The following is a 112683-nucleotide window of genomic DNA, read 5'->3' on the forward strand; positions in this document are numbered from 1 at the left end:
ATGGAGGTCATCCAAGCCCTGGCGGCTCTCGGACGTGCCGATTTGGCGAATACTCTTCAATCCCAATTGACCTTGCGTGCCATGGCGGATGTAGATGCCGTGCTCGCTGACATCGACAGCTTGCCACTGTTCACCGAACGCTACCCGGTGTCCGATTGGGACGGTAAGCCCAATCTGGGACTCAAGTTGTTCCGGGCCACCGACGTGCAGGATCTGAAGGCATCACTATCTCGACAGTTCGCGGAGATCAGTACCAGCATCGACAGGGTCAGGCCCGAACTTACGTGGCTGAGAACACAGACAGATTTGCCCCTGTCCCTGCAAGACAAGGTGTCGAGGCTTGGCTCGATAATGGATGAAATGCAGAAGTACAAAACGCAGAACCCCACTAGCGCTCCTGCTTTATTCGAGCAACTGGTGACCAGGGACCTGGTGGATGTGGACGTCGACAACTGCCTGCAGGTGCTATCAACAGCCAGTCTGCCACAGGGAGATGGCGATCTGGCCCGATATACCCGTGGTATTACTGATCAAGTGCACAAGCGCTGCAGTCAGTTGCAGATACAGGGCGCAGCACAGGCCTGGAGCGCACTGGCGGATTATTTCAACCAGTATTTGGCTGGACGTTTTCCGTTCTCATATAGCCTGGAAAATGGCGATGCTGACCCTGCTCGCGTCAAACACCTGCTGGAGTTGATCGATACTCATCTGGAGGTCGCTGAGAAGGGGCTTGTGTTAGCGCCTCCAGGTAACCGTCTGGCGGCTGAAGATTTCCTCTCTCGGATGAAACAGGCCAGAAGTTGGCTTGGCCCAATGTTCATACGCGACAAGTCCGGGACAATTGGCGTGGAGCTTGAAGTGCGTTGGCGAACGGACCGCGAAGACGAGCGGGGCGCCGATCAGGTAATCGCTTGGACCTTGAATGGAGCGGGGCACCAGATCAGTCATCCTGGCGAGTCTGGCCAGCGCCTGCACTGGAACGTTGGTGATCCGCTGCAGCTCGTGTTGCGCTGGGCGCGCGACAGCAGCCAACGGCCGGTGATAGATCCGTTGCAACCAAGCATGGCCGTAAATGGCCTTGAAGCGGGTTGGGAGTATCGTGGCCCCTGGGCTTTGCTGCGCATGATGCGCTCGCACGTGGTGCCCCAACGTCTGCCGAACATGGACTACACGGACTTTCCTCTCACCTTGCAGGTCCCGATTCGGGGAGCGCTGGATGCCAGCCCGCAGGCTCAAATGTTCATTCGCCTGTCACTGCTCGGTCAGGGCAGCAAGCTACCCCTGTCAATCCAGCCTCTACCTGTCGTCGCACCCAGTTCGCCATTCTCCAGCTTCCAGCTCCAGGCTTCGCGAAGTGAGGTGGTGGAACCATGACATCAGCGTCTATCGAAGAGTATCTGGAACCCATTCCCGGTGATGCCGTTTGCGGCCCCAGTCTGCGTTACGAGGGCGCTTGGGATCGCCTGCGAGAACTACGGCGTGAGGATGATGCGAGCCTGCCAACTGGTGTCTGGCAAAGCGACCTCAAGCGCGGAGACTGGGCCGCATTGGAGGAGTTGGCAGGTGATCTACTGCGAGGGCGCAGCAAGGATCTGATGATTGCCGTTTGGCTGGGCGAAGCCTGGATACATCGCCATGGACTCGCCGGTGTAAACGCGGCACTGGCTTTGCTGACTGGGTTATGCGAACGCTATCCGGATACTCTGCATCCGCAGCCAGAGGAGGGTGACCGCAGCTGGCGTGTCTTTCCCCTGGAGTGGATGGTTCGCCAATACAGCGCCACCTTGCTGATCCAGACGCCACTCTTTGGCATCGATGCGCAAGAGTTCGCGCACGTGAACCTTCACGACTGGCTGCAGTTGCAGCAGCGTCAGGTTCAAATGAGTGACAGCAAACAGGACAAGATCGCGGCAGAAACGGCCCGACTGGAATATCGCAAGCTACATGAAAGGCTCAGGCAGACGCCGAAGAGTCATTTCATCAATGCTGATCTTGACCTGCAGGCCGCTCTCGCAGCTCTTGAACGGCTGGAAAACTGGAGCGACGGCTGGCTGGCTGAGTTGGCCCCCAGCTTTGGTGCCCTGCGTCAGACACTGACCAGCCTACGTGCTCAGATCGAGGAGTTCGTTCCGATGTCAGAACACATCCCTTCAAGCGAGCCAGAAATCGTTGCCGTAACGGACGGACCGACTGCCGAGCCCTCTACACCTTCGCTGCCTATGGCTGGTATGCCCAGCAGTCGTGAGCAGGCTTATCGCCAGCTTGCGCAGATCGCCGACTACCTCGCCAGAACCGAGCCACATAGCCCGGTGCCCTATGTCATTCGTCGTGCCGTGGAGTGGGGTAACCAGCCGCTTGGCGAGTTGCTGGACGAGTTGATCAGCGCCGATGCCGAATCCAGGCGGCTATGGAGGCTGCTCGGGGTGCTTAAGTAAGGCAGTATCAGACCGGTATGTTCGCCGAAGCACTGGTGGAGGATTTTACCCGTCAGCACGGGCGTATCTAAGTAATGGCTAGCAGCCCAGATTCAGAGATCCCGGATCACATGCTTATCGGAAAAATATGATTTCCGTTCGCTTACTCCAATCCTCTATCGGTTCAACTCTGAGTAGAAACCGAAAGCACTCAATCCGGCGACCAAACGTTCCGCAATTCGATAGAGCCCCCTTAAAATCCGCAGGCTGCAGCGAATCTCAGCTGTGCCTTTTGCGGAACATAATTGACGCTAAGTAGCTGTTTCTATGAGCATTATTCTGAGACTTAAAATCTCTCGCCAGCAATGGCGTGCCGGTTCGAGTCCGGCTTCGGGCACCATTTAAAATCAAGCACTTACAGATGTAGGCGCTCTTTCCGCAATTCCCGTCTTTTCCGCAATTACCTTGCTGGCGAAACTTATTTCCTCGCCGCTCCCTGATGTAATGACTCCGTCATGACAACCATGCCGTGGCCAAGCTGCTCTCTAGCCTTCAGAATGTCTCCACTCGATTCAGTTGTGACGGTGCCTGCTATGGCCCGTAGGTCATGTAGTTTGAGTTCTTTACATCATGATCTTAATAGTGGGCCGAATCTCCTTGGGCAGGTGGTTTCTATGAAATTCGGTTCTTCGGCACAATGCCAACTTGCATTCCAAATGGATTGAACACGCTATTGAGGGTCTGCACGGTTGGATTTGACTCATCATGTTCCAGCTGGCGAAGGGCGCGCAGGGAGAGCTTGCACATCTGTGCGAAGCGAGCCTGCTGCAATCCGGTGATTTCCTTCCGTAACTTGCGCACAGCCTGGCCGATGCTCAACTCGCCCGACGCCAGCTGGGTCTGTATTTCGCTCAGAATACGGTTGCGTTCGATGATGTCCATTCAGACGAGCTCCCATCGGCCGAGTCGTTGCCGGAGGTTTCGCAGCGCAATACGCGGGTGATTCATCGTGGCGCTTGGCAACCCCTGATCGCTCAGTAGATCGGGAAGGGCCAGGAGGTTTTGTGCTGCGCCTCTGAGCCTTTCATAAAGAACTTCTGCGTTGGTCCATTGCGCCAGTGAGGCACAGGCTTGGCGCCAGTTGACCTCGCCGGCAACCTCTATAGGTTGAGGCCATTTTGTAGTGCGAGTGATACCTTCATCATCCATCACCATTGGGGCAAGGTCGTAGATAGGGGCTAGTTTCAGGCCTGTGCTGTTGCGCAAGACTGAAGTATTGCGGCCATGGTTGTCCGAATTGCCAAGGATCTGGTTGAGCAAGTCTCGCTGTAGATATTCAAGGATCATGTCGTCAACTTGTGCTCCTTGCCCCGTTTGCTGCCACAGCCTTACCAAGTGGCTCAGGGCGTCGGTATGCAGTAGGTAGCTGCCTGGCACGGTTACTCCGGCGAGTGAGTACAGCGACTCCATGGCGCTGCGCTCTAAGCCTGCGGCGCTAAGATGACGATCGAAACGATGCATCCACAGGCTAGGCTTGCGGCCTTCCTCTAACGCCAAACCTTCTGCTGGTACGGTATCCAGTCCAAGCCGCTGAACGGCTCTGTAGTAGCAGAATTCGCTCCGCAGTATGTCTTGGTCGGTCTGCCTGGCCTGGTTCCGCGCGAACTTTACGAACCAGTGGCGGGTTGCAGAGTCATCCGGCAGAACCGCATCTGGGTGCAGGACGCCTTCTCGATCTTCAGTCAGCAACAATTTGGGCGCCTCGCCACCTGCACCTGTGGCGCCGCCGATAGCCGCACCCTGCTCGTAGGCGTATTCCAGAAAGCGGGCATCGCGATTGATGACATCCTCGCGAGAGAAGCCTAGCAGCGGGTTTCCCTGAAGCGCTGTTGCCGCCTCCTTGATGCGCAGGTTTCCCACCGGCGCGGGCGCGCAGCGACTTAGCAAAAAAAGATCCAGTCCAAGATGCTCGGGTTTTTGCTCACCCAGGCGTTGGAGGAGGAAGCGTCTTGCTGCTCCAGCGGGCAGTATGTCGTGAAGGAAGGCGGGTGCCCCGCTTGCTCGATGAGATTCCCAGTCCAGCGGCACCGTGACGCTAACTGCATGCTCAAGGCGGCTGCCGATGTGATCCAGCGTCTCAAGCAGATATGTTTGCTCATAGCCAAAAGAACAGGCTCCAGCTAGACCAGCTTCGGGCTGCTCAAAGCTGAGGTGCATGGCGTCGTGCCAGGCATGACCGCTGTACAGTTGCAGGGTGAGCGAGTGCATATAGACTCCGGCACTATAATGCCGTTAAGACTAGTTTGTCTGACTGATAAAGGCAATAAAATGCCTTTAACTGCCTTGGGGCCAGACCTTAAAGGCACTTTAGTGCCTATTCCTTGGGTCGGCTTGCGACTGCCAAGCCTGTCCGGAATCTTTGTCTTGCGACAAGGCGCCCAATTTCAGGAGGTGGGCTCAAGGTTGTATCTCCTGAACGCCCGATCCCTCGCCATGAGGGCTTCCAGCATGTGCAGGATGAGTGTCAGGGCGTCGATCTCTTCGCTGTCGCATAGCGCTCGAGGTCGGCCTTCAGGCCGGCCGGGCAGGTGAAGGCCAGCTTCAGGCTCTCTGGTTGTTCTTGATCCAGACCGTGGGCAAATGGTGGCGGCGTGGCACATGCATGATCGAATTCGTGCGGCGACCATTGGCCGCTCAATGTATCTGCATGTACTTCCGGGCCCTCAAGGCTTTACGGCCTTGAGGGCTTCTTTTTGCCACCAGCCAAGCGCACGGGCGCAGTCTGCGCGGGTGCCTGTGCTGCTGTCATTGGCAATATCCATGGTCACTATCGAGAGCACTGATTTCTGTCTGGCGAAGCATCGGCCTAATGTTGAGCCCAACAGAGATTGAGTTGCCTTGGAGGTCATGATGTCCCGTATCGATGTGGTTTCCCTGGTGGGTAGTGCCGTACCGGCTGAGCTCAGGTCCGACGGTCATATGGCGTGCTGGCTGGTGATGGTAGACGGCCAGCCAAAAGCCGGTCCCTTCGCTTCCCGTGAGGCTGCGCTGGCTTGCCAGGCGGTCTGGCTGCTCAGCAGCGCCATTCGTCGTGAGGGCGACTCGCTGCTGGCCTGATTCACTGTTTTACCCCGCGCTCGCTCCAGCGCTCCCCTTGGCCCGCCTCTGGCGGGCTTTTTCTTGCTCGCTGGTTACAATGGCGATCATTTTCTTGAGGGGTGCAGTGTGGCCAGGTGGGACATCTTCTGCAGCGTGGTGGACAACTACGGTGATATCGGCGTGACCTGGCGACTGGCCCGGCAATTGGCGGCCGAGCAGGGGCGTGCGGTGCGTCTGTGGGTCGACGAACTGGGCGCCTTCGTACGCTTGTGCCCGGAAGCCAGTGTCGATGCCGAATGCCAACGCTGGAGCGGTGTCGAGGTACGCCGGTGGGCGGAGCCGTTCCCCCTGGTGGAACCCGCCGAGGTGGTGATCGAGGCCTTCGCCTGTCAGTTGCCGTCTGCCTATATCGAGGCGATGGCAGCCAGCGGTACGCGCCGTTTGTGGCTGAACCTGGAATACCTCAGTGCCGAGGATTGGGTCGCAGGTTGTCATGGCCTGCCATCGCCGCAGCCTGGAGGCTTGCAGAAATTCTTCTTCTTTCCTGGCTTCGTGGGGGGCACGGGCGGTTTGCTGCGCGAGGCCGATCTGCTGGCGCGGCGGCGCGCCTTTCAGGCTGACGCGCAGGCGCAGCAGGCTTTTCTGCAGTCACTCGGCGTGGCACGTGAAGCGGGGGCACGGTTGATATCGCTGTTCGCCTACGAGAACGCAGCTCTGGCGGGATGGCTGGATGCACTGGCTGCCGATCCGCAGCCGACGCAACTGCTGGTGCCGCAGGGCAAGATTGTCGCTGACCTGCAGGTCTGGCTTGGCGGGGCGCACCTGGCGCCGGGTGATCACCGCCGGCGCGGTAATCTGCTGATCCATGTGCTGCCCTTCGTTGCCCAGGATGACTACGACCGCCTGCTGTGGTGCTGCGACTTCAATGCGGTGCGCGGTGAGGATTCCTTCGTTCGCGCGCAATGGGCGGAGCGGCCGCTGCTCTGGCATATCTACCCGCAGGAGGAGCGGGCGCACTGGGACAAGCTCGAGGCGTTTCTGGCGATTTATAACGCCGATCTGATGCCTGAAGCCGCTGCCGTTCAGGCTGAATGCTGGCGGGCATGGAATAGCGGTGAAGAGATGGAAACGGCCTGGGCTGCGCTTCTCAAGGCTTGGCCATTACTGCAGCGACATGCCGAGCAATGGTGCGATCAGCAGGCTGCCAGGGCAGATCTTGCCACGACGCTGGAACAGTTTTACCTAAATTGGCTATCATACGCGGCCTAGATTTCTGTACCTCCCGCATATTTCGGATATCCGCATGAAAACTGCACAAGAAATGAGAGTCAACAGCGTGGCCCTGATCGATGGCCAGCCGTGGCTGATCCAGAAGGCCGAGTTCACCAAGTCCGGTCGTAACAGCGCCATCGTCAAGATGAAGCTGAAGAACCTGCTCAACGGTTCCAAGACCGAGACCGTCTACAAGGCCGACGACAAGATGGAGCCGGTGATTCTCGAGCGCAAGGAAGTGAACCTGTCCTACATCAGCGGTGAGGACTACGTGTTCATGGACCCGGAGTACAACTCCTATGAGCTGCGTTCCGAAGATCTGGAAAGCGTTCTGCCGTTCATCGAAGAAGGCATGAGCGATGTCTGCGAAGCCGTGTTCTTCGAAGGCAAGGTGATCTCCGTCGACCTGCCGACCACCATCGTGCGTCAGGTTGTCTACACCGAGAACGCTGCTCGTGGCGACACCTCCGGCAAGGTGATGAAGCCTGCCAAGCTGCGCAACGGTACCGAGATCAAGGTTGCCGAGTTCGTCGACATCGACGACTGGATCGAGATCGATACCCGTGACGGTTCCTACAAGGGCCGCACCCAGGCGCCAGCCTGAGCTTGAGCTGCATGAAAAACCCGGCCTAGGCGCCGGGTTTTTTTATGGCCGTCACGCGGCGGTTTTCGTGCTGCGCGTGGCGCACCCACGGGTCATGATCTTACTGCTGCGCGATGGCCAGGCTTGTCTGCAGTGCCTGGTCCCAGGGCGGCGGAAAGCCGAAGCGCTGCTTCAGGAAGCTCAGCAGCAACCGCGTGCGCGGGCTGGCTTCGCGCTCCAGGCGCAGGGCGTAGATGCTCACCGGCTCGATGGCCGGAAGGCCCTGTTCGCAGAACAGAGGGATCAGCTCGCCGCGCTGCAGGTGCTCGCTGCTCATCCAGGTGGGCAGGTGGGCGATGCCAAGACCAGCGAGGGCGCTGAACAGCAGGGTTTCGGCGTTGTTGCTGGTCTGCCGCAGGCGCTTGGGCTTGCACAGCTGCAGCTTGCCATCGACTTCGAAGCGCCAGGCGTAGGGTGGCGCCAGGCTGTCCCAGTCGAGGCCGTCGTGTTGTTCCAGCTCCAGCGGGCTGCGTGGGATACCGCGTCGGCGCAGGTAGTCCGGGCTGGCACAGACGATGCGGGTCATGGAGGCCAGGGGCGTGGCCACCAGGCGACTATCCGGCAGCGGGCCGATACGCACGACGATATCCACCTCGCCGAGGTGCTCGCCCTGCAGGTCGATGAAGCTGTCGATCAGGCGCAGTTGCACGTCCAGGCCAGGATTGGCGCGCAGGAACTCGGCAATCGCCGGGGCCAGGTGGCGCCTGCCGAAAGGCGAGGGGGCGTCGATACGGATCAGGCCTTCGGGTGCGCTGCTCAGTGACACCGCTTCGGCACGCGCCAGGTGCAGCTCGGCGAGGATGCGCCTGGCGCGCTCGGCGAATGCCAGGCCGGCCGGAGTAACGCGCACCGCGTGGGTCGTGCGGTTGAACAGGCTGCTGCCCATGGCGCGCTCCAGGGCGTCGATGCGCCGCGCCACTGCCGAAGGCGTGAGTGGATGGCGTCTGGCCGCTGCGGAGAAGCTGCCGGTGTCCAGTACGTCGAGAAAGAGTTCCAGTTGGTCGGTCAGTGCATCGGGATTCATGGCAGCCTGCTTGTGCGGGGTAAGCAAAGCCATTGTGCGTTGCTATGCGTTTCCGCGCTAGCCGCGACTGATTAACATGCGCCCACTGTCTGGAGGTGTCATGAATCTGTTCGACCTGTTGCTGAATCTGTTGCTGGGCCTGGGCCTGGGAACATTGGGCGGCTTGTTCGGCATCGGCGGTGGGCTGATTGCCATTCCGGTGCTGGGCATTGTCTTCGGGCTGGATCAGCAGCTCGCTCAGGGGACTGCACTGGTCATGGTGGTGCCGAATGTGATGCTGGCCATCTGGCGCTACCATCAACGCAATCGCATCGATCTGCGCTATGCCCTGCTACTTGGCGTTACCAGCTTCTTCTGCGCCTGGCTGGCCTCGCTGTATGCGGTGGAGGTGGATTCGCGCACCATGCGCTGGGCCTTCGTCGGTTTTCTGCTGGCCCTGGCGGCCTACAACCTGCTGCGCATGCTGATGGCTCAGACGCCAGCCAGCGGCGAGCTGCGTCATCACTGGGGCTGGTTTGGCGTGCTGGGCGGGGTGTCCGGTGCGATGGGCGGGCTGTTTGGCGTGGGCGGCGCGGTGGTGGCGACGCCGGTGCTGACCAGCGTGTTCGGCACCACCCAGGTGGTGGCGCAGGGATTGTCGTTGTCGCTGGCACTGCCCAGCACCGGGGTGACGCTGTTCACTTACGCGCTGCATGATCACGTCAACTGGTGGATGGGCGTGCCGTTGGCCGTGGGTGGCCTGCTCAGCATCAGCTGGGGCGTGCGCCTGGCGCATTCGCTGCCGGAGCCTCTGCTGCGCAGCCTGTTCTGCGGCTTTCTGCTGCTCTGTGCGCTGATGTTGGCGCTGGAGTCCGGCGGTCTATAGGCGAAAACCTTCGACGATATGCTCGGCCAGGCACTCGGTAACCGGTGACTGGCTGCTTTCGTTGCGCAGCAGCACGATGCTGGTCAGCGGCAGCAGGGGCAGGCCTTCTGCTTCACCGAGGATGCGCAGGTCGGGAGTGATCAGGCTTTGCAGCTGCGCGGTGACCGCGAGGCCCGCGCGCACCACCGCGAAGATCGCTGACAGGCTGGGGCTGGTGTAGGCGATGCGGTAGGGGCGACTCATCGCATCCAGCGCGTTGCAGGCCCATTCGCGGCAGAAGCAGTCGGCGTTGAACATGGCCAGCGGCATCGGATTCTGCTCGTGCGGGCAGAAGCCCTGAGCCACGGCCCAGGCGAAGCGCTCCTGGCGCAGCAGTTGGCCGATCTCCTTGCCGGGCTGGCGGGTGACGATGGTCAGGTCCAGATCCTGGCGCAGCAGCAACTGCCCGGAGGGTTCGCAATGCACCTCCACCTGCACCAGCGGGTAGGCCTGGGCGAAGCGCGAGAGAATCTCCGGCAGAAAGCGCATCACGTAGTCGTCTGGTGTGCCGATGCGCACGGCGCCGACCATGTGCGGTTCACGCAGGGTGTTGAGCACCTCGCCATGCAGCTTGAGAATGCGCCGCGCGTAGCCCAGCAGCACCTGGCCCTCGGGGGTCAGCCGCACGTGGCGGCCGTCGCGCTCGAACAGCGGGCGCTGTATCACGTCTTCCTCCAGCCGCTTCATCTGCATGCTCACGGCCGACTGTGTGCGGTTGACCGTTTCTGCGGCGCGGGTGAAACCACCGGTGTCGGCGATGGCAACGAAGCTGCGCAGCAATTCGGTATCAATACTGGGGTGGAAGGCCATTCATCAATCCTCGAGATGGATTCCATAAGAAACATTCGTTGGATTGATCTTAAGCGCGACCCGACACTGACGCCAACCCCACAAGGAGGGCGAAAAGATGAAAGGTCAGAAAGGTTACGCGTTGGCTCAGGCCATCCACTTCGAACGTCTGCCATCACTGGTCGGTATGTGGCGTATGCTGCGGCGCTGGCGTCAACTGGCTCGCGAGCGCGCACAGCTGGCGCGTCTGGATGGTGCCGCACTGAAGGATCTGGGACTGTCTCGGGCCGATGCGTTGCAGGAGGCCGAACGGCCGTTCTGGGATGACCCGTTGAAAAAGTGAGTGGTACATGACAGGAGTTGCCGAATGACCGTGGTACGCAAGGGCGCCGATTTTTTCCTGTTCCAACTGATGCTGCTGCTGTGTGCCATCTGGGGCAGCCAGCAGGTGGCGATCAAGCTGGCTGCGGACGATATCGCGCCCATGCTGCAAGTCGCGTTGCGCTCGGGCGTTGCCGCGCTGCTGGTCGGCCTGCTGTTGCTGTGGCAGCGCGGTTGGCGCGAGTGGGTCAGTTCCACCTGGCTGGCCGGGGCCCTGGCCGGCGTATTGTTCGCGCTGGAGTTCTTTTTCATCGCGCTGGGCCTGCGCTACACCACGGCCTCGCACATGGCGGTATTTCTGTATACGGCCCCGATTTTTTCGGCGCTTGGCCTGCATCTGCTGTTACCCAGCGAGCGCTTGCGTCGCCTGCAGTGGTTGGGCATCGCGCTGTGTTTCGGCGGTGTGGTGATGGCCTTCGGTGTGGGCGGTAGCTGGGCCGAGATCGATCGCGGCATGCTGCTCGGCGATGCGCTGGGGCTGTGCGCCGGCATGGCCTGGGGCGCGACCACGGTCGTCGTGCGAGGCTCGCGATTGTCCGAAGCGCCGGCCGGGCTGACCTTGTTCTATCAACTGGCGGTGGCGTTCGTGCTGCTGCTCGCCTATGCGTTGGCGGTAGTCGACCTGTCCCAACTGCGCTGGACCCCGATTGCCATCGCCAGCATCCTGCTGCAGGGCGCGGTGGTGTCGTTCTTCACCTACCTGACTTGGTTCTGGCTGCTGCGCCGCTACCTGGCCTCGAACATGGCGGTGTTTTCCTTCATGACGCCGCTGTTTGGCGTCACCTTCGGCGTGCTGGTGCTGGACGAGCCGTTGACCCTGAACTTCATCATTGGCGCAGCGCTGGTGCTGTCGGGCATTACCCTGGTCAGCAGCGAGGCCTGGTTGCGTCGCCGTCTGGCCGGCTGGCGAGGCTTGCCGCAGCAACCCTGACGCAAGGAGGCTGGAAATTGTCTGCTTATCACCTGGCTCAACTGAACATCGCCTGGATGAAGGCACCGCTGGAAGCGCCGGAGATGGCTGACTTCGTCGCCAATCTGGAGCGTATCAATGCGCTGGCGGAAGGTTCGCAGGGCTATGTCTGGCGTCTGCAGGACGAGGCGGGCGATGCCACGGCGATTCGTCCGTTCGGTGACGAGGTGCTGGTGAACATGTCGGTCTGGCAGGACGTGCAGTCGCTCAGCGACTACGTCTATAAATCGGCGCATACCGAGATGCTCAAGCGCCGCCGCGAATGGTTCGCGCGCGTCGAGCAGGCACACCAGGTGCTGTGGTGGGTACCGGCCGGGCATCGACCGAGCGTGGTCGAGGCCGCCGAACGCCTGGCTCACCTGCGCGAGCATGGCGCGACGGCGCAGGCCTTTACCTTCCGCCACGCGTTCGCGGCGCCAGCCTGATAGGCTAAGTCGCCATGACGCTCTCACTTTCTCTCGCCGAAGCTCGCCGCCTGGCCCTGGCTGCCCAGGGCTTCGGGCGTACGCCACGTGGCGCCATCGCCCACAGGCAGCTGCAGGCGCAGATCGAGCGCCTTGGCGTGGTGCAGATCGATTCGGTCAACGCCCTGGTGCGCTCGCACTACCTGCCGGCTTTTTCCCGCCTCGGCCATTACCAGGCCGAGCATCTCGACGAGCTGGCCTGGGGCCGGGCGCGGCACAGGCGCCTGTTCGAATACTGGGGGCACGAAGCCTCGCTGTTGCCGCTCGAGCTGTATCCGTTGCTGCGCTGGCGAATGCACCGAGCTGCGCATGGGCAGGGCATCTACAGCCAGCTGGCGAAGTTCGGTGTCGAGCGTCGCGACGTTTTGGATAGCGTACTGCAGGCCGTGCGCGAGCGCGGTGCGCTGGGCGCCGGCAGTCTTTCCAAGCGAACCGAGAAGGCTGGCCCCTGGTGGGACTGGAGCGCGGAAAAGACGGCGCTGGAGTGGCTGTTCGCCGCAGGCGAGGTCACTGTGGCCGGACGACGTGGCTTCGAACGTCTGTACGACCTGCCGGAGCGGGTCATTCCTGCTGATGTACTGAATCACCCGGATCTGCATGAGGCCGAAGCGCAGCGCCGCCTGTTGCTGCGTTCGGCCGATGCCCTGGGCGTGGCGACCGAGCGCGATTTGCGCGACTACTACAGGTTGGACGTCAGTGACAGCAAACGGCGTATCGCCGAATTGGTGGAGGCGGGCGAGCTGATGCCCGTCACGGTACAGGGCTGGCGGCAGGCGGCCTACTGCCGGGGCGAGCCGCGCATACCCCGACGTATTCGTCACAGCGCGCTGTTGTCGCCATTCGATTCACTGATCTGGGAGCGCGAGCGCACCGAGCGGCTGTTCGGCTTTCGCTATCGCCTGGAGATCTACACCCCGCAGGCCAAGCGCGTGTATGGCTACTACGTGCTGCCGTTTCTGCATCACGAGCGCTTGCTGGCACGGGTGGACCTGCGCAGCGAGCGCGCGACCGGGCGCCTGGCGGTGCATGCCATGCATCTGGAGGAAGCAGTGTTGAGCGAGGAGGCGCGCCTGGCGCTGGGCGATTCGCTGCGCGCGCTGGCGCACTGGCTGGGCCTGGATGAGCTGTGGCTGGCGCCGAGCGTCAGCCTGCGTGGGCTACTCGGTTAACCGCCGTTTTCCAGCAGCAACTTCAGTTCCTCGACGCGCTGGATATTCATCTGCATCGGGCAGGTGTAGTACATCGGCGAGCCGACATGCTTGCCCTGCAGGTCGCACTGGCCGTTGCGGTAGACCAGCCAGGCCTTTTGCGCGGTTTCCAGCTGTTCGGCGTCCTGCGGCGCGCCTTCCTGCAGCTTCAGGAACAACTGCTGGTAAACGCGGTTCATCTCCTTCTTCACCGTTTCCGATACGCCTTCGGCGCAGCCGGCGACGCTGGTGTTGTTGATCATCGCGCTGGCATCCAGACAGGCCTGGTACTGCTGGTCGTAATCGGCCCAGGCAGCGAGTGGCAGCAGCCCAATGAGCGGCAGCAGGGCGTTGCGCAGTATCGACATGACAATCCCCCAACGAAACAGGGGCTGCGCTGCAGCCCCTGAACCTGATGCTTACTTGGTAGCCAGGCGGGTGCGCATGTTGGCGGCGCGGTCGCTGGAGCCCGGGTGCGAGGAGAACATGCTGCTTTCGCCGCCGCCCAGTTTGGCCAGCTTCTCGAACGCGGTGACCAGGCCATCGCGCGGGATGTTGCGCTGGGTCAGCAGGTCGAAGGAGAAGTTGTCGGCGGCGTTTTCCTGGCTTTGCGAGAACTGGGCATTGACCAGTTGCTCACCCAGAGCGCCGAGCTGCGAGGTGGACAGTGCCGCGAGGGTGCCGTTGCCCGAAGCAGCTGCGGCATTGCGCGCGGCGGTGGTGGCGTAAGCGGTCTGCATGGCCTTCTTGCTGTGGCCGAGGGCTACGTGGCCGATCTCGTGGCCGAGTACGCCTTCCACTTCGTTGTCGCTCATCAGGTCCATCAGGCCGCTGTAGACGCGCACGCAGCCGTTGGCCATGGCCCAGGCGTTGACCTCATCGGCCTGATACACCTTGTAGGTGATCGGCGTGCCGTTGATCTGATGGCCGAGGTTGTTGGCGATCTTGTCCAGACGCTTGCTGTACGGACTGTTCGGGCCGGCGATATTGGCTTCGGCATCCATTTCGGCGCAGGCCTGGTCGGACATGCTGCGTACTTCGGCGTCGCTGAGGGTCGCGGCCTGCACGGCCATCAGGCCCGATTGCAGCATGGCGTCGGGAGACATGTTCTGGCAGCCGGTCAGCAATACAGCGCTGGACAGGGCGAAAGCGGAGAGGGTGGTGCGCAGTTGCATGGTTCATCGTCCTTGTTGGAGGTGTTGGCCGCGAGTCCTTTCCGGCTGGTGCAGCTTGGGCACCTGGCCGGTGCTCGCGTTGGGTGCGGCATTATGCCGGATAACGCACAAAAAGAGTGCGAGCCGGTTCGCGCCCTGGCCAATGGCCAGGGCTCACGTTCTCAGCGGCGTACCTGTTTCAGCGTTTCGGCGATCATGAAGGCCAGTTCCAGGGACTGGTCGGCATTCATGCGTGGGTCGCAGTGGGTGTGGTAGCGGTCGGACAGGCCGTCCTCGGTGATCGGGCGCGAGCCGCCGATGCACTCGGTGACGTTCTGCCCGGTCATTTCGATATGGATGCCGCCGGCATAGGTGCCCTCGGCCTGATGCACGGCGAAGAACTGTCGGACTTCGCTGAGAATCTGCGCGAAATCGCGGGTCTTGTAGCCGCTGCTGGCCTTGATGGTGTTGCCGTGCATGGGGTCGGAACTCCACAGCACCTGGCGACCTTCTGCCTTGACCTTGCGCAGCAGACGCGGAAAGTGCGCTTCGACCTTGTCCGCGCCCATGCGCACGATCAGGTTGAGGCGCCCCGGATCGTTGTCCGGGTTGAGCGTGTCGATCAGGCGGATCAGCTCGTCGGGGTCCATGCTCGGGCCGACCTTGACGCCGATGGGGTTCTCGATGCCGCGCATGAATTCGATGTGCGCGCCGTCCAGCTGGCGGGTGCGGTCGCCGATCCACAGCATGTGCGCGGAGCAGTCGTACCAGCGGCCGGTGAGGCTGTCGCGACGCACGAAGGCTTCTTCGTAGTTCAGCAGCAGCGCCTCGTGGGCGGTAAAGAAGCTGGTCTCGCGCAGTTGCGGTGCGCTGTCCATGCCCACGGCGCGCATGAAGGCCAGGGTTTCGTCGATGCGGCCGGCGAGCTGCTGGTACTTCTCGGCCAGCGCCGAGTTGGCGATGAAGTCGAGGTTCCACTGGTGCACCTGGTGCAGGTCGGCGAAGCCACCCTGGGCGAAGGCACGCAGCAGGTTGAGGCTGGCGGTGGCCTGGTGGTAGGCCTGCAGCAGACGCTCCGGGTCGGGTACGCGGCTGGTGGCGTCGAAACCGATGCCGTTGACAATGTCGCCCCGATAGGCGGGCAGGGTGACGCCATCGATGGTTTCACTGCCGGACGAGCGCGGCTTGGCGAACTGGCCGGCCATGCGCCCGACCTTGACCACCGGGCAGCCGGCAGCGAAGGTCATGACGATGGCCATCTGCAGCAGCACCTTGAAGGTGTCGCGAATCTTCGCGGCGGAAAACTCGGCGAAGCTCTCGGCGCAGTCGCCGCCCTGCAGCAGAAAGGCGCGGCCCTGGGTGACCTCGGCGAACTGGCGACGCAGCTCGCGCGCCTCGCCGGCGAACACCAGCGGCGGGTAGCCGGCCAGGGTTTGCTCGACGCGGCTCAGGTGCGCGGCGTCAGGGTATTCAGGCTGCTGCTGGATGGGTCTGGCCCTCCAGCTTTCGGGGCTCCAGGGGTTCGACATGCGGCGTCTCTAGCGGTTGATCAGGCGAAGGCGCATGGTAACCGATAAGCCACAGGGCCCGTACGTGTATCAGCGTTGCTGCGGCTCATGATGCAGTGGTTGGCTCGAGGTCGCGCACCGGCAGTTGTCGCGGCGATATATCACGCGCCGGCAGGAAGCGTCCGTAGCGCTGCGCCTTGCCGAGATCATCCGGGTATTCCAGGCCTCGGCGATAGGCGATGCGGCCGTTGATCACCGTCAGGGCGACTGCTGCATCGTTGCGTTTGACCACCCGCACCAGGCCGAGCACCTCCATCGGTGCTTCATGCAGTTCGTCCAACCTGTCGTCGAGGCCTTGCGGGTTGATGACGACCAGGTCGGCACGATCGCCGACGCGCAGGTAGCCGGCATCGACACCGATGAAGTCGGCCAGCTCGCCACTGCAGCGGCGCACCGCCTTGCCCAGTTCCATGAAGGATTCGCCGGCCAGCTCGGCATCGCGCACGTACTTGAGAAAACGCAGCGGGAAGTTGTACTGAGCGATGGAGCGCAGGTGCGCGCCGGAGTCGGCGAAGCCAGGGTGCGTCCAGGGGCTGGCCAGCAGCTTGCGCATGATCGCCTCACGCTGGTTGCCGTAGCAGGTCGTCCACTTCAGCGCCTCGCGGTACTGGCAGGCCAGCTCGAAGTAGGCGTCTACCGCATCGAGGCCGCGTGCCTGCCCCAATTGCTTGAAGTTCTTGCCGACCAGGCTGGCGTCCGGGCATTCGGTCACCCAGCAGTCGGAGAAGTCGCGGTGCCAAAGGCCCTTGGTCAGTACGGCCTTGACTTGCTTCTTGAACAGGGCGCGGAACGCCGGCTCCCTGACCTTGGCGTAGAGCTCATCCGGGTCCTTGATGTTGCGCAGGATCTCGCCGGCACCGAACTCCTCGAAGGCATTCACGTTGAGCCCTTCCAGGCGCAGGGTGAAGGGCGCCGGCAGGGTCTGCCAGCGGAAATGGCCGCGCAGCACCCGGTTCGCCAGCCAGCCGGAGAGCCGGGTGAAGCGGTGCAGCAGCGGCTGCGATTTGAGGTCCAGCGCCGTGAGCATGGTGCATTTCAGCGGTTTCCTGAACCAGCCGTGGGCCTGCCAGAGAAAGGCGAACACGTTGACCTTGGTTACTGCGTTCGGTGCGCCCTGCAGCACGGCGCCGCGCCGCCGCAGTACGGCGAACAGCCGTGAAAACTCCTTCCAGCTGGCGAAGGTCGACGGCAACGGGCTGGACCAGGCGCGGTCGCCGTCCATCTTGTCCAGGCGCGTGGTCATCACCGACAGGCCAATGCACCCGGCGTCCAGTGCCTCTTCGAGCAACTGCTCCATGCGCGCGAGTTCAGCTTCGCTGGGTGTCACCCGGCTGGTGGCGCGCTGCAGGCCCATCACCGCCACGCGCAGCTCGGAATGGCCGAGGAAGGAGTTGACGTTCGGCCCCAGCGGCAACTGGTCATAGAAGGCGCGATAACCGGCGGCGTCGCGCCAGGTTTTCTTTTCCTTGAGGATCGGCAGCACGTATTTGCGTGGCACCGCTTCGACACGGGTGAACAGGTCGGAGCAGTCCTCGGCGTCGGCCAGCACCATGCTGATGGAGCAGGAGCCGACGGTCACGCTGGTGACGCCATGGCGCACCGACTCCTTCAGCGCTGGTGCGGCGATCACTTCGGCGTCGTAATGCGAGTGGATCTCCAGGAAGCCGGGGGTGACCCATTGGCCTTGGGCGTCGATCACCTCGGGGCAGTCGGTGGCGTCCAGCGGGCTGAGGCTGAGCACCTCGACCTTGCCGTCACGGATGCCGATATGACGGACTGCACCCGGCGCGCCGGTGCCGTCGAAGTACAGGCCGTTGTTGATGATGATGTCGTAGCTCATGGCAGTCTCCAGGGCGCCAGCAGCAGGATGCCGGTGACCAACAGCAGGATGTAGATGGCGAGGCGGAAATGACGCTCGTCGAAGCGCCGGTGCAGGCGTTCGCCCAACCACACCCCGAGCAGTAGCAGCGGCATGTAGGTGAGCACCTGGGGCAGCGCCGGCAGCAGGCGGCCGTCGAGCAGAAAGGCGAGGGTGAGCAGGCTGTTGAGGGTGAACCAGACAGTGACCAGGGTGGCACGCAGTCGCGCCTTGTCCAGCTGGGTGCCGGCCAGGCCGTAGACCAGCAGCGGGCCACCCGAGGCGAACAGGCCGTGGCTGAGGCCGGCGCCCAGGGTAATGACGCGAGTCAGCCAAACCGGGCGTTGCGGCAGTGCGCTCGCCCGGCGCAGGCGCCACAGCTCGCGGCCGGCGAACCAGATTATCAGCACACCGAAGCCGACCTTCAGCGCCTGGGTGTCCAGATAGGGCAGCAGCCAATAGCCGAGTAACGTGCCGATGAGCATGCCGGGCAGCAGGGTGCCAAGCAGCAGGCGGCGGTCGATCTGCTGCCAGTGGCGATGCACCAGATAGCCGGTCATGCAGATGTTCAGCGGCACCAGGATCGGCAACAGCTGATCGATGGGCAGCAGCAATGCGCCGAGCGACAGGGCGATGACCACGCTGCCGAAGCCGGTGACGGCTTCCAGGGTATAGGCCAGCAGAATGAAGCCGCCGAGGGCGTAGGGCGCCAGGGCCATCAGCTGATCTCCCCGGCGAAGCGCTGGGTCATCTTGCGCTGGTACAGCGCCGGTGCCAGGCGCCAGAGCAGGCTCGCCAGCCAGCTGCCGCGGTCCGGGAACAGGCGCTCGCGGCGCTGCTGCAGCGCATCGAGAATCAGACTGGCCATCCAGTCGGCGCCGCGAATCTTGCCAATGGTCGAGCGGGCATGCCCGGCCGGTTTGCCGTCGCCGCCCAGAGCGTTGCGGTCGATGGGCGTATCGAGAAAGCTCGGATAGACCATCAGCAGGCCGATACCGTCACGGGCGATCTCGGCGCGCAGCACCTCGAAGGCCTGGCCCAGAGCGCTTTTCGCGGCGCAGTAACCGGCGCGGCCGAGCACCGGCATCCAGCCGGCCATGGAGCCAATGGCGACCACCTGGCCGCGGCCTTCACGCAGCAGCGGCAGGGCGGTCAGGGTCAGTTCCAGCGGCGCGTGATAATCCACCGCCATGACCTTGCGAAACACCGCTGGGTCGGTGCGCAGCGTAGGCGAGCGGTGAGTGATGCCGGCGTTGTTGATCAGCACGTCCAGCCGGCCGAAGCGCTGCCGGCAGCCATCGAGCAGACGCTCATGCAGCTCGGGTTCGGTGATATCGCCAGCAAGGGCCAATACGCGTTCGCTGCCCAGTTCATTGGCGCGAGCCGTGAGGGCACTGGCGTCGATGTCGGTGAGCAGCAGTGCATCGCCACGGGCGTGACAGGCGCGTGCCAGTTGCCAGCCGAGGCCGCTGGCGGCGCCGGTAATCAGCACCACGCGCATCATCGCTCTCCTGCGTTGGGCAAGGGCGTCAGCAACGCGTCGACTGCAGGCGGTCTGCGTGACCACAGCCAGGCCAGGCTCAGACCGGATACCAGGTGCCAGCAACCCCAGAACGCCGCGATCAGCAACATGCCGCTGGCCTGCGGGAAGAAGGTGAAGATGATCACCAGGCCCAGCGCCGAATTCTGGATGCCCACTTCCAGCGTCAGGGCGCGGCGGTCGGCCACCGGCAGCCCGCTCAGGCGGGCGCTGAGGTAACCAATGCTCAATGCCAGGGCGTTGTGTGCCACCACCAGCCAGAAGAACAGATGGAAATGTCGGGTGAACTGCTCGAGGTTGCGGCTGAACGCCAGCGCGACGAAACCGAGCATTACCAGCAGGGCGAACAGACGCAGGGGCTTTTCCACGTTCAGCGTCAGTTGCGGGAAGCGCCGGCCGATCCACATGCCAGCCAGCAGAGGCAGGCCGAGTACCAGCAGCACGAGCAGCAGCAGGCTCAGCGGGTCCAGCTCGATCTGCGTCAGCAAGGGCCGGGTGTGGGGATTGAGCCAGGCGTACAGGGCGAAGTTGAGCGGTGTCAGCACGCTGGCGACGACGCTGGAAACGGCGGTCATGCTCACCGACAGCGCGACGTTGCCGCGCGCCATCCAGGTCATGATGTTGGAGAAGCTCCCGCCCGGGCAGGCGGCGATCAGGGTCATGCCCAGCGCCAGTTGCGGCTCGATGGCCAGAGCCCAGCAGGCCAGGCAGGTCAGCGCCGGCAGCAGCACGAACTGCGCCAGCATGCCAATCACCGGGGCCTTGGGCGCGCGGACGATGCGCCGGAAGTCGTCGGCGCGCAGGTCCAGTGAAACGCCGAACATCATCAACGCGACGATCAGGTTGATCAGCACCAGGCTGCTGGGATCGAAGGCGATATTCACCTGTTCCATGCTCATGCCCCCTGTGCAGCGAGTGCGCCGTCGCTGGCCAGCTCACGGCGCAGCGCGGCGCTGTGTTCGGCCATGCGTCTACGATAGCTGTCCTTGTGCACGTAATAGGCCATGCGCTCCAGTTGCAGGTAGCGATAGCCGCCATCCAGGCGCTGACTGGCCTGAGCGCGAATGGTCTGGCGCAGGGCCTGAGCAGCGGGGCTGCCAGCCTGCGACTGGCGGATATACAGCGCCACCAGCTCCGCCTGCTCGTCACGACCCTGCCAGCCCAGGCCGGAGGCCTCGACCATGCCGAGCATGAACAGGTCATCGTGCTCGGGGTGGAAGACGTTGAGATACAGCTGTGGTGCACCGGCATCTTGCGGCCAGTTCAACTCGTCGCGGGCGATGAAGGGGTAGTCGAGCCTGTAGCCGGTGGCCATGAGGATCAGGTCGTACTCGGCCTGTTCGCCATTGGCAAAGGTCAGGCTTTGCCCGTTCACCGCTGTGATATCGCCCCGAGGACGGATGTCGCCATGGCCGATATGGTGCAGCACCAGCGAATTCATCACCGGATGCGACTCGTACAGGCGGTAGTCCGGGTCGGGCAGACCGTACTGCGAAGGTTTGCCGACCAGCGCGCGTACCAGCAGACCGTCGACCAGCTGTTTGAGACGGCGCGGCAGCCTGATCGCGCCGCCGAAGGTGTCGGTGGGTTTACCGAGGATGAACTTGGGCAGGAAGTGATAGCCACGGCGCACCGAGAGGTCGACCGAGGCGGCGCGATGCACGGCATCGACGGCGATATCGCAGGCCGAGTTGCCGCAGCCGACCACCAGCACCCGTTTGCCGGCGAAGATTTCCGCGTTCTTGTAGGCATTGGAATGCAGCAACTCGCCGGAGAAATCACCGGGCAGGCGCGGCAGATTGGGCGTATGCAGGGTGCCATTGGCGATCAGTACGCCCTTGAAATGCCACTCGCGCTGCTCGCCGTTGCGCTCGCTGATCAGCTTCCAGCCGTGTTGCCCGCGCTGCACATGCAGCACGCGGGTGTCGAACTGGTAATGCTCGTAGAGACGAAACTGCCTGGCGTAGTCGCGAAAGTAGCGGCGCATCTCGCTGTGGTGCGGGTAGGGCGCCACCTCGGCGCGCATGGGGAATTCGCGAAACTCGGTGGTGCCCTTGGAGGAAATCAGGTGCGCCGAGTGGTACATGCTGCTGTGCGGGTTATCGATATCCCACAGACCACCGACGTCGCTGTGCAGCTCGAAGCCAATGAAATCGATGCCGTGTTTTTTCAATTGCCGGGCCGTGCACAGGCCCATGGGGCCGGCACCTATGATGGCGTACATGGCGAACCTCGTTATTGTTATGAGTAGCAGCGCAAGTGATGGAATTATTGCGTGACCGGGGGCGGCCGCTTCAATGACAATCGGCGCCTTTGACCCGGCTCTTGTGGTACGGGATGTCACTGTGGGAGAGGTATCGATGCCAGGGTTGCCGCCAGACGACGAGTTGCAGCAGCAGGAAGAGGTTCTGCTGGCCGAGGTGCGCGACGCCTTCGGGGTGATCCGTGTGGTGCAGATCGGCGCCTACCGCTTTCTCGAGTTCGGTGATGCCATCGAGCAGAGTTGTGTGTTCCAGGGCGATCCCAGTTGGCTGGAATACGACTACACGCGCGCCATGCTGCTGGGCGCGCTGTGCCACGACGCGCCGGAAACGGCGCTGTTCCTGGGGCTTGGCGCCGGCAACCTGACCCAGGCCTGCCTGAAGTTCCTGCCGCTGGAGGACGTCGAGGCCATCGAACTGCGCCCGGACGTACCGCGCCTGGCCATGGAGTTTCTCGGCCTGGACGATGACCCAAGGCTGACCATTCGTATCGGTGATGCCACCGAACTGCTGGACAGCGCGGAAACCGCCGACCTGATCTTTCTCGATCTGTACACCGACCAGGGGCCGGGCGTCGGGCATCTGGCCTGGCGCTTTCTCGAGCGCTGCCGCGAGAAACTCAACCCGGGTGGTTGGCTGATCATCAACCAATGGGCAGGCAACGACGGCAAGCCGCTCGGCGCGGCACTGCTGCGCGGCCTCTATCACCGGCACTATTGGGAGTGCCCGGTGAAGGAGGGCAACGTGGTGCTGCTGATCCCGGCCGACCTCGAGCAGCGCCTGAACATGGGGCGCCTGCAGATGCGTGCTGGCGAGCTGGCGCCGCGCCTGGGGTACTCGCTACAACCGCTGATCGAAGCGCTGCGCCCGGCCACTTGATGCGCCGTTGAGCGGTTGGATGCGTGCCAATCGATAAAAACCAGCACCCGAGTCAGGATTTTCCGGTATAGTTCGCGCCGGCCAATTTTCTGGCCACGTTCAGGTAGTGCAACTCGCCCGGGAAATTAACACCCGGCAGCCAGTCCCCAGCGGACTATCCTTGACGATTCACTTTCATCACGTTTTCGCAAATCCCCGCCGACCAGGCTGCCAGGGTGACCCACAAGGTCTTACACGGCATGCGCAGCTTTGGAACATGGGTCTTTGCGGATGCACTTGAGGCAGACCCATGACCCAGGAAATCGGCGGCTTCGCCGCGCTCGGACTTCACTCCAATATTCTCGCCGCTCTGACCGCCGTTGGTTACGAAGAGCCGTCTCCGATCCAGTCGCAGGCCATTCCGGTGATCCTCGCCGGCCAGGACATGATCGGCCAGGCCCAGACCGGCACCGGCAAGACCGCAGCCTTCGCGTTGCCGATCCTGTCGAAAATCGACCCGGCCAAGCGTGAGCCACAGGCACTGATTCTGGCGCCGACCCGCGAGCTGGCCCTGCAGGTCGCCACCGCCTTCGAAACCTATTCCAAGCAGATGCCTGGCCTCAATGTGGTCGCCGTATACGGCGGCGCACCCATGGGCCCGCAGCTCAAGGCCATTCGCCAGGGCGCTCAGGTCATCGTCGCCACGCCTGGTCGCCTGGTCGACCACCTGCGTCGCGACGAGAAAGTACTGTCGAGCATCCAGTACCTGGTACTCGACGAAGCCGACGAAATGCTCAAGCTGGGCTTCATGGATGACCTCGAAGTGATCTTCGAAGCCATGCCGGAAAGCCGCCAGAGCGTGCTGTTCTCCGCCACGCTGCCGCACTCGATTCGCGCCATTGCCGAGAAGCACCTGCGTGAGCCGCAACACATCAAGATCGCTGCCAAGACTCAGACCGTCTCGCGCATCGAGCAGGCGCATCTGATGATCCACGCCGACCAGAAGACCAACGCCGTGTTGCGTCTGCTGGAAGTCGAGGATTTCGACGCGCTGATCGCCTTCGTGCGTACCAAACAAGCCACCCTGGATCTGGCCAGTGCCCTGGAAGCCAAAGGCTACAAGGCCGCTGCGCTGAACGGCGACATCGCCCAGAACCAGCGTGAGCGCGTCATCGAATCGCTCAAGGATGGCCGCCTGGACATCGTCGTGGCGACCGACGTGGCTGCTCGTGGTATCGACGTACCACGCATCACCCACGTATTCAACGTCGACATGCCGTACGACCCGGAATCCTACGTACACCGTATCGGCCGTACCGGCCGTGCCGGTCGCGATGGCCGCGCGCTGCTGCTGGTGACGCCGCGTGAGCGGCGCATGCTGCAGGTGATCGAGCGCGTCACCGGGCAGAAGGTCGGTGAGGTCAAACTGCCGAACGCCCAGCAGGTTCTCGATGCCCGCATCAAGAAGCTGACCAACAGTCTGGCGCCGCTGGTGGCCGATGCCGAAGCCAGTCATGGCGATCTGCTCGCCCGCCTGACCGCCGATATCGGCTGCAGCCCGCGTGCCCTGGCGGCTGCGCTGCTGAAAAAGGCCACCAACGGTCAGGCCCTGGATCTGGCCACTGTCGAGCGTGAGCAGCCGCTGGTGCCAGGCGCTGGCGGTGCTCCGCGTGAGCGTCGTGAGCGCGACGGCGACCGTGGTGCTGATCGTGGTGGTGAGCGCGGCGAATACCGCGAGCGCCGTGCGCCGGTACCGCTGACCGAAGGTCGCGTGCGCTGCCGCACTGCACTGGGGACGCGCGACGGTATCGCCGCGAAGAATCTGCTTGGCGCTATCCTCAACGAGGGTGGTCTGGCTCGCGAAGCGATCGGTCGTATCCAGATCCGCGAAACCTTCAGCCTGGTCGAGCTGCCGGAAGACGGCCTGGACCGTCTGCTGGGCAAGCTGAAAGACACCCGCGTGGCCGGCAAGGCACTGAAGCTGCGTCGCTACCGCGAGGATTGATCCGCCGGGCTGATGGCTAATGGCAGGATCAACGAAACGCCGCGCCCCTTGTAAGGGCGCGGCGTTTTTGTTTATGCGCTACCTACTCAGCGAGTTTCGCTGAGATTGGCCTTGGGCGCCAGGCGGTCGAACACTTCGGGGGTCAACGCTGCTTCACCCGCTTCGTCGAGCACATCGCGTGGTCGCTCACTGCCGGGGATGCTGCTGTCGAGCATGCTCAGCAGCTGCGCGCCGCGCGCGGTGAGCACGAAATTTTCGCCGTTGCCGCCTTCGTCTTCCGGGCGTGGTTCGATAAAGCCGTTTTGCAGCAGGCGCGCTTCGTAGCGAGTGGCCTCGGCGCGTAGATGATCGAGATCGTCCACGGGGGCTCCGGCGTTTTCCTGTTCCGCTGCCAGGTCTTCGGCATAGCGACGTGGGGCGAACGGCTTGCCGGCGGAGTTCTGCGCCTCGTGCAACAGACGCTCGATCAGGTCCCAGTCATGCTTCATGGCTGTCTCTCCCTATGCAATGGGCTTATGAAGTCCGACTTCAGCAACGCACTACGGTTCGACCTGAATTCCGCGAGCGGGGCACACAAAGCAAAACGCCCCGAACCAGTCGGGGCGTTTTTGGGGGGGGCAGCTGCCGTGATCAGGCGCGACGACGGAACAGCGGTTGTGGCTGATCGGCCGAAGCCTGGTAAACCTCGCTGTAGTCCTCGAAGGCTTTCAGCGCATCGTACGGGTCCTTGTCCGCGCGCACGGCGAAGGCATCGAAACCGACACGCTTGAGGGCGAACAGCTGGTCGCGCAGCACGTCGCCGATGGCGCGAACTTCGCCCTTGTAGCCGTAGCGGGTGCGCAGCAGGTACGCGGTGGAGGAGTGACGGCCGTCGGTGAAGGCCGGGAACTCCAGGGCGATGACCTGGAAATGCGCCAGGTCATCGGCGATCTCCTCGATCTCGTCACCGGCTTCCAGCCATACGCCGAGGCCACCGTCACGGGCCTTGAGGGCGTGCGCATGCTCGCGCCACAGGGCCAGCGGGACGATGATGTCGTCGCAGTTGGGAATGACGTCCAGGGTCACGTCCTTGGCCAGCAGGTGCCAGGTCTCGTCGACCACCTGACCGTTCTTAATGATTCGTTGCATAGACGCGCTCCTTGAACGGGTCGATACCGACGCGGCGGTAGGTATCGAGGAAGCTTTCTTCTTCTGTGCGTTGCTCGACGTAGACCTTGATGATCTTGTCGATCACGTCGGCCATGTCCGCTTCGGCGAAGGATGGGCCGAGGATCTGCGCCAGGCTGGCGTCACGGCCGGCGCTGCCGCCGAGCGATACCTGATAGAACTCCTGGCCTTTCTTGTCGACGCCGAGAATGCCGATATGGCCGACGTGGTGGTGACCACAGGCGTTCATGCAGCCGGAGATGTTCAGGTCGATATTGCCGATGTCGAACAGGTAGTCGAGATCGTCGAAGCGGCGCTGAATGGCTTCGGCAATGGGGATCGACTTGGCGTTGGCCAGCGAGCAGAAATCGCCGCCCGGGCAGCAGATGATGTCGGTCAGCAGGCCGACGTTCGGCGTGGCGAAGCCTTGCTCGCGCAGCTCGCCCCACAGGGCCAGCAACTGACGCTGCTCGACGTCGGCGAGGATGATGTTCTGGTTATGGCTATTGCGCACTTCGCCGAAGGAATAACGATCGGCCAGGTCGGCGATGGCGTCCAGCTGCTTGTCGGTGACGTCGCCCGGCGCTACGCCGGTGGGCTTGAGCGACAGGGTCACGGCGACGTAGCCAGGCTTCTTGTGGGCGAAGGTGTTGCGCTCGCGCCAGCGGGCGAAACCGGGATGTTCGGCGTTCTGCTGGGCGAGCAGGGCGTCTTCGTCCTGCAGGGGCAGATAGGCCGGATCGACGAAGTGCGCGGCAACGCGGGCGACTTCGGCTTCGGTCAGGGTGCTAGGGCCATCCTTGAGGTGCGCCCACTCGGCGTCCACACGCTGGGCGAACACCTCGGGAGTCAGTGCCTTGACCAGAATCTTGATGCGCGCCTTGTACTTGTTATCGCGACGGCCATAGCGGTTGTACACGCGCAGGATGGCGTCGAGATAGCTGATCAGGTGCTGCCAGGGCAGAAATTCGTTGATGAAGCTGCCGACGATCGGGGTACGGCCCAGGCCGCCGCCGACGGAAACGCGGAAGCCCAGCTCGCCGGCTTCGTTCTTCACCGCTTCCAGGCCGATGTCATGCACTTCGATAGCGGCGCGGTCGCTCACGGCACCGTTGACGGCGATCTTGAACTTGCGCGGCAGGTGCGAAAATTCGGGGTGGAAGGTCGACCACTGACGGATGATTTCGCACCAGGGGCGCGGATCGACGATCTCGTCCTTGGCCACGCCGGCGAACTGGTCGGTGGTGGTGTTGCGGATGCAGTTGCCGCTGGTCTGGATGGCGTGCATCTGCACGGTGGCCAGCTCGGCAAGAATCTCCGGCACGTCTTCGAGCTCCGGCCAGTTGTACTGGACGTTCTGCCGGGTGCTGATATGGGCATAACCCTTGTCGTAGTCGCGGGCGATGCGCGCGAGTACGCGAACCTGGGCGGACGACAGCAGGCCGTAAGGCACGGCGACGCGCAGCATGGGCGCGAAACGCTGGATATACAGACCGTTCTGCAGGCGCAGCGGACGGAATTCCTCGCCGCTCAGCTCTCCGGCGAGGTAGCGGCGGGTTTGATCGCGGAACTGCTTGACGCGATCCTCGACGATCTTTTGATCGTACTGGTCATATACGTACATGAAGGGTCCTGTTTTCAGGCTGCTTACTGCCAATCAGCGCGCACGGCCGCGCACTCCCCGAGGAGCCGGGGCACGATACCAGCTCAGGTTTATGCGTAAAAGTGATGTTTGAATATATAAACCTAGGTTTAAGGAATAAGACTGCTCTGGAACATAACCATAGGGTTTGAGCGATGGCCAAGGCTGGTCTTAAATGCAGTGTGCATCACCCAAAAGCACAAGAAGAGGGGGGAACCATGAGCGAACACACCGAAGTGGAAAATGCCGACAGCGTTATCGATGCCTGGGCGATCTTTTGCCTGATCCTGATTGCGGTAGGTACGGCGGTCTTCTGGGTCAGCGGTCAGTGAGAGCGAAGGCCGACACGCATTAGCGGTCGGCCTTTTGTCATTTGCGCCCTATACTGCGCCCCGTTGATTGGGGAGGGGTGCCGTGATCCGGTGGGTGTTGGGCTTGTGGTTATTACTGTGCTGCGCATTGGCGTCAGCACAATCCCGTGCGCCGTCTGTGGTCTTCCTCAATCCCGGCTATTCCGACGAGCCGTTCTGGACCGATTACACCCGCTACATGCAGGACGCCGCAGGCGATCTCGGCATCGAGCTGAAAGTACTCTACGGCGAGCGTGATCCAGCGCGCATGCTAAGCAACGCCCGGCAGGTGCTGGACGCTGAGCACCCTGATTACCTGATCTTCACCAACGAGCAGTTCCTGGGGCCTTCGCTTCTGCGCCTGTTCGAGGCCAGCCAGGTTGGTCTTTTCGCCTTGCACAGCACGCTCACCGACGAGCAGCAGGCGCTGATCGGTGGCAGTCGCGAACGTCACCGCAACTGGCTCGGTAGCCTGGTTCCCAATGATGAAGAGGCGGGTTACCTGATGGGACGCGAGCTGATCGCGCTCGCCAAGGGACAGCCGGCCGAGTTGCTGGCGTTTTCCGGGGTCAAGCAAACGCCGTCATCGATCTTGCGTCTGGCCGGTTTGCAACGTGCGCTGAACGAGGCGCCGCATGTGCGTCTGGTACAGGCGGTGCATGGTGAGTGGCAGGAGCAGCGCGCCTATGAGCAGGCGGTGAGCCTGTTGCCGCGCTATCCGGATGTGAACCTGGTCTGGTCCGCGAACGATGCAATGGCCTTTGGCGTGATGCGTGCAGCGGGCGAGCAGGGCAGAGAGCTGCGCTATGCCACTCTGAACAACTCGGCTCGAGTGCTGCAGGCGCATATCGATGGACGCATCGATGTTCTGGCGAGCGGCCACTTCATTCTGGGTGCCTGTGCCCTGGTGATGCTCAGTGACCATGCCCGTGATCTGGATTTCATCGCGCGCGGTGGCCAGGACCAGGTGGCATCCCTGTTGCGTCTGGTCGACAGGGCGCAATCGCGGAAACTGCTGGCACGCCTTGGCCAGCCGGACATCGACATGGACTTTCGCCGGTTCAGCGCACTGGCGCAGCCCCAACAGCCGCGCTACGACTGCTCGATAGCATCCCTGCTGGACTGATCAGCCAGTTGCAAGGTGCAGGATCAATTTCACCGTGACCAGCAGCACGATCACGAACAGCGCGGTGAACAACACACCGAGCAGAATGAAATGGCTGGGCTTGCCGCGACTGAAGTCGCGGCTGCGGTTCTTCCCGCTCTGCACACCGAGCGCTGCCGCCAGCACGCTCTGCAACATCTCGCGCAGGGTCAGCGGGCTCTGTTCGGGGTCTTTGTCCTGATTGCTCATGATTGGCCTCTACGTCAGTCCTGCAAGCATAGTCTGCAGCCGCGAAGTCGCCACGAAGGGGCTAGGCTGGTGGCGGCGAATCAGGCAATCTGCCTGGTCGCTGATCACCGGCCTTGACCATGTCTGACGATCCCTTCCCCGACGACGCCGCGCAGACCGAGCGCACTCGCGAGACCATCCTGCGCTACCACCTGAGCTGGAAGCATCGCGACCTCGACGCGGTGATGGCGCTGTACCACCCCGAGATCGAGTACAACGATTTCTACCAGCAGCGCTGCATGCGCCTGGGCGATCTGCGCGAGTACGTCGAGAACAACCTGCCGCGCCGCCCGGGCGAACTGCTGGAGCACGTCGACCGCATCCGCATCGACGGCCATACCGCCTTCATCCAGTACTGCACCAGCCTGCAGGGTGGGGAAGGGCTGGTGTCGTTTCGCACCGGCGAAGCCATTACCGTGCGCGACGGGCTGATCTGGCGGATCAACGAATATGCCACCCTGGTGCGTGAGGCCCGTGGCCCTGGCGAAGCGGCCAGTTCGCGCCCGGCCATCAGCCGCCTGGGGCTGTCGACCCGCCAGCTCGGTCAACTGGCGCAGGACCTGCAGGACTATTTCCAGCGCAGCCAGCCCTTTCTCGACCCCGAACTGGATCTGCAGCAGGTAGCGGCGGCGACGGGTTACAGCCGCAACCAGATTTCCCACCTGCTCAATCAGGTGCTGGGCGAGAGCTTCTACCGCTACGTCAATCGTGCGCGCCTGCAGTACCTGCTCGATGGCTTGCAGGCAGGGAGCGACCTCAAGCGCATCGATGAGCTGGCTTTTGCCGCCGGCTTCAATTCCCTGTCGGCCTTCTACAGCTGCTTCAAACGCCACACCGGGCTGTCGCCCAAGGCCTATCTCAAGCAGATTTCCTCGCGGGCACGCACGCAAGACAGCGACTGATCGTCACTACTAGCCTTGTGTCATCGATTGATGACGGAGGCGTGGATGAATCCCTGGCGCAACATCAGTCTGTGGATGGATCAGCTCGATGATCCGCTGCAGGCGCGGCCCAGCCTGCAAAGCGAACTGCACGCCGACGTGGCGATCATCGGAGCGGGTTACACTGGCCTGTGGACCGCCTATTACCTCAAGCGCCAGGCGCCGCAGCTGCGTGTGGTGATTCTGGAGGCCGAGACCGCCGGCTTTGGCGCCTCCGGGCGCAACGGCGGCTGGCTGATGGGCAATCTGCTCGGCGAAGATCGCCTGCTGGCCGGTCTGCCAGCGACCGAGCGCAAGGCGTCCTTCGATCTGCTGCACGGCATTCCCGATGAAGTGGCCTCGGTGGTTGCCCGGGAAGGTATCGACTGCGACCTGCGCAAGGGCGGCGTGCTGTATTGCGCCGCGCGCTATCCCGAGCAGGAAGTGCGCCTGCGTGAATATCTCGACGAACTGCGTGCGTTGGGCCTGAGCGAAGAGGATTACCGCTGGATGGCGCCCAGCGAACTGGCCGCACAGTTGCGCCTGGCCAATGCCTACGGCGCGCTGTACAGCCCGCATTGCGCGACGATCCAGCCGGCCAAGCTGGTGCGGGGGCTGGCGCGCTGCGTCGAGGGCCTGGGTGTCGAACTCTACGAGCGCAGCCCGGTGATCGACTGGCAGCCCGGCCTGGTGCGCACGGCTCATGGGCGCGTCACGGCTGATTGGGTGGTGCCGGCCATCGAAGGTTACGCTGCCAGCTTGCCGCCGCTGGGCAATCACCAGTTGCCGGTGCAGAGCCTGATCGTCGCCACCGAACCGCTGCCGGCGGACGTCTGGGCCGGTATCGGCCTGGAGCGAGGACAGGCGTTCAGCGAATTCAGCCGTCAGGTCACCTATGGCCAGCGCAGCCTCGATGATCGGCTGATCTTCGGTGCGCGCGGTGGTTATCGCTTTGGCGGACGCCTGCGCAGCGACTTCAACCTTACCGAGGGCGAGTTGGGCCTGCGCCGCTACCTGATGGGAGAAATCTTCCCGCAGTTGCGCAATGTGCGTTTGACCCATTCCTGGGGCGGCAACCTGGGCATGGCGCGGCGCTTCCAGCCGCACATGCTGCGCGACACCCGCAACCGCATCGCGCTGTCTGGCGGTTATGGCGGCGAGGGGGTCGGTGCCACCAACCTGGGCGGGCGCACCCTGGCCGATCTGATTCTTGGCCGCGACAGCGAGCTGCTGCGCCAGCCTTGGGTATTGAGTGACAGCCCGATTTCCAGCCTGCGGCGCTGGGAGCCCGAACCCTGCCGCTGGCTTGGCTACAACGCCATCATCCGCAGCTTCGTCCATGAGGACGAGGTGCTCGCCAACCCGCGCAGCCCGGCCTGGCGCCGGCGTCTGGCGCAAGCGGTGGCGGCGCGCATGGAAGGCCTGATGGGCTGAGCGAGTGCCAGCCGTCCTTTGATCCGGAGTCCACATGAACATCACCCATTTTCGTGACACCCCCAACGTCGCCCTGGACGCGTCCAACCCGGTCGCCGTGCCCCTGAGCAAGCCGGTGGCAGTTACCTCGACCACCAGCGTCGAGCGCAGTGACGGCGTAGAGACCGGTATCTGGGAATGCACGCCGGGGCGCTGGCGCCGGCAGATCGTCCAGCAGGAGTTCTGCCACTTCGTGGCGGGGCGTTGCACCTTCACCCCTGACGGCGGCGAGCCCATCGAGATTCGCGCCGGCGACGCGCTGATGATGCCGGCCAATACCCTCGGCATCTGGGACATACAAGAAACGGTGCGCAAGACCTATGTGCTGATCTTCTGAGTCAGCATTTTTCAGTACTGCCTAGAACAACAACTCACGAGGTATCCCATGCTGAAGAAACTCCTGCCGTGCCTGATCCTGGCCGGCACCGCTCATGCCGCCGATAGCGTGCGCATCTACAACTGGACCGACTACATCGCCCCGGGCACCCTCAAGCAGTTCGAAAAGAGCAGCGGCCTGGGTACCCATTACGACGTCTACGACAGCAACGAGACCCTGGACGCCAAGCTGATGGCCGGCCGTTCAGGTTACGACGTGGTCTTTCCTTCCAACCACTTCATGGCCCGGCAGATTCAGGGCGGTGCGTTGAAGAAGCTCGACCGCAGCAAGCTGCCGAACTGGAACAACCTCAACCCGGTGCTGATGAAGACGCTGGAGGTGAACGATCCGGGCAACGAGCACGGCTTCCCCTATCTGTGGGGCAGCACCGGTATCGGCTACAACGTCGACAAGGTGCGCGCAGTGCTGGGCGATGACGCGAAGATGGACAGCTGGGACGTACTGTTCGACCCGGCCAAGCTGGCCAAACTCAACGAGTGTGGCGTGGCGATCCTCGACAACGGCCCGGAAATGCTGCCAATCGCCCTGCATCACCTGGGCCTGCCACACCACAGCAAGAACCCCGAGGACTACCAGCGTGCCGAGGCGCTGCTGATGGAGATGCGCAAGAACGTGCGTTATTTCCATTCCTCCAAGTACGTCGGCGATCTGGCCAACGGCGAGATCTGCATGGCCGTGGGCTTCTCCGGCGACATCATGCAGGCCGGTGCGCGCGCTACGGAAGCGGGCAACGGCGTGAAGATCCAGTACGAGATTCCCAAGGAAGGCGCGCCGATCTGGTTCGACATGGTGGCCATGCCGGTCGATGCCGGCAACGAGGAGGGTGCTTACGCCTTCATGAACGACCTGCTGCAGCCCGAAGTGATGGCGGCCATCAGCAATCACGTGAAGTACGCCAACGGTAATGCCAAGGCCGACGCTCTGGTCGACCCGGCGCTGAAGGCGGACCCGACCGTGTATCCGCCGGAGTCGGTGATGGACAAGCTGTACACCCTGGAGGCCATGCCGCTGAAGATCGATCGGGTGCGCACGCGTATCTGGAGCAAGGTGAAGAGCGGCGTCTGAGCGTCTACTCGATGAAAAAAGCCCCGGCATGCCGGGGCTTTTCCTGTGCGTCATTCAATCGCTCATGGTTCAGACCTTGAAACGACCAAGCAGGCGATCCTGCTGCCCGACCTGCTCCACCATCGAGGCGCACTGGCGCACCTGCTGCTCGGCGCCGCCGGCCAGTTCGTGGCTGATGTCGCGAATGTTGGTGGTGTTGCGGTTGATCTCCTCGGTGGTCGCGCTCTGTTCTTCGGCCGCCGTGGCGATCTGCAGGTTCATGTCGTTGATGCGGGTGATCGCCTCACGGATACGGCCGAGCATGTCGTTGGCCGCGCCGGCGTCCTCGGCGGTCTTGCTGGCCGTGTCGCGGCTCTGCTGCATACGGCTTTCGGCCTGGCGTACACCGCCTTGCAGCTGATCGATCATCTGGCGGATTTCCTGAGTCGCCTGCTGCGTGCGTGAAGCCAGCGAGCGCACTTCATCGGCCACCACGGCAAAGCCACGGCCGGACTCGCCGGCGCGCGCTGCTTCGATGGCGGCGTTCAGTGCCAGCAGATTGGTCTGTTCGGCGATGCTGGTGATCACCTGCAGGATCGACTCGATGTTGTGGCTGAGCTTGGCCAGTTCGTTGATCGCGTGGCTGGTTTCGTCCATTTCGTTGGCCAGGTGGCGAATCGCCGAACTCGATTGCGACACCACGCGCACGCCATTCTCGGTTTCTTCGTTGGCGGCAACGGCAGCCTGGGCTGCGGCCTGGGCATTGCGTGCCACCTCTTCGGCGGTGGAGGCCATTTCCTGCATGGCGGTGGCCAGCTGATCCAGCTCCTGCAGCTGTTCCTGCAGGCGGCGGGCGGCCTGCTCCGACTCGTTCGAAGTCAGGGCCGTGCTTTCGCGGACCTGGTGCGAGCTGCCCATGACGTCGCCAATCAACGTCTGCAGGGTCTGCAGGAAGCGGTTGAACTCCTGCGACAGCTCGCCGATCTCGTCGTTGCTGGTGATCGCCAGGCGGCGCGTCAGGTCACCTTCGCCGCTGTTGATCTCACGCAACGAGGTGCTGAGCAGGCTCAGCGGCTTGAGCAGGCTGTTCATCAGCAGGCCCAGCACCACCAGGCTGATGGCCACGCCGACCAGGGTACCGACCACGGCCAGCCAGGTCAGGCGGTTGGCTTCGGCCATCACCACGCTCTCGTCCAGCACCACGCCGATGTACCAGTCCATGCCGCGCAGGTTGGGTAGCGGGGTGAAGGAGACCAGCAGGTTCTTGCCACCGGCTTCGACTTCGCGCAGTTCCTTGCCCAGCGCCGGAGTCTGGCCGTCGAACAGGTCGCTGTAGGACTTGCCGTTGTACTCGGCATTGGGGTGGGAAATGACATTGCCCGAACGACTGAGCAGGAAGGCGTAGCCGGCCCCATTGAAGTCCAGGGTGTTGACTGCATCGGCGACCGATTGCAGGCGGATATCGCCTCCGAACACGCCGAGGAACTGGCCGGCGTCGCTGATCCGGGCCACGGCGGAAATGAGGATTTCATTGGTGGTGGAGTCGACGTAGGGTTCGGTCAGCACTGCCTGGTTGCCAGCCTTGCCGGTCGCGTACCAGGGGCGCTTGCGTCCGTCCCAGTCGGCACTGGGTTTCCAGTCGTCGCTGTTCTTGATCGGTTTGCCGTCGGCTTCCAGTGCACCGAAAACCAGAATGAACTCGCTTTTGAGCAGCGGTGCGTTGAATACGCGCTGGTTTTCCTCCGGGCTGTAGTTGCTGTCGATGGTCTGCGACAGCAAATCGACAAGACGCAACTTGGCGTTGAGCCAGTTCTCGATCTGCCTGGCCAGGGCATTGCTCGATTCGGCAATGCTCGACTCGACCTGACTGCGCAGGGTGTCGCGAACCTGGCTGACCTGGGACAGCGACAGCAAGCTGGTGGTGAGGAACAGCACGGTAGCGGCGGCGATACCGACCTTGTGGGCGATTTTCATGAATGGGCTCCTGGGCGCCAAGACGACGGGGCTGCATCCATGCAATGCGGTTCTTTGCAAACCTAGTACAGTGCTGGCGTTTTGCCTGCTGGACGTGTGGTCTCTCTGTACGCTTCTGTATCGGTTCGCAGGCGCCGTTCTTGAGCCGTAGAATTTCGCGCGTTGTCAGTCGCGCTTTCTGTGCAGGCGACTGGTATTGACCACATCCACCGCGCGGGCGCGCAATTGGCCGCAACCGCCGTCGACATCCTGGCCGGCCGAGTTGCGCACCTTGGTCAGCACGCCACGGCTGTGCAGATAGCGCACCATCTCGACGATGCGCTCGCCGTCGGGACGCTGGTAGTCGTCGGCTTCCAGGCTGTTGTAGGGGATCAGGTTGAGCACGGCGAACTTGCCCTTGAACAGGCGCAGGATATTGTCCATCTCTTCCTGGCTGTCGTTGATGCCCTTGAGCAGGGTCCACTGGTACTGGATCGGGTAGTCGATGGTGCGCGCGTAGGCCTCGCCCAGTTCCACCAGCTCTTCGGGATCGATGCGCGGCGCCTTGGGCAGCAGGCGCTGGCGCAGTTCGGCGTTGGTGGTATGCAGTGACAGCGCCAGTGCAGGGCGCACGCGCTGCTTGGGCAGGCGCTCGAACACCCGTGGGTCGCCAACGGTGGAGAACACCAGGTTGCGCTGACCGATGCCGCCCTCGGTGCCGAGCAGGTCGATGGCATCAAGCACGTTGTCGAGGTTGTGCGCCGGCTCGCCCATGCCCATGAACACCACTTTCTTCACCGGACGAAAGCGCCTGCCCAGGGCGACCTGGGCGACCATTTCGGCGCTGCTGAGCTGGCGCAGCAGGCCGCTCTTGCCGGTCATGCAGAACACGCAGGCCACGGCGCAGCCCACCTGGCTGGAGATGCACAGGCCATCGCGCGGCAGCAGTACGCTTTCCACCATCTGTTTGTCGGCCAACTCCACCAGCAGGCGTGCCGAGCCATCGGCGCCAGGGTGTTCGGAACGCAGCCGGGCCAGTGCATCCAGTTCGCTGGCGATGGCCGGCAACCCTTCGCGTACCGTCAGTGGCAGGAAGTTCTCGGTCTTCTGGTGCTTGGTGCCGGTATCCAACGCCTTGCCCTGCAGCCAGGCACGGGTGATGCGCCCGATATGCTGGGGTTTGGCGCCAAGGTCGGCGAGGCGTTGGTTGAGTTCGGTGAGCTGCATGGGGCGCGCATGCTATCACTTGGCCTTGGGAGCGACCACGTCGAAGCGCAGCACGCCGATCATCTGCCCGGCTTCGGTAACGACCCGCACCTGCCAGCGGCCTTCGGGCGAGGCCGGGAAGTTGAGTTTGTGCGTCCAGGCGCGATAGCCCTCCTTGCGTCCCCCGCTGATGTCCAGCGCAATGCGCTCGACTTCCTGGCCGTTGTGCTGCCAGACGTGGTAGATGCGCTCGTTGAGGCCGCGTGGCGCGTTGATCGAGGTGTAGGCGTAGAGTCCGTCGGCGCGTAGTCGTTCCGGGCTGATCTGTTGCAGGCTCTCGCCAGGCGTACGTTGCGCGCCGTCGAAATGGTCGCTGATCGCCACCTCGGTCAGCCACAGCGTTGCCGGTGGCACCCAGCTCCGCGCCATCCAGCCGGCGCTGGCCATCGCCAGCGGCAGAGCGGCCAGCAGCACGATGCGTCGCCAGCCAGCGAAGCCGATCAGGCCGGGCAGGCTCGGCAGCGCCAGCACCGTGGCGACCAGCAGGGCGATGCGGTAGCTCTGCGGCGTGCTGAGGTGAAAGATGATCGGCAGCGCGGTGAGCATCACCGCGAACAGCGCCAGGCTGTGAAAGATCAGCAGCAGCCAGCGGCGCGGCGCCAGCCAGCGGTAGTAGATCGGGTCGGTGATCGAGGCCAGGGCGGCGATCGCCAGCAGGCCGCTGAACAGTAACTGCCCGCTGTTCCAGGTGGTGGTGATGAAGAAGAAGGGCAGGACGAAGAACAGGCTTTCCTGGTGGATCATCTGCGTGCCATAGCGCAGCAGCGGCAGCGGCAACTCGAAGCCGAAGCGCCGGGCAATGCGTTCGCGCAGCAGGTTCTCCAGGATCAACCAGACCCAGCTGACCAGCAACACCACGCCCAGCACCTTGGCCAGATGCGCCTGGCGGTCGACCAGGAGAAAACTGGCCACGCCCGAGCAGAAGCCGAACAGGGCGACCAGGCCCGGGTAACGGCGCAGCAGGGCGATCAGCGTGGGGATGCGGTCGAGCACGACTTTCATGGCAGCGGCAAATGGCAGTGTTGGGCGCGCATCCTAGGTAGCGCGAGCCTTGGCTGCAAGCGAGTCGTCAGCTGTGCTGGCGGTGCCGGGCCGCTTGCGGCAATATTGCGCCCCCGTTTCACCACCGAGTCCGAAAACGATGAAATTCATCCATCAACGCGAGCATCTGGAAGAGGGCGATCTGGTGGTCATCCAATGTTCGCAGCCCTGCAACATCCGCCTGATGAACGATGCCAACTTCCGCGCGTTCAGGAATCGTGGTCGTCACAGCTATCACGGCGGCGCCTTCATCAAGTTCCCGGCGAAGATCCGCGTGCCCTCCAGCGGTTTCTGGAACATCACGCTGGATACCGTGAGCCGTAAAGCGGTGAGCGTGACGCGCAAGCCGCAGATGGAATACAGCATCAAGATCGTCCGTCGCCCGGGCGCTTGATGGCGAGACCCATGCCGTACGTCGCACGGCGCTGAAGAAAAAGACTAAACGAGGTCATGCCGGACGAAGTCAGAACCGATGAACCCAGAAAAAGGAGAGTCAGTATGCTGAAGTTTCTCGGAGGAACCGTCGGTGTCATTTTCATCATCGGCCTGATCGTGGTGATTGGCTTGCTGTCACTGATCTTCTAGGCAATCAACAGCCCCGCTGCCTGCAGCGGGGCCGATCGCATTCAGAGCCTCTCGCGCTGGTTGCCCTGGTGTTGTTCGCACGTCATGAAGCCCTTGCTGTCGACCCGACCATCGACGTCGAAATCCACGTAATAGGGCTGTTCCAGGCCGTCGACATTGAGCACATAGTTGTTGCAGGTGCCGCCTGTGACGCTGTTACGCACGTCCGAAGAGGGGGGGCCACCGAGGGTGCGCACCTGCTCCTGAGTCATGCCATCGTCGACCTGCTTGACCAGTGGCTCGTTGCGAAAGGTCAGGTAATCGGCCGGGTTCTCGAAGGTCGAGCAACCGCTCACCGCGGTCGCTACGGCCAGTACTGCAAGGCTGTGCTTGTACATGTCATCGCTCCGTCGATTGAGCCGAAATGGCTCGACATGTTTTGGAGCTGCGCTCATGCAGGAGAGTTCGAGTATTTCGATGATCGGCGCGACTCGCCTCGCGGTCGTCGCTTCGCGCATGAAAAGAGCCCGCGAATGCGGGCTCTTTTCAATCAGTCGTCGTAGCCGAGGTTCGGCATCAGCCAGCGTTCACTGACGGCGACGTCCTGACCTTTGCGCTTGCTGTACTGCTCGATCTGATCCTTGTCGACCTTGCCCACGGCAAAATACTGCGCTTCGGGGTGGGCGAAGTACCAACCTGACACCGCCGCCGCCGGGAACATGGCGTAGTGCTCGGTGAGGAACACGCCGCTCTTGCCGGCCTTGTGGTAGTCGGCCTCGGGGTCGAGCAGCTTGAACAGCGTGGCCTTCTCGGTGTGATCCGGGCAGGCCGGGTAGCCGGGGGCGGGGCGGATGCCCTTGTACTGCTCGCGGATCAGCGCTTCGTTGTCCAGCTGCTCGTCCCTGGCATACCCCCAGTATTCCTTGCGCACGCGCTCGTGCAGCCATTCGGCGCAAGCTTCGGCAAGGCGGTCGGCCAGGGCCTTGACCATGATCGCGTTGTAATCGTCGCCCTTGGCCTCGTAAGCCTTGGCCACTTCCTCGGCGCCGATGCCGGCAGTGGTGATGAAACCGCCGACGTAGTCGGTCACGCCGCTGTCCTTGGGCGCGACGAAGTCGGCCAGCGACAGGTTCGGCTTGCCATCGGGCTTGATGGTTTGCTGACGCAGGTGGTGCAGGGTGGCCAACTGCTCGCCATCGTTCCCATACACCTCGATATCGTCGTCGCGCACCTGATTGGCCGGCCAGAAACCCAGCACCGCGCGCGCCTTGATCAGCTTCTCGTCGATGAGTTTTTTCAGCAGTTGCCGGGCATCGGCAAACAAGGCGGTGGCCGCTTCGCCGACGACTTCATCGGTGAGGATACGCGGGTATTTGCCGGCCAGGTCCCAGGAGATGAAGAAGGGCGTCCAGTCGATGTACTCGGCCAGCACGTTGAGGTCGATATCATCCAGCACCTTGACGCCGGTGAAGCTCGGCTTCGGTGCGCTATAGCTCGGCCAGTCGAACTTCGGCTTGTTGGCGATGGCGTTGTCGTAACTCAGGCGCTCGGTGCGCGAGGCGCGCGCGGAGGTACGCTCACGCACGACCACGTATTCGTCGCGGGTACGCTGCACGAAGTCGGGTTTGAGTTCCTTGGACAGCAGCTGGGTGGCCACGCCGACGGCGCGCGAAGCGTCGGTGACGTAAACCACCGCGTCGTTGCTGTACTGCGGGTCGATCTTCACCGCCGTGTGCGCCTTGGAGGTGGTGGCGCCGCCGATCATCAGCGGCAGGGTGAAGCCCTGGCGCTGCATTTCCTTGGCAACGTGGACCATCTCGTCCAGCGACGGGGTGATCAGGCCGGACAGGCCGATGATGTCGCATTTTTCGGCGATGGCGGTCTGCAGGATCTTCTCCGCCGGCACCATCACGCCCAGGTCGACGATGTCGTAGCCGTTGCAGCCCAGTACCACGCCGACGATGTTCTTGCCGATGTCGTGCACGTCACCCTTGACCGTGGCCATGAGGATCTTGCCCTTGGCTTCCGGCTTGTCACCTTTCTCTGCTTCGATGAAGGGAATCAGGTGCGCCACGGCCTGCTTCATCACGCGGGCGGATTTGACCACCTGGGGCAGGAACATCTTGCCCGAGCCGAACAGGTCGCCAACGATGTTCATGCCGCTCATCAGCGGGCCTTCGATGACTTCGATGGGACGCGCGCACTGCTGGCGGCACTCTTCGGTGTCTTCGACGATGAAGGCAGTGATGCCCTTGACCAGCGCGTGTTCCAGGCGCTTGACGACCGACAGCGAACGCCACTCTTCGTTTTCGACTTCCTTGGCGGCGCCGTCACCCTTGTATTGGTCGGCGATGGCCAGCAGGGCGTCGGTGCCGCCGGGTGTGCGGTTGAGCACCACGTCCTCGACCCTGTCGCGCAGCTCCTTGGGAATCTCGTCGTAGATTTCCAGCTGGCCGGCGTTGACGATGCCCATGGTCAGGCCATTCTGGATCGCGTAGTAGAGGAACACCGAGTGGATCGCCTCGCGCACCGGGTTGTTGCCGCGGAACGAGAACGACACGTTGGACACGCCGCCCGAGCTCAGTGCATAGGGCAGGTTGTCGCGAATGAAGGCGCAGGCCTCGATGAAATCGACCGCGTAGTTGTTGTGTTCCTCGATGCCGGTGGCGACGGCGAAGATGTTCGGGTCGAAGATGATGTCTTCCGGCGGGAAGCCCACTTCATTGACCAGAATGTCATAGCTGCGCTGGCAGATTTCCTTCTTGCGTGCAGCGGTGTCGGCCTGTCCGGCTTCATCGAAGGCCATCACCACCACGGCGGCGCCGTAGCGCTTGCACAGCTTGGCGTGGTGCTTGAACTGCTCCACGCCTTCCTTCATCGAGATGGAGTTGACGATGCCCTTGCCCTGGATGCACTTGAGGCCGGCTTCGATCACCTCCCACTTCGAGGAGTCGATCATGATCGGCACGCGGGAGATGTCCGGCTCGCCGGCAATCAGGTTGAGGAACCTGACCATGGCGGCTTTCGAGTCGAGCATGCCCTCGTCCATGTTGATGTCGATCACCTGGGCACCGGCTTCCACCTGCTGCAGGGCGACTTCCAGCGCCTCGGTGTAGTTTTCCTCGCGGATCAGGCGGGCGAACTTGGCCGAACCGGTGATGTTGGTGCGCTCGCCGACGTTGACGAACAGCGAGTTGCGGTCGATGGTGAAGGGCTCGAGGCCGGACAGGCGGCAGGCCTTGGGTATGTCCGGGATCACGCGTGGCGGGTACTTGGCCACGGCCTCGGCGATGGCCTGGATATGCCCCGGCGTAGTGCCGCAGCAACCGCCGATGATATTCAGAAAACCGCTGGCGGCGAACTCTTCGACCACCGCAGCCATCTCGGCGGGCGATTCGTCGTACTCACCGAAGGCATTGGGCAGGCCGGCGTTGGGGTGGGCGGACACATGGGTGTCGGCCTTGGTCGACAATTCTTCCAGGTAGGGGCGCAGGTCCTTGGCGCCAAGGGCGCAGTTCAGACCGACGGAGATTGGCTTGGCGTGTCGCACCGAGTTCCAGAATGCCTCGGTGGTCTGGCCGGACAGCGTACGGCCGGAGGCATCGGTGATGGTGCCGGAAATCATGATCGGCAGCTCGACGCTGTCTTCGTCGAAGACCTGCTGCACGGCGAAGATCGCTGCCTTGGCGTTCAAGGTGTCGAAGATGGTCTCGATCAGGATCAGGTCGGCGCCGCCGGCGATCAGGCCACGGGTAGCCTCGGTGTAGTTGTCGACCAGTTCGTCGAAGGTGACGTTGCGGTAGCCGGGATCGTTGACGTCCGGGGAGATCGAACAGGTCCGACTGGTCGGGCCCAGCACACCGGCGACGAAGCGCGGGCGATCCGGGGTTTCCAACGTCTTGGCATCGGCCACTTCACGGGCTACGCGGGCACCGGCCAGGTTCAGCTCATAGGCCAGGCTTTCCATGCCGTAGTCGGCCTGGGACACCTGGGTGGCATTGAAAGTGTTGGTTTCCAGGATGTCGGCGCCGGCATCCAGATAGGCCTTCTCGATGGCAGCGATGATCTGTGGCTGGCTGAGCAGCAGCAGGTCGTTGTTGCCCTTCACGTCGCTCGGCCAGTCGGCAAAGCGCTCACCACGGTAGTCGGCCTCTTCCAGCTTGTAGCTCTGGATCATGGTGCCCATGCCGCCATCGAGGATCAGGATGCGCTCCTTCAGGGCTTGCTGGAGGGCGTGGAGGCGGGCGCTGCGATCGGACATGAGAACTACCTGAGCAAAGCGAAAACAGAGGGGCGCGATGATAGCAAAGCTGCAGGGTTCTGGAGCGTCAGAGGACTTTCCATGAATTTCATTCATGTTGCCGAGGGCGGCGTCTCGTTAGAATTGCCAGCATCGCAATCAAGGACGTGGTCATGCTCAAGCCCGCTGCTCTGTTTCTTCTTTCTTTCGCAGCCGGTCTGGCCCGAGCGGAAGCGATTTCCTATATCGACGACGTCCAACCGATCCTTACCCACAAATGTGTGGCCTGCCATACCTGCTATGACGCGCCGTGTCAGCTCAATCTGGGCAGTGGCGAAGGCATCGCGCGCGGCGCCAGCAAGCAGCCGGTGTACGACGGCACACGCAGCCAGGCGCAAGCGACCACTCGGCTGTATCTGGATGCACAGGGCGAGGCCGCCTGGCGCCAGCGCGACTTTCATTCGGTGCTCGATGGCGAGAACGGCCAGGCTGCGCTGATCAAGCGCATGTTGGAGCTGGGTCGCAGTCAGCCATTGGAGCCCAATGCCAAGCTCCCGGACACTCTCGATATTGCCATCACCCGCAGCAACAGCTGTTCATTGCCGGCTGAGTTCGCCGCCTACGCACAGAAGAATCCCCATGGCGGTATGCCGTTCGCCGTGACGGGTCTGAACGATGACGAGTACGCCACCCTGGAACAGTGGCTGGCGCAGGGCGCGCCGGTCGCCGAGCTGGCGCTCACGCCCAGCGCGGTCGAGTTGCGCCAGGTGGCGGAGTGGGAAAACTTCATGAATGCGCCCGGTGCGCGGCAGAATCTGGTGTCGCGCTGGTTGTACGAGCATTTGTTCCTCGCGCATCTGCACTTCGAGGGCGGTGAGTTTGGGCACTTCTTCCAGATGGTCCGTTCGCGCACCCCCAGCGGCGAACCCATCGATCCTATCGCCACGCGCCGCCCCAACGAGGATCCAGGCACCGAGTTCTACTACCGGCTGTGGCCGATCCAGGGCGTGATCGTGCACAAGACGCACATCACCTATCCGTTGGGTGACGCCAAGCTGGCGCGGGTCAAGGAGCTGTTCTTCGGCGAAGATTGGGCGCTGGACGCTGTGCCCGGTTACGGAGCACAACGTCGCGCCAACCCCTTCGAAACCTTCGCCGCGATTCCGGCGCGTGCGCGTTATCAGTTCATGCTGGATAACGCCGAATACTTCGTGCGCACCTTTATCCGTGGCCCGGTGTGTCGCGGGCAGATCGCCACTGACGTGATTCGCGACAACTTCTGGGCCGTGTTCCAGGCGCCGGAGCACGATCTCTACATCACCGATGTCAATTACCAGCGCGAGGCCACGCCGCTGCTGGCCATGCCCGGCCAGTTCGACGATATCGGCGATCTGCTGGGTCTGTGGCGCAACTATCGCGACAAGCGCAACGATTACGAGAACCTGCGCAAGGACGCTTACGCCGACGCCCCTCCTGCAGACTGGGCGCATATCTGGAGCGGCAACGACAACGCGCTGCTGTCGATCTTCCGCCAGCACGACAGTGCCTCGGTGCGCAAAGGCCTGCTCGGCGAGATTCCGCAGACCCTCTGGTGGCTGGATTACCCGCTGCTGGAGCGCACCTACTACCAACTGGTGGTCAACTTCGACGTGTTCGGCAACGTCTCGCACCAGGCGCAGACGCGGTTGTATTTCGATCTGATCCGCAATGGTGCCGAGGTGAACTTCCTGCGCCTGCTGCCAGCACGTTCTCGTGAGGCTTACCTGGATGACTGGTATCAGAACAGCGGCAAGTTGAAGATGCTGCTGGACTACAGCTCGGTCGATCATCGCTCGCCAAGCGCCATTGGCCTGACCGGTGACGATCCGAAGAAGCAGTTCGCCGAGCAACTGCTGCAACGCTACGGCAAACTCAACGCGCGTCCTGATCCGATCAACCGCTGCACGGGCGCACAGTGTTATCGCGACGGTTTGCCCAGGGAGCTGCAACATGTCGAGCAGACGTTGGCGCGCCTGGCCAGTCGTCCGGCGGGCGGCTTGCGGGTGATCGATCAACTGCCAGAAGCGACGATGCTGCGGGTGGAGCTGAGCGATGGTTCGCGTGAGATCTACAGCCTGCTGCGCAACCGCGCACACAGCAATGTGGCGTTCATGCTGGGCGAGGAGCTGCGCTATCAGCCGCGCCTGGACACCCTGACCATCTACCCGGAAGTGCTGAGCAGTTATCCGAATTTCCTGTTCACGGTCAAAGCGGGCGAGGTGGATGCCTTCGTCAAGCAGATGGAGGGCGTCAGCGACGCAAGATCCTTCGAGCGTCTCGTCGAGCGCTGGGGCGTACGGCGTAGTCATCCCGAGTTTTGGCGCTATTTCCATGATATCGCCGAGCATATTCGCGAAACCCAACCGTTGGAGGCGGGCGTGCTGGACATGAACCGCTACCAGAACCTCTGAGCGCATCACCGGAGCGCATGTGAAGTGCGCTCCGGATTACTTGTCACATGGCGGCCATGGCTGCGATCAATTCCTACTAATTTAGTTGGGCTTTAACCGGGCGGCGCTCTGGCGTACACTGCGCCCATGTTCGCGAGGAGTTGCCATGAGCGCCATCATCATTACCCAAGCTGCCGAAGATTACCTGGCCGAGCTGCTGAGCAAGCAGGACACCCCGGGTATCGGCATCCGAGTTTTCATCACCCAGCCAGGTACGCCTTACGCGGAAACCTGCATTGCCTACTGCAAGCCGGGTGAGCAGAAGCCTGAAGACAACGCCGTCGGCCTGGCCAGTTTCACCGCCTGGATCGATGGTGTCAGCGAGCCTTTCCTGGAAGACGCAGTCGTCGACTACGCCACTGATCGTATGGGCGGCCAGCTGACCATCAAGGCGCCGAACGCCAAGGTGCCGATGGTCAACGAAGACAGCCCGCTCAACGAACGAATCAACTACTACCTGCAGACCGAGATCAACCCTGGCCTGGCCAGCCACGGCGGCCAGGTGACGCTGATTGACGTGGTCGAGGAGGGCATCGCCGTCCTGCAGTTCGGAGGCGGTTGCCAAGGTTGTGGTCAGGCCGACTACACCCTCAAGGAAGGCATCGAGAAAACCCTGCTCGAACGCATTCCGGAGCTCAAGGGTGTGCGTGACGTGACCGACCACAGCAATCGCGAGAACGCTTATTACTGATAAGCGCATGCACATGAAAAAGGGGCGACCAAGGTCGCCCCTTTTTCATTTCAGGCTTTGAGCACACGTTTGCTGGAGGCGGGGAAACGCTCGAGCTTTTCGGCAGGGCGAATCGGGCGCTTTACCAGTTCGCCGCCGCAGTTCGGGCAGCGTAGCGCCAGCACGGATTCTGCACAGGAGCGGCAGAAGGTGCACTCGAAGGAGCAGATCAAGGCGTCAACACTGGCTGCCGGCAGATCGCAGTCGCAGTTCTCGCAATTGGGGCGCAGTTCAAGCATGGCGCAAGGCTCGGCACGGTGGGTGATTGCAGCAGTCTGCAGTCGCCGAGAGCTAAGCGCAACGAGCAAATCTGGGGGCGCGCAAGGCGCCCCGACAGGCTTTACTCCGGCATGCTCCAAGGTGCCAGGTCGAAACCCTGGCGGCTCAACTCATCGCGCGAGCGCTGCAGTGCGTCTTCCAGCTGTTGCGGGTCGCTGTAAGTAGCGCTGGAGAGCTGGGTGCGGCCGAGCAGGCGGGTGTTGGTGCGGTCGATGACGCTGATGCTGACGACGCCGGTGCCGTCCTGCGGAGCCCAGGCCACGCACTGGAACGGGCGGAAGGCGCGATCGGCAATCAGCAGGGCTTCGTTGAAACGCAGCGGTGTGTTCATGGGGTCGGTTTCTCCGAGTTGATCCCAACATTCAATGGCGGCCAACCGGTTATTGATGTTGGCCTTTCAATGTGGTTGATGAACTCAGTCGCCCCATAAGTCACACATGCCTGAAAAAAGTTTTATGACCGGCGTAGTGTGCCTTGATAAAAACTTCTGGCGTCTCGCCGGCTACAACTTTCTACTGCGAAAGTTCCACCTCTGTTTCTTGCGTAAGTGGCTGCGGCGCAGCGCTGGCAGGGGCTGGGGCGTTGCGCTGATGACGATAGGCGCTTACCGCCTCATATACCGACTTGCGCAAACGGTTTATGCCACCGATAGGACGGTGTTCGGGAAGTGCATGCCAGGGGTTGAAGGACAAATTGTCGCAGAACAGGTTTTGTTCGCGGCTATCGAAGTCCTGAGGGTGTACGGTAATACGCGCAACGCTCTCGAAGGGCGATATCTTTTCACTCCATTCGACTGTCGGATCTTCGATGGGCATGTAGTACTGCGCGTTCTGTTTTTGCACCTGAAGTTCAAAACAGGCCGGTGCGCGGTCCAGTGACAACTGCTGGTAGAGCGCATTGCGCAGGAAGTTGGGCAAGTCAGTGTTTTGTTCCGGCAGCGCGTAGGGGGGGCAATTCTGCGGGGCCGGCACCACGCGATACTTGATGTTCAACTCACCGAGCTTGAACGGCGCAATGGAGTTGTAGGTAGTAGCCACCGGGCTCTCTGGTGCAGGAGCCAGGGTCTTCAGGGCGATGATCAGGTGGCGCGCTTCCCAGGTGCGTGGGTCCCAGCTGGGGAAGAACGCCAGGGCCTTCTTGCCATCGGCCTGGGCGGCGAAGTTGGTGCGGTATTCAGCCACGTCGCGAACGAAGAAGGCCGGATGGTTGAACATCACGAAATCCTGCTCGCCAGCATGCGCCGGGCTCTTCATGAGCTTCTCGCCAGGCACATCGAGCAACTTGATGGCCATGCCGCGCGCATCGCGGGCACGGTCGAACTGCGGGTAGGCATTGCCGTTGGAGAGGCGCATCCAGGCCTGCCAGGTGTGCCCCGGCTCACTGAACACACCCTGGCGCAGTGACTCATCCAGTGTATCGAGCACTTGCACCTCGGCTTTGACACAGCCGTGGGCCTTGGCATGGGCATCGCGCAGCACGCGGGTGTTGTCGCGGTGCTGCTCGACGATGCGTACAGCATCTTCGATGATCAGTCTGCTCAATGCCGCTTCATCCGGCGCGATCTGCTCTTGCGTGGAGACCGGGCCGGAGAATTTCCAGGCGTAATAGGCTTCGCCCAATCCCCAGCCAACCAGGCCGACCAGGGCGACGGTGAGCAGCAGTTTGCCGAGCAGACGGCCGAGCCAGAGCCAGAAGCGTTTCAACATCGTTGCAATCCTTGTTCTCGAACCTGTTGGTTGAAATCAGCCTTCGCAGCTCGGACCGGGCGTCCAGGCTTGTACCGGCACGTCACTGAGCCGGGTTTCCAGGTCAGCGTTACCGAGCACCTTGAGGTATTCGATCAGCGCCAGGCGCTCGTCCGGCGACAAGGCGCGCCCGATGACGCCTTCCTGGCGGCAGCCATCGCGGAACTCATGGCCACCATTGCCGTTGCCGGTAACGCGGGTATCGAGCAGGAAACCACCTGGAAACTTGTCGCTGCGATAGCCCACGCGTACCGGGTCGAATTCGAAGTCGCCGACCCAGAACTGAGCCTGCCGCTCGTATACGGGAGAGAGCAGTTCGAACAGGTTGGGTACCGAGCCGTTGTGCAGGAAGGGCGGGGTCGCCCAGATGCCGTCGAGTGGGCGGGCCTTGTAGCCGCGCTTTTCCTGTACGCCGATGGGCAGGCCATAGCCATCCATTTCCTTGCGCTGTTGTGGTCCGATACCGGCGTCCTGATAGGCGCGGTTTTCCACGTAGGCGGTGATATAGGCCAGGCCCTTGGCGCTGGAAATGCTCTTGAAATCGACCTCATCGAGGCTGGAGCCGAACAGCTTCACATCCAGGCGCGACAGTTCAGCCTTGGTCCAGCCCAGACGGCTGATGTCGAAACGATGGTCAGCGATGTTGTCGGCGGTAGTTGGATCGGTGCCGACGATGCTGGTCGGTACGACACGCATCTTCCACTCGGGGTCGCGCGACGGTGCCAGGCGCTGCTCGCGCGGCTTGGGATCGGGGGCATGGCAATAGGCGCAATTCTCGGTGTAGAGCGCTTTGCCACGACTGGCCAGCGGCAGATCCACCTTGCCGAATACAGCCTCTGGCCACTTGGGTGGCTGCAGCCGTTTCAAGGTTTCCTCCAGGGTGTAAAGGTCATGCAGGCGCACGCTGGAGGCGTAGCGATCAGCCTCGGCGACGCCTTTGCCATGTTCGTCGAGCAGATGCAGGCTGGCGCCGACGCCCAGGGCTTCGCCAACGTTGCGCGCCATCGGCTGCATGGCCGAGCCATTCCATTGCACCCAGTCGAATTTCCAGATATCCCAGAGTTGCGGGTAGCTGACCGGGGCATTCGAGACGCGGTAGTTGGCGTCATCCAGAACATCACCAAACACGGTATTGGCGATACGACCGAATGCATCGGTACGGCCAAAACCTTCTTCGGTCGGATACAGGTCGCGGTGCCAGTCGTTGAAGGCGGTCGCCAGCAGCCGGTCGAGCACTTGCTTGAAATCTTCGCGCAGTTGATCACGGCCCTGTGGGTACTGATCGCCCAGGACTTGCTGGGCGAAACGACGGAATTTCAGTGGATTGTAATAGGTGAAGGCCATGCTCATACCCAGCGCCTGGCCAAAGCCGCCGCCACGCAGGGTCGGCACGGTGGAGGCCAGCGAGTGCAGGGCTGCACCGCCGTCGATACGTACGGCCTGGCCTTTGTAGCGCAGCTCGCCGGTATGGCAGGCGGCGCAGCTGATATCGAGGAAGTGTTCGCCGCTTTCGCTGTCCTGGTGACGGGTAAAGCCGACTGGCAGATTGCCGGGATTCAGATCGCTTGGCCGCTGCCCGGGATCGGTGAGAAAACCGAAGCGGGCCAGATAATCGAGGCGGGCGAATTTCTCGGTGCCGAACGGCATTTCCAGCGCGCTGAACCAGTCATAGCGCAGGCCTTTAACCGTGGTGCCCTGTGGCGTGTAGTAATAGGTCTGGCGCTGCTCCTCGCTCCACTGGTCCAGATAGTGCAGCTCACTGGGCTGCTGATAGGTCGGGAGGTTGGGGTTGGCCACGTAATACAACGCCACCGCCAGGCCGATCAGTGCCAGCAAAATGACGAATTTCAGGGTGCGGCGCAGCAGACGCATCAGAGACTTCCTTGTAGCGTTCTTATTAATCGGCCTGTTATGCCAATACTGCAGGCTATTGGCAAGGTGCCATCGCCGTGATCATGAAAACTCTTCAATAACCAGCAGGAACAACGCATATAGAGAAATGATCCATGAAGCGTCAAAGTTCTTGCTAGCTTTACGTTTGCGAGCGCCAAATTGTTGTTTTTATTGGAATTACAAAATAATGGCGCCAAGGATGGAGTATGTTGGAGGCTGTTTCCGTCGCATCCCGGCAATTACTCGTGCTCGATCCGTTCGAGGCATGCGAAGCGCTGTTTCAGCCGCTGCAGGCCGCTGGCTGGAGCGTGCAGCGCTGCACGCCAGAAATGCTCAATGGCCATGCAGGCGATGCACTCCTGCTTCACCTCGATCAGCAGCCTGGTCATGCATTGCTCAAGCAACTGCAGCTGACAGAGCTGGGTTGCATCGTGCTGGCGGATGCCGAGCGATTGATGCAGGCCGGGGCTGATGAGTTGGTCGGTGAATGGTGTTTCGCCGCGCTGACATTGCCAGTGGAAATGCCCCGGTTGCTGGAAACCTTGCAACAGGCGCAGGCAACCACTCGCTTGCGCAGATTAAAAAACGACGGACGACAGGCGCCGCAGTTTTTGGGCAATTGCGCTGCAGCGCGCAGTCTGCGTCGACAGCTGGATAGCCTGAGTCGTATCGATGGGCCGCTGCTTGTCAGCGGGGAGCGCGGCAGCGGCAAGCATCTTCTGGCACGCTTGCTCCACCAGCGTTCATCTTTTGCAGCCCAGGCCATGCGCGTTATCGACTGCGCCGAGCCTTTCGACGGCGTGGCTCTCGCCGCATCCAGCGTCACCAGCGTGCTGCTCGAAAACGCCTCTCGGCTTTCCGAGGTGGACCAGCAAAGGTTGCTGGACTACCTGCAGCGCCATCCTCGAGCGCATCTGTTGACCCTGGACCGAGGCGAGTTGGTGCAGGCCATGCAGCAGGGACGTTTCAGACGGGATCTGTTTCATCGATTGGCGGCGCAACAGCTGCAAACGCCGAATCTGCGTGAGCATCCCGGTGATCTGTCGCTGCTGGCCGAGCATTTCGCCAAACAGCACGGGGCAATGATCGGGCGGCATCATCGGCGTTTCAGCGAAGAAGCGATAGACGCCATGATCAGCCATCCCTGGCCAGGCAATGTGCGCGAGCTGCACAATCGCGTGGTCCGCGCACTGGTGCTGGCTCAAGGACGACAGATTCTTGCAGCCGACCTTGGCTTGCGCCCGGCACAGGCCAGCATCGACGCCCCGGTGACGCTGGAGGACTACATACTGCGCGCCGAACGGCAGGCGCTGAACGACGTCCTAGGCCGCTACACCAACAACATGAGCCAGGCAGCGCGGACGCTCGGGGTGTCGCGACCAACCTTCTATCGCTTGCTGCACAAGCATCGCCTGCGCTGAGGCTCATGGCTGTAACGCTCGAGAAACACTGCTAAGGTGCTCGGCACACCTATCGCCAAGGAGATCGTCATGCACCCGTTCGACGCCAAGAAGCCGCCGCAACTGGCCGTGTTGCTGGGTTATGCCGGGCTGGTGCCATTCGTTGGCGGTGCGCTGGGCATCTGGGTGATTCCCATCGGCTGGCGGCCTTTCGTGCTGGATGCATTGCTGGATTTCGCTGCCGTGATCCTGGCCTTCATGGGCGCCATTCACTGGGGGCTGGCGATGCGTGCGGAGGAAACCGACGAGAAGGCCAAGTTGCAGCTGGGGCTTTCGGTGATTCCACCCTTGCTGGGCTGGGCTGCACTGGCTGGCGGACTGCCGATGGGCTTGTCGCTGCCGATTTTCCTTTTTGCCTTTATCGGTCTGTATCTGGCGGACATGCACGCCGTACGCGTCGAACTGGCGCCGCAATGGTATCCGGCACTACGTACGCCACTGACGCTGGTGGTGTGCCTGAGCCTGTTAGTGGCCTGGGCCAGCGTCCTGATCCGCTGAGCCGAGCAGCATCGCGACCTGCTTCAGCGCTGCCTGGCGTCGTTCGTCCCAGCCACCTGAAAGTTCGCAGAAACGCTGCCCGTTACCCTGCAGCCAGCCGCGGCAGGCCTGATGAAAGGCCTGCCGCTCTGCCAGCTGTGGCTGGCAACGCTGGCCATCTTCGATCCACGGCACGCCAGCGGGGTCGAGCAACAGATGCTGGTCGTAGTGGCGCGCGCGCAACTCGGCCTCCAGCCACTGCGGACAGGCGCCGAACAGGCACCGGCTCCAGAGCATGTTGCTCAGCAGGTGCGTGTCGAGGATCAGCAGCGGCGGCCTGGCTGCCCGCGCAGCATCCTCCCAGGCCAGTTGACCGCGAGCGATCTCGTCGATGTCTGCGTAGCAGGTATCGCGCTGCTGCTCGTCGATGAAGTGGCGCACGTACTCGCCCACCACAATGCCCCCAAAACGCGCCTGTATGTGCGCCGCCAGCCAGCTTTTGCCGCTGGACTCCGGCCCGGTCAGCACCAGCACCTTCATGGCGCGCACTGCAACGCCGGGTCGCGGCGCCAGCTCAGCCAACCACTGACGGCCAACGCGGTGAAGGCGGCGTAGAGACCCGCAGTCAGATACAGCTCGCTATAGAGGAAGAAGGCCACGTAGCAGAGGTCGACGATTACCCAAAGTACCCAGCATTGCAGGCGTTTCTGCGCCATCCACAACTGCGCGACCAGGCTGAATGCGGTCAGCGCCGAATCCAGCCAGGGCGAGCTGGCGTCGGTGTAGGTCGCCATGAGATAGCCGAGCAGCCCGGTACCGAGCGCGCCGATCAGTAGCCCAGTCAGGACTGCGACCGCGCTCAGGCGGCTGACGTTGCGCCCATCGTGGCGTTCGCCGCCACGGGTCCACTGCCACCAGCCGTAGAGCTGCAGCGCAGCGAACAACAGTTGCAGGAGCAGGTTGGAATACAGCCGCCAGTCATGGAACAGCCAGGCGTAGAGCAACACCATGATCAGGCCGATGGGCCAGCACCAGGGGTTCTGTCTGACGGTCAGCCAGACGGCGACGATGCCGAGTCCGGCGGCAACGAGTTCGAGCCAGGACATCCGGCGTCCTCGAATCAGGAAAGGGTGGCGATTGTACTGATGCAGGCGACTCAGCACACCAGGCTGTCGGCTTGTCGATAGAGCATCAGCAGCTTGCGGGTGATGGTTTGCTGGATGTCGTCGCGCTCGAAGCTGGACAGTCGTTCCAGGCGTGCCAGTTGCAAGCGATGCAAGTGGATATAGGGCATCTGCTGGTCGAATTCGCGCAGGTCGCCTTTCATCAATACCGGCAAGAACAGATCACCAATTTTCTTCTGGTTGCTGATGATCTGCGCCAGTGCCGGTTTGAAGGGCATGGTCTTGGGCGCCGGCCCGCCATCCTTGATCTGGGTGCTGAGCAAGAGCCCCGGCTTGCCCATGACCTTGCCCGGCAACACGCACAGGCCGGTCTTGCGGATGGCCTGGCTGTCGATGCCGTGCAGGGTGTCGTGGAAGGCGTAGGGGTTGGGCAGCACCACCATCTTGCGCCCGAGATCGGTGGGGAAGTGCAGGCTGTAGTTGGTGTATAGCTGCCCTACCGATTCGGAATAGACGCACAGGCGATTCTCGAACAGCTTGATGAAACGCTCGGCCAGCTCGCGACGGGCCATGCTGTCCAGGTCCCAGATCAGGTCCTGGTTCTGCGGCCGACTGAAATCGACCTCCTGATGTTGCATGCTGCTCATGCTCGACTCATACGCGAAATTGCCCAAGCAGACGATTGAGCTGGTCGGCCAGCTGTTTCAGGTGCTGGCTGGCCGCATTCGACTGCTCGGCAGCCTCGGCGGTGTTGTGGGCCAGCGCTGCCGTCTGCGTGACGTTCTGATTGATGTCTTCCACCACGTGAGATTGTTGCAGGGTGGCACTGGCGATCGAGGCATTGAGCCCGGTCAGGTTGCGCAGCGATTGGGCGATCTGGGCGAGGCTCTCGCCAGCCTGGCTGGCCTGTTCCACGGTCAGCTGGGAAGCGCGGCTGCTTTCGTTGATCACCTTGACGGCGGCTTCGGAGTTGCCTTGCAGGCGCTCGATCATGCCCTGAATTTCGGCGGTGGAGGTTTGCGTCCGCTGCGCCAGGAGCCTCACTTCGTCCGCGACCACGGCGAAACCACGGCCCTGCTCACCGGCGCGGGCAGCCTCGATGGCGGCGTTGAGGGCGAGCAGGTTGGTTTGCTCGGCGATGGAGCGGATCACCTCGAGCACGCTGCCGATCTGCGTGCTCTCGCTGGCCAGTGATTGAATCACCTCGACAGCCTTGTCGATGGTACCCGACAACTGATCGATCTGGCGCAGGCTCGCCTCGATGTTCTGCTGGCCCTGGCTGGCCTGGTCCTCGGCAGTGTGCATCTCGCTGGAGGCGTGCTCGGCGTTCTTCGCCACGTCCTGCACGCCGTAGGTCACCTCGTTGACAGCGGTTGCCACCAGCTCCATCTGCTGCGCCTGCTGCTGGCTGTGGCGCTGCGCCTCGCTGGAAATGTCGCCAAGCGAGCGGGCGGCCTGATCGAGCGAACCCGCCGAATCGAGCATCTGCTGGATTACATGGCGCAGCTTCGCGGTGAAGGCATTGAAATAGGTCGCCAGGGCGGTCAATTCGTCACGCCCGTGGGTGTCGAGGTTGCGGGTCAGGTCGCCTTCGCCGCTGGAAATGCTGGCCATGGCGTCCACGGCTGCCTGCAGAGGCTGCACGATGCTGCGAGTGATCAGCACCACCAGTCCAGTCAGGAGCAGGGCGATCAGCAGGCCGATGCTCATGGCTTTCACCGCCTGGGCCCTGAACTCCACCTGCACGTCATCGACATAGACGCCGGAGCCGATGATCCAGCCCCAGGGCTGGAACAGTTCGACGTAGGAGATTTTCGGTACCGGGTCAGTGGCGCCGGGTTTCGGCCAGCGGTAGTCGACTTGGCCGGCCCCCTGGCTACGGGTGATGGCGACCATCTCGTTGAACAGCGCCTTGCCGTCCGGATCCTTGAAGCCGGAAAGATTCTGGCCCTCGAGCTTGGCATTCATCGGATGCATGAGCATGACCGGGGTCTGGTCGTTGATCCAGAAGTACTCCTGGCCGTCGTAGCGCAAACCGCGCACCGTTTCCATGGCCTGCTTCTGCGCTTCTTCGCGGCTCAGGCTGCCGGCGCTTTCCAGGCTGTGGAAATGCTTGAGAATACCGGCCGCGCTCTGCACCACATGCTCGGTCTTTTCCGATTTGCCGGCGTAAAGATCAAGGTGGATCTGGCGCAGCATGTAAGCGCCCTGCAAGATCAGCGTCAGAATGGCCAGCGCCAGGATCAGCCATAGACGGCGGCTGATGGGAAGACTACGTAAGCTGTTCATGGACGAATTCCTGATTGTTGTCATTGTCGGCTTCAGGGCTGCCTCGAAGGGCGCGGAGCAATACTGTCACATCGAAGCATTATTCACTCTAGTTGTCTGATAGCATTTCGGCAGCCCGGCGCAGAACCTGAATGAGTACCGGGCTAGACCGTTGCAAGGAACCTCCATGACGGTTTTGTGTCCCAGGGCCGGGGCCATGCTCCACGTTCTGAGTTTTACGCGCAGGTAGTTGCCGCGCTTTGGGGGATTTGATGGATTTATGGGTGGCCTTTCAGGCCCTGATTCTGGGCATAGTGGAAGGCCTGACCGAGTTCTTGCCGATTTCCAGCACCGGGCACCTGATCGTGGTCGGTGATTTGCTGGGGTTCAACGGCGAGAAGGCGACGGCGTTCAAGATCATCATCCAGCTTGGCGCCATCCTGGCTGTCATCTGGGAGTTTCGAGCCAAGGTGCTCGGCGTCGTAGTCGGTTTGCCCAGCGACCCGAACGCGCAGCGTTTCACCTTCAACCTGCTGCTGGCGTTCATTCCTGCGGTGATTTTCGGCCTGGCCTTCGCCGATCTGATCGAACATTGGTTGTTCAATCCGATCACGGTCGCCATGGCGCTGATCATTGGTGGCCTCATCATGCTCTGGGCAGAGAAGCGCGAACACGCGATCAAGGCCGAAACGGTCGACGACATGACCTGGAAGCTGGCACTGAAGGTTGGCTTTGCGCAATGCCTGGCGCTGATTCCGGGTACGTCCCGTTCGGGTGCCACCATCATCGGCGGCCTGGTATTTGGTCTGTCACGCAAGGCGGCGACCGAGTTCTCCTTCTTCCTGGCCATGCCGACCATGGTCGCGGCCACGGTCTATTCGCTGGTCAAGTACCGCGACATCCTGCAGATGAGCGACTTGCCGATCTTCGCCATCGGTTTCATCAGCACCTTCATCGTTGCGATGATCACCGTACGCGCGCTGCTCAGGTTCATCACCAGCCACAGCTATGCGGTGTTCGCCTGGTACCGCATCGCCTTCGGCCTGGTGATTCTCGCCACCTGGCAGTTGCACCTGATCGACTGGAGCACGGCGCAGCCGTGATTGGCAACGAGCGCAAGGGGCGCCTGAAAAGCTGGGATGATGCCAAGGGTTTTGGTTTCATACAGCCGCTCAATGGTGGCGCTGAGGTCTTCGCGCACATCTCGGTGATGCGCGGTGATCGCCGTCCGCAGCCGGGCGACCAGGTGCTGTTCATCGAAGGGCGTGACGAGCGAGGGCGGCCACGCGCCGAGCACTTGCGCCTGGCAGGCGAGCTCAGCCTCGATCGTCAGGCGATCCGGCGCAAACCGAAAGCGCCTGGCAAGGCAGCTCCTGCAGCGCGCAAGGCTGCTGCCAAGGTCGCACACCGGTCAGCGACTCAAGGCGCCATCCACAACTTCTCCAGCAAAGTCGTGATGCTCGCCTTGCTGTGCCTCCTGCCACTGCTCGGCGCCGTGACACTGTTCGGCAAGGGTTTTTGGTGGCTATTGCCGCTATATCTGCTGGCCAGCCTGCTGAGTTTCCTGCAGTACTGGCTGGATAAGCGCAGTGCCCAGACTGGCGGCCGACGCACGGCGGAAAATACGCTGCATCTGGTCGAGCTGGCGGGTGGCTGGCCAGGTGCGCTGATCGCTCAGCAAGCGTTCCGACACAAGACGCGCAAGGCGTCCTATCAGGCCGTTTTCTGGCTGATCGTCGCAGTTCATCAGCTGTTCTGGATCGATCTGCTGTTGCTCGACGGCACCTACATCGGCCGCCACATACCCTTATTCGTCCAGTAGCAGGCCGGGTTGCAGGCGCTTGGGCAGGCGGCGCACCACCAGTTGATGCGAGCGAGTCAGTAATTGGCGCAGCTCATCGTCGCCCAGCGGCGGCCGGTGGGCGCTCATGCTGATCCAGTAGGCGCGAGCCAGGTATGGGGCAGGGCGGATGCCAGGTCGGTCTACATGACCGAGAAACAGGTCGTTATCGACCTTGAAGGCCAGATCCTCGCCAAGAAAATCGAGAATGGCGAACATCTTGTTGCCCGCCACCGAAAACACCCGGTTGCTACCCCACTTGAGGTCTTCGCGGGCGCCGGGCAGGGCGAGGCAGAAGGCGGCGATCTGATCCGGCGTCATGGTGGGGCTCCTTGCCTGTTTTGAGCGTTCAGGGTGACAGTTTGGGTTGGCCAGTAAAGGCATCTGGCTAATTGGCATCACTTGGGCTTGTCTTGGAGACATCAAGTCTCTGATCATGCGCCGACCCGACCTCGTCCGCGCTGTCCTCGAAATGTGCTCATGAATCGCCGCCATCGTCTTCGGTTAATCCGCTGGTTGTTGTTGAGTTCGATGATCTGCTCGCTTGGCGCGTGGGCAGAAGAGCGCGTACTCGATAGTGCACAGCTGAAAGAGGAGCCTTTGTCACTGACGACATGGGTAGGGCTCCTGGAAGATTCTACTCGTACACTGACGATCGAGACCGCTCGCTCGGCCGAAATGGCCGAGCGCTTCCATCATGAGCGCATCGCAAGCGCGTCCTTTGCTCTGGGTTTCACTCGGTCGGCCTACTGGTTCCGCCTGGCCATCGGCAACACCAGCAACCAGGCACTGACCCGTTTGCTGGTGGTGGACAACCCGCGCATTTCCCAGGTCGACGCCTACGTGCCGGACGGGCAGGGCGGCTATCGTGTCTGGCGCACAGGTGCTGACCGACCGCCGACTGCCAAGGCCTACGACAACCGCAACTTCGTCTTCGCGCTGCAACTGGCCGCGAACTCGCAGCAGGAGATCTACCTTCGGGTCGAGTCGAGCATTGGCCTGCTGGTACCTCTGCAGCTCTGGACCGTCGAAGGTTTTCAGGCCTATGCGCGTGAGGACTACATGGCGCGCGCCGGCTACATGGGCATCGCCGTCGCGATGATCCTGTTCAACCTGATGCTGTTCATCGCCCTGCGTGAGCGTATTTACCTGCTCTACGTGGCCTTCGTGCTGTGCGCCGTCTGCGCCCTGACCATAAAGAACGGCATGGCGCCGGACTGGACGCTGTTCGGCCTGCCGCTCAACTCCAACGTGGCCTATTACTCGGGCGCATCACTGGCGCTGAGCGGCATGCTGCTGTTCATGCGCAGCATGTTGCAGACCGCACGTCTTCTGCCGTGGGTCGACCGCTGGTTGCTGGCGTTGGTAGCCTTGTATCTGATTTCCCCGCTGATCTACGCCACCGCCCTGGCGCAGGTATCGCGCATAGCCATCGTGATCAATCTGCTGACGGCTGTCGTGATGACGGGCGTGGCCTTGGCCTGCGCCCTCAAGCGTCAGCGCAGCGCCTACTTCTTCCTGGCCGCCTTTGGCCTGCTGATTCTGGGTGGCGCAACCACCACCCTGCGTGCCATGGGCATCTTGCCGACCAATGCCTTTACCGTGGATGGCCTGCAGATCGGCTCATCGCTGGAGATGCTGCTACTGGCCTTCGCCCTGGCCGACCGCATCAACGTCATGCGCCAGGAAAAGCTCCAGGCGCAAGCACGACTTTTGCAAACTCAGGAGCAACTGGTCGAAACCCTGCAACGTTCGGAGCGCGAGCTGGAGCACCGCGTCACCGAGCGTACCGAAGAGCTGCGAGTGCTCAACAGCCGCCTGCAGACGCTGAGCCTGACCGATGCCTTGACCGGTATCGCCAATCGTCGACACTTCGACGAGGTCTTGATCAAGGAATGGCAGCGTGCCCAGCGTGTTGGCTACCCTCTGGCGTTGGCTCTGGTGGATGTCGACTGGTTCAAGGCCTATAACGACCACTACGGCCATCTGGCTGGCGACAGCTGCCTGCAGCAGATTGCACATACCCTGGCTGCGACCATCAATCGCTCCACCGACCTGGTAGCGCGCTATGGGGGTGAGGAATTCGTCTTTCTCGCACCCTCTACCGGCCTCGATGGCGCGCAAGGCATGGCAGAGAAGCTGGTGGAAGCCGTGGCGGCCTTGGCGCTGCCGCACGAACACTCGCCGTTGGGCCATATCAGCATCAGTGTCGGCGTCGCCTCGATGCGAAGCACTGCCGCAAGCTCGCCACAAAGCCTCCTGCAACGGGCCGATGCCGCGTTGTATCGGGCCAAGGCGCAGGGCCGTAACCGGGTAGCGAGCGATTCATAAAAAAGCCCCAGAGCATCGAACCCTGGGGCTGAGGAGGGTCGGCATGGCGCCGACCGGGGAGAGTGGGTTCAGGCCTGTGGTTGCCAACCGCCACCGAGTGCCTTGTAGATCGCGACGATACCGCTGTACAGCTCGACCTCCGCCGAGGCCTGGGCATCTTCGGCGGCCAGGCGCTCACGTTCAGCGTCCAGCAGCACGAGGAAATCCACCGTGCCTTCGCGATAGCGAATCGCCGCCTGAACCGCCGCCGCGCGGCTGGCTTCGGCCTGGCGCACCAGGGAAACCAGGCGCTGCTGGCGCTTGGCGTAGTCGCTGAAGGCGTTTTCCGATTCTTCCAACGCCAGCAACACCTGCTGCTCGTACTGCGACAGCGCGCCATCGGCCTCGGCTTCGGCGCCGCGCAGGCGCGCCCGCACGCTACCGAGATCGAAGGCCGCCCAGCTGATACTTGGCGCTACACCCCAGGCGCGAGCCGCAGACGACCCCAGCTGCGAGCCGCGCCCGGCGGTAAAGCCGAGAAAGCCGGAGAGGCTGACGCGCGGGAACAGGTCGGCAGTCGCTACGCCGACCTGTGCCGTGGCCGCCGCCAGCTGTCGCTCGGCAGCCTGGATATCCGGGCGGCGACGCAGCAGCTCGGCCGGATTGCCGATGGGCAGCGCCTTGGCAATCACCGGCAGGGGTTTGGGCGACAGATCGATCTGCAACTGCTCCGGGCGCTGGCCAAGCAGGGTAGCGATGCGATTCTGTGCACGCACCTGTTGCGCCTGCAGTTGCGGCAGGCTGGCTTCGGTGGCGGCCAGACGTGCATCGGCGCGCAGTACGTCCAGCTCGTTGCCAACACCGGCATCGCGCAACTGCTCGGTGATGGCACGCGAATCCTGCTGATTCCTCAGGTTCTCGCGGGCGATGCTTTCGCGCAGTTGTGCGCCACGCAGGGTTCCGTAGGCATCGACCAGTTCGGCGATCAGGCTGACCTGCAACTGGTAGTAATCAGCTTCGGCCACTTCGATGCGCGCTTCACTGGCTTGCAATTGGCGCTGGATACGGCCGAACAGGTCCACTTCCCAGGCCATGTCCAGCCCCAGGTCATAGCGTTCCTGGCGGATGCGCTCGTCCGTGGTCGGCGGCTGCTGGGCCTTGCCGAACTCGCCACTGGCGCGGCTGGTGACGGTGGGGAAGCGGTCGTTGGCCACGTCATCGCGGATCGCCCGTGCCGCACGCAGGCGGTTGAAGGCCACGCGCAGCTCGCGGTTGTCCTGTAGCGAACGCTGCACCAGCTGGTTCAGCGTCGGGTCGTCGAATTGCTGCCACCAGGCGGCTTCGAAACGGCTGCGGTCGTAATCGGCCGCCTCCAGCGCGGCAATGCGCGCTGGGTCGGTCACGGGCGCTCGATAATCCGGGCCGACGGCGCAGGCCGACAGCGCCAGGGTCAGGAGAGCGGGGGCAAAGGCTTTCATGCATGCGACTCCTGCAGACGGGCGGCTTTGCGGGCTTCGCGTTTTTCCACGAAGCCGCGGATCAGGACATAGAACACCGGCGTCAGCAGCAGACCGAAGAAGGTCACGCCGATCATCCCGGAGAACACCGCCACACCCATGGCATGGCGCATCTCGGCGCCCGCACCGCTGGACAGCACCAGCGGCACCACGGCCATGATGAAGGCGATCGAAGTCATCAGGATCGGCCGCAGACGCAGGCGGCAGGCCTCAAGCACGGCCGCGACACGATCGAGCCCCTCTTCCTGTTTCTCCTTGGCGAACTCGACGATCAGAATGGCGTTCTTGCACGCCAGGCCCACCAGCACTATCAGGCCGATCTGGGTGAAGATGTTGTTGTCGATACCCGCGATGATCACCCCGGCGATGGCGGTGAAGAGCACGATCGGCACGATCAGGATCACCGCCATTGGCAGGCTCCAGCTTTCGTACTGGGCGGCCAGCACGAGGAAGGCCAGCAGCACGCAGAGCGGGAAGATGAAGATCGCGGTATTGCCGGCGAGGATCTGCTGGTAGGTCAGATCGGTCCACTCGAAGGTCATGCCGATCGGCAGTTCCTCGTTCAGCAGTTTGGCGATGGCTGCTTCAGCCTGGCCCGAGCTGTAACCCGGCGCGGCGGCACCGTTGATCTCGGCGGTGAGGAAGCCGTTGTAGTGCATCACCCGATCGGGACCAGAACTGTCATCGACCTTGACGAAGGTCGACAGCGGTACCATCTCACCACGGTTGTTACGCACCTTGAGCTGACCGATCTGCTCCGGCTCCAGGCGAAATTGCTGGTCGGCCTGGACGTTGACCTGATAGGTGCGGCCAAAGCGGTTGAAGTCGTTGGCATACAGCGAGCCCAGGTACACCTGCAGGGTGTCGAAGATATCGCTGATGGCCACGCCGTGGGTCTTGGCCTTTTCGCGGTCGATGGCGGCATCGACCTGCGGCACGTTGACCTGGTAGCTGGTGAACACCGACATCGGGTTCAGCTCCGGCAACTGCCGGGCCTTGTTGAGGATGTTCTGGGTCTGCGCGTACAGCTCTTCATAACCCAGGTTGCCACGGTCCTGGATCTGCAGGCGGAAGCCGCCAATGGTGCCCAGGCCCTGTACCGGCGGTGGCGGGAAGATGGCGAGGTAGGCCTCCTGAATCTCTCCGAACTGGCCATTGAGCTCGGCGGCAATCGCGCCGGCAGACATGCTTTCGTCCTTGCGCAGGCCGAAGTCCTTGAGCGCGACGAAGACGATGCCGCTGTTCGGGCTGTTGGTGAAGCCGTTGATCGACAGGCCGGGAAAGGCGATGGTGTTTTCCACACCCGGATGCTTACCGGCGATTTCGCTCATGCGCTTGATCACCGCTTCGGTGCGATCGAGCGTCGCGGCGTCCGGCAACTGGGCGAAGGCCACCAGGTACTGCTTGTCCTGCTGCGGCACGAAGCCGGTCGGCGTGCTGGCGAAGCCCAGATAACCGAGCACCAGCAGGCCACCGTAGATCAGCATGGCGATGCTGCTGCCACGCAGCACCCGACGCACGGTGCCGACGTAGCGGTTGCTGGCGCGCTCGAACATGCGGTTGAACGGAGCGAACAGCCAGCCACCGAACAGCTTGTCGAGCCCGCGTGAGAAGGCATCCTTCGGCGCGTGATGGTCCTTGAGCAGGATGGCGGCCAGGGCCGGCGACAGGGTCAACGAGTTGATCGCCGAGATCACCGTGGAAATCGCGATGGTCAGTGCGAACTGCTGATAGAACTGGCCCGAGAGCCCCGAGATGAAAGCAGTCGGCACGAACACGGCGCACAGTACCAGGGCCGTGGCGACGATAGGGCCGGTCACCTCCTTCATGGCCTGGCGGGTGGCCTCGACCGGCGATTTGCCCAGGGCAATGTTGCGCTCGACGTTCTCCACCACGACGATGGCGTCGTCCACCACGATACCGATGGCCAGTACCAGGCCGAACAGCGACAGCGCGTTGAGCGAGAAACCGAACATGTGCATGACCGCGAAGGTGCCGATCAAGGACACCGGCACGGCCGCCAGGGGGATGATCGAGGCGCGCCAGGTCTGCAGGAACAGCACGACCACCAGCACCACCAGCACGACGGCTTCGAGCAGGGTGTGCACCACTGCTTCGATGGAGCCGCGGACGAAGATGGTCGGGTCATACACCACTTCGTAGTCCATGCCTTGCGGGAAGCTCTTCTTCAGCTCGGCCATGCGCTCGCGCACCGAATCGGAAATCTCGATGGCATTGGAGCCCGGGCGCTGGAACACCGGAATGGCCACGGCCGGCTGGTTGTTCAGCAGCGAGCGCAGGGCGTACTGGTTGGAGCCCAGCTCGATGCGGGCAATATCGCGAAGACGCGTGATCTCGCCGTTGTCGCCGACGCGGATGATGATGTTCTCGAACTCTTCCTCGGTAACCAGGCGACCCTGGGCATTGATCGACAGCTGGAAGCTGTTGCCGGCATCGGAGGGCGGCGCGCCGAGGGCACCGGCGGCCACCTGACGATTCTGCTCACGAATGGCGGTGACCACATCGGTGGCGGTCAACCCGCGCGAGGCTACCTTGTTCGGGTCGAGCCACACGCGCAGCGAGTAGTTGCCCATGCCGAACAGCTGCACGTCGCCGACACCGTCCAGGCGCGCCAGCTCGTCCTTGACGTTTAGCGCGGCGTAGTTGGACAGGTAGAGCATGTCGTAGCGCTGATCCGGCGAGGTCAGGTGCACCACCATGGTCAGGTCCGGGGAGGCCTTGTCCACGGTCACACCGAGACGCTGCACCTCGGTGGGCAGTGTCGGCATGGTGCGGGTGACGCGGTTTTGCACCTGTACCTGGGCATTGTCCAGGTCGGTGCCGAGGGCGAAGGTCACGGTCAGCGTCAGGCGGCCGTCGATGGTCGACTGCGACGACATGTAGAGCATGCCCTCGACGCCGACGATGGCCTGTTCCAGCGGCGAGGCGACGGTTTCACCGATCACCTTGGGGTTGGCACCCGGGAAGTCGGCACGCACCACGACGGTGGGCGGCACCACTTCCGGGTATTCGCTGATCGGCAGCTGGAACAGCGAGATGGCGCCGCCGATCAGGATCAGCAGCGACAGCACCGCGGCGAAGATCGGCCGCTGGATGAAGAATTGCGAGAAATTCATGAGTCTTTCCTCTGGTCGCGCGGGCTTGATCAGCCGCGCGGCGAGCGAGCTTCGATTTTGTCGGCGGCGATGCGCGGGGCCTGGCTACCATCGACGGCCTGGCGCATACGGGCCAGTTGTTCGAGGGTGCTGTCATCGGCCATGGACACCGGTTGCGGATCGACGGTGGAGCCAGGCATGGCGCGCTGCAGACCGTTGACCACGATCTTCTCGCCCTTGCTCAGGCCGCTGCGGACGATGCGCAGACCTTCGAGCTTCGGCCCCAGCTCGATGGAGCGATAGGCCACGGCATTGTCGTCACCCAGCACCAGCACGTACTTCTTGCCCAGATCGGTGCCGACTGCTTCGTCCTTGATCAGGGTGGCGGCGTAGGGCTTGCTGCCTACCAGCTTCAGACGTGCGTACAGCCCCGGGGTAAAGCGACCATCCTGGTTGTCGAACACGGCGCGGCCACGGATGGTGCCGGTGCGCGGGTTGACCTGGTTGTCGAGAAAGTCCAGCTGGCCCAGGTGTGGGTGGTCGGTCTCATCGGACAGGCCGAGGTACACCGGGCTGGCGCCACGGGCGTCGGAGCCGGATTCACGGGCCAGCTCGACGTACTTGAGGAAGGCACGTTCATCGGCATCGAAGTAGGCGTAGACCTTGTCGGTGGAGACCACCGAGGTCAGCAGGCTCTCGCCGGCACCGACCAGGTTGCCTTTGGTGATTTCGGCGCGGCTGACGCGACCGTCGATGGGCGCGGTGATACGGGTGAAACTGAGGTTGAGGCGGGCATTTTCCAGCTCGGCGGCGATCGCGGCGACCTGGGCCTTGGCTTCGGTGGCGGCGCTGGCACGAGCGTCGGCGAGTTCGGCGGAGATGGCGTTGCTCTGACGCAGTCGCTCGCCACGGCGCGCTTCGTTGGCGGCGCGGGCCTGGCTGGCGCGGGCCTGTTGCAGCTGGGCTTCGAGGCGTTTGACTTCAGCCTGGAACGGACGCGGGTCGATCTGGAACAGCAGATCGCCTTTCTTCACCAGGGTGCCTTCGTCGAAAGCGACCTTGTCGATATAACCGGAGACACGCGGGCGGATTTCGACGGACTGCGGGGCTTCGAGACGCCCGGTGAACTCGTCCCATTCGTTGATCGGCTGTTCGATGACTTCGGCGACGCTGACCTTGGGTGCGGGCATTTGCGCCTGAGTCTGCGCGGCCTGTTCGCAACCGCTGAGCGCGAGGACGCCGGCGAGGGCCAGGGGGAATATCCAGATGTTCTTGTGCTGCTGTTCCATGGTTGACTCCGCCAGTCGGATTTGTGGATTGGCGGAGTCTGCGACGAGTCTTGAAGGGCTACGAATCGAATGCCATGAATTTGAATATCATCGGGAATGATAAACGACGCACTTATATCAATTTCGATCTACGAAGGTGCGCCAAGGTTCCTGGCGGCACCTGGATGGTGCGTTTCCGGATGTTTGTCAGAGGCTGTCTGGATCGCCGCAGAACATCTGGATGCGCGAGCGCAGCCAGCGCTCGGCTGGGTCGTTATCCTGGGCGCCACGCCAAGCCATATGCAGTTCGTAGGTTTGCGCCTCTAGCGGCAGATCCTCGGCGCGCAGGCCGCCGGCTGCGGTCAAGGCGGCTGCAGTGTAGTCCGGCACGCTGGCGACGATATCGGTTTCCGCCAGCAGAGTCGCCAGGCCGTTGAACTGCGGAACGGCCAATACGATGTGGCGCTCGCGTCCAAGCTTGGCCAGTTCGTCATCGATGAAACCGGTTAGGTCTCCGGCGAAGGAGACCAGCGCATGGGGACGTGCACAGAAATCGTCAAGACTGAGCGCGCCGGGTACGGTGTCGGCGCGCAGCAGCTTGGCCTTTGTGCGACGCAGCACCTTGCGCTTGGCGTTGGCCGGCAGCTCTTCGGTGTAGGCCACGCCCACCGAAATCTCACCAGATGCCAGCAGGCCGGGCATCATCAGATAGTTGGTGCGGCGAATCACCAGCACCACGCCCGGCGCTTCTGCGCGCAGGCGTCGGAGCATAGCCGGCAGCAGGGCGAACTCGACGTCGTCGGAGAGGCCGATGCGAAATATAGCTTTGCTGGTCGCGGGATCGAAATCGGCGGCGCGGCTGACAGCGGTGGAGATCGAGTCAAGCGCCGGCGAGAGCAGGGCGAAAATCTCCTGCGCGCGCGGTGTCGGTTCCATGCTGCGACCGGTACGCACGAACAGCGGGTCATCGAACAGGGTACGCAGACGGGCGAGCGCCGCACTGATGGCGGGCTGGCCGAGAAACAGCTTCTCTGCGGCTCGCGTGACGCTGCGCTCGTGCATCAAGGTCTCGAAGACAATCAACAGGTTCAGATCGAGGCGACGCAGGTCGTTGCGGTTCATCCGGGTACCATTCGAGGGATACGGGCCTTGTCAGCACGGCGCTGCAAATGAGAGCCTTTGCCCAGGCAATAGTACGGGTAGTGTGCAGCGGATGGAAAGTCGCTGAATCACTGACAGGCATGAAGACTATCGATAGAGTCTGATAGTGTCGCCGCCGCACAGCGGATAGAGTCCACAGTCATTGAAGTGTTAATCCGCGATCAAGCTCGAGGTAAGCGATGTCCCGCATGATCCGTTTTCATAAGTTCGGCGATGCCGATGTGCTCCAGTACGAAGACGTTCCGACGCCTGTGCCCGGCCCTGGCGAAGTCTTGGTGCGCGTTCAGGCCGTCGGCCTGGGCTGGAAGGACGTGCTGTGGCGTCAGAACCTCGCGGCCGAGCAGGCCAAGCTTCCGGCCGGTACCGGTTTCGAACTGGCCGGCACCGTTGCGGTGCTGGGCGAGGGCGTGAACGACTTCGAAGTCGGCACTGCCGTTGCAGGTTTCCCGGCGAGCACGCCGAACCGTTACCCGACCTGGGGCGATCTGGTGCTGATGCCCAGCCATGCCCTGACCCGTTACCCCGAGGTGCTCAGCCCGGTCGAGGCCAGCGTTCATTACACCAGCCTGCTGTTCGGCTACCTGGCGCTGAACGATCTCGCTCACCTCAAGCCCGGTCAGCATGTGCTGATCACCGAGGCCAGCCACTGCATGGCACCACAGACCGTGCAACTGGCCAAGGCGCTGGGTGCCAAGGTCATCGTTTCCACCGGTTCTTCGGAGGATCGCGAGTTTCTGCGGGCCCTGGGTGCCGACAAGGTGATCGCCACCGAGGAACAGGACCTGGTCCTGGAGGTCGAGCGCTACACCGAAGGCAAAGGCGTCGAGGTGATTCTCGACCAGTGCGCCGGTCCGCAGATGAAACTGCTGGGTGATATTGCCGCGCCGCGCGGCAAGCTGATCCTGTACGGAATCAATGGCGGCAACGACACGGCGTTCCCGGCTTGCGCCGCATTCAAGAAGCACCTGCAGTTCTTCCGTCACTGCGTGCTGGATTTCACCGGTTGCCCGGAACTGGGTATCGAGCCGAACAATGATGCCGTGCAACGCGCGCTCACGCACATCAACCAGATGACTGCGGACCGTCTGCTGACGCCGGTGATCGACAAGGTGTTCGACTTCGAGAATTTCGTCGAAGCGCACCGCTACATGGAAACCTGCCCGAACCGCGGGCGAGTGGCCCTGAAACTGGCCACGGATTAAAGTCCTTGGCCATGCGGTCGCTATAACCTAGGTCTACGTTCGTTCTAAGGATAGGTACATGAGTCTGGTTACCGGCGACGCGCTATCGCTGTTGTTGTTTCGTTTGCATAGCGGCCGCCTGCTGGGGATCAACCTGCTCAAGGTCAACGAGATCATTCCCTGTCCAGCCTTGACCAAGCTGCCCAATCGTCACCCCAACGTGCGCGGCATCGCCACCTTGCGTGGCGCTGCGATGACGGTGATCGACCTGGCGCGCGCCATTGGCGAACGCGGTGCGGCTGACGAAGACGACGGCTGCCTGATCGTCACCGAGTTGAGCCGCTCGCGTCAGGGGCTGCACGTGAAAAGCGTCGAGCGTATCGTGCAGTGCTCCACCCGCGACGTGCGTCCGCCACCCGCCGGAGCCGGTAATCGTGCCTTCATTACGGGTGTGACCCAGATCGATGGCGCCATCGTGCAGGTTCTCGATATCGAGAAGGTACTGCACGACATTGCACCTGCGCTGGAGGAAGCCCCCGTCGGGCAGCTGCTCGACGGCCAGGATGCCCGCTTGCTGCAAGGTCGCCGCGTGCTGCTGGTCGACGATTCGCAAGTCGCGCTGCAACAGACCCTCAACGTGCTGCGCCAGCTGGGGCTCGATTGCACGGCAGTGCGCAGTGCCCAGGCTGCTCTGCAGCAACTGCACGAATACCATCAGGCCGAGATGCCATTCGAGCTTTTGGTCTCGGACATCGAGATGCCTGAACTGGATGGCTACAGCCTGGTTCAGGAAATCCGTCGCAGTCCCGATATTGCCGACACCTACGTGCTGCTGCACACCTCGCTGGACAGCACCATGAATACCGAGAAGGCACGTTCGGTCGGCGCCAACGCAGTACTGACCAAGTTTTCCTCGGTCGATCTCAGTCAGGCACTGCTCGATGCCTTCCGGCAAATGAGCGGGCAGCACTGAGCCCGCCACTGCAAGCCCTTGCCGTCAAGCGGCAGGGGCTTGCCTCGCTGCCCTTCCAGGCGATTTAAAACTCAATACTTTCAATTGGTTAAGCGCGCCTCATGAGCTGGCATGCGCTTTGAATCAGTGCGCCTGGCAATTGCAACTCAGTCAAGGAGCACGGCATGAGCACGATTGGAGGTATTGGCAATTACGGCGGCATATCCCTCACGGGATTTCGCAACAAACAGAGTGAAGAGCAGGGCGAGCTGGCCCAATTGGCGCGCAATGTCGAGAAGACCACGCGCACGGCGAACGCCGAGTCCGAACGCGAGTTCCGCGCCAGGCAGGCTACGCAGGAGGGCTTTGCTCGTTTGCGCGTCGCCCTGCAGACCGCCTCGGACGGCAAGGTCGAGACATCGGTCAGTTCAGGCCGCGTGGAAAAACCACTGGGCGATAAGGGTGGTAACGCCGCGCTGGAGGCTTTCAAGGCCTACATGGCGATGACTCCGGCCGAGAAGATGCGCGACAGCATTCTCAAGGAAATAGGCATGAGCGAAGAGGAGATCGAGGCGCTGCCACCTGAGCAGCAGAAGGCGGTCGAAGAAGAAATTGCCCGGCGCATGGAAGAGCGAGCCAAGATGCAGGCCCAGTCAGAAGGCGATGGTCATTCTTATGGGCTGATCTGATCGGTGTGCGCCCTGGTGGAGGGGCACTTCGGGGTTGGACCTGTAAAAGCGTGATGCAAGTCACGGAAGATTCTCCATCCTGGTGATTCGCCGTTGGAATTTTCATGGGTTGAACTGTCTATCAATCGACGACGGTTCAACCCATGGGCTCTGACTGGTTGAGCTTTCACCAACCTAGAGAATCTTTATCAGGTCGTTACCAATATGGATGTTCTTTCCGAGTTCTTCGAGCGCACGAGCCTGCAAGGGCGACTGCTATTCGCCGGCCCGGTAGACGGTACCCTGGTGCTGGACAAGCCAGCAGGCATGGCATTCATCCACGTGATCGAGCGAGGTGCACTGGATATGGTGCACGCCGACAAGCCTCGCATCGCGATCAGTGAACCCAGCGTTTTGTTCTGTCCCAGCACCTGCTGCTACAAGCTGCGTGCACACCAGCCCGGCGGCGTGGATCTGATCTGCGCCTCATTCCAGTTCGGGCGTTCAGGGCAGCAGCCATTTCCACTGGGGCTCCTGGAAACCCTGGTGTTTCCGCTGAGCGCCCTCGAGCAGCTCGGGCCGGTGATCGGCTCACTGGTCAACGAGTTCCGTACGCCGGCACCTGGTCGTAGCAAGGCGCTGAACCTGCTGTTCGAATACGTGTTCGTCCTGCTGGTACGCCGCGCGGTGAACGAAGGGCGCATAACCAGTGGCCTGCTGTATGCGCTGCAGGACAGTCAACTGGGGCCCGCGCTGATCTGCATTCATCAGGAACCCCAGCTGGCCTGGAGCGTCGAGCGCCTGGCCGCGTTGGCGAAGATGTCGCGTACCAAGTTCGCAGCGCTGTTCTCCGAGGTCATGAGCATGACGCCCATGGCCTATGTAACCGCCTGGCGCATGAAGGTGGCGCAGGATCTGCTGCGTGAGGGGATGCCGATCAAGGTGATCGCCGATGCTGTGGGCTACGCATCGCAGGCGTCGTTCTCGCGTACCTTTGCCCAGCAGGTCGGGCAACCACCAGGCGAATGGCTACGGGCTGAAGGAGAGGACCCGCCGGCGAAGCTGCAGGTGCAGATTTACCGCGATTGAGTCTGGCCAAGCCCAGGGCTGTCGGCGCCCTGGGCATTTTTCACCGGTCAGGCGACTACCGGGATCATCGGGTCGGCAGCAGCCAGGGCTATCTCGCGATTGGCCTCGGGCGGGTAGATCCACTGGGTGTTGATCTGCGTTTTCAGCTCTTTGCCTTCCTTGCCGGTCAGCACCACCTTGCGCTCCCAGCCCTCGGTGAACACCGCGCCCCAGGCGCCCAGGTCCAGGCAGGTGACGTACTTGGGCTGGCTGTAGGGAATCGGCTCGACACCCAGCAGATCGGCTGCAGCGTTATTGCCGGAGGAGCGGCCGAGAGCGATGGCGTGCTGGCAGGTCATTAGCGCGTGGTTACCACGATCATCCACCGCGGCATAGGCGGTATCACCGGTGGCGTAGATGGCGTCCTGACCGAGTACTTTCAGGTCACGGTCGACGTGCAGGCGGCCGAAGGCATCGCGCTCGCCATCGATCTGCTGCGTCAGTGGCGAGGCTTTCACGCCCACGGTCCAGACCACGGTGCTGGCTTCGATACGTTCGCCGTTGTCGAGTTGGACGCCATGCTCATCCACCATCGACACCGGGCTGCCGAGCTTCCAGGACACGCCCAGCATGTCGCTGGCTTCTGCGATCACCGAGGCGATCTGCTCGCCCATGACGCTGCCGACCTGCTTGCCCATGTCGACCACGATCACCCGCACATCGACCTCCTTTCCCAGAATGGCTCGCAGCCGCGCCGGCATTTCCGTGGCCGTTTCGATACCGGTGAAACCACCGCCGACCACCACCACGGTGTTCCGGGCCTGGCTGGACGGTTTGTCGCGTAGGCTGTGCAGATGGGCTTCAAGTTTCTGCGCCGACTCCAGTCTGTCGACATCGAAGGCGAAGCGGTCGATGCCGGCCAGTGGAGGCCGGGCGACCTGGCTACCGGAGGCCAGAATCAAGCGGTCGAAACTCAGCTCGGCTTGCGCGCCACTTGCGTCGCGGTAGATCACTTGCTTGCCTGCGGCATCGATGCGCGTAGCGCTGCCTTGCACGAATCGCACACCGACCGCATCGAACAGCGGGCCGAGCGGGGCAACGGTGGTGGCCAGGTCGCTTTCATAGAAACGCGGACGTACGCGCAGTTCCGCTTGCGGAGCGAGGAGGGTAACGGCGACGTCCAGACGCTTGTGCTGGTCCAGTAGGCGAACGGCGCTCAGCGCACTCCACATACCGCCGAAGCCGGCACCGATGATCAGGATCTGCTGTTTCATATCGTGAATTCCCATAGTCGTTGAAGAAAAGAAGTGTTGGCTGGCTACGGGATCGATTGTGTGGTTGTTTTGGATCAGGGTATTGATCCAGTATCTACAAAAATAACTAGTCCACTTCGAGGACCCTATGCCACTCGATAAAACCCCACCGCAAGTGGTCTTTCTGCCGCTGGGCACGCCGGAGGAGGGAGTCAGCCTGCAGGCATGGCTATACGAATCGCTGCGCCGCGCGATTCTGGGCGGGCGCCTGCCCGCTGGCAGCAAACTACCCAGTACTCGCTCCATGGCCGAGTACTACGGCCTGGCGCGCGGGACGGTACAGGCTGCCTATCAGCAATTGCTTTCCGAAGGCTATCTGCAAGCTCGAACCGGCAGCGGTACGCGCGTCAGCGAGGTATTGCCGGACCCAACGCTGAACGCCGGATACGTTCGGCGCAAGGTGGTGGCTGAGGTGGAAGAGCAGCGCACAGCACCTGACACGCCCTGGTTGAAGCGTCTGGCCGAGATCGAGCCCATCTTCTCGCGGCGAACGCTGCCAACCGGTGTGCGTCCTTTCTTTCCTCATCGTGGCGATATCAGCGCCTTTCCCATCGACCTGTGGCGCAAGCTGCACACGCAACAGTTGCGCAGCTCGCGCCTGACGATGCTGCTCGACGCCGACCCGGCAGGCTTGCCTGAGCTGCGTGAAGCCATCGCCGGCTACCTGGCCATCGCTCGCGGGGTACAGGTTGCGCCGGAGCGCATCCTGGTGCTCGGCAGCGTGCAACAAGGCCTGGATATCTGCCTGCGTTTGCTGGCACCAGGCGACTCCCAGGTGTGGATGGAAGATCCGGGTTATCCCGGCGCGCGGCAGTTGATGGATATCTCGGGCATCCGCCGCGTGGATGTGCCAGTGGATCAAGCAGGCTTGCGAGTAGAAGAGGGCATTCGTTTGGCGCCTGGCGCACGACTGGCCTACGTCACCCCCTCACGTCAGGCGCCACTGGGCGGCGAGCTGTCGCCTGCACGCCGCCTGGCCTTGCTGCAGTGGGCGGCGGAGCAGGGCAGTTACATCTTCGAAGACGACTACGACAGCGAGTACCGCTTCATCGCCAAGCCCATTCCGGCATTGCGCTCCATGCCAGGTGCGGAGCACTCGGTCATCATGGCCGGGACTTTCAGCAAGTTGCTGTTCCCCTCGATTCGTCTGGCTTATCTGGTGCTGCCTGAGCACCTTAGGGAAAGTTTCACCCGCGCATCGGCACTGATGTCGCGCCATGCCAACAGCCTGGCGCAGGCCGTGCTGGCCGACTTCATCCATGAGGGGCATTTCGACCGCCACGTGCGGCGCATGCGCAAGGTCTACGCATCACGTGCCGACGCCTTCGCCGAAGCTGCGCACAAGCATTGGCAAGGGCTGATCGAGGTGCCGGAAATTCGCGCAGGGATGGATATCGCCTGCCGTTTGCAGGTGGAGAAAGAGCCGGAAACTTTCGCACGTTTGCAGGCTGCGGGTATCGATGCGATACCGCTGTCACGTTACTGCGTCAATCCGCGGGGGCCGGGACTGGTCATGGGCTTTGCGCCCTACGAGGAGCGAGCCATCGAGGATGCCGCCAGGGCCGTTGCGCATGTCCTGCGCGGCTGAAAACTGCCCCGGCCAAGGCCGGGGCAGCGACCATCAGAGGATGCTCAGCGGGTATTCGACAAAGGCACGAATCTCGTTGAGATCCGGGCCTACGTCGGTGCTGGAGCGGTAGATGGAGTTGCGCAGGCGCAGGTGCAGATCCTTGGCCGCGCCGCTCTGGAAGGTATAGCCGATCTGGTTGAAGATCTCGCGCTCGGTGCCGTTGTTGTCACTGCCGGTATCGATGTTGTCACCGCGTACGTAGGCGAACTTGTAACGCAGACCCGGCACGCCGTACTCGGCGAAATTCAGCTCGTAGCTGGCCTGCCAGGAGCGCTCGTCCTTCAGGTTGAAGTCCGAGTAGTAGGAGTTGGCCACATAGATGGTTCCGCCGCCGTCGCCATAATCCTTGGCAAATCCGGCATCGCCGCTGTTGCGCTGGTGAGCGACGATGAAGGCATGGGCGCCAATGCTGTACTTGGCCGCCAGGCTCCAGATGGTGTTGCGGTCACCTTTGCCGTCGCCGCCGTAATCCAGGGCGGCTACCGAGTCGGTGTCGTATTTGGTGCGATAGATGTTGAAGTCGAAATTGAGCGCCTGATCCGCCGCCAGCGCCAGGTTGTAATTGACGTTGGCGTAGTAGCGCTTGTACATGTCCTCGAGATCGGCGTGATAGACCGCCAGGCTCAGATCGTCGCTGACGGCATAACTGCCGCCGAGCACGTCGATGCTCTTGAGGCGATTGGGGTCGCGTGCCGCATCGCCCATCGGGCTGTCGGCGGTGAAGCGGCCCGCGTTCAGCTCCAGACCTTCGATTTCGTTGCTGGTGACCAGCGTGCCGGTGAAAGACTGCGGCAGCAGACGCGTATCGTCATGGGCCAGAACCGGCAGGGAAGGGAACTGGTTGCCGTACTTGATCACGGTATTGGAGACGCGCAGCTTCACCGCACCGCCAGCCTGGGACAGGTCGTCCAGTGGGCGACCTTCGCTGTCGGTATCGAAGAAGGGGCGATAGTGGCGGCCGCGGCCACTGTCGAGTTTGACCCCGAGCAGGCCGAAGGCATCGACGCCGAAGCCGACGGTGCCCTGGGTAAAACCGGACTCGAAGGTGGCGATAAAACCCTGACCCCAGGTCTTGGCATCGTTGGTGTTGTCTTTGAAATCACGGTTGAAGTAGGCATTGCGCAGCAACAGATCGAGGCTGGCGTCCTCGACGAAACCATTGGCTTCGGACTGGCTGCTGGCATGGGCCAACTGCCCGCCAAGCGCGAGGCCGCAAGCCAGCGCGAGACAGTGCTTCTTGTGCATGAGTGCTCCGGTGTTGGTATGTTTTCTTGTCAGGCTTCGCATCGAGACAAAGCCCAGTCCAGACGGACCGCTCATAGATACCACCGAGACGGCGCAGGCACTACTGAAGGTGGTCGATGGTCACTATCGACTTCTTCGATGAGGTCTTGGCAACGAACGGCGATAGGCTTCTCCTCGATGAAGATTCCAGGGGTGGCGGCTTTTGCATCTCTCCCGGAAGCTGACGCTCTGGCTCCACTTCATCTCCTTTGGTTAAGACGACTTGTAGCCGCCTGGTGATCCAGTGCGGCTTTTTTTGTTCATCTTTCTTGGTCTGCCGTGCGCGGCGATTGAAGTCACGGGTCAGTGAAAATCGCGGCTGCGTATATCCAGCCCTGTCAACATTGTCGTCATGTCCGTCAGCCGCCCGGCGATCACGTGGCGTACGCCTTCGACGGTCTCCAGATGGCCATCGATACGCAGCATCTGCGACTGTACGAGGACACCCCTCTGCCGCTCGGCCAGATCGTGCCAGACGACCACATTGACCAGACCGAACTCATCTTCGAGGGTGACGAAAATCACGCCACTGGCGGTTTGCGGCCTTTGCCGGCCGATCACCAGACCGGCAATGCTGACGGGCCGGCCGTGCTCGACTGCCTGCAGCTCCCGCGAGCTCTTGCAGCGTATCGCGCGCAGCGCCTGGCGCAGCAGGGCCAGAGGATGCGGACCGAGCGTGGTGCCAAGCGTGACATAGTCGGTCAGCAGGTCTTCTCCTTGCGATGGTGCAGGCAAACTCAGGATTTCTTCACTCGGCGCAGACACGCCTGCGAACAGCGGCAGCTGTTGCTCGACGCCAGCAACCGCCCAGCGCGCCTGATAGCGATGGCCAACCAGGCCGGAAAGCGCGCCTGCATCGGCCAATCGCTCGCGCGCCGATGCATCCAGGCATGCACGTATGCTGAGGTCTTCGACATCGCGGAATGCGCCGCACTGGCGCGCCTGTTCGATACGGTGCGCATCGTCTTCGCGCATGCCACGAATCATCCGCAGCCCCAGGCGGATGGTCGGCTCGCCCTGTTCATCGGGCTCCAGGCTGCAATCCCAGTCGCTGTAGCGCACGTCCACGGGACGCACCTCGACATCATGCCGCCGTGCATCCTGCAGCACCTGATCCGGACTGTAGAAGCCCATCGGCCAACTGTTGACCAGCGCGCAGGCATAGGCAGCGGGCTCATGGCATTTCAGCCAGCAACTGGCATAGGCGAGCAGGGCGAAGCTGGCCGCGTGCGACTCGGGAAAACCGTAACTACCGAAGCCCTCGATCTGGCGGAAGATCCGCTCGGTGAATGCCTGCGTGTAACCCTTTTCCAGCATGCGCGAGGTCAGCCGCTGACGATGCGGTTCGAGCCCGCCATGACGTTTCCAGGCGGCCATGCTGCGGCGCAGTTCATCCGCCTCGCCGGGTGTGTATTCGGCTGCGACTATGGCCAACTCCATGACCTGCTCCTGAAACAGCGGCACGCCGAGCGTGCGCTCGAAGACCGGCTTGAGTTCATCAGAGGGATAGTCGATCGGTTCTTCGCCGTTTCGCCGACGCAGGTAGGGATGCACCATGTCACCCTGGATCGGTCCCGGACGGACGATGGCCACCTGGATCACCAGGTCGTAGAAGGTGTTCGGGCGCAGTCGTGGCAGCATCGCCATCTGCGCACGGGACTCTATCTGGAACGCGCCAATGGTATCCGCGCGGCTGATCATGGCGTAGGTGGCCGGGTCTTCCTTGGGCAGGCTGGCCAAGGTCCATTGCTTGCCACGATAGCGCTCGATCAGGCCGAAACAACGGCGCAGCGCGCTCAGCATGCCAAGGGCGAGCACATCGACCTTGAGCAGGCCGACTCTGTCCAGATCGTCCTTGTCCCACTGAATGACGGTGCGTTCGGCCATTGTCGCGTTCTCCACCGGCACCAGGGTATCGAGGGCGTCCTCGGAAATGACGAAGCCGCCCGGATGCTGCGACAGGTGGCGGGGAAAGCCGATCAACTCGCCAGTCAGTATCAGCACGCGCCTGAGCAGTGGGTTCTGCGGATCGAACCCTGCCTCCAGCAGGCGCTCGGGTGATGGCGGGCCGCTGCTCCAGCGACCACAGCAATCAGCCAGCGCATTGACCTGATCAGGCGGTAGACCAAGAGCCTTGGCGACGTCACGTATCGCGCCTGCACCGTGATAGGTGTTGACCACGGCCGTAAGCGCCGCACGCGTTCGGCCATAACGGCGAAACACGTACTGGATCACCTCTTCGCGTCGCTCATGCTCGAAATCGACGTCGATGTCCGGCGGCTCGTTGCGCTCGCGCGAGAGAAAACGCTCGAACAACAGCCGGCTGTGCGTGGGATCGAGCTCGGTAATGCCGAGCGCAAAACAGACGCTCGAATTGGCCGCCGAACCCCGGCCCTGGCAGAGAATGTGTTGCTCACGGGCAAAGCGGACGATGTCATGTACGGTCAGGAAGTAGCTTTCGTATTCCAGCTCGGCGATCAGTGCCAGCTCGTGTTCGATCTGGGCATGAGCGCCAGCCGGTACACCCTCGGGCCAGCGCTCGCCGGCGCCACGCCCCACCAGGACACGCAGCCAGGACGTGGCGTCATGACCTGCCGGCACCAGCTCGTGTGGGTAGTGATAATCCAGCTGCTCGAAATCGAAGTTGCAACGCTCGGCGATACGCAGGCTCTGTGCGAGCAGATCGGGCGGATACAGCTCGGCCAGCTCTTCGCACCGACGCAGATGCCGCTCGCCGTTGGCGAACAGATAGGCGCCGGCCTCGGCCACGGGCAGATGATGACGGATGGCGGTCATGCAATCCTGCAAGGCGCGGCGGCCGCGGGCATGCATGTGCACGTCGCCACAGGCCACGGCTGGCAGGTCATGATCGCCTGCCAGCTCGAGCAGGCGCTGCAGGTGCGCGGCATCGTTCGCGCCGCGATGCAACTCCACTCCCAGCCACAGGCGCTCGGGAAACAGCGAGCGAAGCCAGGGCAGGACGCTGGCGTCACCGTCGCTGAGCCAGATGGCCAGCAGGCCATCGGGCGGCGCCGTGAAATCGGCGTACAGCAATCGGTAGGAGCCTTTTGCCGCTCTGCGTCGAGCTCGAGTAATCAGACCACATAGCGCCTGATAGCCCATCAGGTTCTCGGCCAGCAGCACCAGTTTCGGGCCGCCTTCGATCCGCACCTCACTGCCCACGATCAGCTTGACGCCGCTCTTTTTCGAGGCTTCCCAGGCGCGCACGATACCCGCCAGGGTGCATTCATCGGTGATTGCCAGGGCACGATAGCCCAATCTTGCCGCACGCTCGAACAGCTCCTGCGCACTGGATGCGCCGCGCTGGAAGCTGAAGTTCGACAGGCAATGCAGCTCGGCGTAATCGCTCATGCGAACCAGCCGTGCAGCAGCAAGGGGCCGTCACTGCCGACCAGGCGAAACGCCCAGCCACGTTGCCCAGCGAGGGTTTCCACCACGTAGTAGTCGCGGCGGACATCCTCGCCATCCCACCAGCCGGACTCGATACGTTCCGGGCCGGAAAGAATGCGCAACGAGGCCTCGCGCAGAGGCTGAGGCTCTCTCAGCAACCAGCCGGGGCGCAGGCCGCTTGGTGGCAGCAGTGTACTTGTCGGCTCGTTCATCCAGGCGCGTTCGGGGCGATGATCCGCCCTGGCTGCAAGGCCATGCAGGGCGTCATCACCCAGCCGTGCACGCAGCCGCTCACGCAACTGCTCCCAGGGCTGGTTCTGCTGCGGACGCTCATCGAACAGCTGCCGATGTTGCGGCGCGAAGACCGGTAATTCACGAGCCACCAGCCGCACGGCCAGCACCGGCGCCGGCAACTGCTGGTGCTCCAGACGGCCACGCGTCAGCTCGAACAGCATGCCTGGATCACGCTCTGCACCGAGCAGCCCCACCTGCACCTGCGTATCGGCATTCGCTCTGTGTTCCAGATGCAGGGTGAACCGCTGCACGCCACTGTCACGACCTGCCAGGTAGGCAGCCAGATCGGCTGTCAGCCGGCGCAACGGGAACAGCAGTGCCTGATGCGATTCGACCTCGAAATTAAGCTCGATACGGGTATCGAAAACATCCGCAGGCCTGAAGAAATCCAGCGCTAACGGACGCTGGCCAGACAGGGTGTCGAGGTGGCGCAGCACTTCGTCAGAAAAACGCTTGGCCAGGCTGTCACGCGGCACTGCCAACAGCTGCCGCAACTGCCTGAGCCCCATGCGCTGGAAGGCCGTGGTTACCGTGGCGCAAAGCCCGAGCCGATCCACTGGCATGGGATCGAGCATCTGCTTGAGTGTCCCGCCATCGCTCGCCATCAGCCCATCACCGACATTGGCCAGCACGCGGGCCGCTGCCGGGTTCGGCGCGACGGCAATGCGGTGCTGGAAGGCCAGCGCCGAAAGCTCGGCGCGCAGACGCGCTTCAAAACGCGGCCAGGGGCCAAACAAGCCCAGGCTGGATTGCACTTCCAGCAACAGGCAGCGCGGATAGTGAAGACTGACCTGAGCACTGAAACCATAGGCCCAGGCAGCCAAAAACTGCTGCCAGCGTTCGATGGCCGCAAGGTCGTATTCTGCCGTGGCAAAGCCGCGTGTCAGCGCCTGTGCTGCTGCCAGTGACTGGCCGGGCTTCAACCCCAGGGCTCGGGCTGCCGGATTGACGGCCTGCAGAACGCGCCGTTGTGACGAGCCGGTGAGCAGCACCAATGGATCATCGGGATGGGTTCGGTGACGTTGCACGCCGTCCATGGCCAGTTGCGGAAACAGGATGCAAGCCCAGAGCATGACAGGCTCAATGCCAGGCAAACGCGAGCGGCTGCGCCGGCGGCAAACCACCCCGGCACTTGATCACCCGCAGCTGTGTCGGCTGGCTTTCGAGTACCAGGCGCAGCGCCGCCGGCGAAGGATTGGCCGCTTCTGCCAGAGGCCGATAGGCAAAAGCCAGGGTCTGCCCGGTGCCGGCAGCCACCTGCAGGCGTCTCAGCGAGCGATCATCCGCCTGACGCAACCAGCACAGCACCGCACCACAGCTTCCCGAACGCAAGCATTGCTCGGCAGCCCACAGGACATCGCGTCCACTGGCCTGGATGAGGCTTAGCTGACGCAGATCGATGCTGGCCTGAATCCAGGCCTTGGGGTAGGGCAGATGAGGAGGGGAGACCAGCACGACCCGCTCGCCCGCAGCCGTAAGCTTGGCGATGGTTGGCCACAGCAGGCTCAGCTCGCCGATGCCTGGCGCAGCCGTGAGAATTTCACTGAGCGCAGCCTTGGGCCAACCGCTACCGGGCAGCACGGCATCGAGAAAACGATGTCCAGTTGAGAAATTGGCGCCCGAAGACGATGGGACGACCTGGCCTCGCCATACACGACGAGCGTCGATCAACCGGTCGAGCGCGACCACGGATGACATGGGTAATGACCGAATACTGTATATAGATACAGTATTATGCGAGCCATCCCATGGGTCAAGAGGCTCTCGACAAGGTGCTCAGCCTGGTTACCGAGACGCGGCCGAGTCAGTCGAGTCAATCAACCGGACAATCGTGTCGATCCGGGGAATCGCGATCTACTACGTACAACCAACCCATACGATCCATCGTGTTGTGTTGCGCAGACGCTGAACCCATGGGATGTCGCGGAAACTTATCGCTGCGCGCATCTCGGACTGTCGACCGCAAAGCGGAGATGCAGATGCGGTTGAGAGTGACCAAGCGTGAAGGTCTCGATCCCCATGGGAGTACATGGATCATGGGAGCGATGAAGCCCGGTGTTTCAGGTGCCTGGGAGCCAAAGTGGGTGATTCAGTCTGGCCAAATCGAGCGCAAAGAGACCTACATTGGATAAGTCGTAGGTTCGCATAATGTATATTATGTTAAATAAAATGTTGGCTTGAGTATGCGCTGAACTACTGTGACAGATGGTTCGCATCGGGCACGTAAAGCGATCCCCCGCTCCTTGGGAGATCCTCATGCCCGTGCACGAATCCTGGCTAAAGGCGCAACTACAGGTGGAAATCGCCCGCGGCCTCCGGTTGATACAGCACTTTTCTGATCTCGATCCGGCGAGTCCGATCAGACACTCGCCAGTCGATGACGTCTCCCTCCTGATAACCCAGGATGGCGGCGCCGATGTCGGAGCACACGGAATGCTTGCCGGCGCTGCTGTCCGCGTCTTCAGGATAGACCAAGGCCACTTCGATCTCTTCGTCATCCAGTTGCAACAAGGCCCTGGAGTTCATCGTGACGACATTGCACGCCACCTGATGCGGCTTGACGACTATGGCTCGCTCAAGCTCATGCTCGAGCTCAACAACGGCCGGACCTTCCTCGAGCGCGATCAGGCATTCGAGTCTGGCCTTGTCGATTTCAGTGATATAGATCCCCGTGGAGTCGTCAACGGCACCTGCGCGCAGCAACTGGAAATAGCGCCCCGCCGTCATGGAAAATGACTTCAGTGTCGGCGTTTCGCTCTCAAGCAGAAAACCGCTACGTTGAAAGGCTTTCAGCGAGCGCGTGTTGTCCGGGTGGATCTTGGCGATGAGTTTCCCGGCCCGCATGTCGAGGAAGGCCAGTTTCATGCCTTCGCGGATCGTGCCTGCGCCAAGGTTTCGCCCCCATTTGTCGCTGTCTCCAATGGCCAGGACTATCTCGCAATCTGAGCCGGTCTTGATCAGGCGAACAAAGCCAACAGGGGCGTCATACCGGTCGTAGGCCATGAAAAATCGGCCGCCCCGGTTGAACAGATGGGTCAGGATCGGCAATTGCGTCCGATCGATGGCTTGCTCGATGGACCGGCAGACATCGCGCGAATCGCTCAGATAGCGAGTCACGCGCTCATCCTCCAACCAATCCATCAGTGTCAGCGCATGTGCCCGAGTAATTTCTGGGCACAGCGAAATGAAAGGCTTGTTCATCTTCACCACACACTTATATGTAAAGAATGAAAGCCCTTCATGGCTATGGCCATGACGGTTCTTTCGGCAACCTGCTACTTTAAGCCATAGCGCGAGTAATGCCGAACCGCCTGTGCCCTTTTCCTCGTCGACAGCTGAACCGCTGGCGAAGCGCCCCACCACGGCTGAGCCGCCCTCTCCTGCAGTTTTCGCTACAACTGCGCGCGTATGATTCTTTCGAATTCAACACTTGAGCTGCTGTGCTCCTGCAACTGCTGGCGAAACTGCGGCGACATCTGCTCCGCGAGCACTTGCTCGAAACCGTGGCGAATGTGCTGTTCGGTGCGCAGTGCCGCGCGCAAATGGGCGCGGCTGCGCCTGGGCTGTAGCGAGGCGCTCAAGCTGTTTCGCGCATATCGAAGCATGCCGAACAGGCTCCGATGCAGCGCCGGTCTGCCGCCATAGGTAGCGATCTGATTGTGCAGGCAGGCCATCAGCGCCGAGCACTGCTGTTCGCGCTCGCAAAATAGCCGCTGCTGCCCGGATGTACGCGCGCTGCCGGCAAGACGTCTATAGCTCAGGCTGGCGTCGTGGCACGCCATCAGCAGGTGGTTGAGCTGGGCGATGGTTTTGTCCAGCGTCGGCATGCGCTATGCCTCCCCTGCGCGCTGGGATGCAAATAAACGACATCGGGTGCGCGCGGTTTCGCGGCACCCGCTAGACGGCTCAGCTCTTGGCGCGAGCCACATCACGCATCGCTCTGACTTCATCGTGATTGCGCAGCACGCCCTGATACTGACGCTCTACCATGCTGCGGATTGCTGCTGGCAGATTCCTGCTCAGCGCTTCGCTGTAGCGCTCCTTGGCCACGTCTTCACCGCGCTCGGCTTCGTTGAGAATGGCCTCTTCGTCCTTGCCGGTGACCAGTGATTTCAGGTCGACCCAGCGGCGGTGCAGGTCTGCACCCACGCTGGTGCTGTCCTCGGGCTCGCCGCCCAGTTCCAGGACGGCCCGTTGCAGTTCTTCGGACGCTTCTGCACATTGCCGCGAGCGTTGCGAGAAGAGTTGTTTCATGTCGGGTCGTTTGACGTCTTCGGCGCAGACCTTGAAGCCGGCCTCGCCATCCTTGCAGGTTTCGATCAGCTTGTTGAGGGTGCGTACCAGGTCTTTGCGATCGTCGGTGAGATCCATGAGTCGTCTCCGGGCCGGCTAAACGGCCATTGCTGGTTGGTATGTCCCGTCTTGGGGCCTACATGAATTCCGACGTGCAGGCTGCGCTGATCGTTCAGGGAATTTTCCAAGCGGCAAGCTGAGCCGGCTTCAGCTATGCACGCACCAGTTGACTGCCTCGGCCGGCATGCCGAGGCAGTCTTCACGGTGAATCACACCGGCTGCCAGTGCTTGTTCGACGTTGAGAATGCGCGGTGCAGACATCAGGCATTCGAGTATGTTGAGGGGCGATTCGGCGCCGGCGGTGCACTCGGCGACGATGCTGGCATAAAGCTGCAGATCGTGGTCCAGGCTCATCGCGTATTCGGACATGCGCGCGTGGTCCACGGCGCCGTTGACCGTCCAGTGAAAGGGATGAAACAGGAACTTGCTGTGGGGGCAGGCCGTGCGCGTTTCGCCGGCAAGAAAAATGATGTTGCCCATGGACTCGACGGTGCCGAGGTTGTGCGTCTTCACGGGTACCGGCAGCGAGATGAGGAAGTTGTAGAGGGAGAAGCCGTAGCTGCACTCCCCGCCCATGGTGGCGATCTTCAGAACCAGCTCATCGGCACCCTGATGGATGGCCTGGCTGCATTTGTCGATCAACTGACCGCAGGTGTAGGAGTTGATCGGTGCGGTGAAATGTACGACGTGGGTTCTCATGCTGGTCTCCTGTGCAGTGAAGCGCCTTTGCGCGGGTCTCCCTTGCAGTGAGTGAAAATGCACGAGTGGGTTTCAATTTCTGCCCCTCGATGGCTGTGCTGGTCAGCGCAGCCCGGCAAAAAGCTTGAACGCAAGCCAGCCAGTGGAAGTCTGTCTATGTCAAGGGAGGCGTTGTCAGGGGCCGGTTCGTGACCTGGCAAGCGCAATTGCGCCAAGTCGAACGAGCATCTTGCTTCCCCAGGGCCGCCGCTCCGTCTCCTCCTTCTCCTTGCGGCGGTTCCTTCTTTTTTGATCGGAGACGATCCTGGCCCGCTCCGGAGAGTGGCCGGACACGCAAACCATCAGGCAGTCACGACGTCGTGGCCTGCCCCACCTGGGCCACGTGCTCGCAACGAACGGACGCATGGAGAGCATCGATGCCACTGCTCAAACTGCTGCACTTCATGGCGCTGATCTGCTGGTGCGGCGCGCTGCTGTACCTGCCAGCGATGATCGCGGCCGGCACGCGCAGCAACGGCGAGCTGTTCTATCGCGACCATACCCAACTCACCCGCACCCTCTTCAACCTCATCGCGACCCCAGCCGCTCTGCTGGCCATCGGCTCGGGCACGGCGCTGTTCCTGCGTGAATCGATTTTCGCCCCCTGGTTGATCGTCAAGCTCACCACGGTCGCGGGGATGGTGGTCTGTCACGCTCTCTGCGGTGTGCTGATTCTGCGCAGCGAACGTGCCGCTGAACATGCGCTGCGCCGCGACTGCCTGCTGATCGCTCTGCTGCTGAGCGTGCTGATCGGCGCCACGCTCTGGCTGGTGCTGGCCAAACCCTTCTGATCACGGAGTACCCGAGAATATGTCCGGCCTGCCCCGCTCTCTCTACCGTCCAGCAACTGGCAAGCCGAAGCCGATTCGTTCAGCGTGTATCGACGCCCACGCCGTGCTCGTACACCAGGCGCCCGCCCAGATACGCAGCCAGGCCAATCAGCGCTGCGGTCAGCAACGACAGATACAGGCCCCAGCGTTCCATGCCCTGGTCCGGCCCGGCGTAACGCAGCAGCCAGTTCAGCGATGCCAGCGACAGCATCATCACCGCGATGATGGCGTGGCACCAAGCGGTGATCTTGCGCCGGATGCTGCCAACCGTGAGCAGATCGACCAGCCCCGCCATGCTCGCCACCCAGCCACCGAACGCGCCGACACCCGCCAGCCACAGACTGGCGCGCGCCCAGAACGGATCGGCCAGCAGCAGATAGGCGAAATCGGTCGCCACCAGCCCCAGCAGCGCGGCAACGGGAAAGTGGATCATCATCGGGTGCAGCGGATGCCCGGCGATGGCGGCGCGGCTGACGATTACTTCCTTTATTTCGGCCATCCGGGCCTCCCTGAGCAGATGAGCGATGAACAGAAACAGAGGCGCCGTTGGCTGGCCTCCCGTTTCAAGTTGACCACGCTGACGCTGGCAGTTCCGTTTCTCGTTGCCTGCGAGGGGCCGCAATCGACGCTCGACCCGGCGGGGCCGATGGCGCGTGAGGTGGCAATGCTGTGGTGGGCGATGTGCGCCTTCGCCGTCCTGGTGCTGATCGTGGTGACGGCACTGTGGGTGCATGCCATGCGCCGCAAAAGCCCACAGATGGACGCCGCCCGGGCTCGCCAGCTGACGCTGCGCTGGCTGGTCGGTGGCGGGCTGTTGTTGCCGACCTCGAGCGTGCTGCTCCTGCTGTTGTTCGGCATTCCCATCGGCCATCGCATGCTGCCCTTGCCGCTGACGGGCGAGCAGTCCATGCGTATCGAGGTGATCGGTCATCAGTGGTGGTGGGAGGTGCGCTACCCGGACAGTGGCGTGGTCACCGCCAATCAGCTGCATCTGCCGGCCGGACGGCCGGTGGACCTCGACGTCAGCAGCGCCGACGTCATCCACTCGTTCTGGGTGCCGCGCCTGGGCGGCAAGATCGACATGATCCCCGGTCGGGACAATCGCATCCGCCTGCAGGCCGATCAGGCCGGTACCTTTCGCGGCCAGTGCGCGGAGTTCTGCGGCACCCAGCACACCCACATGATTCTCGATGTGCAGGCTCACCAGGAGGAAGACTTCGCCCGCTGGCTACAGGCACGCCGCGAACAACAGGTCAGCGCCCTGCCCGGCCCTGCTGGCGACGTGTTCGCCGCGCGTTGCGGTCAGTGTCATCGCGTGGCGGGCGTCAGCGAAGGAAATCGCGCGCCGGATCTGAGCGATGTCGGCTCGCGATCGATGCTCGGTGCCGGCGTGCTGAGCAATGAACCGGGCGCGCTGTTGCGCTGGCTGCAGGAACATCAGCGACTCAAACCCGGTAACGCCATGCCGCTGCATGACGATCTCGACCCCGACCACCTCAGCACCATCGCCGACTGGCTGGAGACCCTGCGCCCGTGACTACGTCAAGCAACGAACAGGTTGCCGCCCAGGAACAACTGCACGATCAGTTCAACGACGTATGGGGTAACCCGCGCGGCTGGAAGTCGCTGACCATCGTCAATCACACCACCGTCGGCATTCGCTTCATGCTCACCGGGTTGGGCTTCTTCCTGTTCGGTGGCCTGCTGGCGATGCTGGTACGCACGCAGCTGGCGATACCGGGCTACGACTTTCTCGAACCAGACGTCTACAACCAGGTCTTCACCATGCACGGCACGGTGATGATGTTCCTCTTCGCCGTGCCGATGATGGAAGGCCTGGCGGTCTACCTGATTCCGAAAATGCTCGGCGCCCGCGACCTGGTGTTTCCGCGTCTGTCGGCGCTGGGTTACTGGTGTTATCTGTTCGGCGGGCTGATCCTGTGCGCCAGTCTGCTGCTGGGCATCGCGCCCAAGGCTGGCTGGTTCATGTACACGCCGCTGTCCAGCGCCGTGCATACGCCGGGGCCGAACTCGGACTTCTGGCTGATCGGCATCACCTTCGTGGAGATCTCCGCCGTGTCGGCCGGTGTCGAACTGGTGGTGTCGATCCTGCGCACCCGCGCCGAAGGCATGTCGCTGAACAAGATGCCGATCTATGCCTGGTACATCCTGGTGATGGCGATGATGATCGTGGTCGGCTTTCCGCCCTTGATCCTCGGCAGCATCCTGCTTGAGCTGGAGCGCGCCGTAGGCCTGCCGTTCTTCGAGGTGGCGCGCGGCGGGGACCCGATTCTCTGGCAACACCTGTTCTGGCTGTTCGGCCATCCCGAGGTGTACATCATCTTCCTGCCGGCGGCCGGCATCGTCTCGACCCTGTTGCCGGTATTCTGCCAACGGCCACTGGTGGGCTATCGCTGGGTGGTGCTGGCGATCCTCACCACAGGTTTCATCAGCTTCGGCCTGTGGGTGCATCACATGTTCACGGTGGGCATTCCGCAACTGGCGCAGGCGTTCTTCTCCGCCGCGAGCATGCTGGTGGCGATCCCGACCGGCATTCAGGTGTTCGCCTGGATCGCCACGCTGTGGGTCGGCCGGCCGCTGTACCACGTGCCGATGCTGTGGCTGGTGGGTTTTCTCGTGATCTTCGTCTGCGGCGGGCTGACCGGCGTGATGCTGGCGCTCGTACCCTTCGACTGGCAAGTGCATGACACCCACTTCGTGGTGGCGCACATGCACTACGTGCTGGTGGGCGGCATGTTGTTCCCGCTGCTGGCCGGCATCTATTACTGGCTGCCGCATTTTTCCGGACGTATGCCCTCGGTACGCCTCGGCAAATGGGGCTTCTGGCTGGTGTTCAGCGGTTTCAACCTGACCTTCCTGATCATGCACTGGACCGGCCTGATGGGCATGCCGCGGCGGATCTACACCTACCAGTCCGGCCTCGGCTGGGACCTGCCCAACCTGATCTCGTCGATCGGCAGCTTCATCATGGCCATCGGCATCGCCACGGTGCTGCTGGACATCGTCCTGCACTTTCGCTTCGGCCAGAAGGCCACGAAGAACCCCTGGAGCGCCGACACCCTGGAGTGGAGCACGCATCTGCCGCCCAGCCCATACAACTTCGTCAGCCTGCCGCCGGTGCGCACGCGCCACCCCATGTGGGAGCTGCCCGATCTGGAGGAGCACATCGACCGTGGCGAATTCGCCCTCACCGTGATCGACCATGGCCGGCGGGAAACCTGGGGGGTCGAGCCGCTGACCGGCAAGGTGCGCGAAATCATCCACCTGCCGGGCAACAGCTGGCTGCCGTTCGCGGCGGCCGCGCTCATCGCCATCACCTGCCTGGGGCTGCTCAGCAAGTTCTACTGGCTCGCCCTGGCGGCCAGCATCGTCGCGGCAGCGGTGCTGCTGCGCTGGAGCTGGGAGAACGGCGCGCACCCGTTGGCGGCGCCGGATGCCCGGGTGCAACCGGGTGAGCCGCCGCTGCACTCGCGCACCTGCGACGGTCCGGGGCTGTGGGGCATGGGCGTGACACTGCTGGCCAACGGCGCCTTGTACCTGTCGCTGCTGTTCGGCTGGTTCTATCTGTGGACCGTCTCGCCGAACTGGCTGGTGCCGGACGATCCGGTCATAGACCCGCGCTTGCTGCTGGCCAGCGCCGTAGTGCTGAGCATTGCCGTGCTCGGGCAGCGGCCAGTCCTGCGCCGTCTGCGTCAGGGTCAGGGTGAACCCGGTGCGTTGATCACCTGCTTTGTCGCGGTGGCGCTGCTGGGCGTGCTGCACGTCGGGCTGCTGCTCTGGGCCCTGCTGGCTGGAGACCTGGCGCCGCGGGCTACTGCGCATGATGCGGTGATCGTGGTGATGCTCGTCTACAGCCTGGTGCATGGGGTGCTGGCCAGCATGCTCAGCGCGTTGCAGGCGCTGCGTGTGCGCTATGGCTATGTGTGCAAGCGCACGCCCTACGAGCCGCTGGTGGTCGAACAGCTCTGGCGATACAACCTGGCCGTGCTGTGGATCACCTACTGCAGCGTGGTGCTGTTCCCGCCCACCTTCGGAGGCGTGTGATGCAACCGTTACGCTCCCCCTACAACCCGCTCCACGTTCCCCTCGGGCTGCTGCTCTGGAGTATCTGGTTCGTCGTGCTGTACGGCGGATTGTCGGTTGGTTGCGCCCTGGCGCCTCCTGATCCCGCCCAGGGGCAATGGACCTGGCTCAACGCTCTGCTCGCGCTGCTGAGTCTGATCACCACGGCGGTCCTCCTGGGTTTGGCCTGGCGGTTTCAGCGCGCCGCCAGGGACGAGCGCGAGGGCCAACCCGCGCGCTTCGTGGCCCGCCTCGCCGCCGGCGTGAACCTGATCGGCGCCATCGCCACCCTTTTCGTCGCCCTGCCCACGCTGAGCCTGCCGCCATGCCTGTGATCGTCTTTGCCCTGCTCCTCTTGCCTGGCACAGCCGGCGCCCATGGTCTGCTCGATGGCCATCTGCATCTGAACGAGCGCGTACCGCTGCTGCTCAGCGCCCTGCTGCTCGGCGCGGCCTGGCTGTTGTACATCCTGGGTTGCCGCAAGGTTCGCCCGCATGGGCGCGAAGCCTGGTGGATGCACCTGGCCATGGTCCTTACCCTGCTCTCCGTATTCGGGCCCATCGATGACTGGGCGCAAACCAGCACCAGCCTGCACATGGTCCAGCACATGCTGTTCATGATCGTCATCGCGCCGCTCTGGGCGCTGGCTCGGCCGCTGCCGCAGTGGCGCGCGCAGCTCGGTGGCTGGATGGCGCCGGTGTCCAACGCAATTCTGCGCAGCGGCCGCTATCCCGTGGCGCTGGCCATGCTGCACGGTGCGATGATCTGGGTCTGGCACACCCCCAGCCTGTACCTGCTGGCGCTGGACAACAGCTGGTGGCACGCCATCGAACATGCCTGTTTCCTGTTCAGCGCCTGGCTGTTCTGGTGGTCCTGCCTGCGCGCCAATCCGCGGCAGGTGCCACTCGCGCTGATGGCCATCCTCCTGACGCTGATGCACACCGGCCTGCTCGGCGCCCTGCTTACCTTCGCCAACTCGACTTTCTATGGCGACTCCCGCGACCTGGCCGACCAGCAACTGGCTGGCCTGCTGATGTGGGTGCCTGGCAGCCTGGTCTACCTCGCTGCTGCCGGCTGGATCAGCTGGCGATGGCTGACACGTATTTGGCGTCGTCAGGCGCGAGAAGGTACGGAGAATTCCCTATAGCGCAGTTTTCAGGCGCGCCAACATCTTGTACAACTTCCATCCAGGTTTTCGGTAACGGTCAGCGCTTCGCTCAAACCCTGTTGCAGATTAGGTTCAGCGTATTTTTTCTGTCGGTGCGAAACAGTTGGCTTATTTACGGACGCAAGAGGCTGTGCTCAAACAATAAAGTCTCGAGTGCGGCAATCGACTCACGGACATATCCTTATACCCCACTTCGCCACGGCCGCTTTGTATAACTTCGGTAGATGATGTCACTTTGAATTTTCCTTTTACTAATCGTCCCAAGGGTTGGTAGACATTAAATACATGGTTATGTTTGAAGAGTGCAATTAAGGAGAAGCTCATGAAACACGACCTGGAAAGTATCAGATCAGCGTTATCCCTTTACCAAGTTGACATGACACCGAGACCGGATGGCAGTGTTGTGCTTACCGTTGCTCATGAAGAACGTCAACTCGTTCGCGTTCTCGATGGAAGTTGTTCGACGCAAGAAGTCATTCGCCTGATTCATTTCGACATGGCGCTGAGCGAAGATCCCGAGTCGGTCAATGACGCGGTCAAACACTGCTGTACCTCAACATTGCCCACCTACTCGCGCGAGCCGATTTTCCGTACGCGCTCCTCTCGCTTATGGGCCATGAGAAAGCTCGAAAAGAAATGAGGAGATACGCCAGTGGCCAGACGCAACGATTCAACGTTGGCTCGAAACAAGCCGGAAGATCTGCTCGGACGCATCACAAGGCATATGCCATATCGTCACCAGTTCTTGGACGAGTGGCCCTACATGGCCGGCTCTGCATGCCTGGTGGCGTTGCTGATCTGGCAGCCCTTTGAACCGTCCGCACTGGCGGTGATGCTGTCCCAGCCGCAACCCAGAGCCCAGTCGATGCAGCGCTCCTTGCAGGAGATCGACTCGAACTGCTATCAGGTTCACAGCGAAGCCCTGAACCATCCACACTGCGAAGAGTGCAGCAACGACACTGCCGCGGCTGCACGACCTGACGCAGAGTTCGAGCTCAGCCGCTCGATTCTGACCTGCAGCGACACGGACAGGCCTGACAACATGATGATCGAAGTGATCAAGTCCAATCACTCCTTCTAGCTGGCCTTGACGCCCTCGACTGCTACTTGCGGTCCTTCTCCTGGCTTCACTGTTTCGCGCGTCGCGATTATCCGAGCGAATGATCGGCATGGCTGTCGACATGCACATGGCTTATTGAAAGGAGGTGGGTCATGCCGGCCCAGTCATTTACGGTTCCATTGCAATGGCGGCCCTCCTCGTTCTGCTACAGCCGTGAGCGACGGTCCATGTATTTCGTAACGACAAGCCTGTCGCCAGTAGACCGTGCGGACTCTACTTGTCTGGATATTCCCGGTGAGTGGCCGGAACAATTGCCGGTCCACGCGACTCTGGGATTAGGATGATGGGCCAACTTTTTTCGCGCACAGCCAGTGGTCGCAATGATCTTTTTAATGGCCACAGGAGGTTATCCGGCGCGATAGCGCCCATATAGCGATACTACTATTTATTGACGATCAGGATTATTTTCTACAGCACTTATACAGCGAGGCATAGACATGTCAGAAGCGTATAACTATCTCGATCACATTACTGCTTACAGCAGCTGTGCCAATGCTTGCGAACACTGTGCCTCGGCCTGCCTGAGCGAGGGCAATGCTGGGCATTATCGCTGCATCGCGCTATGCCGTGATTGCGCCGACCTGTGCCGCCTGACGGCAACGCTGATGCTGCGCAACAGCCCCTATGTCGCAGTGGCCAGCCAGCTGTGCCGGATCGCCTGCCTGGCCTGCGCCGAGGAATGCGTGCAGCACGCCAGCGCGCACTGTCAGGAGTGCGCACGCACCTGCCAGGTGTGTGCAGAAGAACCGCGGCTGGAGCCAGCATGAAATCGGACAAAACCGCGAGCACGCCAGTGGCGCGCTCCAGCGAGGCGCTGCTGGACGATCCCGGCAACGAGGACCCTGGCTCGCAGCTCGACGCGCCAGTGCCGCTGCGTCCATCGCCCCAGACGCAGCGCAAGAAGAAACCCCGGCCAAGCGCCGAAAAACCGCGCTAGGCCGGGCGTCGGCTCAGGCAGCAATGCTTCTGGCGCGCATTTCCCGGGCCCAGATACGATGCTGTTTCAGTGCCGTTTCGAAGCGCATGTACAGGGGATCGAAGCTGTCGCCGCAAAGCATGCCATCGTCTTCCTCCAGCCCCAGCAGCGCAGCGAGCTGAGCGGCATCACCGCTGAGCGCCACGGGTTTGAGGTGCTTGTAGGCCTCCAGCAGGTAATGCTTGGCCACGCCATCGTCCTGCAGGGTCTTGAGCACGTACTCGCCACCCGGCACGAAGACCGCATCTACCGTAATCGACGGCTCCGAAGCGAAGCTGCCATCGGGCTGCATGGGCTGGCCGTCGGAGTCCTTCAACGCCGCTGCCGAAGGCGCCAGGAGCTTGGCCACGGCACCGGCTGCTTCGAGCATCTTCTTCAGACTGCCGACCTCGTCGGCCTTGCAGCCGGGCGTCAGCAGGACCGCAACGCGCCGTCCGCGAATATCGCCAGGCAGCAGATTCATCTGGCTCAGCGCCGGAGAATCCTGGAGCTTGCCCTCCATCGGCGAGGTCGAGGTGCTGTCCAGGTCGATCCCCAGGTTCTCTGCCACACGCAAGGCCAGCAGCGGGTCGATGCGTGCCAGGATTTCCTTGACCTGGCGCTCGCGGATGAACAGACGCTCGACCTTCGACAGCTCGAAGCTGTAGGCATCGACGATATGCTGCTGCTCGGCCTCGCTCATGCTATGCCAGAACAGCGTGGCCTGGGAGAAGTGATCGGCGAAGCTGGCTGAGCGAACCCGCACCTTGTGCCCCTGCAGCGGTTCAGGATAGGAGCTGTAGCCTCCCCCGCTGGGTGCTGGTGGTGTCTCGCGCGGCCAGTTGCCGTCGATCGAGTTGGGTTCGTAAGAGGCGCGACCGCGATTGATCTGCTGGCGATGCGGCGCGTCACGCTGGTTGTTGTGGAACGGACAAAGCGGCCGATTGATCGGGATTTCGTTGAAATTGGGACCGCCCAGGCGCAGCAACTGGGTGTCGGTGTAGGAAAACAGACGCCCCTGCAGCAGTGGGTCATTGCTGAAATCGATGCCAGGCACCACATGCCCGACATGGAAGGCCGCCTGCTCGGTCTCGGCGAAGAAGTTGTCCGGGTTGCGATTGAGCACCATGCGTCCGACCACGCGCACCGGCACCAGCTCTTCGGGTACCAGCTTGGTCGGGTCGAGCAGGTCGAAACCAAAGCCCAGCGCGTCCTCCTCGTCCATTACCTGCAGGCCCAGTTCCCATTGCGGATAGAGGCCGCGCTCGATGTCCTCCCACAGGCCGCGTCGGTGAAAGTCCGGGTCCTTGCCGGCGAGTTTCTGCGCCTCGTCCCAGACCAGCGAGCAAACCCCGGCCTTGGGTCGCCAGTGAAACTTCACCAGCTTGCTCCGGCCCTCGCCGTTGACCAGGCGAAAACTGTGTACGCCAAAGCCCTGCATCGAGCGATAGGCGATGGGAATGGCGCGGTCGGACATGGTCCACAGCACCATATGGGCCGATTCCGGGGTCAGCGAGACGAAGTCCCAGAAGGTATCGTGAGCCGACGCGCCCGTGGGAATCTCGTTATGCGGCTCGGGTTTGACCGCATGGACGAAGTCGGGGAACTTGATTGCATCCTGAATGAAGAACACCGGCATGTTGTTGCCGACCAGGTCGAAGTTGCCCTCCTCGGTATAAAACTTCACCGCGAAACCACGCACGTCGCGCACGGTATCGGCCGAGCCGCGCGGCCCCTGCACGGTGGAAAAGCGCACGAACACCGGCGTGCGCTTGCCGGCTTCGCCGAGAAAGGCAGCGCAGGTCAGGTCGCTGGCAGGATCGGTCACCTCGAAATAGCCATGCGCTGCCGCGCCGCGGGCATGCACCACGCGCTCGGGAATGCGCTCGTGATCGAAGTGGGTGATCTTCTCGCGCATGATGAAATCTTCCATCAGCGTCGGGCCACGCTCGCCGCCGCGCAGGCTGTTCTGGTTGTCGGCGATCCGCGTGCCGGTGTTGGTGGTCAGCGCTTCCCCGGTGGCGTCCTCGCGAAAGCGCTCGAGTTGTTCGAGCTTGGCGTTGCTGTTGCTGCGGTCGAGCGTATCGCTGCCCGCCATCTGGCTGTTTTCGGCGGTTTTCGGTTGCTTGCTCATGGGCTACTCCTGGCTATTGGAGGCGTGCATATCGCGCGCTCGGTTATTCAGTGGCCATGTCGGGCATGGCGGCCACGCCAGCGACGGGAAAGTCGCTCCGGGTAGTTTTTGAGACGGGCTGCGGCTGTTCCGTTCGACCTGAATTTTTCCCGAGGGGCCAGTGATGGCGGGCCGCTGCGCTTGACCTAGGGCGGCTTCGCTGCGGCAAATTTGTCCTGAACTTCGTCCTTGCCTGGCCCTTCTACCCCTGTGAACGCACATCCCAGGAGGATCGAACATCCACCCGTTGAAACCACTGGCCTTACTGGCTGCTGCCGCCCTCGTCATCTGCGCCGTCAGCAGTCTGCAGGCTGCCAGCCAGGCGGAATCGATCAGCAGCGAAGACTTCGTCGAAGAGGCATCGGCGAAAGGCGTCGCCGAGATCGAAACGGCCAAACTGGCCCTGGAGAAATCGCAGAACGAAGCGGTCAAGGGCTTCGCGCAGATGATGATCGACGACCATCGTCGGGCCAATCAGCAGTTGGCCGAGCTGGCCAAGAGCAAGGACCTGGAGGTCTCCGACGATGCCGAACTGATCAACCAGGCCAAGGCCCTGGTGCTCAAACTGCGCAGCGAAGACAGCTTCGACAAGGCCTACATGAACAATCAGGTGGTCGCTCACCGCGAGACCATCGAGTTGTTCCGTCGCGCCGTGAATGCCGATGACCAGGAGCTCGCTGGCTTCGCTCGCGAGACGCTGCCCAAGCTGGAGCAGCATCTGCAACGCGCTGAGCAGTTGAACGGCCAGTTGCCGGAACAGTGATCGCTCGCTTGCCGGGCTGCTGATGCAGCTCGGCAGCGCCTCGCCAATCAGCCTTGACTCAGTCGTTGCACGTAGTAAGGCAACTGCATCAGGGCGTAGCGTGCCGCTTGCTCACGTACCTGGTTGCGGCCTCCGCTGAACTTCAGCGTTTCACTGAGAATGTTCGGATACTGCTCCAGGCGAATCGCACAGGCGATGCACTGCACGCCGTCCATCTCTCCCTCAGCCTCCGCCAGGCCGGTATTGGCCAGAACGATATCGGCATCACTGCGCTGCAATGCGCCCAGTGCCATCTCCCGCGCTACCTCTTCGCTGGTCAGGCCGAAACGCTCGATGGTATCGGCGCTGACGCCAAGGCAGCGCTGCTTGGCCTGCGGCGAATAGGTGACGAACGCGCAATCGAGCACCTTGCCGCTGCCGGGCACATTCGCCACCAGCGCGCTGATCAGCCCCGCCGTACAGGACTCGGCGGTGGCCAGGCGCAGTTCGTACTGGCTGAGAAAATTCACCACCTGCTCGACGCTTTGCATCTGCCGCTCTCCTTGGAGCTGTCAGGGTGCTCAGTGGAAGCGGCCAGCATGGGCAAAGTTCAACTTTTACGTTGCCTTTGCCCGGTGAAAAAAAGGTCGAACCTTTGTTCGCCTCACCCCGTCAGCTCAAGGGTAAGGGGGGAGATCGCACCATCGTCCATCGCGCTCCTCCCCAGGCCCTCGCCCGCACGGCGAGTCGTTCTCAGGTCCAAGCCTATGGAGAGAGACATGGCAAGCGCTGCAGCCTCCGTACATATTCACGCCACACCCACACCTTACGCCGCAGCCAAGCCTCCCTTGCAGATGCACAGCGAGCACCCGCAGCGCAAGCGCGTGCTGTTCGTCACGTCGGAATTCGCCGATCTGATCAAGTGCGGCGGCCTCGGCGATGTTTCTGCGGCGTTGCCCCGTGCGTTGTCGCCGCAGCACGACATTCGCCTGCTGATCCCCGGTTATCGCCAGGTCGTTGAAAGCGGCCGACCGATCCGCATCGTCGGGCAGTTGCCAGGTCTGGCGGCGTTGCCACCTTGCCAGATCGGGCGCATGGATCTGGCCGATGGACTGATCGTCTACGTGCTGCTCAATCGCGCGCTGTACGAACGCGATGGCTCGCCTTATGTCGATGCCCAGGGCCGCGACTGGGCTGACAACCACATCCGTTTCGCCCGCCTCGGCCTGGCTGCTGCGGAAATCGCCAGCGGCGATGCCAGCATCCAATGGCGCCCGGAACTGGTGCACGCCAACGACTGGCCAGCGGCCATGGCACCGGCCTACATGGCCTGGCGCCAAGCCAGCACGCCTTGCTTGCTGACCATTCACAACCTGGCCTACCAGGGCCTGTGCGACATGCGCTGTGCCAGCGAGCTGGCGATACCGGAGTCGGCCTGTGGCATCGATGGCCTGGAGTTCTACGGCCAGCTGTCGTTTCTCAAGGCCGGCATCGCCCATGCACAGCATGTCACCACCGTGAGCCGCCGCTATGCCCGTGAAATCACCACGCCGGAACAAGGCTGCGGTCTCGATGGCCTGTTGCGAACCAAGGTGCAGATCGACCAGCTCAGCGGTATCGCCAATGGCATCGACGAGAGCTGGCACCCCGCGAGCGACCCGCACCTGCTGCAGGGTTTCAGCGCTGGCGACTGGGCGGGCAAACAGGCCAACGCCGAATATGTTCAGCAATGGCTGGGCCTCGATGACGACGGGCCGCTGTTCGCCGTGGTATCGCGTCTGGTGCAGCAGAAAGGTATAGATCTGACCCTGCAGGTTGCCGAGCACATCGTCGCCCGAGGCGGCCGCATCGGCGTGATCGGCCAGGGTGAACCGGCGCTGGAGGCCGCCATGGCGGAGCTGGGCCGACGCCATCCGGGGCGCATTGGCGTGCATATAGGTTTCGATGAAAGCGATGCCAGGCGCCTGTATGCCGGCAGCGACTTCCTGCTCATGCCTTCGCGTTTCGAGCCCTGCGGCCTCAGCCAGATGTACGCCCAGCGCTACGCCTCGCTGCCCATCGCCCGTTGCACGGGCGGTCTGGCCGACACCATCGAGGATGGCGTCAGCGGTTTTCTCTTCGACGCGCCCAGGGCCGATGCCTATCGCCGGACCATCGACCGTGCGCTGCAGGTTTTCGAACATCCCGAGCTGCTGGAAGCCATGCGTTGCCAGGCCATGCGCGCCCCGCTCTACTGGCGCCAGTCGGCGCAGGCGTATGACCGCCTCTTTCAACGTCTGCTGAGCCAGACCAATGCCCACCGAGCGCTGCGTTGATGTACAGCCACGGAGCCCGACCAATGGCCGATGGACGCGTGCGCTTCGCCCTGTGGGCGCCCAGTTGCCATCAGGTGGAAGTGGAACTGCAAAATGGCCGGCTGCACCCGATGCAGGCACAGGATGACGGTTGGTTCGTGTTGCTGCTCGACTGCCCGAGCGACACCGTTTATCGCTACCGCATCGACGGACGGTGGCCGGTACCGGACCCGGCCTCACGTCGGCAGATCGAGGACGTGCATGGTTTCAGCCAGGTCATCGATCACTCGAGCTATATCTGGCATCACCGCGACTGGAATGGTCGGCCCTGGCACGAGACGGTGCTGTATGAGCTGCATGTCGGCCTGTTCGGTGGTTTTCAGCAGGTCATCGAGCATCTGCCGCATCTGGCCGACCTCGGGGTCACCGCCTTGCAGCTGATGCCGCTCAATACCTTTTCTGGGATGCGCAACTGGGGTTATGACGGCGTTCTGCCGTTCGCCCCGGCCAACGCCTACGGCACACCCGATGAACTCAAGCAACTGATCGACAGCGCCCATGCCTGTGACCTGATGGTATTCGTCGATGTCGTCTACAACCACTTCGGCCCGGACGGCAATTATCTGGGCCTGTATGCGCGGCAGTTCTTCCACCAGGAGCGCATCACGCCCTGGGGCGCCGCCATCGACTTCAGCCGCCCGCAGGTGCGCGACTTCTTCTGCGAGAACGCCTTGATGTGGTTGCTGGACTATCGCGTCGACGGCCTGCGTCTGGACGCCGTGCACGCCATCGATGATGACGAATTTCTCAAGGAGCTGGCGGCGCGCGTGCGCTCGGCGCTACCGCAGCCGCGCCACGTGCATCTGGTGCTGGAAAACGAGCACAACGCCGCACAGCTGCTGCGCGAGGGTTTCGATGCACAGTGGAACGATGATGGCCACAACACCCTGCATGCCCTGCTCACCTTCGAGAACGAAAGCTACTACGCCGATTACGCCCAGGCGCCGACCCGCAAGCTGGCCACCTGCCTGGAACAGGGGTTCGTCTATCAGGGCCAGGCCAATCGCCATGGCCAGCCGCGCGGCGAACCCAGTGCCGATCTGCCGCCACATGCCTTCGTGCTGTTTCTGCAGAACCATGACCAGGTGGGCAACCGCGCCTTCGGCGAGCGCCTGACGCTGCTCTCCGACCATGACGCGCTGAAGGCCGCCACCGTGCTCCTGCTCCTGTGTCCGATGGTGCCGCTGCTGTTCATGGGTGAGGAATGGGGCAGCAAACGGCCTTTTCTGTTCTTTACCGATTATCACGATGAGCTGGCCAACGCCGTGCGCGAAGGGCGGCGCAACGAGTTCACCGATTTTTCCCAGTTCAGCTCAGCGCACAGCCGCGAAGCCATCGCCGATCCCAATGCCGAGGCCAGTTTCCAGCGCTCACAGCCGGATCTGGCGCCGGCACTGGAGCCGCAGCAACGCGAGTGGCTGGCCTTCTATCGCGGCCTCTTGCAGGTGCGTCACAGCCGTCTGCTGCCTGGACTGGAGCAGGCACGCAGTCTCGGCGCGCAAGTGCTGGGCGACGGCGCCGTACTGGCGCGTTGGCGTTTGGGTAACGGCCCGGCGCTGAGCATCGCCGTCAATCTAGGCATCAGCGCCGTGTCCCTACCCTCGCCTGCCACACAGGGCGAACGCCTGTACACCCTGCGCATCGACGATGCCGACCTGCGTCAGGCGCAATTGCCGCCGCGCAGCGCCCTGGTCACCCTGGAGCCCGCACGATGAGCGATCGACTACTGGCCGAACTGGCGCAGGCAGCGGATCTGAGCATCGACTGGATCGATGCCTACGGGCAGCCACAGAGCGTGACCCCGCAAGCGCAGCGCAACCTGCTGGAGGCGCTTGGTTATCCGGCGCAAAGCCCTGAGCAAATGCGTGAAAGCCTCAGCTCGTTGGTGCACCGCCCGCATGGGCCGGAAGATTCCAGCCTGCTGCTTCAGGACCAGCACCAACCACTGGCCCTGACCCTCTACCCGGCAAAAAGCCCCTATCGGCTGACCGACGAGCACGGCAATGTCGATGAGGGCCGTCTCGACCATGACGGCCAGTTGCCCGCGCAACAACAGCCTGGCTATTACCAGTTGGAGATTCGCGATACCCGGCATGCGCTCGCGGTGGCACCGGCCGCCTGCATGTCGGTCCAACAGCTGTGCGGCAAGCCGCGCATCTGGGGGCTGACTGCACAGCTCTACGGGCTACGTCGCAACGGTGATGGCGGCCTGGGCGATACGCTGGCGGTGGCGGAACTAGCCCGGCATGCCGCCAATCACGGCGCCGATGCCATCGGCCTGAGTCCGGTTCACGCGCAGTTCAGCGCCGATCTGCACAGCTACGGTCCCTATTCACCGTCCAGCCGGCTGTTCTTCAACACCCTGTACGCCGCCCCCGTCACCCTGCTCGGCGAGGAACGCGTCAAGCACGCCATTCAGGCCGCCGGACTGCACAGTGAAATGACCCGCCTGGAGGCGCTGGAGCTGATCGACTGGCCGGCCGTGGCCGCTACTCGCCAATGCCTGATGCGCCAGCTGTACGCGGATTTCTGCCACAACCCCGGCCAATTGCAGGAACGCTTCGAGGCGTTTCGCACCGCCGGGGGCGATGCGCTGCAGCAGCATTGCTGCTTCGAGGCCATTCATGCGCAACGCCTGCGCGAAGGAAGCAGCGGCGACTGGCGCACCTGGCCGGAAGCGCTACGCAGCCCGAATCAGGGCGCCGTGACCCGTTTTGCCATCGAACACACCGATGAGCTGCGTTTTCACGCCTTCTGCCAATGGCTGATCGCCCATGGTCTGGAGACCGCGCAGGCCACTGCCAGCGGAGCCGGCATGGGCATCGGGCTGATCGCCGACCTGGCGGTGGGCGCCGATTGCGCCGGCAGCCAGGCCTGGTCGCGCCAGGACGAAGTGCTGCCGCAGGTCACCGTCGGCGCCCCGCCGGACGTGCTCAATCGTCACGGGCAGAACTGGGGCGTCGCCGCCTTCTCGCCGCAGGGGCTGCGTCAGCACGGTTTTCGCGCCTATATCGAGATGCTCCGGGCCAATCTGGCGCATGCCGGCGGCATCCGCATCGACCATGTGATGGGCCTGCAGAGGCTGTGGGTGATCCCGCAGGGCGCGCAGTCGCAGCACGGCGCCTACCTGCGCTACCCGCTGGATGATCTGCTACGCCTTCTCGCGCTGGAATCGCACCGCCATCGTGCCCTGGTGATCGGCGAAGACCTCGGCACCGTGCCCGAGGGCCTGCGCGACAAACTCGCCGCACGCAATATCCTCGGCACGCGGGTGCTGCTGTTCGAGCAGGACGACCTCGGCTTCGTGCCGGCCGAAGGCTGGCCCGGCAATGCCCTGGCGACCACCACCACCCACGATCTGCCGACGATCAAGGGCTGGCTCGCCGGCCGCGATCTGGAATGGCGGGTGCGCGTCGGGCAGCGCGACGCGCGGCTGCTCGAAGGCGATCACGCCGAGCGTGCTGGCGAGCGTGTGGCGCTGCGCCAGCTGTTCGAGCGTCAGGACATGGTGACAGGGACGGATGACGACGCCAGCCTGCTGGCCTGCATCGAGCACATTGGCCGCACGCCGGCGCCACTGACCCTGTTGCCGCTGGAGGACGCCTGCGGTCTGGAGCAGCAGCCCAACCTGCCCGGCCCTGGCGACATCCACCCGAACTGGCGGCGACGCTACCCGCTGGCGGCCGGCGAACTGCTGGCACAGCCAGACACCAGCGAGCGTCTGGCCTGCCTCGATGGCGCACGCCGGGAGGCAGGCAATGACTGAGTTGCGCGCCACGCTGCGCCTGCAGTTGCACAAGGATTTCACCCTGCATGACGCGGCAGCCCGGGTGCCGTACCTGGCCCAGCTGGGTATCAGCCACCTGTATGCCTCGCCGATTCTCACTGCTCGCCCCGGCTCGCAACACGGTTACGACGTGGTCGACCCCAGCCGGATCAACCCCGAACTGGGTGGCGAAGCCGCGCTGGTGCAACTGGTGCAAACCCTGCGCGCCCATGACATGGGGCTGATCCTGGATATCGTGCCCAATCACATGGCCGTGGGTGGCGACGGCAATCCCTGGTGGCTGGACGTGCTGGAATGGGGGCAAGCAAGCCCTTACGCAGCCTTCTTCGACATCCAGTGGCAATCCCATGACCCGTTGCTCAGCGGCCAGCTGCTGCTGCCCTTTCTGCGCAGCGACTACGGCGAGGCGCTGCGTGACGGCACGCTGGAGCTGGTGTTCGATGCCGGGCGCGGGCGCTTTCACGCGCAGCATTTCGAGCATCGCCTGCCACTGACACCGCCCAGCTACGGCACCATCCTGCGCAGCAGTGAGGATGCCGCGCTGCGTGAACTGGGCCAGCGCTTCGCCCGTCTGGACCACGCTGAAAACCGCCGCACACAGGCCGAACAGCTGTGCGCCGAACTGGCCGCTCAGGCGCACAAGGTGACGCCCCTGCTGGGCCATTTTCAGGGCCGCGACGATGCGGCGCAGCAGCGTCTGCACGCGCTGCTCGAATGCCAGCATTACCGTGTGGCCAGCTGGCGCACGGCGGCGGACGACATCAACTGGCGGCGTTTCTTCGACATCAACGAGCTCGGCGCGCTGCGCGTCGAGCACCGCCAGGTCTTCGAGCAGACGCACGCGAAGGTCTTCGAACTGATCGAGCGCGGTCTGATCGACGGCCTGCGCATCGACCACATCGACGGCCTGGCCAATCCGCGCGCCTATTGCAGCCGGCTGCGGCGACGTATCCGGCAACTGCGCGGCGACGCGCCCTTGCCGATTTTCGTGGAGAAGATTCTCGGCGCCGGTGAACGACTGCCGCAGGACTGGCCGGTGGAGGGCAGCACCGGCTACGAGTTCATGAATCAGGTGTCGCTGCTGCAGCACGATGCGCATGGCGAGCGGCCACTGAGCGAGCTGTGGCGAACGCAAAGCGGCCGACCGGCAGCGTTCGAGGAAGAAATCCGGCAGGCGCGCCGCCTGGTGCTGGAAGGCTCGCTGGCCGGTGATCTGGAGGAAGTCGCCCAGCGCCTGCTGCACGTCGCCCGGCATGACATCGCCACGCGCGACCTGACCCTCGGCGCGATCCGCCGCGCGCTGCGCGAGTTGATCGTGCACTTCCCGGTGTATCGCACCTATGCCCAGGCCTGTGGCCGTTCGCAGCAGGATCGGCGCTTCTTCCTGCAGGCGCTGGACGGTGCGCGACAGACCCTGGCCGAAGCCGACTGGCCCTTGCTGTCACATCTCGACGACTGGCTCGGCGGCGCCTTTCTGCGTGCACTGCCGCCCGGCCGTGCACGGCGCCTGCGAGCTCAGGCGTTGACGCGCTTCCAGCAGCTGACCTCGCCGGTGGCCGCCAAGGCCGTCGAAGACACCGCCCTGTATCGCGCCGGCGTGCTGCTGTCGCGCTATGACGTGGGCTTCGATGCCGAGCATTTCAGTGCCAGCGTCGAGCGTTTCCATCAGGCCTGCCGCCAACGTGCAGCGCAACACCCGCTCAATCTGCTGACCACCGCCACCCATGACCACAAACGCGGCGAGGACTGCCGCGCGCGCCTGGCGGTGCTCAGCGAGCGCGCTGCCTGGTATGCCGAACGTGTACGCAGCTGGCAACGACTGGCGCAGCCGCTGCGCAGCCGTCATCTGCAGCAGGCGCCGGATGGCGGCGAAGAGGCGATTCTCTACCAGGCGCTGATCGGCAGTTGGCCGCTGGGGCTGCAGGCGAATGATGACGTTGGCCTGGAGGCCTACCTGCAGCGCCTGCTCGGCTGGCAGCGCAAGGCGCTGCGCGAGGCCAAGCTCAATAGCGCCTGGAGTGCGCCGAACGACGCACACGAGACGGCCTGTGCCGACTTTCTGCGGCGCCTGCTATGCACCTCAGCCGGCTTGGCCTTGCGCACCGAGCTGGCGGCTACCGTCGCCGCAATAGCCCCTGCCGGTGCCCTCAACAGCCTGGTGCAATGCCTGCTGCGCATGACCACGCCGGGTGTGCCCGATCTGTACCAGGGTTGCGAGTTCTGGGATTTCAGCCTGGTCGACCCGGACAACCGCCGCCCGGTGGACTTCGTCGCGCGACAGGCCGCCTTGCAGGCCGAGCGCGAGCCAGCGGCCATGCTGGCCACCTGGCAGGACGGGCGCATCAAGCAATGGCTGATCCAGCAGGTTCTGGCGCTTCGTGCGGCGCATCCCGTGCTGTTCAGCCGGGGCGCTTATCAGCCTCTGCCGGTAACGGGCGCGCATGCCGCCCAGGTCGTCGCCTTCCTGCGTAGTCACGGCGACGAGCGTTTGCTGGTGATCGCGCCGCGCCTGGCTGCCGGCCTGCTCGCGGAGCACGACCAGCCACGTGTGCCTGCACGGCGCTGGGGCGACACCACCGTGGTGCTGCCCGGCGAACTGGGCGACCACCATGTCACCGGCCTGCTCACCCCTGGCCAGGTCGCAACGCACGAGGGCGTGCCACTTGCCGGCGCGCTGGCCGAGTTGCCGGTCAACCTGCTTCGCCTTACCCCTTGATCACAGGAGTCACGCCATGAATATCGATGAGCAGCGCATACGCGAGTTTGCCTTTCAGATCTGGGAATCCGAAGGACGCCCTCATGGCCAGGACGAGCGCCACTGGCAGATGGCCACCAAGCTGGCCGAAGCCGAGGCGCAAGCCCAGTCCACAGCCAAGCCGCGGCGCATCGGCAAGCCCAAGACCGTGCCGCTGAGCGAGGCCGAACAGCCGGCGCTGCTGAAGAAACCCCGTGCTCCGCGCACGCCCAAGACGCCGAAAGCCTGAGGACACCCCCATGCGCAAGCAACAGCGCTCACGCGTTACCGAAGGCACGCCGTTTCCGCTGGGCGCCAGTTGGGATGGGCTCGGGGTCAATTTCGCCCTGTTCTCGGCGCATGCCAAACGGGTCGAACTGTGCCTGTTCGACGAGCGCGGCGAGACCGAAATCGAACGCATCGAACTGCCCGAATACACCGACGAGATCTGGCACGGCTACCTGCCTGACGCACGCCCGGGCCAGGTCTACGGCTACCGCGTGTACGGGCCCTACGAGCCGGAGGCCGGGCACCGCTTCAACCCCAACAAGCTGCTGATCGACCCCTACGCCAAGCAGTTGGTGGGCAAGCTGCAATGGTCGGAGGCGCTGTTCGGCTACACCATCGGCGACCCGGCCGGCGACCTGAGCTTCGATGAGCGTGACAGCGCGCCGTTCGTGCCCAAGTGCAAGGTCATCGACCCCGCGTTCACCTGGAGCGAACAACCCAGCCTGCGCACGCCCTGGGATCGCACGGTGATCTACGAAACGCACCTGCGTGGCATCAGCATGCGTCATCCGGCGGTGCCCGAACATCAGCGCGGTACCTGCGCCGGGCTGACCAACCCCGAACTGTTGCGGCATATCCGCGAGCTGGGCGTCTCCAGCGTCGAGCTGCTGCCGGTGCACGCCTTCGTCAACGACCAGCATCTGCTGGAAAAGGGCATGAACAACTACTGGGGTTACAACAGCATCGGTTTCTTCGCCCCGCACCCGGCGTACCTCGCCAGCGGTCGCATCAGCGAATTCAAGGAGATGGTCGCACACCTGCACAAGGCCGGCCTGGAGCTGATTCTCGATGTGGTCTACAACCACACCGCCGAAGGCAACGAGCGCGGCCCGACGCTGTCCATGCGCGGTATCGACAACGCCAGCTACTACCGCCTGCTGCCGGATGAACGCCGCTACTACATCAACGACTCCGGGACCGGCAATACCCTGGACCTGAGCCATCCCTGCGTGCTGCAGATGGTCACCGACTCGTTGCGCTACTGGGCAACCGAGATGCGCGTGGACGGCTTTCGCTTCGACCTGGCGACCATTCTCGGGCGCTACGCCGATGGCTTCAACGAGCGTCACAGCTTTCTCGTCGCCTGTCGTCAGGACCCGGTGCTGAGCAAGGTCAAGCTGATCGCCGAACCCTGGGACTGCGGTCCCGGCGGCTATCAGGTCGGTGGCTTCGCGCCGGGCTGGGCGGAGTGGAACGACAAGTTTCGCGACAACGTGCGCGCCTACTGGAAGGGCGATCGTGGTGCGCTCGGCGAACTGGCAAGGCGCCTCACCGCCTCGGGCGATCTGTACAACCAGCGTGGGCGCCGGCCCTTCGCCTCGGTCAACTTCATCACCGCGCATGACGGTTTCACCCTGCGCGACGTGGTGTCCTACGACCACAAGCACAACGAGGCCAACGACGAGAACAATCAGGACGGCACCGACCGCAACATCTCCTGGAACCACGGCTGCGAAGGTGCGACCGACGACCCGTCGATCCGCAGCTTGCGCGTGCAGCAAATGCGCAACCTGCTGGCCACCCTGCTGTTCGCCCAGGGCACCCCCATGCTGGTGGCGGGCGACGAGTTCGGCCGCACCCAGCACGGCAACAACAATGCCTACTGCCAGGACAACGAGCTGAGCTGGGTGGACTGGACGCTCGATGGCGAAGGCCGCGAGCTGCTCGCCTTCTGCCAGCACCTGATCGCCCTGCGGCGAAGTTACCCGATCCTGCGTCGCCAGCGTTTTCTGGTGGGGCATTACAACGAGGAGCTGGACGTCAAGGACGTCACCTGGCTGGCCCCGGAAGGCGGCGAGATGAACGAGGACCACTGGCACGACGAGGAAGCGCGGTGCATGGGCATGCTCATGGACGGCCGCGCGCAGCCATCGGGCGTCAAGCGCAGCGGCGCCGATGCCACCCTGCTCCTGCTGCTCAACGCCGATCACCAGCCCTGCGAGTTCCAGCTGCCCGAAGTGCACGGCGGGCGCCAGTGGCGGTGCCTGGTCGATACGCATACCGCGCAAACGCTGCCAAGGCCCGTGCAGCAGGACGCCGTGGAACTGCCCGGGCGCTCCCTGCAACTGCTGGAGTTGCTGCGCTAAAAGCAGCCACGAAAAAAAAGCCTGAACCCTGCTTTCGCCTGCCAACTCGAAAAATACAGATGCTGGGACACCCCATGACGCTGCTTGAGCGTAGCGCCGGCGCTGGGCGCACGCAGCAAGTCCGCGTCAGCCCCCGGCAAAAGATCAGCCATACCGGCCCCCTGGCCGGTCTCGGGAGAGACTCATGAAAGCAGTGGTTTTCCATGCTATCGGCGACATTCGCCTGGACGAGGTGCCAGAACCCCAGGTGCAGGCCAGCACCGATGCCGTCATCCGCATCACCGCAGCGGCGATCTGCGGCACCGATCTGCACTTCGTGCGTGGCACCGTCGGAGGCATGCGCAAGGGCACCATCCTCGGCCATGAAGCCGTGGGTATCGTCGAGGCGCTGGGCAGCGATGTGCGCAACCTGAACATCGGCGATCGCGTCGTGGTGCCGTCGACCATCGCCTGTGGTAACTGTGCCTATTGTCGAGCCGGCTACTATGCCCAGTGCGATGAGGCCAATCCCAACGGCAAGGAGGCCGGCACCGCCTTCTATGGCGGGCCGGAAATCACCGGAGCATTCCACGGTCTGCAGGCCGAGATGGCGCGTATTCCCTATGCCCACATCGGCTTGGTGAAACTGCCCAGTGAAATCAGTGACGACCAGGCCATCCTGCTCTCCGACATTTTCCCAACCGGTTATTTCGGCGCAAAGCTGGCTGAAGTGGGCAGTGGCGACACGGTGGCCGTATTCGGTGCCGGCCCGGTTGGCCAGTTCGCGATCGCCAGTGCCAAGCTGCTTGGCGCCTCGCGCGTGTTCGCCATCGACCACCTCGCTGATCGCCTGGACATGGCGCGTCGTCAGGGCGCCGAGGTAATCGACTTCGACCGCGAAGACCCGGTCGACACCCTGCGCCGCCTCACCAACGGCATCGGTGTGGATCGCGCCATCGATGCCGTGGGCGTCGATGCGCAGTGCCCTGCCCATGGTCACTCCCCGCGTCAGCCAGAAGGTCATGAGTGGCAGCCTGGTGATGCCCCGGAGCAGGCCCTGCAATGGGCGGTAGATGCATTGGCCAAGGCCGGGACGCTGGCCATCATCGGCGTCTATCCGCAGCAGACGCGCGAGTTCCCCATCGGTCAGGCGATGAACAAGAACCTCAGCATCAACATGGGCAACTGCAATCATCGCCGCTACATCCCGCGATTGATCGAGATGGTCCAGGCCGGGCGCATCGACCCCGCGAAGATCCTCACCCAGGTCAGACCCATGAGCGACGCCATCGAAGCCTTCAAGGCCTTCGACCGGCGTGACAGCGGCTGGATCAAGGTGCAGTTGCAGCCGGCGAAGAACGACGCCCGCCACGGCAGCGAAGAGCAGGTGCACGGCGACGCCATGCTCGACCGCGCCATCGCCGAGGCCGACCCGTTCGGCGAGTCGCGTTCGAAAAAGCCCGGCAGCCTGTAAGCGAGCATCGCCGAAGATGAACAACAGCCTTGCCAAACCGGAGGTAATCATCGACCGCGTGACGCCGGTCAAGCGCCTGCGCGTGCTGACGATCAACGCGCACAAGGGCTTCACCGCACTCAACCGTCGCTTCATCCTGCCCGAACTGCGCAGCGCCGTGCAGGCTACCGGGGCCGACCTGGTGTTCCTGCAGGAAGTGCTCGGCAGCCATGCCCTGCATGCCAGACGCTTCCACGACTGGCCCAGCATGCCGCAGTACGAATTTCTTGCCGACAGCATGTGGCCGCAGTTCGCCTACGGGCGCAACGCCGTGTATCCGGCGGGCGATCACGGCAACGCACTGCTCTCGCGCTTTCCCATCCTCGAGTATCACAACCTCGACGTGACGGTCAGCGGCACCGAGCAGCGCGGTCTGCTGCATTGCCGTCTGGATGTTCCGGGGCAGGACGCCGTGCATGCGGTGTGCGTGCACCTGGGTTTGCGTGAGGCACACCGTCGTCAGCAGATGGTGCTGTTGCTGGATTTGCTGGCCACCTTCGAACCCGGCGCGCCCGTGATAGTCGCCGGTGACTTCAACGACTGGCGCCTGCGCGCGGATGATCTGTTGATGCCGCATGGCCTGCGCGAGGCCTTCGAACATCGCCACGGCAAGCCCGCACGCAGTTTCCCCGCGCGCATGCCGCTGCTGCGCCTGGATCGCATCTACACCCGCAACGCCACGGCGCATCAGCCGCAGGTGTTATCCACCCGGCCCTGGTCACACCTGTCCGATCACGCGCCACTGTCAGCGGAGATTCACCTGTGAGCGGCATATGGCGAGACGGCAACCAGGTGCGCCTGCTGATCAATGGCGAGGGCTATTACCCAAGGGTATTCCAATGCATTCGTGCCGCTCGCATCGAGGTGCTGCTGGAAACCTTCATCATCCACGAGGACAAGGTCGGGCTTGAGCTGCAGCAGGTGCTGATCGAAGCGGCGCGGCGCGGTGTACGCGTGGTCATCGCCGTGGACGGCTACGGCACTGCCGACCTGCAGCATGAGTACGTCGCGGCGCTGACTCGCGAAGGGGTCAAGATCCATGTCTTCGATCCCAGTCCCAGGCGCTTTGGCATGCGCACCAACCTGTTCCGCCGCCTGCATCGAAAACTGGTGGTGATTGATGGCCAGTGCGCCTTCGTCGGCGGCATCAATTATTCGGCCGATCACCTCAGCGACTTTGGCGAGATGGCCAAACAGGACTATGCCGTCGAGGTGAGCGGTCCGATCGTCAGCGATCTGCACGTGGCCATGCTGCGCTTGCTACGTCCGACCTTCAGCGAGCCGAGCCCGGCGCAGCCCTCCAGAGAACCGCTGGGCGAGGCGCGGGTGATGCTGCTGGAGCGCGACAACGAGCGCCACACCACCGATATCGAAGACGAACACCTGCGCGCCTTCGAATCGGCTCGCAAGCGCCTGGTGATCGCCAACGCCTATTTCTTCCCCGGCTACCGTGTGCTGCGCGCCTTGCGCAACGCGGCGGAACGCGGCGTACAGGTGACCCTGATCCTGCAGGGCCAGCCGGACATGCGTTGGGTCCAAGCCTTTTCCCGCCTGCTCTACAACTACCTGCTGCGCCACGGTGTGGTGGTCTACGAATACTGCCAGCGCCCGCTGCACGGCAAGGTGGCACTGGTGGATGACGAATGGTCCACCGTGGGCTCGAGCAACCTCGACCCACTGAGCCTGGCGTTGAATCTGGAGGCCAATCTGGTGATCCGTGACCGGGCCTTCAACCACTACCTGCATGAGCACCTGCGCGCGCTTTCTGCCGAGCATTGCAAGCGCATCGAACTGGAACGGGTGATTCGCGGCTACTGGTGGCGCGCGCCACTGGTGTTCCTGTGCTTTCACTTTCTGCGCCGGTTCCCGGCCATCGCCGGCTGGCTGCCAGCGCACCGAAAGAACCTGAAACCGTTGCAGCCAGCCGACAAGGCCGGTGGCTATGAGGAGGAAAAGACTGGATGAATGGTGCTCAGAACAACCCCTGGATGCGCTGGGGCAAACGCGCACTGACCTTGTTCTTCCTCCTGGCGGTACCGGCATTGCTGTACATGCTTGCGCGGAATCTGGACTGGGGCGAAGTGCGTCAGGCGCTCGCTGACTACAGCGCCCGGACCCTGCTGGTGGGCGCTTTGCTGAGCGGCGCCAGTTACCTGGTATTTGCCTGCTACGACTTGCTGGGCCGCCATTACAGTCGCCATCAGCTGCCGGCGCGCCAGGTCCTGCCGGTGGCGATGGTCTGCTACGCCTTCAACCTGAACTTCACCACCTGGATCGGCGGCGTGGCGATGCGCTACCGGCTGTACATGCGCCTCGGCCTGAGCGCTTCGACGGTGACGCGCATCCTCAGCCTCGGCCTGCTGACCAACTGGACCGGCTACATGGCGCTGGCCGGGGTGATCTTCTCCCTGCGTCTGGTGCAGTTGCCGGAAAACTGGGCGCTGGGTGTGACCGGTCTGCAGCTGCTGGGCTTCGCCCTGCTCGGGCTGGTCAGCGCCTATGTCGGTATCTGCGCGTTTTCCCGGCAACGCGTCTGGCATTTCCGGGAGCGCTCCGTCACCCTGCCCTCGTTGCGCATGGCCCTGCTGCAGCTATGCCTGGGCGCAAGCAACTGGGCACTGATGGCGGCACTGATCTTCTGGTTGTTACCGGAGGGGGCCGCCTACACCTCGGTGCTCGGCGTGCTGCTGATCAGCTGCATGGCTGCGGTGGTGGCGCATATCCCCGCTGGATTGGGCGTGCTGGAGGCGGTGTTTCTCGCCCTGCTGCAGCACCAGTACGGCCAGGCCAGCCTGATCGCCGCCCTGCTCGCCTATCGCGTGCTCTATTACCTGCTGCCGCTACTGCTGGCCAGCGCCACCTACCTGATGCTGGAAAAACGTGCGCGGGCAATGCGCAAGGGTGGCCAGGCACCGATAGAAACTCAGCCCGGCTGGCGAGAGCAAGCACCGCACTGACCCAGGGGGCGCCGGGCGCACCCTGCAGCCAACCGCCCGGCGGATGGCGGGAACTCGCAAGCGCGTTACCCAGGTCTATCTCACATCATTCAGCAAAACCGGAGGCATACCATGGCCAAGCCATTGCATCTGATCAGCTATATCCTGCACAACCAGCCGCACAGCGTGGAGGTCGAATCCGACCGCGAACAGCTCACGCCCCACCAGGCGCGCTTCTACCTCAGCGCCCTGCACACCTTCGAGTGGCCCAACGAGTTCACCGACGTGCAGGTCACGCGCATCCTGCATCCGAAGAAAGGCGGCAGCACGCCGGCGCACCGCGTGCAGCGCTGAGAGCCAGTCCGAGAGATTAGTCCCCTTCACGTCGTGGCAGCGGCACCTGCCAGATATCCCGCGCATACTCGGCGATGGTGCGATCGGATGAGAACCAGCCCATCCGCGCGGTATTGAGCACCGCCGAGCGCCACCATTGCTCAGGCCGCTGCCAGCGCTGATCGACTTGGCGCTGCGCGGTCCAGTAGGCGTCGAAGTCGGCGCAGACCATGAAGCGGTCTTCGTGCAGCAGCGAATCCACCAGCGCCACGTAGCGCGCAGGATCGTCCGGCGAGAACACCCCGGCGCGGACGGCGCCGAGCGCGGCCTCCAGCCGTTCCGAACCCGCCACCACATTGCCCATCTCCAGGCCCAGGCGCTGCCGGGCGGCGACCTGTTTGGCCGTCATGCCGAAAATGAACAGGTTCTCTTTACCGACCCGTTCGCACATTTCCACATTGGCGCCGTCCAGCGTACCGATGGTCAACGCACCATTGAGGGCGAACTTCATGTTGCTGGTGCCGGAGGCCTCCAGCCCGGCAGTGGAAATCTGTTCGGAAAGATCGGCTGCAGGAATGATGGTTTCGGCCAGGCTGACGTTGTAGTTGGGAATGAACACCACCTTGAGCAGCCCACGCACCGTGGGATCGTCATTGATGGTGCGGCTGATGTCGTTGGCCAGTTTGATGATCAGTTTGGCCTGGCGATAACTGGCCGCTGCCTTGCCGGCGAAGATCTTCACCCGGGGCACCCAGTCGGTGGTCGGATCGTTGCGAATGGCCTGATACAACGCCACGGTGTGCAGCAGGTTGAGCAACTGGCGTTTGTATTCATGGATACGTTTGACATGCACGTCGAAGATCGCCGCGGTGTCGAGAGTGATCCCCAACAATTGCCTAACCCGCTCGGCTAGCGCCTCCTTGTTGAGCTCGCGGCACAGCGCATATTCGTCGCGGAAATCCTGACGTTCGGCGAAGGGTTGCAGCGCCTGCAGATGATCCTCGGGGCGGTGCAGAACCTGCTCGCCCAATGCATCGACCAACAGGTGCGTCAGGCGCGGATTGACCTGAAACAGCCAGCGGCGGAAGGTGACGCCATTGGTCTTGTTGTTGACCCGGTCGGGATACAGCCGATGCAGGTCGCTGAATACCGTATCGCGCATCAGCTGCGTGTGCAGCGCGGAAACCCCATTGATGCTGTGTGCACCGAGGAACGCCAGGTTGCCCATGCGGACGCGGCGGCCGTGGTCTTCCTCGATCAGCGACACCGCGCGCAGCAGACGGAAGTCATGGATATCCTTGGCGCGCAGCGCATCGATATGCTCGGCGTTGATCAGGTAGATGATCTGCAGGTGCCGGGGCAGCAGGCGCTCCATCAGCGCTACTGGCCAGGACTCCAGCGCCTCGGGCAGCAGGGTATGGTTGGTATAGGCGGTAGTGGCCACCGTGAGCTGCCAGGCGCGTACCCAGGCCATCTGGTGCTGGTCGACCAGAAGGCGCATCAATTCGACCACGGCGATGGCCGGGTGGGTGTCATTGAGCTGGATCGCCACCTGCTGCGGCAGGCTTTGCAGGTCGTCGTGCAGGCGCAGATGGCGCTCGAGCAGATCCTGCAGCGAGGCGGAAACCAGGAAGTACTCCTGACGCAGACGCAGCTCCTGGCCGGCGTCGGTATCGTCGGCCGGATAGAGCACGCGCGAAATGCTTTCGGCACGCACCTCGCCGGCCACTGCACCGAAGTGATCGCCGGCGTTGAAGCGGTCGAGCTGCAGGTTCTCCTCGGCGCGCGCGCGCCATAGCCGCAGGGTATTTACCGACGCACCGCGCCACCCCACCACCGGCGTGTCGTAAGCGATGGCGCGTACCGTCTCCTGCGGCTGCCAATGCTGGCGCGTGGCGCCCGTGCCGTCTTCCAGTGTCGTCACGCCGCCACCAAACCCGATGCGGTAGGCCACCTCCGGACGCTCGAACTCCCAGGGGTTGCCGAAGTCCAGCCAGGTTTCGGTCTGCTCGGCCTGCCAGCCGTCGATGATCGCCTGGCGGAACAGACCATGCTCGTAGCGAATGCCGTAGCCATGCGCGGCAAGGCGCAGGGTCGCCATGCTTTCCATGAAGCAGGCCGCCAGACGCCCGAGGCCGCCGTTACCCAGTGCCGCATCCGGCTCCACCATGCGAATGTGCTCGAGTTCGACACCGAGCTCGGCCATGGCCTGGCGCGCCACGTCGAGCAGACCGAGATTGCTCAGGTTGTCCACCAGCAAACGGCCAATCAGAAACTCCAGGGACAGGTAATAGACGCGCTTGCTGCCCTGTCGCTGGACCTGGGTGGAGGACTCTTCCCAGTGGTCGATCAGGTGATCGCGGGTGGTCAGCGCCAGTGCCTCGAACCAGTCGTGGTCAAAGGCCTTGGCCGGGTCCTTGCCTACGGCGTAACGCAGCTTGGCCAGGATGGTTGCCTTGAACTGCGCGACTGCGCTTTCGCTCTGGTTTTGCGCTTCGCTCATCTATCCCGCTCCTCGCGCGCACGCACGTTGCGATGACCAAGGCCGCACCTGTGCGTGCGGCGTTTCTTTTGTGGCCTTGGCAACGGCGATGAGTTCAGGGTTTTTCTGCCCGTTTCCCCACTGATCAAAAAGCCTGAACTTCACCTTGGCGCCCTGCCTCACAACTGATGAGTGCCAATGTTGAGGAGAACACCATGCGAGCCTTTATTCCGAGCCTGCTGCTGGGCGCACTGGCTGCCGGCGATGCGCAGGCTGAAGCCTGTTACGTCAGTGCCAGCGCCTCCAGCGAGGCCATCAAGGAAGTCGAACAGGAGTTCTGCTACGAGTTCGTCGGCATGGACGAGGGCGCCATCGACTGGTCCTGCCACAACGAAACCGGCGACATGATCAACAGTCGGCAGCGCAAGGTGGCCCATTGCGCCGAAGCCAGGCTCGGGACCTGCGAAGCCGGTCTGACCCAGGCGACCCTGACCAACTATCGCGCCGGCGATGATGATCGGGGCAAACCCCGCCCCGCCGTGCCTAACGACGCCAGGGTGATCACCCACTATTACCGGGCCGGCGACGCCGAACAGGTACGCATCGACTGCGAAACTGCTGGCGGCACCTGGCGGGATCTGTGATGAGTACATACCACGGTCTCTTACTTGTGCCAGGCACGGCGCAGCACATGGCCCACGAACGCACGGTGCAGCGTTTGCTCGGAGAG

At 62.9% G+C, this 112683-nt stretch carries 100 protein-coding genes, 1 tRNA gene and 3 pseudogenes (2 of these 104 cut by a window edge); 55 read left to right on the plus strand and 49 right to left on the minus strand.

Annotated elements, in window-relative coordinates; all coding sequences use genetic code 11:
- The 3 genes from ACN0X6_RS04410 to ACN0X6_RS04420 form a co-directional block, all read left to right on the plus strand.
- Positions 1-1374, plus strand: the 3' portion of a protein-coding gene (locus ACN0X6_RS04410) for a type VI secretion system protein (RefSeq protein ID WP_417702421.1). It extends 2451 nt beyond the left edge of the window; only the last 1374 of its 3825 coding nucleotides appear in the window; its start codon lies beyond the left edge, outside the window; it ends in the stop codon at positions 1372-1374.
- Positions 1371-2435, plus strand: coding sequence for a type VI secretion system protein TssA (gene tssA / locus ACN0X6_RS04415; protein WP_417702423.1), 1065 nt, complete (start codon positions 1371-1373; stop codon positions 2433-2435). Before ACN0X6_RS04410 ends, tssA begins: the two co-directional genes overlap by 4 nt.
- Before the next feature lie 248 nt (positions 2436-2683).
- Positions 2684-2814: transfer RNA gene (locus ACN0X6_RS04420), tRNA-OTHER, on the plus strand.
- Positions 2815-3086: 272 nt separating this feature from the next.
- Here ACN0X6_RS04420 and ACN0X6_RS04425 read toward each other — a convergent pair.
- From ACN0X6_RS04425 to ACN0X6_RS04435, 3 genes and pseudogenes are all read right to left on the minus strand, one after another.
- The gene (locus tag ACN0X6_RS04425) at positions 3087-3356 is read right to left on the minus strand and encodes a helix-turn-helix domain-containing protein (protein WP_417702425.1); all 270 of its coding nucleotides are present in this window, start codon (positions 3354-3356) and stop codon (positions 3087-3089) included.
- The gene (locus ACN0X6_RS04430; RefSeq protein WP_417702426.1) at positions 3357-4682 is read right to left on the minus strand and encodes a type II toxin-antitoxin system HipA family toxin; all 1326 of its coding nucleotides are present in this window, start codon (positions 4680-4682) and stop codon (positions 3357-3359) included.
- A gap of 176 nt (positions 4683-4858) precedes the next feature.
- Positions 4859-5043: pseudogene (locus ACN0X6_RS04435) on the minus strand (DUF2274 domain-containing protein).
- Between the two features lie 281 nt (positions 5044-5324).
- Between ACN0X6_RS04435 and ACN0X6_RS04440 the strand changes: the two are divergent.
- The 3 genes from ACN0X6_RS04440 (at position 5325) to efp (ending at position 7389) form a co-directional block, all read left to right on the plus strand.
- Positions 5325-5531: a hypothetical protein gene (locus ACN0X6_RS04440; RefSeq protein WP_017676961.1), complete on the plus strand. Its 207-nt coding sequence runs from the start codon at positions 5325-5327 to the stop codon at positions 5529-5531.
- 108 nt (positions 5532-5639) lie between these two features.
- On the plus strand, positions 5640-6782 hold the full coding sequence (gene earP / locus ACN0X6_RS04445; protein ID WP_417702428.1) for an elongation factor P maturation arginine rhamnosyltransferase EarP: 1143 nt from the start codon (positions 5640-5642) through the stop codon (positions 6780-6782).
- A 34-nt stretch (positions 6783-6816) separates the two neighbouring features.
- Positions 6817-7389 carry an elongation factor P gene (efp, locus tag ACN0X6_RS04450; RefSeq protein WP_003460252.1) on the plus strand — a complete coding sequence of 191 codons (573 nt, stop codon included), beginning with the start codon at positions 6817-6819 and terminating at the stop codon, positions 7387-7389.
- A 100-nt stretch (positions 7390-7489) separates the two neighbouring features.
- Here the strand turns inward: efp and ACN0X6_RS04455 are convergent, their stop codons facing one another.
- Positions 7490-8452 carry a LysR family transcriptional regulator gene (locus tag ACN0X6_RS04455; RefSeq protein WP_417702430.1) on the minus strand — a complete coding sequence of 321 codons (963 nt, stop codon included), beginning with the start codon at positions 8450-8452 and terminating at the stop codon, positions 7490-7492.
- A gap of 100 nt (positions 8453-8552) precedes the next feature.
- Between ACN0X6_RS04455 and ACN0X6_RS04460 the strand changes: the two genes are divergently transcribed.
- Positions 8553-9317, plus strand: coding sequence for a sulfite exporter TauE/SafE family protein (locus ACN0X6_RS04460; protein WP_417702432.1), 765 nt, complete (start codon positions 8553-8555; stop codon positions 9315-9317).
- Here ACN0X6_RS04460 and ACN0X6_RS04465 read toward each other — a convergent pair.
- Positions 9312-10166: a LysR family transcriptional regulator gene (locus tag ACN0X6_RS04465; RefSeq protein WP_417702434.1), complete on the minus strand. Its 855-nt coding sequence runs from the start codon at positions 10164-10166 to the stop codon at positions 9312-9314. The two genes, ACN0X6_RS04460 and ACN0X6_RS04465, sit on opposite strands and share 6 nt — an antisense overlap.
- Before the next feature lie 97 nt (positions 10167-10263).
- Here ACN0X6_RS04465 and ACN0X6_RS04470 point away from each other — a divergent pair, with 97 nt between their 5' ends.
- From ACN0X6_RS04470 to ACN0X6_RS04485, 4 genes are read left to right on the plus strand one after another with little or no spacing between them, the layout of a single operon-like run.
- Entirely contained in the window at positions 10264-10488 is a 225-nt protein-coding gene (locus ACN0X6_RS04470; protein ID WP_417702436.1) for a DUF1127 domain-containing protein, read from the plus strand.
- A gap of 24 nt (positions 10489-10512) precedes the next feature.
- Entirely contained in the window at positions 10513-11457 is a 945-nt protein-coding gene (locus tag ACN0X6_RS04475) for a DMT family transporter (protein ID WP_417702438.1), read from the plus strand.
- 17 nt (positions 11458-11474) lie between these two features.
- A complete protein-coding gene (locus ACN0X6_RS04480; RefSeq protein ID WP_417702440.1) occupies positions 11475-11921 on the plus strand; it encodes a DUF3291 domain-containing protein in 447 nt (148 codons plus the stop codon).
- 14 nt (positions 11922-11935) lie between these two features.
- Positions 11936-13129, plus strand: coding sequence for a winged helix-turn-helix domain-containing protein (locus ACN0X6_RS04485; protein ID WP_417702442.1), 1194 nt, complete (start codon positions 11936-11938; stop codon positions 13127-13129).
- Here the strand turns inward: ACN0X6_RS04485 and ACN0X6_RS04490 are convergent.
- The 8 genes from ACN0X6_RS04490 to ACN0X6_RS04525 form a co-directional block, all read right to left on the minus strand.
- Entirely contained in the window at positions 13126-13515 is a 390-nt protein-coding gene (locus ACN0X6_RS04490; protein ID WP_417702444.1) for a lysozyme inhibitor LprI family protein, read from the minus strand. The genes ACN0X6_RS04485 and ACN0X6_RS04490 overlap by 4 nt on opposite strands.
- 51 nt (positions 13516-13566) lie before the next feature.
- Positions 13567-14322, minus strand: a complete 756-nt coding sequence (locus ACN0X6_RS04495; RefSeq protein ID WP_417702445.1) for a M48 family metalloprotease — start codon at positions 14320-14322, stop codon at positions 13567-13569.
- Positions 14323-14483: 161 nt separating this feature from the next.
- Positions 14484-15830: a class II 3-deoxy-7-phosphoheptulonate synthase gene (locus ACN0X6_RS04500; RefSeq protein WP_417702447.1), complete on the minus strand. Its 1347-nt coding sequence runs from the start codon at positions 15828-15830 to the stop codon at positions 14484-14486.
- Between the two features lie 85 nt (positions 15831-15915).
- Entirely contained in the window at positions 15916-17709 is a 1794-nt protein-coding gene (locus ACN0X6_RS04505; protein ID WP_417702449.1) for an N-acyl-D-amino-acid deacylase family protein, read from the minus strand.
- Complete coding sequence (locus ACN0X6_RS04510) at positions 17706-18446, minus strand: sulfite exporter TauE/SafE family protein (protein WP_417702451.1); 741 nt, start codon at positions 18444-18446, stop codon at positions 17706-17708. Before ACN0X6_RS04510 ends, ACN0X6_RS04505 begins: the two co-directional genes overlap by 4 nt.
- Complete coding sequence (locus tag ACN0X6_RS04515; RefSeq protein ID WP_417702453.1) at positions 18446-19228, minus strand: SDR family NAD(P)-dependent oxidoreductase; 783 nt, start codon at positions 19226-19228, stop codon at positions 18446-18448. Before ACN0X6_RS04515 ends, ACN0X6_RS04510 begins: the two co-directional genes overlap by 1 nt.
- Entirely contained in the window at positions 19228-20166 is a 939-nt protein-coding gene (locus ACN0X6_RS04520; RefSeq protein ID WP_417702455.1) for a bile acid:sodium symporter family protein, read from the minus strand. The genes ACN0X6_RS04515 and ACN0X6_RS04520 overlap by 1 nt, the downstream gene beginning before the upstream one ends.
- Positions 20163-21491 carry a flavin-containing monooxygenase gene (locus ACN0X6_RS04525; RefSeq protein WP_417702456.1) on the minus strand — a complete coding sequence of 443 codons (1329 nt, stop codon included), beginning with the start codon at positions 21489-21491 and terminating at the stop codon, positions 20163-20165. The genes ACN0X6_RS04520 and ACN0X6_RS04525 overlap by 4 nt, the downstream gene beginning before the upstream one ends.
- Before the next feature lie 136 nt (positions 21492-21627).
- On the opposite strand from ACN0X6_RS04525, the gene ACN0X6_RS04530 reads away from it, so the two are divergent.
- Complete coding sequence (locus ACN0X6_RS04530) at positions 21628-22407, plus strand: spermidine synthase (protein WP_417702458.1); 780 nt, start codon at positions 21628-21630, stop codon at positions 22405-22407.
- Positions 22408-22696: 289 nt separating this feature from the next.
- Positions 22697-24391: a DEAD/DEAH box helicase gene (locus tag ACN0X6_RS04535; protein WP_417702460.1), complete on the plus strand. Its 1695-nt coding sequence runs from the start codon at positions 22697-22699 to the stop codon at positions 24389-24391.
- Between the two features lie 86 nt (positions 24392-24477).
- Here ACN0X6_RS04535 and ACN0X6_RS04540 read toward each other — a convergent pair whose 3' ends face one another.
- From ACN0X6_RS04540 to ACN0X6_RS04550, 3 genes are all read right to left on the minus strand, one after another.
- Positions 24478-24879, minus strand: coding sequence for a transcriptional regulator (locus tag ACN0X6_RS04540; RefSeq protein WP_417702462.1), 402 nt, complete (start codon positions 24877-24879; stop codon positions 24478-24480).
- A gap of 142 nt (positions 24880-25021) precedes the next feature.
- Positions 25022-25519, minus strand: coding sequence for a DUF934 domain-containing protein (locus ACN0X6_RS04545; RefSeq protein WP_064494784.1), 498 nt, complete (start codon positions 25517-25519; stop codon positions 25022-25024).
- A complete protein-coding gene (locus ACN0X6_RS04550) occupies positions 25503-27161 on the minus strand; it encodes a nitrite/sulfite reductase (protein ID WP_417702464.1) in 1659 nt (552 codons plus the stop codon). Before ACN0X6_RS04550 ends, ACN0X6_RS04545 begins: the two co-directional genes overlap by 17 nt.
- A 465-nt stretch (positions 27162-27626) precedes the next feature.
- Here ACN0X6_RS04550 and ACN0X6_RS04555 point away from each other — a divergent pair, with 465 nt between their 5' ends.
- A complete protein-coding gene (locus tag ACN0X6_RS04555) occupies positions 27627-28655 on the plus strand; it encodes an ABC transporter substrate-binding protein (RefSeq protein WP_417702725.1) in 1029 nt (342 codons plus the stop codon).
- On the opposite strand, the gene ACN0X6_RS04560 is transcribed toward ACN0X6_RS04555, so the two are convergent.
- On the minus strand, positions 28656-28883 hold the full coding sequence (locus tag ACN0X6_RS04560) for a DUF2970 domain-containing protein (RefSeq protein ID WP_417702466.1): 228 nt from the start codon (positions 28881-28883) through the stop codon (positions 28656-28658).
- Positions 28884-29002: 119 nt separating this feature from the next.
- On the opposite strand from ACN0X6_RS04560, the gene ACN0X6_RS04565 reads away from it, so the two are divergent.
- From ACN0X6_RS04565 to ACN0X6_RS04580, 4 genes are read left to right on the plus strand one after another with little or no spacing between them, the layout of a single operon-like run.
- On the plus strand, positions 29003-29824 hold the full coding sequence (locus ACN0X6_RS04565; RefSeq protein ID WP_417702467.1) for a helix-turn-helix domain-containing protein: 822 nt from the start codon (positions 29003-29005) through the stop codon (positions 29822-29824).
- Positions 29825-29869: 45 nt separating this feature from the next.
- Positions 29870-31276, plus strand: a complete 1407-nt coding sequence (locus ACN0X6_RS04570) for an NAD(P)/FAD-dependent oxidoreductase (RefSeq protein ID WP_417702469.1) — start codon at positions 29870-29872, stop codon at positions 31274-31276.
- 34 nt (positions 31277-31310) lie between these two features.
- Positions 31311-31652 carry a cupin domain-containing protein gene (locus ACN0X6_RS04575; RefSeq protein WP_160018062.1) on the plus strand — a complete coding sequence of 114 codons (342 nt, stop codon included), beginning with the start codon at positions 31311-31313 and terminating at the stop codon, positions 31650-31652.
- Between the two features lie 48 nt (positions 31653-31700).
- Positions 31701-32777, plus strand: coding sequence for a polyamine ABC transporter substrate-binding protein (locus ACN0X6_RS04580; RefSeq protein WP_417702471.1), 1077 nt, complete (start codon positions 31701-31703; stop codon positions 32775-32777).
- Positions 32778-32846: 69 nt separating this feature from the next.
- On the opposite strand, the gene ACN0X6_RS04585 is transcribed toward ACN0X6_RS04580, so the two are convergent.
- The 4 genes and pseudogenes from ACN0X6_RS04585 to ACN0X6_RS04600 all read right to left on the minus strand — a co-directional run bounded on the left by ACN0X6_RS04585 (position 32847) and on the right by ACN0X6_RS04600 (position 36977).
- Positions 32847-33674 (minus strand): methyl-accepting chemotaxis protein, encoded by an 828-nt coding sequence (locus ACN0X6_RS04585; RefSeq protein ID WP_397428113.1) that lies wholly within the window; start codon positions 33672-33674, stop codon positions 32847-32849.
- Between the two features lie 30 nt (positions 33675-33704).
- Positions 33705-34730 (minus strand): annotated as a pseudogene (locus ACN0X6_RS04590) (cache domain-containing protein); the annotation flags it as partial.
- Positions 34731-34895: 165 nt separating this feature from the next.
- Positions 34896-35936 carry an RNA methyltransferase gene (locus ACN0X6_RS04595; RefSeq protein WP_417702473.1) on the minus strand — a complete coding sequence of 347 codons (1041 nt, stop codon included), beginning with the start codon at positions 35934-35936 and terminating at the stop codon, positions 34896-34898.
- Between the two features lie 15 nt (positions 35937-35951).
- The gene (locus tag ACN0X6_RS04600; protein ID WP_417702475.1) at positions 35952-36977 is read right to left on the minus strand and encodes a DUF5924 family protein; all 1026 of its coding nucleotides are present in this window, start codon (positions 36975-36977) and stop codon (positions 35952-35954) included.
- A 139-nt stretch (positions 36978-37116) separates the two neighbouring features.
- Between ACN0X6_RS04600 and ACN0X6_RS04605 the strand changes: the two genes are divergently transcribed.
- Together ACN0X6_RS04605 and ACN0X6_RS04610 are read left to right on the plus strand one after the other, a co-directional pair.
- A complete protein-coding gene (locus tag ACN0X6_RS04605) occupies positions 37117-37410 on the plus strand; it encodes a DUF1883 domain-containing protein (protein ID WP_074678475.1) in 294 nt (97 codons plus the stop codon).
- Positions 37411-37466: 56 nt separating this feature from the next.
- On the plus strand, positions 37467-37601 hold the full coding sequence (locus tag ACN0X6_RS04610; RefSeq protein WP_417702477.1) for a hypothetical protein: 135 nt from the start codon (positions 37467-37469) through the stop codon (positions 37599-37601).
- 41 nt (positions 37602-37642) lie between these two features.
- Here the strand turns inward: ACN0X6_RS04610 and osmE are convergent, their stop codons facing one another.
- The gene (osmE, locus tag ACN0X6_RS04615) at positions 37643-37978 is read right to left on the minus strand and encodes an osmotically-inducible lipoprotein OsmE (protein WP_417702479.1); all 336 of its coding nucleotides are present in this window, start codon (positions 37976-37978) and stop codon (positions 37643-37645) included.
- 152 nt (positions 37979-38130) lie between these two features.
- Positions 38131-41841, minus strand: a complete 3711-nt coding sequence (gene metH, locus ACN0X6_RS04620; protein ID WP_417702481.1) for a methionine synthase — start codon at positions 41839-41841, stop codon at positions 38131-38133.
- 152 nt (positions 41842-41993) lie between these two features.
- Between metH and ACN0X6_RS04625 the strand changes: the two genes are divergently transcribed.
- Complete coding sequence (locus ACN0X6_RS04625) at positions 41994-44270, plus strand: fatty acid cis/trans isomerase (protein WP_417702483.1); 2277 nt, start codon at positions 41994-41996, stop codon at positions 44268-44270.
- Between the two features lie 145 nt (positions 44271-44415).
- A complete protein-coding gene (gene nfuA, locus ACN0X6_RS04630; RefSeq protein WP_160018054.1) occupies positions 44416-45000 on the plus strand; it encodes a Fe-S biogenesis protein NfuA in 585 nt (194 codons plus the stop codon).
- Positions 45001-45050: 50 nt separating this feature from the next.
- Here nfuA and ACN0X6_RS04635 read toward each other — a convergent pair whose 3' ends face one another.
- The 4 genes from ACN0X6_RS04635 to ACN0X6_RS04650 form a co-directional block, all read right to left on the minus strand.
- Positions 45051-45278 (minus strand): DUF1272 domain-containing protein, encoded by a 228-nt coding sequence (locus ACN0X6_RS04635; RefSeq protein ID WP_160018053.1) that lies wholly within the window; start codon positions 45276-45278, stop codon positions 45051-45053.
- Between the two features lie 101 nt (positions 45279-45379).
- The gene (locus ACN0X6_RS04640; RefSeq protein WP_160018052.1) at positions 45380-45649 is read right to left on the minus strand and encodes a hypothetical protein; all 270 of its coding nucleotides are present in this window, start codon (positions 45647-45649) and stop codon (positions 45380-45382) included.
- 181 nt (positions 45650-45830) lie between these two features.
- Positions 45831-47024, minus strand: coding sequence for a catalase family protein (locus ACN0X6_RS04645; RefSeq protein ID WP_417702486.1), 1194 nt, complete (start codon positions 47022-47024; stop codon positions 45831-45833).
- 36 nt (positions 47025-47060) lie between these two features.
- Entirely contained in the window at positions 47061-48935 is a 1875-nt protein-coding gene (locus ACN0X6_RS04650; protein ID WP_417702488.1) for a di-heme-cytochrome C peroxidase, read from the minus strand.
- A 227-nt stretch (positions 48936-49162) separates the two neighbouring features.
- On the opposite strand from ACN0X6_RS04650, the gene ACN0X6_RS04655 reads away from it, so the two are divergent.
- Both ACN0X6_RS04655 and ACN0X6_RS04660 read left to right on the plus strand, forming a co-directional pair.
- A complete protein-coding gene (locus tag ACN0X6_RS04655; RefSeq protein ID WP_417702490.1) occupies positions 49163-50377 on the plus strand; it encodes a sigma-54-dependent transcriptional regulator in 1215 nt (404 codons plus the stop codon).
- Between the two features lie 69 nt (positions 50378-50446).
- Positions 50447-50914 (plus strand): DUF3429 domain-containing protein, encoded by a 468-nt coding sequence (locus ACN0X6_RS04660; RefSeq protein ID WP_417702492.1) that lies wholly within the window; start codon positions 50447-50449, stop codon positions 50912-50914.
- Here the strand turns inward: ACN0X6_RS04660 and ACN0X6_RS04665 are convergent.
- The 4 genes from ACN0X6_RS04665 to ACN0X6_RS04680 are packed head-to-tail and all read right to left on the minus strand — an operon-like array spanning position 50882 to position 54306.
- A complete protein-coding gene (locus ACN0X6_RS04665; protein WP_417702494.1) occupies positions 50882-51433 on the minus strand; it encodes an AAA family ATPase in 552 nt (183 codons plus the stop codon). The genes ACN0X6_RS04660 and ACN0X6_RS04665 overlap by 33 nt on opposite strands.
- Complete coding sequence (gene pnuC / locus ACN0X6_RS04670) at positions 51430-51999, minus strand: nicotinamide riboside transporter PnuC (RefSeq protein ID WP_417702496.1); 570 nt, start codon at positions 51997-51999, stop codon at positions 51430-51432. The genes ACN0X6_RS04665 and pnuC overlap by 4 nt, the downstream gene beginning before the upstream one ends.
- A 50-nt stretch (positions 52000-52049) precedes the next feature.
- Positions 52050-52664: a hypothetical protein gene (locus ACN0X6_RS04675; RefSeq protein WP_160018046.1), complete on the minus strand. Its 615-nt coding sequence runs from the start codon at positions 52662-52664 to the stop codon at positions 52050-52052.
- Between the two features lie 7 nt (positions 52665-52671).
- Positions 52672-54306, minus strand: a complete 1635-nt coding sequence (locus tag ACN0X6_RS04680) for a methyl-accepting chemotaxis protein (RefSeq protein WP_417702499.1) — start codon at positions 54304-54306, stop codon at positions 52672-52674.
- 251 nt (positions 54307-54557) lie between these two features.
- Between ACN0X6_RS04680 and ACN0X6_RS04685 the strand changes: the two genes are divergently transcribed.
- Complete coding sequence (locus ACN0X6_RS04685) at positions 54558-55388, plus strand: undecaprenyl-diphosphate phosphatase (protein ID WP_417702501.1); 831 nt, start codon at positions 54558-54560, stop codon at positions 55386-55388.
- Complete coding sequence (locus ACN0X6_RS04690) at positions 55385-56107, plus strand: DUF1294 domain-containing protein (protein ID WP_417702502.1); 723 nt, start codon at positions 55385-55387, stop codon at positions 56105-56107. Before ACN0X6_RS04685 ends, ACN0X6_RS04690 begins: the two co-directional genes overlap by 4 nt.
- Here the strand turns inward: ACN0X6_RS04690 and ACN0X6_RS04695 are convergent.
- Positions 56093-56446: an MmcQ/YjbR family DNA-binding protein gene (locus ACN0X6_RS04695; protein ID WP_017676915.1), complete on the minus strand. Its 354-nt coding sequence runs from the start codon at positions 56444-56446 to the stop codon at positions 56093-56095. The genes ACN0X6_RS04690 and ACN0X6_RS04695 overlap by 15 nt on opposite strands.
- Before the next feature lie 210 nt (positions 56447-56656).
- Between ACN0X6_RS04695 and ACN0X6_RS04700 the strand changes: the two genes are divergently transcribed.
- Positions 56657-58456, plus strand: a complete 1800-nt coding sequence (locus ACN0X6_RS04700; RefSeq protein ID WP_417702726.1) for a diguanylate cyclase — start codon at positions 56657-56659, stop codon at positions 58454-58456.
- Between the two features lie 68 nt (positions 58457-58524).
- On the opposite strand, the gene ACN0X6_RS04705 is transcribed toward ACN0X6_RS04700, so the two are convergent.
- The 4 genes from ACN0X6_RS04705 to ACN0X6_RS04720 all read right to left on the minus strand — a co-directional run bounded on the left by ACN0X6_RS04705 (position 58525) and on the right by ACN0X6_RS04720 (position 65458).
- Positions 58525-59913, minus strand: a complete 1389-nt coding sequence (locus tag ACN0X6_RS04705) for an efflux transporter outer membrane subunit (protein ID WP_417702505.1) — start codon at positions 59911-59913, stop codon at positions 58525-58527.
- Positions 59910-63089: an efflux RND transporter permease subunit gene (locus ACN0X6_RS04710; protein ID WP_417702507.1), complete on the minus strand. Its 3180-nt coding sequence runs from the start codon at positions 63087-63089 to the stop codon at positions 59910-59912. The genes ACN0X6_RS04705 and ACN0X6_RS04710 overlap by 4 nt, the downstream gene beginning before the upstream one ends.
- A 29-nt stretch (positions 63090-63118) precedes the next feature.
- Positions 63119-64357, minus strand: coding sequence for a multidrug efflux RND transporter periplasmic adaptor subunit MexE (gene mexE / locus ACN0X6_RS04715; protein ID WP_417702509.1), 1239 nt, complete (start codon positions 64355-64357; stop codon positions 63119-63121).
- 186 nt (positions 64358-64543) lie between these two features.
- Positions 64544-65458, minus strand: coding sequence for a LysR family transcriptional regulator (locus ACN0X6_RS04720; RefSeq protein ID WP_100548906.1), 915 nt, complete (start codon positions 65456-65458; stop codon positions 64544-64546).
- Between the two features lie 218 nt (positions 65459-65676).
- On the opposite strand from ACN0X6_RS04720, the gene ACN0X6_RS04725 reads away from it, so the two are divergent.
- From ACN0X6_RS04725 to ACN0X6_RS04740, 4 genes are all read left to right on the plus strand, one after another.
- Positions 65677-66699, plus strand: a complete 1023-nt coding sequence (locus ACN0X6_RS04725; RefSeq protein ID WP_417702511.1) for a zinc-dependent alcohol dehydrogenase family protein — start codon at positions 65677-65679, stop codon at positions 66697-66699.
- Positions 66700-66757: 58 nt separating this feature from the next.
- Positions 66758-67651 (plus strand): chemotaxis protein CheV, encoded by an 894-nt coding sequence (locus tag ACN0X6_RS04730; protein WP_417702513.1) that lies wholly within the window; start codon positions 66758-66760, stop codon positions 67649-67651.
- 164 nt (positions 67652-67815) lie between these two features.
- Positions 67816-68319, plus strand: a complete 504-nt coding sequence (locus tag ACN0X6_RS04735; RefSeq protein ID WP_417702515.1) for a hypothetical protein — start codon at positions 67816-67818, stop codon at positions 68317-68319.
- Between the two features lie 204 nt (positions 68320-68523).
- Positions 68524-69387, plus strand: coding sequence for an AraC family transcriptional regulator (locus tag ACN0X6_RS04740; RefSeq protein ID WP_417702517.1), 864 nt, complete (start codon positions 68524-68526; stop codon positions 69385-69387).
- Positions 69388-69434: 47 nt separating this feature from the next.
- Here ACN0X6_RS04740 and ACN0X6_RS04745 read toward each other — a convergent pair whose 3' ends face one another.
- On the minus strand, positions 69435-70640 hold the full coding sequence (locus ACN0X6_RS04745) for an NAD(P)/FAD-dependent oxidoreductase (RefSeq protein WP_417702519.1): 1206 nt from the start codon (positions 70638-70640) through the stop codon (positions 69435-69437).
- Positions 70641-70767: 127 nt separating this feature from the next.
- Between ACN0X6_RS04745 and ACN0X6_RS04750 the strand changes: the two genes are divergently transcribed.
- Positions 70768-72267: a PLP-dependent aminotransferase family protein gene (locus tag ACN0X6_RS04750; protein WP_417702521.1), complete on the plus strand. Its 1500-nt coding sequence runs from the start codon at positions 70768-70770 to the stop codon at positions 72265-72267.
- A gap of 33 nt (positions 72268-72300) precedes the next feature.
- On the opposite strand, the gene ACN0X6_RS04755 is transcribed toward ACN0X6_RS04750, so the two are convergent.
- The 8 genes and pseudogenes from ACN0X6_RS04755 to ACN0X6_RS04790 form a co-directional block, all read right to left on the minus strand.
- Entirely contained in the window at positions 72301-73554 is a 1254-nt protein-coding gene (locus ACN0X6_RS04755; RefSeq protein WP_417702523.1) for an OprD family porin, read from the minus strand.
- A 342-nt stretch (positions 73555-73896) separates the two neighbouring features.
- Positions 73897-76965 (minus strand): error-prone DNA polymerase, encoded by a 3069-nt coding sequence (locus tag ACN0X6_RS04760; RefSeq protein ID WP_417702525.1) that lies wholly within the window; start codon positions 76963-76965, stop codon positions 73897-73899.
- Positions 76962-78371, minus strand: coding sequence for a Y-family DNA polymerase (locus ACN0X6_RS04765; RefSeq protein WP_417702527.1), 1410 nt, complete (start codon positions 78369-78371; stop codon positions 76962-76964). The genes ACN0X6_RS04760 and ACN0X6_RS04765 overlap by 4 nt, the downstream gene beginning before the upstream one ends.
- Before the next feature lie 7 nt (positions 78372-78378).
- Positions 78379-78996 carry a translesion DNA synthesis-associated protein ImuA gene (gene imuA / locus ACN0X6_RS04770; protein ID WP_417702529.1) on the minus strand — a complete coding sequence of 206 codons (618 nt, stop codon included), beginning with the start codon at positions 78994-78996 and terminating at the stop codon, positions 78379-78381.
- A 591-nt stretch (positions 78997-79587) separates the two neighbouring features.
- A pseudogene (locus ACN0X6_RS04775) lies at positions 79588-80552 on the minus strand (GNAT family N-acetyltransferase).
- 138 nt (positions 80553-80690) lie between these two features.
- Positions 80691-81125 carry a PA2169 family four-helix-bundle protein gene (locus ACN0X6_RS04780; protein ID WP_417702531.1) on the minus strand — a complete coding sequence of 145 codons (435 nt, stop codon included), beginning with the start codon at positions 81123-81125 and terminating at the stop codon, positions 80691-80693.
- A 79-nt stretch (positions 81126-81204) separates the two neighbouring features.
- Entirely contained in the window at positions 81205-81669 is a 465-nt protein-coding gene (locus ACN0X6_RS04785; protein WP_417702533.1) for a ferritin-like domain-containing protein, read from the minus strand.
- A gap of 129 nt (positions 81670-81798) precedes the next feature.
- Positions 81799-82350: an ATP-dependent Clp protease proteolytic subunit gene (locus tag ACN0X6_RS04790; protein WP_417702535.1), complete on the minus strand. Its 552-nt coding sequence runs from the start codon at positions 82348-82350 to the stop codon at positions 81799-81801.
- A gap of 416 nt (positions 82351-82766) precedes the next feature.
- Here ACN0X6_RS04790 and ACN0X6_RS04795 point away from each other — a divergent pair, with 416 nt between their 5' ends.
- The gene (locus ACN0X6_RS04795; RefSeq protein ID WP_417702537.1) at positions 82767-83180 is read left to right on the plus strand and encodes a CopD family protein; all 414 of its coding nucleotides are present in this window, start codon (positions 82767-82769) and stop codon (positions 83178-83180) included.
- A 79-nt stretch (positions 83181-83259) separates the two neighbouring features.
- Here the strand turns inward: ACN0X6_RS04795 and ACN0X6_RS04800 are convergent, their stop codons facing one another.
- Positions 83260-83718 carry a DUF2231 domain-containing protein gene (locus tag ACN0X6_RS04800; protein WP_417702539.1) on the minus strand — a complete coding sequence of 153 codons (459 nt, stop codon included), beginning with the start codon at positions 83716-83718 and terminating at the stop codon, positions 83260-83262.
- A 147-nt stretch (positions 83719-83865) separates the two neighbouring features.
- On the opposite strand from ACN0X6_RS04800, the gene coxB reads away from it, so the two are divergent.
- The 8 genes from coxB (at position 83866) to ACN0X6_RS04840 (ending at position 90527) form a co-directional block, all read left to right on the plus strand.
- On the plus strand, positions 83866-84756 hold the full coding sequence (gene coxB / locus ACN0X6_RS04805) for a cytochrome c oxidase subunit II (protein WP_417702727.1): 891 nt from the start codon (positions 83866-83868) through the stop codon (positions 84754-84756).
- On the plus strand, positions 84753-87284 hold the full coding sequence (ctaD, locus tag ACN0X6_RS04810; RefSeq protein WP_417702541.1) for a cytochrome c oxidase subunit I: 2532 nt from the start codon (positions 84753-84755) through the stop codon (positions 87282-87284). Before coxB ends, ctaD begins: the two co-directional genes overlap by 4 nt.
- Entirely contained in the window at positions 87284-87637 is a 354-nt protein-coding gene (locus ACN0X6_RS04815) for a hypothetical protein (protein WP_417702543.1), read from the plus strand. The genes ctaD and ACN0X6_RS04815 overlap by 1 nt, the downstream gene beginning before the upstream one ends.
- The gene (locus ACN0X6_RS04820) at positions 87628-88449 is read left to right on the plus strand and encodes a cytochrome c oxidase assembly protein (RefSeq protein ID WP_417702544.1); all 822 of its coding nucleotides are present in this window, start codon (positions 87628-87630) and stop codon (positions 88447-88449) included. The genes ACN0X6_RS04815 and ACN0X6_RS04820 overlap by 10 nt, the downstream gene beginning before the upstream one ends.
- A gap of 343 nt (positions 88450-88792) precedes the next feature.
- A complete protein-coding gene (locus ACN0X6_RS04825) occupies positions 88793-89110 on the plus strand; it encodes a hypothetical protein (protein WP_417702545.1) in 318 nt (105 codons plus the stop codon).
- A gap of 12 nt (positions 89111-89122) precedes the next feature.
- Positions 89123-89551, plus strand: a complete 429-nt coding sequence (locus ACN0X6_RS04830; RefSeq protein ID WP_417702546.1) for a hypothetical protein — start codon at positions 89123-89125, stop codon at positions 89549-89551.
- 476 nt (positions 89552-90027) lie between these two features.
- A complete protein-coding gene (locus ACN0X6_RS04835; RefSeq protein WP_417702547.1) occupies positions 90028-90357 on the plus strand; it encodes a four-helix bundle copper-binding protein in 330 nt (109 codons plus the stop codon).
- Positions 90354-90527 carry a hypothetical protein gene (locus ACN0X6_RS04840; RefSeq protein ID WP_417702548.1) on the plus strand — a complete coding sequence of 58 codons (174 nt, stop codon included), beginning with the start codon at positions 90354-90356 and terminating at the stop codon, positions 90525-90527. Before ACN0X6_RS04835 ends, ACN0X6_RS04840 begins: the two co-directional genes overlap by 4 nt.
- A gap of 13 nt (positions 90528-90540) precedes the next feature.
- Here the strand turns inward: ACN0X6_RS04840 and katE are convergent, their stop codons facing one another.
- Positions 90541-92679: a catalase HPII gene (gene katE / locus ACN0X6_RS04845; protein WP_417702549.1), complete on the minus strand. Its 2139-nt coding sequence runs from the start codon at positions 92677-92679 to the stop codon at positions 90541-90543.
- 277 nt (positions 92680-92956) lie between these two features.
- Here katE and ACN0X6_RS04850 point away from each other — a divergent pair, with 277 nt between their 5' ends.
- The gene (locus ACN0X6_RS04850) at positions 92957-93481 is read left to right on the plus strand and encodes a DUF4142 domain-containing protein (protein ID WP_417702728.1); all 525 of its coding nucleotides are present in this window, start codon (positions 92957-92959) and stop codon (positions 93479-93481) included.
- Between the two features lie 47 nt (positions 93482-93528).
- On the opposite strand, the gene ACN0X6_RS04855 is transcribed toward ACN0X6_RS04850, so the two are convergent.
- Entirely contained in the window at positions 93529-94011 is a 483-nt protein-coding gene (locus ACN0X6_RS04855) for a CinA family protein (protein ID WP_417702550.1), read from the minus strand.
- A gap of 228 nt (positions 94012-94239) precedes the next feature.
- Here ACN0X6_RS04855 and glgA point away from each other — a divergent pair, with 228 nt between their 5' ends.
- The 11 genes from glgA (at position 94240) to ACN0X6_RS04910 (ending at position 109492) form a co-directional block, all read left to right on the plus strand.
- The gene (gene glgA / locus ACN0X6_RS04860) at positions 94240-95775 is read left to right on the plus strand and encodes a glycogen synthase GlgA (RefSeq protein WP_417702551.1); all 1536 of its coding nucleotides are present in this window, start codon (positions 94240-94242) and stop codon (positions 95773-95775) included.
- Positions 95776-95798: 23 nt separating this feature from the next.
- Positions 95799-97529 (plus strand): malto-oligosyltrehalose trehalohydrolase, encoded by a 1731-nt coding sequence (gene treZ / locus ACN0X6_RS04865; RefSeq protein ID WP_417702552.1) that lies wholly within the window; start codon positions 95799-95801, stop codon positions 97527-97529.
- A complete protein-coding gene (gene malQ, locus ACN0X6_RS04870) occupies positions 97526-99580 on the plus strand; it encodes a 4-alpha-glucanotransferase (RefSeq protein ID WP_417702553.1) in 2055 nt (684 codons plus the stop codon). Before treZ ends, malQ begins: the two co-directional genes overlap by 4 nt.
- Entirely contained in the window at positions 99573-102317 is a 2745-nt protein-coding gene (locus tag ACN0X6_RS04875; RefSeq protein ID WP_417702554.1) for a malto-oligosyltrehalose synthase, read from the plus strand. Before malQ ends, ACN0X6_RS04875 begins: the two co-directional genes overlap by 8 nt.
- A gap of 16 nt (positions 102318-102333) precedes the next feature.
- Entirely contained in the window at positions 102334-102585 is a 252-nt protein-coding gene (locus ACN0X6_RS04880; RefSeq protein WP_417702555.1) for a DUF2934 domain-containing protein, read from the plus strand.
- Positions 102586-102595: 10 nt separating this feature from the next.
- A complete protein-coding gene (gene glgX / locus ACN0X6_RS04885; RefSeq protein ID WP_417702556.1) occupies positions 102596-104710 on the plus strand; it encodes a glycogen debranching protein GlgX in 2115 nt (704 codons plus the stop codon).
- Between the two features lie 184 nt (positions 104711-104894).
- Positions 104895-106163, plus strand: a complete 1269-nt coding sequence (locus tag ACN0X6_RS04890; protein ID WP_417702557.1) for a zinc-dependent alcohol dehydrogenase — start codon at positions 104895-104897, stop codon at positions 106161-106163.
- A 16-nt stretch (positions 106164-106179) separates the two neighbouring features.
- Complete coding sequence (locus ACN0X6_RS04895) at positions 106180-106968, plus strand: endonuclease/exonuclease/phosphatase family protein (RefSeq protein ID WP_417702558.1); 789 nt, start codon at positions 106180-106182, stop codon at positions 106966-106968.
- Positions 106965-108167 carry a cardiolipin synthase ClsB gene (gene clsB / locus ACN0X6_RS04900; protein ID WP_417702559.1) on the plus strand — a complete coding sequence of 401 codons (1203 nt, stop codon included), beginning with the start codon at positions 106965-106967 and terminating at the stop codon, positions 108165-108167. The genes ACN0X6_RS04895 and clsB overlap by 4 nt, the downstream gene beginning before the upstream one ends.
- Positions 108164-109159, plus strand: a complete 996-nt coding sequence (locus ACN0X6_RS04905; protein WP_417702560.1) for a lysylphosphatidylglycerol synthase domain-containing protein — start codon at positions 108164-108166, stop codon at positions 109157-109159. The genes clsB and ACN0X6_RS04905 overlap by 4 nt, the downstream gene beginning before the upstream one ends.
- Positions 109160-109270: 111 nt before the next feature.
- Complete coding sequence (locus ACN0X6_RS04910; protein WP_017676873.1) at positions 109271-109492, plus strand: hypothetical protein; 222 nt, start codon at positions 109271-109273, stop codon at positions 109490-109492.
- A 16-nt stretch (positions 109493-109508) separates the two neighbouring features.
- On the opposite strand, the gene ACN0X6_RS04915 is transcribed toward ACN0X6_RS04910, so the two are convergent.
- Positions 109509-111974: a glycogen/starch/alpha-glucan phosphorylase gene (locus ACN0X6_RS04915; RefSeq protein ID WP_417702561.1), complete on the minus strand. Its 2466-nt coding sequence runs from the start codon at positions 111972-111974 to the stop codon at positions 109509-109511.
- Positions 111975-112168: 194 nt separating this feature from the next.
- Between ACN0X6_RS04915 and ACN0X6_RS04920 the strand changes: the two genes are divergently transcribed.
- Entirely contained in the window at positions 112169-112597 is a 429-nt protein-coding gene (locus ACN0X6_RS04920; RefSeq protein WP_417702562.1) for a hypothetical protein, read from the plus strand.
- On the plus strand, positions 112597-112683 hold the start of the coding sequence (locus tag ACN0X6_RS04925) for a DUF3182 family protein (protein ID WP_417702563.1). It continues 1002 nt past the right edge of the window; the window shows 87 of its 1089 coding nt (coding positions 1-87); it begins with the start codon at positions 112597-112599; the stop codon falls past the right edge of the window. The genes ACN0X6_RS04920 and ACN0X6_RS04925 overlap by 1 nt, the downstream gene beginning before the upstream one ends.

The organism is Pseudomonas sp. (assembly GCF_048269965.1).
GTDB lineage: Bacteria > Pseudomonadota > Gammaproteobacteria > Pseudomonadales > Pseudomonadaceae > Aquipseudomonas.

What these genes read in the sequence shown, in the direction of transcription:
- ACN0X6_RS04735 (WP_417702515.1), top strand. Translation starts at nt 67,816, where the DNA reads ATGAGCACGATTGGAGGTATTGGCAATTACGGCGGCATATCCCTCACG.
- pnuC (WP_417702496.1), bottom strand. Translation starts at nt 51,999, where the DNA reads ATGTCCTGGCTCGAACTCGTTGCCGCCGGACTCGGCATCGTCGCCGTC.
- ACN0X6_RS04470 (WP_417702436.1), top strand. Translation starts at nt 10,264, where the DNA reads ATGAAAGGTCAGAAAGGTTACGCGTTGGCTCAGGCCATCCACTTCGAA.
- ACN0X6_RS04915 (WP_417702561.1), bottom strand. Translation starts at nt 111,974, where the DNA reads ATGAGCGAAGCGCAAAACCAGAGCGAAAGCGCAGTCGCGCAGTTCAAG.
- ACN0X6_RS04820 (WP_417702544.1), top strand. Translation starts at nt 87,628, where the DNA reads ATGCCTGTGATCGTCTTTGCCCTGCTCCTCTTGCCTGGCACAGCCGGC.
- ACN0X6_RS04730 (WP_417702513.1), top strand. Translation starts at nt 66,758, where the DNA reads ATGAGTCTGGTTACCGGCGACGCGCTATCGCTGTTGTTGTTTCGTTTG.
- ACN0X6_RS04490 (WP_417702444.1), bottom strand. Translation starts at nt 13,515, where the DNA reads ATGTCGATACTGCGCAACGCCCTGCTGCCGCTCATTGGGCTGCTGCCA.
- ACN0X6_RS04795 (WP_417702537.1), top strand. Translation starts at nt 82,767, where the DNA reads ATGCCACTGCTCAAACTGCTGCACTTCATGGCGCTGATCTGCTGGTGC.
- ACN0X6_RS04890 (WP_417702557.1), top strand. Translation starts at nt 104,895, where the DNA reads ATGAAAGCAGTGGTTTTCCATGCTATCGGCGACATTCGCCTGGACGAG.
- ACN0X6_RS04625 (WP_417702483.1), top strand. Translation starts at nt 41,994, where the DNA reads ATGCTCAAGCCCGCTGCTCTGTTTCTTCTTTCTTTCGCAGCCGGTCTG.
- ACN0X6_RS04750 (WP_417702521.1), top strand. Translation starts at nt 70,768, where the DNA reads ATGCCACTCGATAAAACCCCACCGCAAGTGGTCTTTCTGCCGCTGGGC.
- ACN0X6_RS04465 (WP_417702434.1), bottom strand. Translation starts at nt 10,166, where the DNA reads ATGGCCTTCCACCCCAGTATTGATACCGAATTGCTGCGCAGCTTCGTT.
- metH (WP_417702481.1), bottom strand. Translation starts at nt 41,841, where the DNA reads ATGTCCGATCGCAGCGCCCGCCTCCACGCCCTCCAGCAAGCCCTGAAG.
- ACN0X6_RS04635 (WP_160018053.1), bottom strand. Translation starts at nt 45,278, where the DNA reads ATGCTTGAACTGCGCCCCAATTGCGAGAACTGCGACTGCGATCTGCCG.
- ACN0X6_RS04800 (WP_417702539.1), bottom strand. Translation starts at nt 83,718, where the DNA reads ATGGCCGAAATAAAGGAAGTAATCGTCAGCCGCGCCGCCATCGCCGGG.
- ACN0X6_RS04745 (WP_417702519.1), bottom strand. Translation starts at nt 70,640, where the DNA reads ATGAAACAGCAGATCCTGATCATCGGTGCCGGCTTCGGCGGTATGTGG.
- ACN0X6_RS04780 (WP_417702531.1), bottom strand. Translation starts at nt 81,125, where the DNA reads ATGCCGACGCTGGACAAAACCATCGCCCAGCTCAACCACCTGCTGATG.
- ACN0X6_RS04675 (WP_160018046.1), bottom strand. Translation starts at nt 52,664, where the DNA reads ATGAGCAGCATGCAACATCAGGAGGTCGATTTCAGTCGGCCGCAGAAC.
- ACN0X6_RS04720 (WP_100548906.1), bottom strand. Translation starts at nt 65,458, where the DNA reads ATGAACCGCAACGACCTGCGTCGCCTCGATCTGAACCTGTTGATTGTC.
- ACN0X6_RS04580 (WP_417702471.1), top strand. Translation starts at nt 31,701, where the DNA reads ATGCTGAAGAAACTCCTGCCGTGCCTGATCCTGGCCGGCACCGCTCAT.
- ACN0X6_RS04440 (WP_017676961.1), top strand. Translation starts at nt 5,325, where the DNA reads ATGTCCCGTATCGATGTGGTTTCCCTGGTGGGTAGTGCCGTACCGGCT.
- ACN0X6_RS04740 (WP_417702517.1), top strand. Translation starts at nt 68,524, where the DNA reads ATGGATGTTCTTTCCGAGTTCTTCGAGCGCACGAGCCTGCAAGGGCGA.
- ACN0X6_RS04565 (WP_417702467.1), top strand. Translation starts at nt 29,003, where the DNA reads ATGTCTGACGATCCCTTCCCCGACGACGCCGCGCAGACCGAGCGCACT.
- ACN0X6_RS04895 (WP_417702558.1), top strand. Translation starts at nt 106,180, where the DNA reads ATGAACAACAGCCTTGCCAAACCGGAGGTAATCATCGACCGCGTGACG.
- ACN0X6_RS04560 (WP_417702466.1), bottom strand. Translation starts at nt 28,883, where the DNA reads ATGAGCAATCAGGACAAAGACCCCGAACAGAGCCCGCTGACCCTGCGC.
- ACN0X6_RS04575 (WP_160018062.1), top strand. Translation starts at nt 31,311, where the DNA reads ATGAACATCACCCATTTTCGTGACACCCCCAACGTCGCCCTGGACGCG.
- ACN0X6_RS04825 (WP_417702545.1), top strand. Translation starts at nt 88,793, where the DNA reads ATGAAACACGACCTGGAAAGTATCAGATCAGCGTTATCCCTTTACCAA.
- ACN0X6_RS04705 (WP_417702505.1), bottom strand. Translation starts at nt 59,913, where the DNA reads ATGAAAGCCTTTGCCCCCGCTCTCCTGACCCTGGCGCTGTCGGCCTGC.
- efp (WP_003460252.1), top strand. Translation starts at nt 6,817, where the DNA reads ATGAAAACTGCACAAGAAATGAGAGTCAACAGCGTGGCCCTGATCGAT.
- ACN0X6_RS04710 (WP_417702507.1), bottom strand. Translation starts at nt 63,089, where the DNA reads ATGAATTTCTCGCAATTCTTCATCCAGCGGCCGATCTTCGCCGCGGTG.
- ACN0X6_RS04525 (WP_417702456.1), bottom strand. Translation starts at nt 21,491, where the DNA reads ATGTACGCCATCATAGGTGCCGGCCCCATGGGCCTGTGCACGGCCCGG.
- ACN0X6_RS04680 (WP_417702499.1), bottom strand. Translation starts at nt 54,306, where the DNA reads ATGAACAGCTTACGTAGTCTTCCCATCAGCCGCCGTCTATGGCTGATC.
- ACN0X6_RS04495 (WP_417702445.1), bottom strand. Translation starts at nt 14,322, where the DNA reads ATGCAACTGCGCACCACCCTCTCCGCTTTCGCCCTGTCCAGCGCTGTA.
- ACN0X6_RS04505 (WP_417702449.1), bottom strand. Translation starts at nt 17,709, where the DNA reads ATGAGCTACGACATCATCATCAACAACGGCCTGTACTTCGACGGCACC.
- ACN0X6_RS04660 (WP_417702492.1), top strand. Translation starts at nt 50,447, where the DNA reads ATGCACCCGTTCGACGCCAAGAAGCCGCCGCAACTGGCCGTGTTGCTG.
- ACN0X6_RS04880 (WP_417702555.1), top strand. Translation starts at nt 102,334, where the DNA reads ATGAATATCGATGAGCAGCGCATACGCGAGTTTGCCTTTCAGATCTGG.
- imuA (WP_417702529.1), bottom strand. Translation starts at nt 78,996, where the DNA reads ATGTCATCCGTGGTCGCGCTCGACCGGTTGATCGACGCTCGTCGTGTA.
- ACN0X6_RS04910 (WP_017676873.1), top strand. Translation starts at nt 109,271, where the DNA reads ATGGCCAAGCCATTGCATCTGATCAGCTATATCCTGCACAACCAGCCG.
- ACN0X6_RS04455 (WP_417702430.1), bottom strand. Translation starts at nt 8,452, where the DNA reads ATGAATCCCGATGCACTGACCGACCAACTGGAACTCTTTCTCGACGTA.
- ACN0X6_RS04500 (WP_417702447.1), bottom strand. Translation starts at nt 15,830, where the DNA reads ATGTCGAACCCCTGGAGCCCCGAAAGCTGGAGGGCCAGACCCATCCAG.
- ACN0X6_RS04840 (WP_417702548.1), top strand. Translation starts at nt 90,354, where the DNA reads ATGAAATCGGACAAAACCGCGAGCACGCCAGTGGCGCGCTCCAGCGAG.
- ACN0X6_RS04760 (WP_417702525.1), bottom strand. Translation starts at nt 76,965, where the DNA reads ATGAGCGATTACGCCGAGCTGCATTGCCTGTCGAACTTCAGCTTCCAG.
- ACN0X6_RS04585 (WP_397428113.1), bottom strand. Translation starts at nt 33,674, where the DNA reads ATGGGCAGCTCGCACCAGGTCCGCGAAAGCACGGCCCTGACTTCGAAC.
- ACN0X6_RS04600 (WP_417702475.1), bottom strand. Translation starts at nt 36,977, where the DNA reads ATGAAAGTCGTGCTCGACCGCATCCCCACGCTGATCGCCCTGCTGCGC.
- tssA (WP_417702423.1), top strand. Translation starts at nt 1,371, where the DNA reads ATGACATCAGCGTCTATCGAAGAGTATCTGGAACCCATTCCCGGTGAT.
- ACN0X6_RS04550 (WP_417702464.1), bottom strand. Translation starts at nt 27,161, where the DNA reads ATGTACGTATATGACCAGTACGATCAAAAGATCGTCGAGGATCGCGTC.
- ACN0X6_RS04605 (WP_074678475.1), top strand. Translation starts at nt 37,117, where the DNA reads ATGAAATTCATCCATCAACGCGAGCATCTGGAAGAGGGCGATCTGGTG.
- ACN0X6_RS04510 (WP_417702451.1), bottom strand. Translation starts at nt 18,446, where the DNA reads ATGGCCCTGGCGCCCTACGCCCTCGGCGGCTTCATTCTGCTGGCCTAT.
- malQ (WP_417702553.1), top strand. Translation starts at nt 97,526, where the DNA reads ATGAGCGATCGACTACTGGCCGAACTGGCGCAGGCAGCGGATCTGAGC.
- ACN0X6_RS04430 (WP_417702426.1), bottom strand. Translation starts at nt 4,682, where the DNA reads ATGCACTCGCTCACCCTGCAACTGTACAGCGGTCATGCCTGGCACGAC.
- ACN0X6_RS04790 (WP_417702535.1), bottom strand. Translation starts at nt 82,350, where the DNA reads ATGAGAACCCACGTCGTACATTTCACCGCACCGATCAACTCCTACACC.
- ACN0X6_RS04875 (WP_417702554.1), top strand. Translation starts at nt 99,573, where the DNA reads ATGACTGAGTTGCGCGCCACGCTGCGCCTGCAGTTGCACAAGGATTTC.
- glgA (WP_417702551.1), top strand. Translation starts at nt 94,240, where the DNA reads ATGGCAAGCGCTGCAGCCTCCGTACATATTCACGCCACACCCACACCT.
- ACN0X6_RS04700 (WP_417702726.1), top strand. Translation starts at nt 56,657, where the DNA reads ATGATCTGCTCGCTTGGCGCGTGGGCAGAAGAGCGCGTACTCGATAGT.
- ACN0X6_RS04765 (WP_417702527.1), bottom strand. Translation starts at nt 78,371, where the DNA reads ATGCTCTGGGCTTGCATCCTGTTTCCGCAACTGGCCATGGACGGCGTG.
- coxB (WP_417702727.1), top strand. Translation starts at nt 83,866, where the DNA reads ATGGCGCGTGAGGTGGCAATGCTGTGGTGGGCGATGTGCGCCTTCGCC.
- ACN0X6_RS04665 (WP_417702494.1), bottom strand. Translation starts at nt 51,433, where the DNA reads ATGAAGGTGCTGGTGCTGACCGGGCCGGAGTCCAGCGGCAAAAGCTGG.
- ACN0X6_RS04545 (WP_064494784.1), bottom strand. Translation starts at nt 25,519, where the DNA reads ATGCAACGAATCATTAAGAACGGTCAGGTGGTCGACGAGACCTGGCAC.
- ACN0X6_RS04685 (WP_417702501.1), top strand. Translation starts at nt 54,558, where the DNA reads ATGGATTTATGGGTGGCCTTTCAGGCCCTGATTCTGGGCATAGTGGAA.
- mexE (WP_417702509.1), bottom strand. Translation starts at nt 64,357, where the DNA reads ATGGAACAGCAGCACAAGAACATCTGGATATTCCCCCTGGCCCTCGCC.
- ACN0X6_RS04540 (WP_417702462.1), bottom strand. Translation starts at nt 24,879, where the DNA reads ATGAAGCATGACTGGGACCTGATCGAGCGTCTGTTGCACGAGGCGCAG.
- ACN0X6_RS04640 (WP_160018052.1), bottom strand. Translation starts at nt 45,649, where the DNA reads ATGAACACACCGCTGCGTTTCAACGAAGCCCTGCTGATTGCCGATCGC.
- ACN0X6_RS04460 (WP_417702432.1), top strand. Translation starts at nt 8,553, where the DNA reads ATGAATCTGTTCGACCTGTTGCTGAATCTGTTGCTGGGCCTGGGCCTG.
- ACN0X6_RS04725 (WP_417702511.1), top strand. Translation starts at nt 65,677, where the DNA reads ATGTCCCGCATGATCCGTTTTCATAAGTTCGGCGATGCCGATGTGCTC.
- ACN0X6_RS04515 (WP_417702453.1), bottom strand. Translation starts at nt 19,228, where the DNA reads ATGCGCGTGGTGCTGATTACCGGCGCCGCCAGCGGCCTCGGCTGGCAA.
- treZ (WP_417702552.1), top strand. Translation starts at nt 95,799, where the DNA reads ATGGCCGATGGACGCGTGCGCTTCGCCCTGTGGGCGCCCAGTTGCCAT.
- ACN0X6_RS04905 (WP_417702560.1), top strand. Translation starts at nt 108,164, where the DNA reads ATGAATGGTGCTCAGAACAACCCCTGGATGCGCTGGGGCAAACGCGCA.
- ACN0X6_RS04755 (WP_417702523.1), bottom strand. Translation starts at nt 73,554, where the DNA reads ATGCACAAGAAGCACTGTCTCGCGCTGGCTTGCGGCCTCGCGCTTGGC.
- ACN0X6_RS04425 (WP_417702425.1), bottom strand. Translation starts at nt 3,356, where the DNA reads ATGGACATCATCGAACGCAACCGTATTCTGAGCGAAATACAGACCCAG.
- ACN0X6_RS04920 (WP_417702562.1), top strand. Translation starts at nt 112,169, where the DNA reads ATGCGAGCCTTTATTCCGAGCCTGCTGCTGGGCGCACTGGCTGCCGGC.
- katE (WP_417702549.1), bottom strand. Translation starts at nt 92,679, where the DNA reads ATGAGCAAGCAACCGAAAACCGCCGAAAACAGCCAGATGGCGGGCAGC.
- ACN0X6_RS04695 (WP_017676915.1), bottom strand. Translation starts at nt 56,446, where the DNA reads ATGACGCCGGATCAGATCGCCGCCTTCTGCCTCGCCCTGCCCGGCGCC.
- ACN0X6_RS04610 (WP_417702477.1), top strand. Translation starts at nt 37,467, where the DNA reads ATGCCGGACGAAGTCAGAACCGATGAACCCAGAAAAAGGAGAGTCAGT.
- ACN0X6_RS04475 (WP_417702438.1), top strand. Translation starts at nt 10,513, where the DNA reads ATGACCGTGGTACGCAAGGGCGCCGATTTTTTCCTGTTCCAACTGATG.
- ACN0X6_RS04645 (WP_417702486.1), bottom strand. Translation starts at nt 47,024, where the DNA reads ATGTTGAAACGCTTCTGGCTCTGGCTCGGCCGTCTGCTCGGCAAACTG.
- nfuA (WP_160018054.1), top strand. Translation starts at nt 44,416, where the DNA reads ATGAGCGCCATCATCATTACCCAAGCTGCCGAAGATTACCTGGCCGAG.
- ACN0X6_RS04785 (WP_417702533.1), bottom strand. Translation starts at nt 81,669, where the DNA reads ATGGATCTCACCGACGATCGCAAAGACCTGGTACGCACCCTCAACAAG.
- ACN0X6_RS04815 (WP_417702543.1), top strand. Translation starts at nt 87,284, where the DNA reads ATGCAACCGTTACGCTCCCCCTACAACCCGCTCCACGTTCCCCTCGGG.
- ACN0X6_RS04570 (WP_417702469.1), top strand. Translation starts at nt 29,870, where the DNA reads ATGAATCCCTGGCGCAACATCAGTCTGTGGATGGATCAGCTCGATGAT.
- osmE (WP_417702479.1), bottom strand. Translation starts at nt 37,978, where the DNA reads ATGTACAAGCACAGCCTTGCAGTACTGGCCGTAGCGACCGCGGTGAGC.
- ACN0X6_RS04650 (WP_417702488.1), bottom strand. Translation starts at nt 48,935, where the DNA reads ATGCGTCTGCTGCGCCGCACCCTGAAATTCGTCATTTTGCTGGCACTG.
- ACN0X6_RS04835 (WP_417702547.1), top strand. Translation starts at nt 90,028, where the DNA reads ATGTCAGAAGCGTATAACTATCTCGATCACATTACTGCTTACAGCAGC.
- ACN0X6_RS04655 (WP_417702490.1), top strand. Translation starts at nt 49,163, where the DNA reads ATGTTGGAGGCTGTTTCCGTCGCATCCCGGCAATTACTCGTGCTCGAT.
- ACN0X6_RS04485 (WP_417702442.1), top strand. Translation starts at nt 11,936, where the DNA reads ATGACGCTCTCACTTTCTCTCGCCGAAGCTCGCCGCCTGGCCCTGGCT.
- glgX (WP_417702556.1), top strand. Translation starts at nt 102,596, where the DNA reads ATGCGCAAGCAACAGCGCTCACGCGTTACCGAAGGCACGCCGTTTCCG.
- ACN0X6_RS04530 (WP_417702458.1), top strand. Translation starts at nt 21,628, where the DNA reads ATGCCAGGGTTGCCGCCAGACGACGAGTTGCAGCAGCAGGAAGAGGTT.
- ACN0X6_RS04595 (WP_417702473.1), bottom strand. Translation starts at nt 35,936, where the DNA reads ATGCAGCTCACCGAACTCAACCAACGCCTCGCCGACCTTGGCGCCAAA.
- ACN0X6_RS04535 (WP_417702460.1), top strand. Translation starts at nt 22,697, where the DNA reads ATGACCCAGGAAATCGGCGGCTTCGCCGCGCTCGGACTTCACTCCAAT.
- ACN0X6_RS04520 (WP_417702455.1), bottom strand. Translation starts at nt 20,166, where the DNA reads ATGAGCATGGAACAGGTGAATATCGCCTTCGATCCCAGCAGCCTGGTG.
- ACN0X6_RS04855 (WP_417702550.1), bottom strand. Translation starts at nt 94,011, where the DNA reads ATGCAAAGCGTCGAGCAGGTGGTGAATTTTCTCAGCCAGTACGAACTG.